Here is a 115,343-nt window from a genome sequence, read left to right on the forward strand (position 1 = left end):
GCTCGATTCGGCCATCTGCAGGTAGGCGGAGACCATGGCGAAGAGCCCCTCGCGGGGAGTTTGCGCGGACTGGGCGGCCTCCTGCATGCGGCGCTGCATCTGGCCCAGCACTACCTCGCCCATAGCCTGCTGGAGTCCGGCTTTATCACCGAAATAGCGGTAAAAGACAGACTTCGACGTGCCTGCAGCGCCTGCAATGTCCTCCATGGAGGCGTCGCTTCCGAGCCGATGAACGGCCTTGCGTGCTTGCCTGATGAGTTCGCCACGGCGCTCCTCGCGGTGCGACTGCCAACGGGCTGTGCGGCCATCGACGGCGGCACCTTGCGCCTCCGCTGCGGCACTGGCGAATTCTTCCTGGCGACTGTTCACGATACCCAGCGTATCAGGTACGCTGGGTATCAGTAACTGGCAATGATCGAAGGAGACCAGCATGGCTGCAGCAGACGTCACCACGGGCGGGACACGCGAATCCGCTTCCGCCCCCCAATCACTCCGCAAGGCGGTCATCGTGGGCGGCAACCGGATTCCGTTTGCCCGCACAGGAGGCGCCTACGTCAAGTCCTCCAACCAGGACATGCTCACCGCAGCACTGGAAGGCCTGATCGCCCGCTTCGGATTGCAGGACGAACGCATCGGCGAGGTAGCTGCCGGAGCGGTCCTCAAGCACTCAAGGGACTTCAACCTCACAAGGGAAGCCGTCCTTGGCTCAGCCCTGTCACCGGAAACCCCCGCCTATGATCTGCAGCAGGCCTGCGCAACCGGGCTCGAGACCGTGATCGGCTTGTCCAACAAGATCAAGCTCGGGCAGATCGAGTCGGCCATTGCCGGCGGCGTGGACTCGGCATCGGATGCCCCCATTGCAGTCAGCGAGGGATTGCGGGAGATCCTGTTGGACCTCAACCGCGCCAAAACCCCTGTGCAGAAACTGAAGATCATCGGCCGCATCCGCCCCAAGGACCTGGCGCCGGATGCACCGAATACCGGTGAGCCGCGCACCGGCTTGTCCATGGGGGAGCACCAGGCACTCACCACGGCCCAGTGGAAGATCACCCGTGAGGCCCAGGACGAGCTCGCCTTCAACAGCCACCGCAATCTGGCGGCGGCCTATGACCGTGGTTTCTTCGATGACCTCATCACGCCCTACCGCGGCCTGAACCGCGACTCCAACTTGCGCGCCGATACCTCGATCGAAAAGCTCGGATCGCTCAAGCCCGTGTTCGGCAGGAACCTCGGCGCGGAAGCAACCATGACGGCGGGCAACTCGACACCACTCACCGACGGTGCATCCACAGTCCTGCTCGGCACGGAGGAATGGGCTGACGCCCATGGCCTGCCCAAGCTGGCGACGGTCCTGGACGGTGAAGCCGCAGCCGTGGACTTTGTGCACGGCAAGGACGGCCTCCTCATGGCACCGGTTTTCGCAGTGCCGCGCCTGCTCGCCCGCCACGGGTTGACGTTCGAGGACATTGATTTCTTTGAAATCCACGAGGCATTCGCAGGCACGGTCCTGAGCACATTGGCCGCCTGGGAGGACGAGGACTTCGGCCGCACGCGGCTCGGACTCGATGGAGCGCTCGGCAAGGTGGACCGGGCCAAACTCAACGTCAACGGATCCTCCCTTGCCGCCGGGCACCCCTTCGCTGCTACGGGCGGCAGGATTGTGGCCTCCCTTGCCAAAATGCTCCATGAGAAGGGCTCCGTGGATGGACGTCCGGCCCGTGGTTTGATATCGGTGTGCGCAGCAGGTGGCCAGGGCGTCGTTGCCCTTCTGGAAGCAGCATAGGGGAGCCCAATGACGGATAAATACACACAACTGGTCAGTCACGGATTGGGCAAGGATGTCGCCAAACGACTCGGACTGCCCCAGCCAGTGGAACTTCGCCGCTACCAGCCCGGCAGCCCCCTGGTCACTGGCCCGGTCCTGGTCAACGGAGACAGCGCCGGTGCTGACGACATCGCCACCGCGCTGCTCGGATGGGGTCTTGATGTCCGGCGGAATGCGTTGCCCAAGGAGAAGCTGGGCGCAATAGTCGTGGTCCTCGATGCCGTGCAGCACCCTGAAGACCTTGCCAAACCCGTGTTGACCGCGGGCACATCACTGCGGGACCTTGGTACCAACGCACGGGTGGTCACCATCTCCCGGACCCCGCAGTCAGCCCAAACACCTGCCGTGGCTGCTGCGCGCCAGGGAATTGACGGGCTGGTGCGATCCCTCGCCAAGGAACTCCGCGCCGGGGCCACCGCCAATGGAATACTGCTGGAGAACGACCTCGCGACCACAAGCCCTTCCGCTTTGGGCGCGCTCAAGTTCTTCCTCTCGGGCCGTTCTGCCTACGTGGACGGACAGTTCCTCACCGTCGGCTCGACGTCGGGGACCATGTCCGGTGACCCGGACAAGCCCTTGGCCGGAAAGGTTGCCGTAGTCACCGGAGCCGCCCGGGGCATCGGAGCTGCCATCGCCCGGACACTGCACCGCGACGGCGCCACAATCGTTGCGGTGGACATCCCGGCTGCCGGCGACCACTTGGCAACGGTGGCCAACGAGGTGCGGGGCACAGCGCTTCAACTCGATATCAGTCGCGAGGATGCCGGACACCGGATCATCGAACACGCAGTGGAACGCCACGGCCGGCTCGACATCGTGGTCCACAACGCAGGAATCACCCGCGACAGGCTGCTCGCCAATATGGACGAGAGCCGCTGGCAGTCCGTCATCGCTGTCAATATTGCGGCCCAACTGAGCATCAATGCGGTTCTTCTCGCGTCCGAGCATTTTAAGGACGCCCCCCGCATCGTGTCGGTGGCTTCCACCAGTGGCATTGCCGGGAACAGGGGACAAACCAATTACGGCGCCTCCAAAGGCGGCGTCATTGGCATGGTGAGGTCCACGGCCCCGCTGATGGAATCCTTCGATGGAACCATCAACGCAGTGGCGCCCGGGTTCATTGAAACCGAAATGACCGCACGGATGCCCTTTGCCATCCGTGAGGCTGCCCGCAGGCTCAACTCCCTCAAACAGGGAGGGCAACCCCAGGACGTTGCCGAGACCATCTCTTTCCTGGCCAGTGACGCCGCCGGCGGAATCTCCGGCCAGGTCCTCCGGGTGTGTGGCCAACAACTGGTGGGAGCATGACCAATTCCCAGCCGGTGGTCCTTGGCGAGCTTCCCTCGCTGTCCAAGCTCTACGTCAACGCAGCAGCCACCGCCGCCCGCCGCAGGGTGTTGGGGGCAGCGGCGGACCAGCACACCCTGCCATCGGTCAGCCACGAAGTCAGGAACGTCAAGGCGGATGTAGGAAACCTCACCGCATACCAACACCTGGTGGGGGAGACGGCCAGTGACACCTTGCCGGCCGGATATGTCCACGCCCTGGCGTTCCCGGTGTCCTTAAGTGTCTTGAACCGGGATGATTTCCCGTTGCCGCTCCTGGGAATGATCCATCTGCAAAACCATGTGGAGCAACGGTTTCCCATTAACTTTGCCGAGGCCCTGGACATCCGGTCCTGGGCTGAGAACCTCGCAGGCCACAAAGCCGGAACCAAGGTAGATGTTGTGGCGGAAGTCCGTTCGGCTTCCAGCAAGGAAGTGCTTTGGCGTGGCGTCTCCACTTATTTGGCCAAGGGAGTATTCCTGCCGGGCATTGACAAACCCGGCAGCGCGAACGGAGCATCAGCGGCCGCCGGCTTTTCGCCCCCGAATCCCACCGCCCTATGGCAACTCGGGCTCGATACCGGGCGGAATTACGCCACGGTCTCCGGTGACTTCAACCCCATCCATCTCAGTGTCCTTTCCGCCAAAGCGCTGGGCCTGCGCGGGTCGATTGCCCACGGCATGTACCTTGCCTCCCGGGCCCTGGCCGACGTGGGGTCCGTGAAGGCCGATTCCTTTACCTGGGACGTTGCCTTCGAAGCCCCAGTGTTCCTCCCTGCCCGGGTAGCCGTGGATATCTCAACGGTCCAGTCCGAATCTGGAGGCTGGGAGCGATCGGAGTATGTAGCGTGGAATGCCCGAAGCGGTCGTCGCCACTTCACCGGCGCTGTTGCTGCCCTGGGTTGAGCGGGATACTAACGCCACCCTCGTGGAAGTGAACGGCGGCGGTCACCATCCGGTGACCGCCGTCGTCGTCGTTAATCCTCAGTTGGAGCCCTCGACGGTGAATATCCGGGCCGACAGGAAGAACGGGGATCCAGGCCCGGTAGCAAATTGGCCCGGAAAACAAAACAAGGTCCGGAATCCATGGATTCCAGACCTTGCGTTGGTGCGCGGAGGGGGACTTGAACCCCCACCCCCTTTCGAGGACTAGCACCTCAAGCTAGCGCGTCTGCCATTCCGCCACCCGCGCAGGTGGTGTTCAGATGGGCCGTTTTACACCTTCCGGTGCTTCACTTTCCTCCGAAGCAGCGAGAAAAACTCTAACACGGTTTCCGGTTGCGTAAAAATCGACGCTGGTCAGGACGGCGTCGACCGACACCCGGAGTCTTCCGGCGCCACGGATTCCTGACGGGGGCCCTGTCCGGTGAGTAGGCTGATGGGATACGGGACGGTCGCGCTGCGGAAGCCGCTGCGCACGTTGCCGGAACCTGCAGCCCAGCCACGCAAGGAGAGTTTCCATGTCTGTCATCCGCCCCGAAGATGAAGTTGTCCGGATCTGCCAGGAGCTGATCCGCATTGACTCCTCCAACTTCGGTGACGACACCGGACCAGGGGAGCGCGCAGCTGCCGAATACACGGCCGGGCTCATTACCGAGGTGGGCCTCGAGGCGGAGATCTTCGAATCCGCGCCGGGTCGGGCCAACGTCGTGACCCGGATGGCAGGGGAGGACCCGTCCGCCGACGCCCTGGTGGTTCACGGTCACCTTGACGTTGTGCCGGCACTCAAGGACCAGTGGAGCGTTGATCCCTTCAGCGGCGAGTTGAAGGACGGTCTCGTCTGGGGCCGCGGTGCCGTGGACATGAAAGACATGGATGCCATGATCCTCTCGGTCATGCGCGACTTCGCCAGGACAGGCCGCAAACCCAAACGCGACATCATCTTCGCGTTCTTCGCCGATGAGGAGGCCGGGGGTACCTACGGCGCCCGCTACGCGATCGAACACCGCCGGGAGCTCTTTGATGGAGCCACGGAGGCAATCTCGGAAGTGGGCGGTTTCTCGGCCACCATCGGCGGACAGCGGACCTATCTGCTCCAGACGGCGGAGAAGGGCCTCTCCTGGCTGCGGCTGGTGGCGCACGGCCGCGCAGGCCATGGGTCCCAGATCAATACCGACAACGCCGTCACCCGCCTGGCTGCGGCTGTCACCAGGATCGGTGAGTACCAGTGGCCGGTGGAACTGACTCCCACCACCCGGCAGTTCCTTGACGGCGTTACCGAACTGACCGGCGTCGAATTCGATCCCGACAACCCGGACATCATCCTGAAGGAACTGGGCACGGTTGCCCGCTTCGTAGGTGCGACGCTGCAAAACACCTCAAATCCGACCCTGTTGCGGTCCGGGTACAAGCACAACGTCATTCCGGAATCCGCCGAGGCATTCGTGGACTGCCGTACCCTGCCGGGCCAGCAGGAACTGGTGTTCGAGACCATCAAGGAGCTTGCGGGCGAGGGCATCGACATCAGCTACGTCAACAAGGACGTCTCCCTGGAGGTGCCGTTTGCCGGCAACCTGGTGGACTCCATGATCGACGCCCTTCACTCGGAGGATCCCGGCGCGAAGGTCCTTCCCTACACACTCTCCGGCGGCACGGACAACAAGTCATTGAGCAAGATTGGAATCACGGGCTACGGCTTCGCTCCACTGATGCTCCCCGATGAGCTTGACTTCACCGGAATGTTCCACGGCGTGGATGAGCGCGTTCCCGCCGAATCCCTGCAGTTCGGAGCCCGCGTCCTGAACCGGCTGCTGAGCAACTACTAGACAGCGATCAACAGAAAGAGCCCTGGTGAAAACGCCCGAGGAAATCCTTCCCGACGCCCTGCTTGAACGGCTGCGCGGCCGCGCGGCCGGCTACGACCAGAACAACGAATTCTTCCACGAGGACCTGGAGGAGCTGGCCGCCGCCGGCTACCTCAAGCTCTTCGTACCGGAGTCCGACGGCGGATTTGGGCTCGGTCTCGAAGCGGTAGCTGCCGTACAGCAACGGCTCGCCACGGCCGCCCCCGCCACGGCGTTGGCCGTCAACATGCACTTGGTGTGGACCGGCGTCGCCCAGGTCATGGCTGCCCGCGGCGATGATTCCTTGGACTTCGTCCTGAAGGAGGCCGGGCGAGGGGAAGTTTTCGCCTTCGGCATTTCCGAGGCAGGCAACGATTCCATGTTGTTCGACTCCGGCACCACCGCCGAACCGCTGCCCGATGGAAGCTACAAGTTCACGGGCAGGAAAATCTTCACCAGCCTCTCACGCGGCTGGACGCGCCTGGGAACTTTCGGCAAGGATCCCGCCGGCAGGTCCGGAGAGGGTGAGCTGGTCTTCGGCTTCCTGCGCCGCGACGAACCCGGCCACGAAACACTCAGCGACTGGGACACCCTGGGCATGCGGGCCAGTGCTTCGAACACCACGTTGCTGCATGGCGCCGTGGTCCCGCCGGAGCGGATCTTCCGGAAACTGCCGGTGGGGCCCAACCAGGACCTGCTCATCCTCGCCATCTTCGCTTGCTTTGAAACACTCCTCGCAGCGGTCTACACGGGGGTGGCGCAACGGGCCTTCACACTGGGAGTGCAGAACGTAAAGCGCCGGGTCTCTGCCAAGCACGGCGGACGCAGCTTCGCCCAGGATCCGGACATCCGGTGGAAGGTAGCTGACGCCGCGCTGGCCATGGACGGAATCGCGCCCCAGATCTCCAGCATTGCCCGCGATGTTGACAACAGGGTGGATCACGGAGCCCAGTGGTTCCCCAAGCTGGTGGGCCTCAAATCCCGCGCCACGGAAAACGCACGCTACGTGGTGGACCTTGCCATCAGGGTCACGGGAGGCTCCAGCTACTTCAGGGGTTCGGAGATGGAACGCCTTTACCGCGACGTCCTGGCCGGCATATTCCACCCCTCCAACGACGAATCCGCGCACAACACGGTCGCCAACGCCTGGTTGGGGCCATTGGAAGGTTAGGCGCCTACACGGTCCGCTGTACTGAATAGACCTTGCGGCGCAGCCAAAACCGGCGACCCCCGCCAAGATAGAGCACGCTGCGTTCGAGTTCCCATTTGCCGTACTCGGAATGTTCGGCGAGCCGGCGCCGGGCCTCTGGCAGTGAATCGTCAGGTCCCACCGTCAGAACGAGGTACTCGTACTGACGTGCATAGTCTCTTTGGCGCTCTACGGAGCTACCCGGAAATTGTTCTCTCATCCCTCTCCATTTTCGTCTTTTTCCGGCTAACGTGAAGTCATGAGCATCGATCCGCGTGTCGCGCTTCAGTCATTGACCGCCGCCCTTGAAGAGCACCTGGCCGCGGCATCCGCCCGCCGCGGTGAGGGAGACCCCAACGTCGAGGCCTCGTTCTTCGCCGTTGCCGACGCCTTCGAAGTGTACGAGGACGCACTCTACGAGGCGTATTCCGAGGTTACTCCGCTCCAGGTTTTCGAGGACGATGACGACGAAGACGACGAGGTGCCCGACGAAGACCTCGAAATCGTCGAAGACTAATAGCCCGCCAACCGGCCGCCCTTCGGGTGGCCGGTTTTTTGTGCCGTCCAGGACAAGTTTGTGCCCTTTCACGCCCGGATTTACGGGATTCCCGCCCACCGTGGCACGTAGTCCCGCCACCCCAAGTCAGGTACTTGCACGTAGGGGTCACAGGTAATCCCGGGCAAAGTTGAGTATCGACTACTGGTGCGCCCCGGAAGTGCCGCGGCTTCACTGATAGGAAGGCAACGGCAGGTCTGCAAAGAGGGCTGACATGGTTAGAGTTCCAGTCTTGCGATCAGGCAAGGTAGCGGCACCCCACGGTGCGGCCCATGCCCCAGCGGGGTCAACCTTCCCCGTTCATCCTGCCGTGGCCGACGCCAATCCGCCTCTGTCTCCCTGGATTGGCAGGTCCGCTGCTGCACAGCAGACCGAAAAGGCGGGACTGGCGGCCCCGGGCCCGGATGTCACCCTGGATTCCACGCGGCCGCCAGTCACCCACCGTCCCGCCCGCACCAAGGCCCTGTTGAACGACCTGTTCAACGACCGTTTGACGTGGACGCGCCTGCTGACCAACAGCCTCCGGCTGGCTGACACGGCGCTGGTTGCCGCGGCTGTCATTGCCGGGCTGGCATTGAACACCAATGGAACGGCACTGCCTCCGGGCAGCCCCCCGCATGCCCAGCACCTGGTGTTGGGCTTGATTCTTGGCGTGGTGTGGCTGGTGGCCTTGGAGGTGTACAGGACCCGCGATCCCAAAGTCCTCGGCGTAGGACCTGAGGAGTACAAACGGGTACTTTCCGCCAGTTTCCGGGTCTTCGGATTCCTGGGCATCGTCGCCGTGGTTTTCCGTTTGGAGGCTGTCAGTTCCTTTGTCCTGGTCTCCTTGCCGCTGGGACTGGTGGCCCTGACCGGAAGCAGATGGGGCTTCCGCCGCTGGCTAAGCCACGAAAAGTCCAGGGGCCGCTGCCTTTCGCGGGCGATCGTGGTGGGCGAACCACAGGACGTCCGTTACGTCATCAAACAGATCAACCGAAAGTCAGGCGCCGCCTACGACATCGTCGGTGCCTGCCTCCCCGGGGCCCGGCGCGGAGCCGTCCTTTCAGTGGACCACCTGCGGGTGCCGGTACTGTCCTCCATCTACGGTGTGGCCCATACCGTCCGCCACACCAATGCCAACGCAGTGATAGTGGCCGGCCCGGTTCCCGGAGGAAACCAGTTCATCCAGGAGCTTGGATGGCAGCTGGAGGAAAATGCAGCTGAGCTGGTCCTGGCCGCAACCCTGACCAACGTGGCCGGCCCGCGCATCCACTGGCGGCCAGTCGAAGGCCTTCCCCTGATGCACGTTGATATTCCGCACTACTCAGGCGGCAAACACACGCTTAAACGGCTGATGGACATCACGGTTTCCGCAGCAGCTTTGCTGGTCCTGGCGCCGGTCCTGCTCACCCTGGCCGCAATAGTCCGGGCGGACAGCCCCGGGCCTGTCCTGTTCAAACAGGAGAGGATCGGCAAGCGCGGCACTACTTTCCAGATGCTGAAGTTCCGTTCCATGGTGGTGAACGCTGAAGCACACCTGGATGCCCTCAGCAGCCAGGACGAGGGCGCCGGAGTCCTGTTCAAGATCCGCGGCGACCCGCGGATTACCCGGTGCGGACGGTGGATGCGCAAGTACTCCCTGGACGAACTTCCGCAGTTCTGGAACGTCCTGGTGGGCAATATGAGCCTGGTTGGGCCAAGGCCTCCGCTGTCCAAGGAGGTCAGCGGCTATGAGCGCCACACGCACCGCCGGTTGTTGATCAAACCTGGAATCACGGGGTTGTGGCAGATAAATGGACGCTCCGACCTCCCCTGGGACGAAGCAGTCCGGCTGGATCTCTACTACGTGGAGAACTGGTCCATAGCAGGGGACCTCATCATCATGTGGCGGACCTTCCGGGCCATGACCCGGCCCTCCGGCGCCTACTGAAGAACATCACGCAACACCTGACAAGAACCGCGCTTTCAACACAGAAGTCGAGTGGGAAATGAGCATAAGAACTATTCCATCAGGACAACTGAACGGGCACGCGTTGCGGCCAAAACTCCGCATTGCAGTGGTAGGGGCAGGCTACTGGGGTCCCAACCTTGCCCGAAACCTCAAAGCCAGCCCCGACTGGGATCTGGTGGCCATTTGCGACCTCGACGTCGAGCGGGGCCTCAAGCTCGCTGAGACGGTAGGCGGGGTGGCCGTCGTCGAGTCTTTGGATGAACTGCTGGACACGTACAACCTCGATGCCGTTGCGGTAGCAACGCCTGCACACACCCATCACGGAGTGGTGATGACGGCATTGCGCGCAGGCAAGCATGTCCTGGTGGAAAAGCCACTGGCGGACAGTCGGGCAAAAGGCCTGGAAATGGTCGAAGAAGCCAAAGCCAGGGGCTTGGTGCTGATGGCGGACCACACCTACTGTTTCACCCCTGCAGTCCTGAAAATCCAGGAACTCGTCGCCACCGGCGCCTTGGGCGACATCCTCTACGTTGATTCGGTGCGCATCAACCTTGGCCTGGTCCAACCGGATGTCAACGTCTTCTGGGACCTGGCTCCCCATGACCTTTCCATTTTGGACTTCGTCCTGCCCGGTGGCCTCCATCCCACGGAGATCGCCGCACATGGGGCGGATCCCTTGGGAACGGGCCGCGACTGTGTGGGACACCTGACGTTCGGCCTTCCCAACGATGCCATGGTGCACATCCATGTGAACTGGCTCAGCCCCACCAAGATCCGTCAAATGATCATCGGAGGGTCAAAGAGGACCCTTGTGTGGGATGACCTGAACCCACAGCAACGCCTGAGCGTCTACGACCGCGGTGTCAGCCTTGAACACCAGCCACGCTCAGCTGCGGACAAGAGGACCTCCGCTATTTCCTACCGCCTGGGCGACACATGGTCACCGGCCCTGCAGGAACGGGAACCCCTTGGCCAAGTAGTGGCTGAACTCGCTTCTTCCATCCGGAACCACACCATGCCCCGCACCAGCGGCGAATCCGGACTTCGGGTCCTGTCGGTCCTCGAAGCCGTCACCCAAAGCCTCAGTACCGACGGCCAGTCCACCGTGGTGGCCGGCAACGAGGTCAATCTCCAGGTTGCACGGTGAAAAATATCCTCGGCGCCAACGTCCTGGTCACCGGTGGCGCCGGAACCATAGGATCCACCCTGGTTGACCAACTGCTCGACGCCGGTGCGGCGCACGTTCACGTCCTTGACAACCTCGTGCGGGGACGCCTTGCGAACCTCGATGCTGCCCTGGCCAGTGGCCGGGTGGACTTGGTCCAGGGCGATCTTCGGGACCGTGACCTGGTGCATGACCTTACCCGCGGCAAGGACCTGGTATTCCACCAGGCAGCCATCCGCATCACCCAGTGCGCCGAGGAACCCCGGCTGGCCCTTGAAGTCCTGGTGGATGGAACCTTCAACGTGCTTGAGGCCGCCGCCCAAAACCCGGTGGAGAAGCTGATACTGGCCTCCAGTGCATCGGTTTACGGCATGGCAGAGCACTTTCCCACTACCGAACGCCACCACCATCACAACAACGACACGTTCTACGGCGCAGCCAAGTCCTTCAACGAAGGCATGGCCCGAAGCTTCCGCGCGATGTCAGGCCTGAATTACGTGGCCCTGCGGTACTTCAACGTCTATGGTCCGCGGATGGATGTTCACGGGCTCTATACCGAGGTGCTGGTGCGCTGGATGGAACGGATTGTCGATGGCCGGCCGCCGTTGATCTTCGGCAGCGGCGGACAGACGATGGATTTCATCCACACTGCAGACGTGGCCAGGGCAAACGTCCTGGCAGCAGTGAGCGAACGCACCGAGGGCGTCTACAACATTGCCAGTGGAACTGAAACCAGCCTCGCGGGATTGGCCCAAACGCTGCTCGATGTCATGGAGTCCCCGCTGCACCTGGAGCACGGGCCGGAAAGGGCAGTCAACGGGGTGGCGCGCCGCTTGGCCGACACCTCGGCAGCGCGGGCCGACCTCGGATTCGAGGCCGCCGTCGGCCTGGAGGATGGACTGCGCTCGCTGGTGACCTGGTGGCGGCCGTTGCGCGGGGAGATCGCCGCAGCCCGGAGCACCATTGGTCCTGAAGCTCCTGTAGCTGGTGCGAGATGACTGCCTCGGCGCTGCACCTGGCCCGCATTGATGTCATGAAGCCATGGCTGGGTGAAGAGGAGGCCCAGGCTGTGGCCGAGGTGATTGCCTCCGGTTGGGTGGCACAAGGGCCCAAAGTCCGGCAGTTCGAGGAAGCGTTCTGCCAGGTACAACAGGCCGGCTTCGCCGTGGCGACCTCCAGTTGCACCACAGCCCTGCATCTGGCACTTGTGGTGGCCGGGGTGGGGCCAGGCGATGACGTGGTGGTGCCATCGTTCTCCTTCATCGCAACAGCGAATGCCGCAACATACGTTGGAGCGCGGCCGGTGTTTGCCGACGTCGACCCCGCTACCGGCTGCGTCACCGCCGAGACACTGAAAGCGGCGCTGACCCCGGCCACAAAGGCCGTGATCGCTGTTGACCAGGGCGGGGTGCCTGTTGACCTGGATCCCATCCGCGCCCTGTGCGATCCCCTGGGAATCACCGTTGTGGAAGATGCTGCCTGCGCCATTGGCTCCCGCTATCACGGCCTGCCCGTGGGGGCGGGAGCGGAGGTAGCAGCCTGGTCCTTCCACCCCAGGAAGATCCTCACCACAGGAGAAGGCGGCATGCTTTCCACCTCACGGGAGGACTTCGCTGATACCTCAAGGCGCCTGCGGGAACACGCCATGAGTGTCTCCGCTGCCGATCGGCACGCCAGCATCCTTGCTCCCCCGGAGGAGTACCTCGAGATCGGGTTCAACTACCGCATGACCGATCTTCAGGCCGCCGTCGGACTCGTCCAACTGGGCCGGCTCCGCGAAGCCATCCAGCGACGACGGGAACTCGCCGCCACCTACACCAACGCCTTCGCCGGAATTGAGGGCCTCCGCCTGGTGGGCGACCCGGACTACGGGACCAGCAATTTCCAGTCCTGCTGGCTTGAAGTGGGGCCGGAGTTCCCCGTGGGGCGCGACGGGCTGATGTCCGTCCTGGCCGAGGACGGAATCTCCGCCCGACGCGGAATCATGGCAGCCCATCGTCAACCGGCCTACGCCGGCAAAGACACCGGCGCTGCGTCCTTGGATGCCACCGAATGGCTGACCGACCACACGCTCATCCTGCCGCTCTACCACCAGCTTTCCCTTCACGACCAGGTCCGGGTCATCGATTCGGTCCTGCGGGCAGCAAGGCGCCTGGGATGAGCGAACTTCTCCTCATAGCGGCAAGCGGCCTCGCCAGGGAGGTCCTGGCAATGGTGCGCAGCAACGGGCCATTCGACGTGATCGGGATCCTCGATGACGACGAAGACAAACTCGGGCGGGTGGTTGACGGCGCCCACGTCCTTGGCCCCATCCGGGACGCCCTGAAATTCCCGCATGCACTGTTGCTGGTGTGCATCGGATCCGGCGCGGGGCGGGAAGCTGTGGTCATGCGGCTCAGGACCCTGGGGCTGGATGAGGAACGCTATGCCACAGCAATAGATCCCTCCGTCCAGGTACCCGAAGGCTGCATGATCGGCAAAGGCAGCATCCTCCTGGCCCACGTCAGCATGACGGCCTCAGTGACCATCGGCAACCACGTAGTGGCCATGCCGGGAGTGACCTTCACCCACGACGACGACATCAGCGACTTTGCCACCTTCGCCTCCGGGGTCTCACTGGGCGGCAACGTCCACATTGGCCGCGCCGCCTATGTCGGCATGAATGCCAGCGTCCGCGAGCGCACCTCCATCGGCGCCAATGCAACGATCGGCATGGGTGCTGCCGTATTGACCGATGTTCCGGCGGAGGAGACATGGGCCGGGGTTCCTGCCCGGGTGATCAGGCGCGGAAATTCACCTGCACTGGAGGGCATCCTGTGAAATTGATGCGGCCCGTTCCCCTGCAGCAACCCGTGGACGTTTCCGTGGTGGTGCCGTGCTACAACTATGGGCGGTTCCTGCCTGAGGCCGTTGCCAGTGCCGTTGGGCAGGAGGGTGTGGACGTTGAGGTCATTGTGGTCGATGATGCCTCCACTGATGGCAGCGCCGCCGTGGCTTGGAGGTTGGCGTCCGAGGACTCCCGGATCAGCGTGGTGCTTCACGAAAGAAACCTGGGGCACATCGCAACGTACAACGACGGCCTCTCCAGGGCGCGGGGCCGGTACGTGACGCTGCTGTCCGCGGATGACTTGATAGCCCCCGGGGCACTGGCCCGGGCTGCGGCACTGATGGAAGCCAATCCGAAGGTGGGAATGGTGTACGGCCTTCCCCGGGACTTCACCGACAGGCCTCCGGGGCCCTCTTCGCACGAACACACCACGTGGACTGTGTGGGAGGGCAAGGAGTGGGTTTCCTTGGCATGTGCACGCGGGAGGAACTTCATCCTCTCGCCCGAAGTGGTCATGAGGACCGCTGCCGTGCTCAGTGTGGGCGCTTACAGCACCACCTTGCCGCACTCGGGGGACCTTGAGTATTGGCTTCGGGCTGCGGGTTCCTGGGATGTGGGAAGGATCAACGGGCCGGTCCAGGCTTTCTACCGGGTCCACGGGGCCAACATGCACCAAACCGAATTTGCGGCGGCCGCCGTCGACCTCAAGCACCGTCTCGAAGCCTTCCGGGTCCTCGAAGACCCAAGGTTCCCGGGGGATCCGAAAACTCGGGTGCGGCAGATGCAGCGGGCCAAGCGCGCCCTCAGCAGGGAAGCTGCACAGTCAGGGTTCAAGGAAATCAACGATCGGGGGTCGGTGGAAGCGGCCGTTGAACTCCGCAAATTCCTTGAGAGCCTCCACGAAGTTCCCGGGAACATCCACCGGGCCAATGCGTTGCAGGACAGGATCACCCAAGCCGCCTGTGGTCGGAGACCCGGGGCCGGCCGGCTGCTCACCGGGTTTGTGCGGAGCCAACTGGACCGCGTCCGTTGGCGGCTATGGGCCATGACGGGAATTTCATGACCACCGTCAGCGGCCAGGACCGTACCCTGGGCAACAGGGCTGCGAGCGCCACGCTGTGGGGTGGCCTCAACATGGCCTTGGGCAGGATTGTCCAGTTTGCCACCACCATCATTGTTGCCCGGATGCTCGCGCCGGAGCACTTCGGGGCGCTCGCGGTGGCCATTGTGGTCCAGACCATCGCCACGAACATGGCCGAGTTGGGCGCCACCGCCGCCCTGGCGCGCGGCACAGGGGATCCGGACAGGATTGCCCCTACAGTCTTCTCCATTGCCCTGGCTACCAGTGCCATCATGACGGCGGCAGCCATCGTCTTCGCGCCCGCCCTGGCAGCAGCGTTTGATGACCCTGCTGCGACGCCGGTGATCCAAGTGCTCTCGCTGACCATCCTGTTGCAAGGTGCCGGTGCCGTACCTTCGACCATGGTGTGGCGGGAGTTCCTGCAGAAGCCACGGGTGGTGGTTGATGTTTGCAGCGTGCTCAGCGTGCTGGTCCTCGTGGTGCCCATGGCGTTGGACGGTTGGGGAGCAATGGCGCTCGCATGGTCCAGGGTAGGTGGGCAGTTGGTTGCCCTGGCCGGCTATTGGATCATTACGCCCAAGAGGTTCGCGCCGGGGTTTGACCGGACGGTTGCTGTGGAAGTTCTGCGGCTGGGCGTGCCGCTGGCCATGGCCAACCTGGTGGTGTTCGTGACGCTGAACGTTGACTACCTCCTGATTGGCCGGATGCTGGATCCGACGGCGCTTGGCTTATATCTGCTCGCTTTCAATCTGGCGGGGTTGCCGAGCGCCGTCATCACATCGGTGATCAGGGCAACTGCCGTTCCGGTTTTCGGCCGCCTGTATACCGAGGGCAGGCTGGGGCTGCTGGCTGGCCGGTTCGTGGCTGGGGTTGCCTACGTCGCTTTTCCGATTTCGGCGTTGGTTGTTGGTTTGGCCCACCCGATGGTCCTGGCCTTTTTTGGATCCAGGTGGGAGCCCGCGTCGGTCGCCTTGGCCACTTTGGGGGTCTTCGGGGCGGCGAGGATTCTGGTTGAACTGTTCGCTGACCTTTCCGTCGGGGCGGGCCGGACAGCGTGGCTGTTCTGGGTTCAAGTGGCGTGGCTCGCAGTCCTGGTACCGGCCCTTTATTTTTCGATCCGGCAGTGGGGGATAGCGGGGGCAGGAATGGCGCATGCTGCCGCCGCCTGCCTGGTTGTCATCCCGTTGTACCTCAAGGTTCTGAGCTCTGTGTTGGGTGTCCGGGCTTGGGATCTGTTGCGTGGAAGTATTGCTCCCCTGTTGGCGGCAATAGCGGCCGGATATGTTGCCCGGCTTGCCACGATGGGCATCACGGAACCTTGGATGGCGGTTGTGCTGGGAAGTTTCCTGGGCGCAGCCGTTTATGTGCTGCTGACGTTCCGGCAGGGGAAACAACTGGCGGGGACTGTGCGTGGCTTGCTCGGGCAGGGGTCGTCCCTTCCAGTGGGGGTGCATGAAATGGAAGGGCCGGCATGATGGGGAAGCACCGGGCCACGAATCGGGGCACCTTGGGCAGCGGCGAGCTGGCAGTGGTGACTCCGAGCTATTTGCCGGATCGGGAGTTGTGCGGGGACCTCAACAACTCAGTGCTTGAGATGACTGATCCCGGCGTGGTGCACCACATAGTGGTGCCGGACCGCGATTTTCCTGCCTTCAGCGGCCTGCGCGGGCCCCGGACAGCAGTGCACGCAGCACGGGACTTCCTTCCGGCCTCGTTTTTCAGGTCCCCGGGTTTCAACGTTTGGATCAACGCAGCCCGCCCTTGGCCACCGGTCCGCGGGTGGATCGCCCAGCAGATCATCAAACTGGCTGTCGTGGCGCGGCTGGATGTCGCCGGGGCCCTGCTCCTGGACTCCGACAGTGTGCTCATCCGCCATACAACCCTTGATACGTTCCGCCGGAACGGACGCATTCCCCTTTACCAAGCGCCAGGCGCCGTTGACGCGACCCTTCCAGGGCACAGGCTCTGGCACGTCTCGGCCAGGCGGCTGCTGGGCCTTGCGCCTCCTCCGGCTGGAGACCTGACCGACTACATTTGCTGGCCGTGCTTGTGGGAGCCTTCGGTAGTGAGGGACATGCTCGGGCACGTCGAGGACGTCACGGGCCGGGACTGGTCCACCGCTGTCGGCGGGCAGCTTCACTTCTCTGAAATGATGCTCTACGGCCTCTATGTCGATGAAGTTGCCGGTGGCCCGGAGGCCACCGTCAGCGAAATGCAGGGGATCGTCCACTCCGCCGAAGTGCCCCTTGGCCAGGAGGAGATCGAGCATCTCCTGCGTGAGGCACCCCAGGACAAAAGCTTGTTGATGCTCTCCGCCAAAGCGGGGATACCCCTGGAGGTGCGCAGGCAGGCACTTCATTCGTTCCGCCACGCCTCCCTTGGCCCTGAAAGGGGGGATGCGCGGTGAGAGGCCTTGCAGGAAGGGTCATCAGCCAGGCGAGGCAGGATGGCTGGGGTTCGGTTGCCACCAAGGTGTTGCAAAGGACAGCTGTCAAAGCGCTGGAAAACCTGGCCTGGGCGGAGCCCACGCTTCCTGTTCGGCCCGAGGACATCGTGGACCTGGACAGGCGACGTGCGGCCGCCGGCGCCCGTCCCAGAACGGGCAGCCTTGACATCGGCTGGGTCTGCACACCGCCTGGGCCCGGTTCCGGGGGCCACACCACGTTTTTCCGCATGGTGCAGGCCTTGGCCGAGCGTGGCCATCGATGCACGCTCTTCCTTTACGATCGCAACAACGACGACGTGTCCCGGCATACCTCGGTCATCCGGCAATACTGGCCTGAAGTCAACGCCCGGATTCGGAGTGTGGCCGACGGCTTCGAAGGTATGGACGCGGCGGTTGCCAGTTCATGGCCAACCGCGTACGCGGCAGCGGCCCGGCGGGGGCCGGACCTACACAGCTTCTACTTCATCCAGGATTACGAGCCCTACTTCTATCCCCGCGGCACGTTGTATTGGCTGGCAGAGAACAGCTACAGCCTGGGATTCACCACCATCGGCCTCGGAGAGATGATCACCGCTGTGATGAAGGCAGAAACCGGGCAGGCTCCCGACGCCACGGTCCCGTTCGCCTGCGACACAGCTACCTACCGCCTCCTGGACAGGCCAGAGAGCCGGGCTTCCCGCCAAGGGGTGGTCTACTACGCCAAGCGTGCAGTGGATCGACGCGGCTACCTTTTGGCCAAACTGGCGTTGGAGCACTTCCACACGTTGCATCCGGAGCAGGAAATACACGTTTACGGAGACAAGATCACGGGGTGGTCCATCCCGGTGACAAACCATGGCAACCTCAGCCCGGCAGCACTGAATGATCTCTACAACCGCACCATCGCGGGGCTGGCCATCTCCTTTACCAACATTTCGCTCGTGCCAGAAGAACTGCTGGCCGCAGGCAACGTACCGGTGCTCAATGAATCGTCCTTCGCGGCACAGGTGATGAGGGACCCCGATGTTCTGTGGGCACCTGCCGCGCCCCGCAAGCTGGCAGAAGCACTCGCACAAGCTGTGGAGGCACCCGATATTTCCGCACGGGCCGCGGCGATCGCGCAGCGTCGGCGGCTGGACTGGTCGGTTTCCTGCGAAAACTTCGCCACGATCCTTGAATCGGTCTGTGCCAGGGAACCGGGAAGCCCGGGGCTGCCATGAAGATTTCAAGGACCCTCCCAAGCCTCCGGCGCCCCTCACCTCCCGTGCTGGATGACCTCGCTGCCGGCCGATCATCGGCGGGTCCGCACGTGCCCTTGCTGTTGAAGTTCGCCGCCTTCGGAATCTTCTTCTTTCCCTCCAACATGGTCCTGAAACCGCTGGGAGCCGTGGGGACCGTGCCGCTGTTGATCGCACTGCTGCTGTTGGCCGTGTGGATGTGTTCGGTCCTGTTTGGATTGACCAACCCTTTGGATACCCGGCACCCCGGGCGGATGGGCTTCGTCCTCCTCTGGGTGGGGACCTGTGCTTCCTATGCGGCCATGTACTCGGGCTACACAGGGGGCAGCGAAAGCCCTGCACGCGCAGCCGCTGACCGATGGCTGATTCTCCTGCTGGCCAGTGCAGGAATCATACTCGTCACTGCAGAGGCCGTCCGGACCTTGAACGCTGCCATGGCGTTGACCCGGGCCCTGTTGGCCGGAGCGGCATTCTGCTGCGTGGTGGCCGCAGTTCAATTCTTCTTCCGGGTTGATCCCATGCAATGGCTGCAAATGGCTATGCCGGGGTTCACCAACAACGGGGGAAACACAACGTTCCAGATACGAGGCTCGCTGATGCGGGTCTCGGGCAGCACTTTCCATTCCATCGAGATGGCCGTCATCTGCGCCATGCTCCTCCCACTGTCCATATGGAGGAGCCTGTATGACCCCCGAGGCAAAAAGTGGGTGCACTGGACCATCACAGCGCTTTTGGTCTTCGCCATCGCCTCCACAGTCTCACGGTCGGGGATCCTGGGCCTGTTGGCTGGGATGGCAGTGTTCCTGCCGTTCCTGCCCCGGCTGGCACGGCGTTGGGCCTTTGTTGCCGCCCCTGTCATTGTTGCCGCCCTGTTCCTTGGCGTACCAGGCCTGGTCGGCACCCTGGCATCCTCCCTGACAGCCGGAGACAGCGATCCCTCCATCACGACCCGGACCAACAACTATCCGCGGGTCGCTGCCATGGTCCAGGAGCATCCCCTGTTCGGTGTCGGCCCCGGAAACTACATGCCAACGAACGCCATACACATCCTTGACAACCAATACCTGAATGCAACTGTCACCATCGGACTGGTGGGACTGGTGGGTTTGATCGCCTACCTGACTTTTCCGGGCCTGTCCGCCCTCCTCGCAGCCCGGGCTTCGCGCCTCCCGGCACTGCGCTGCCTGGCGGGGGCGATCGCTGCGGCAGGAATCGTGGCCGCCATCTGCTCCCTGACCTTCGACTCCATGTCCTTCCCGGTCTTCGCCCTCACCTATCCCTTCATCGTTGGACTGGCCGGCGGAACCTGGAACATGGTCCGCCAGGAACTCGGCCTTGACAACAACGGTGCCGCACTGGAGAGCAAAAACCATTCACCAGAGAACACCAAGCAACTACTCCCCAAGGAGGAATCATGGACCCCGTAGCCGTCCTCAAAACCCTGTGGCGATACAAAGTCTTCGTACTCCCCGTCCTGTTACTGACGGCCGTGGCGGCGGTATACATGTTCTCCTACGCCCCACGAACCTACGAAGCCCGGACAACCTTCGCCATCGTCACCCCGCAAGTACCAACCTCGGAGCAAATCGAAAAGGATCCGGCCCTGGGCTTGCTCAACAGCGACAACCCCTATCTGCGGTCCGCCGATACCTCCCTCGTGGCCCAGGTTGCCGTGACCCGGTTGAACGATGTTGCCACCGGCGATCTCCTGGCCGCACAAGGCCTGAGCACCGACTACAAAGTGGAACGGCCCTCGGATGCCTTCCTGATCGACATCTCCGGAATCTCAGATGACAAAACGCAGGCCATCAATACAGCCAAAGCACTGGGGGAGCGCCTGGAACAAGACCTTCGAACCATCCAGACCATCAACGGAGCCTCCGACAGGTACCTGTTCACGGCGCTCGCCGTAGCCTCGCCCGGTAAGGCCACGGAGCAATTTTCCAGCAGGTTGAGGTCGGTCATAGTCGTTGTTGTTGCCGGTCTCGTTCTCACCTTGGGCTCGGTTTCACTGGCTCGTTCCGTCGAGGCCGCCAGGAACCGCGGAAGGAACCCGAAGGACGATTCCAGCAAACGCAGGGACCGCGGCAGCACCGAAACTGCTACCTCCGCCCTGGTCCTTCCAGGTAAGGACGCAATCAACGACAACAACGCGCTGCCGCCTTCGGAAATCCTTGCAGGACTCCACCCCCAGCTGAAACCCCGGGAAAGCAGGAGACCCACCGCCCCTGTTCAACCAACCAACAGCCGATAACGGCCAGGGAAGATGCAGCAATGACCAGATTCGGTTACCTGGTGCCGGAATTCCCGGGTCAAACGCACGCATTCTTCTGGCGTGAACTCAAAGCACTGATCGAGCTCGGCCACCAACCGGAGCCCGTTTCCACCCGACGCCCAAAACAGGAGGGCTCCATTCCTTCGTGGGCCGGGAACCACCTACCCGAAATCCATTACCTCACCCCGCCACGCATGGCGGATATCGGGGGCACAGCTACATCCGCCTTTGCCGGACTGGGGCACATGGACGCCCTTGCAGCAGCGTCCGGGCTGTTGCGCCGCACCTCCGGTACCACGGCGAAAATTTCGGACGTCCTTCGAACGGCCGGACTGTTTTGGGCAGGAGCCGCGCTTGCCCGGCACGCACAAGCAAGGGGGTGGTCACACATCCATGTCCATTCGTGCGCCCACGCTGCCCAGGCTGCGCTGTTCGCCCATATGCTCTCCGGAATCAGCTACAGCCTGACCCTCCATGGGCCCCTCAGTGACTACGGTCCAAACCAGCATCAGAAATGGACCAACGCCAAGTTCTCCATCGCCATCACTGAGCGGCTGCTGGCTGAAGTGCGGCAACAACTGGAAGGCTTCACGCCCCCGGACCTCAGCGTGGCGCCCATGGGTGTGGAACTGTCCACCTTCAGGCGCACCAACCCCTACATTCCCTGGGATGGCATCGGGACGGCACGGCTGTTCTGCTGCGGCCGGCTCAACCCCAGCAAAGGCTACGCGGAACTCCTCGCAGCGGTCCGCATCATCGCCAACACCGGAACAGATGTGGAGTTGACCATCGCCGGAGAGGACGAGCTCGGAGGCAGAGGTTACAGGGGAGCAGTGGAGAACATCATCAAGGAACTGGACCTAACCCACCGGGTAAGACTCCTGGGCGCCGTCTCCGAAGCCCGGATCAAGGAAGAGCTCGAGACAGCACACGTCTTCACCCTGGCCAGCCACCAGGAACCCCTGGGCGTGGCCATCATGGAAGCCATGGCCATGGAACTTCCCATAGTGGCAACATCCGCAGGCGGTGTCCCGGACCTGATCACCACCGGACACTCGGGTACTTTGGTGGCCCCGGGAAGCCCGGAGACCCTCGCAGATGCAATCCTTCACAATCTCCACCACCCCTCACTCTCCACAACCATGGGACAGCGGGCACGGAGAACCCTGGCCGAATCCTTTGACGTCTCCAAGAGCGCCCGCATCCTGGCCGCCCGCATCCAGACGGCAGGGCAACCATGAAGGGCAAAACACTGGGCCTCTTGGCCGGCTCAACGCTCGCCATCGCGACAGTCAGCCTGATCGCCGTCGTCGGTTCAAGCCCGGCGCCGGGTACCCCGGCGTCCCCGGCTCCTGAAACCTCCAACAGCCGCCCCGCCGTCCCGGCTTCCTCCCCGGTCCTGAGGGACGTGGACGGAGGCCCGGACTACTACGGCAAGTTCACCAACAGCCTCCCCACGGACCCTTCCTTCTTTCCTATCGGCGTATGGCTCGAAAGCGTCCTGGATCGAGGCAACACTGCCATGGACGCCGCAGCGGGCCTGAACACCTACGTTGAATTGACAGGGAACTCAGACGTTCAGTTAATCAAGGACGCCGGCATGTACGCGCTGCCCACTTTCGGGCATGAAGCTGCCGCCGGATTCGTCCTCAGCGATGAAGTGGACATGTGGGCCGGACCGGGGGATGCCCGTTGGACAGGAAAATACCCCGGTGAAGGTGCACCGTGTTTCCCTGCCGGTACACCGTGCGGGTACACCATACAAAAGGAACGGCGCGCGACCGCACCACAGGGCGCCCTGCTCTATTCCAACTACGGCAAAGGCGTCACCTTTTGGGAATCCGACGAGGAAGCGCACGGATTCATCCGGGGAGTCCAGGACGTGGTTTCCGCCGACAACTACTGGTTTACCGATCCCAACATCTGCGGCAAAGGCGAAGGCGGCGCGATCATCGGATACACGAGGGACCTGACCCGTGAGGAATGCCGGCTCGCCGCCAACTACGGCTGGACGATCGACAGACTGCGAAAACTCCAGGACCCCGGCGCCGGAATTCCTGTGTGGGCGTTCGTGGAGAACGGCCACCCGTCAGGGGACGTCCCCAACACCACCACCATCACGGGCCCCGAACTCAGGGCCGCCGTGTGGAGCAGCCTCATCCACGGTGCCAGGGGAATCATCTATTTCAACCACAATTTCGGCGGTGAGTGCGTCACCCAACACGTAATAAGGGACTGCGGCCGGAACATCGTGCCGACGCTGACCGCCGTCAACCACCAAATCACCACACTCGCCCCGGTACTGAACGCCCCCTTCCTCGACGGCGCCACCACCGCAGCAGGTCCGGTGGATGTCACCACCAAACTCCATGACGGAAAGGTCTACGTGTTCGCCGGGGCCAACAAGAACACCGGCGGTCCGGCAAGCTTCCGCCTCCAATGCGGCGGCAGCACCGCCGTCGTGATTGACGAAAACCGCACCATCCCGGTGGTCGAGGGCACCTTCACCGACACTTTCGCCGACGGCAATGCCGTCCACCTCTACCGCATCGAAGGCGGCGGGAGCTGCGGCTTCTGACTACCGGCTGGTCTCGTCCCGCTCCCAGCCGTGTGCCGCCTTGCGCTCCAACAGCGGACGACGGCGGCCGGCCACGGCGAAGGCACCGTAGACCATGGCGTCAATCGCCGAAAACGGCCCGGTGATCGAGCCCAGCAGCTCCCGGACAGTCCGGGACGTCGACGCTCCGGCCTCCTGCCCGTCCTGTTCGGCATTGCCACGGTAACCCCGGCGCAGCACAGCCAACAGGGCAGAGCGCGTCCGTGGAGTCCTCACCACCACAGGCGCGGCGGGCAGCACAGCCTTCTCCAGCCCACTGAAAAGCCGATCAACGTAGTAGTCATCGCCCGTCAACGCCGGGAAGCTGCCCAGACGCTCATGCCCCACCCTGCCCAGGGCATAAGCCCCCGCACCCCAAAGACCCTGCGCAGTGGAAGGGATCCTCGCCCGCGCCCGGTAGTAGGAACGCACCAAGGGCGACGCTCCGGCCGTCTCATAACGGAAAGCAGGCCGCGCAGCCAGCACCGGACCGCTAGCAAGGGACACCAGGACAGCAGCAACCGCCTCCGTACTGACCTCTATGTCCGCATCAAGGTAGAGGCGGGGCCACAGACTTGCTTCCTGGTCCGCCGCATTCAACGCAGCCGCTTTTGACGCGGCCTCCACCCGAAGGACCAGGACCCCGGGAAACCCTGCAGCAACGTCCTCCGTCCCATCCGTACACCCGTTGCACGCCACAATGACCTCCACAGTGCCCCAAGCAAGCACTTCCTCCAAGGACCGCAGCGTCCTACCGATGACGGACGCCTCATTGTGGGCAGGAATGATCACCGCCCCGGCAGGCGGAGCCATCCCAGCAAGGGGAGCCGCCCCGGCAGGCGGAACTATTCCAGCAAGGGGATCCGTCCCCGCAACGGAGACACCCCTGGTTGCCTGCGGCAACGCCCTCCACCGCCTGTGGTCGACCAAAGCCAAGGCGGCCTCCCGATGCCCAGGCTTATGGAGCCGGAGAAGCTCCGCAACCAACGCCACCGCCGTAAACGCGGCCACCGCGCCCCGGCCACCATACTTCGCCGCGTACCGGACACGATTCACCGACATCAACGCCGTCAACTGAGGCGAACTCCCGGAACCCCCACGCTCATGCCACATCCGCGCCAGCGGCTCAAACCAAATCGAACGGCCCGAGTCACGCACCCTCCGGCAATAGTCCGTCTCCTCCGAGTACAGGAAGAACTGCTCATCCCAGCCACCCACCGCCCTGGCAGTATCAGCACTGATCAGCAACGCCGCCCCCGTGGCCCAATCGACGCGGTGCGCATGAAGGTAACTCTCCGAATCAAAGTCCATCTCGGACAACCACCCCGGCCTGCCCTGCACCCGGCCACCCAGGGCCGCGTCACCCAGCGCTCGCAGAAGGCCCGGCTCCCGGCGCAACGACGGGTACACGGTGCCGTCGTCATCCAGCAGGACCGGAACCACCACCCCGGCGTTGGACAGGGCCATCCTTCGACGCAGCGCTGCTACCGCCCCTCGCTCCACCCGCAAGTCCGGGTTGAGGATCAGGTACGCGTCCGCATCTCCGGCTACACGCATGGCGGCATTGATGCCGCCGGCGTACCCGAGGTTTCCTCCGGTAGGCACCGCTACGACGTCCGGATGCAGCTTCACCTCGGCCATGGTGAGGTCATCGGGGGAGTTGTCCGCCACCACAACCCTGATGGACTGTTCCGCCGTTTCTTCCCGTAAGCCGGCAATCAGCGTCGCGACGTCGTCGGCATTGTTGTACGTCACCACCAGTACGGCGACGTCGGCCCTGGCCCCGGCCGGGACGAACAGCCCCGGAGCACGGCTGGGCCCGTCCTCCGGGGTGCCGGGAATTGTCATTGCACTCAAAGGCGGGACCGTCCCCGGACCTGGCGCTGGCACCGGCACCGCTACTGCCGGTCCGTGCACGGCCGGGACTGGCACTGGCACCGGCACAGCCGCGCTGCTGGACGTGCGCAGCGTGAGGTAAGCCCCCGGTCCTTCCAGAAGGTACCGGCGCGCCAGCCGCCGCGGTTCGAGCATCAGCCGCCATGCCCATTCCAGTGAATGGCTGCTGACCCACGCAGGAGCGCGCATGATCCTGCCGGCCAGGAAATCAACAACCGCACCGAAGGCCAGAAGGACGTTGGCCCCTGTCAGCTGACCATATTCGGCAATCCAGAGCTCCTGCCGGGGCTTTCCCAAGCCAACCACCAGCAGGTCCACGGCCGAGGCAGCGATGTCCGCCGCCAGCTCCCGGGATGCGCTGACGTCATGGAGCACCGGACGCTCCGGGGCCCACCAGCCCGCTACGTGCAAACGGGGCCGTTCCCGGGCAAACCTGTCCCGGATGAGCTCCTGCGCCTGCGGGCTGCCACCAAGGAAACCTACCCGGAGGCCCCGGCGTTCGGCGTCGTCCAGCAAGGGTCCCACCAGATCGCTGCCGGCAAGCCGCGGCCACTGCTTGCCTGTGATCCTGGCCGCCGCTGACACCAAAGGGGCCCCGTCAAGCAATGTCAGCCAGTCCACCAGGGCAGGCTGGTCCAACGTTCCGTTCCACCGGCTCCCTGTACCGAAATGGCGCAGGTGGTCCAGGTTGGCCGAACAAACGCCCAAGGGCTTGGCGCCACCGGCCTGTGCCCGGTCCATGATCAATCCCACGGCGTGTTCGAAGTCCGTCAACTTCACAGGGGCGCCACCCAGGGTGATCCACCGTTCGTCAGGGAGTTCCTCCTGTACCGCCCGGGCTGCGCGGGTCCGAACCCGGCCGGGACCGGCTTTGGAGCCTCGGCCGTGGGGGTTGAACAGCAGCGCACTGCCATTGACCTGCATGGCCGAAGGAGGGTGGGGGAGTGCGACTTGTCGGTGCGCAATCTTTGGCAGCAGCATTCTTGGCTCTCCAGGCTTCCGGGTCCAGCTCAGGACACAACAACTGGGCCGGCGATCCATGCTGCTGCACTGCCTGGATCGCCGCGGACAGCCACGGCTGCCCGTCCATCGTGTTCACTTGAGTTGTCTCCCGGCCCTGCCTCGGATGGGCTGCCGTAGGGCCACTGTAGGCCCTTTTTGCGGACGCCGCTAGGTTTCCAATCCGTCCAGGTATTCCGCCATGCGCTGCATCGCCGGCGCGGGGTCGAATCCCGTGGCCCGGATCTTGGATAAGTCCAAAACACTGCTTCGGGGCCTTGGGGCTGTACCTGGTCCGGCGTAGTTTGCCGTGCTGACAGGTTTTACCAGCCCGGGATCAGCCCCGATGTGCCGGAAAACATCCCTGGCGAGGCCGGCCCATGATGTCCGTTCGCCGCTGTTGCTGACGTTGTACGTGCCGTAGGGGGCGCCGCTGTCCAGGAGGTGGCGGATCGCTGCAGCAATGTCAGCTGCGAAGCTGAGCCTGCCCCACTGGTCTTCAACCACCGACGGCGACGAACCCTGCGTTGCCAGTGCGGCCATTGTTCGAACAAAGTTTCGACCCTCTCCCACCACCCAGCTGGTCCGCACGATGTAATGCCTGGGTACTGTGGCCGCTGCCAGGTCTCCGGCGGCTTTGCTTTGGCCGTAGACCCCCAGGGGACTGGGGCTTTCGTCCTCCCGGTGCACGTCTGCGGTTCCATCGAAGACGTAGTCGCTGGAGATATGGACCAGCGTCAGTGAATGTTCGACGGCGGTCCTCGCCAAGCGGGCCACCGCAACTGCGTTGGTGGCCCAGGCAGCTGCGCGGCCCTCCGGTGTTTCGGCAGCGTCCACTCCCGTGAAAGCCGCTGCGTTGATGATGGTGGAGTATTCCCGCCAGTCCCTGGCACCATCCGGCTTCCCGGTTACAAGATCGAAGTCCGCGCGGCCCGCGAATTCCACGCTTCCGTCTTCTGCGTACACAGCACGCAGGGCTTTGCCGAGTTGTCCGTCCGCCCCGATGACCAGGGTCCGCCGCGGTTGCATGGGCTTGACGTCCTTCAAGCGGGGGTGTTTTTGGTCCTGGGGCGACAACACGGCCTGGTTGAGGGGAATTGGCCACGGTACCGCCACATGCTCATCGGCGGCATTGAGGAAGGTGTAATGCTTCTGCGCCTCCGCGCTCCAGTGATCGTTGACCAGGTACGCGTACGCCGTGTTGTCCTCCAGCGTTTGGAAAGCATTCCCCACGCCCCGGGGAACATAAATTGCGTCCTTTGCCGTCATCTCGGCGCAGAACATGGTGCCGAATCCGGGTCCTTCCCGCAGGTCCACCCAGGCCCCGAAGATTTTCCCTGTGGCCAACGAAATGAACTTGTCCCACGGTTCGGCGTGGATTCCGCGCGTTGTACCCCGGACGGCGTTGAAGGAGATGTTGTTTTGCACCGGCCCGAAATCCGGAAGCCCCAACTCCAGCATCTTCTCCCGATGCCAGTTTTCCTTGAACCACCCCCGCTCGTCGCCGTGAACCGGCATCTCAAACAGCACCAGCCCGGGAATGGTCGTAGTCCGCGAACGGAGCTGCTGTGAAGGTTCCACGGCTTAGTGGCCCTGGCCGGCGTATTTGGATTCCGTGGAGGCTTTCTGTGGCCGCCACCAGGCTTCGTTTTCCCGGTACCAATCGATGGTGTCAGCCAGACCGGCGTCGAAATCCGAGTAACGGGGCGACCAACCGAGCTCCCTTCGGAGCTTGGTTGAATCAATGGCATAGCGGAGGTCATGTCCGGGGCGGTCGGTCACCAGATCGTAAGCGTCGACGGGCAGCCCCGTGATGGCCAGCAGCTTCTCCACCACTTCCCGGTTGGACCGTTCTCCGTTTGCCCCAATCAGGTAGGTCTCGCCCAAGCGGCCACCTTCAAGAATCGCCATCACGGCGGAGGAATGGTCTTCCACATGGATCCAGTCCCGGATGTTCCGCCCGTTGCCGTAGAGGCGCGGACGGGAGCCTTCAAGGATGTTGGTGATCTGGCGGGGAATGAACTTCTCGACGTGCTGGTAGGGCCCGTAGTTGTTGGAGCAATTGCTGATGGTTGCTTTGAGGCCGAAGGACCTGACCCATGCCCTCACCAGCAGGTCCGAACCCGCCTTCGTGGCAGAGTACGGGCTGGTGGGACAGTAGAGGGATTCCTCGGTAAACCGGGCGGGGTCATCCAAGGCAAGGTCGCCGTAGACCTCGTCGGTGGAGATGTGATGGAACCGGGTCCCGTACTTTCGTGCGGCCTCGATCAGGGTGAAAGTTCCCAGCAGGTTGGTGTCGATGAAGGGCCGGGGTTCTTCCAGGGAGTTGTCGTTGTGGGATTCTGCGGCAAAGTGCACCACAGCGTCCACGTCGGAAGTCAGCGGCTCCACCGTTGCAGCATCGCAAATGTCGCCGCGAACAAAGGTGAACCGTTCAGGCGGCAAACCGGCCAGGGATCCGGCATTGCCTGCATAGGTCAATTTATCCAAGACCGTGACATGCAGGCCGGTGTGCTCCATGATGTAGTGGACAAAGTTGCATCCGATGAATCCGGCCCCGCCGGTGACAAGGATTCTCTGCATGGCCCTAGAGTAGCCGTCCGCGGCGGGACTGGGCACAGGTGAGGACGGCAGGTTTGCGAGGAATTATTCTTGCAGGTGGAACTGGCTCAAGGCTTCATCCCATCACGCTCGGAATCAGCAAGCAGTTGGTTCCGGTGTTCGATAAACCCATGATCTACTACCCCCTGTGCACGCTGATGCTTGCCGGGATCCGCGATGTCCTGATCATCACCACGCCCGGCGATGCCGCCCAATTCCAGCGGCTTTTGGGCGACGGCTCACAGTTCGGCATCAACCTCACGTACGCAGAGCAGCCGACGCCGGACGGGCTGGCCCAGGCGTTCATCCTGGGGGAGGAGCACATCGGGAGCGGCAAGGTGGCCCTCATCCTCGGGGACAACATCTTTAACGGTCCCGGCATGGGCAACCAGTTGCGCCACTACGTGGACGTCGACGGCGGTGCCATCTTTGGCTATTGGGTCAAGGATCCCTCCGCCTACGGCGTGGTGGAGTTCGACGACGACGGCCTGGCGGTATCCATCGAAGAGAAACCGGCCGCGCCCAAAAGCAACTACGCGGTTCCTGGTTTGTACTTCTATGACAACGACGTAGTCGCCATGGCAAAAGACCTTGAGCCATCGCCCCGGGGGGAACTGGAGATTACGGACATCAACAGGAAGTACATGGAACGTGGCAGGCTGCATGTGCAGAAATTCCCGCGTGGAACCGCATGGCTGGACACCGGGACCTTCAGCGACCTCAATGATGCTTCGAACTACGTCCGCACCACTGAGAACCGGCAGGGGCTGAAGATCGGAGCGCCGGAGGAAGTTGCCTGGCGGATGGGATACCTGAACGACGACGAACTGCGTCAACAGGCCGCCAAGCTGGCCAAGAGCGGGTATGGCAGCTACCTGCTGGATATTCTGGACCGCCGCTAGGAAGCAGCTACGCGGCTGAGACGTCCTCCAGCGCACGTCCAATCTCGGCCGGCAGGGCCGTCAACTGCGCGTCCAGCAGTTCCTTGAGCTGGACGGCGTTCCTCGCGCCGACAACTGCCGTTGCCACACCTGGCCGCGACAACAGCCAGCTCAGGGAAACATCCATCGGAGAGCGCCCCAATCCGCGTGCGGCCATGGCCACCGCTTCCACCACCCGCGAGGCCCTCGGCTCCAGGTACGGCTCCACGTAGGCAGCCAGGCGGTTCTGGGCGGCACGTGAATCTGCTGGTATCTGCCCACGGTACTTTCCGCTCAGGACGCCCCGGCCCAACGGAGCCCACGCCATGAGGCCCAGTCCGGCGTCCTCCACGGCAGGAATCAGTTCCGATTCAGCCTTGCGCTGGACCAAGGAATACTCCGACTGGTTGGCCACCAGCGTGAAGCCTGCCACGGCAGCGGCTTTTGCGGTCTGCCAGCCGTTGTAGTTGGAAATTCCCACGTAACGGGCACGGCCCGTCCGCTGGGCAAGTTCCAACGCCGAAAGGGTCTCGTCGAGGGGAACGTTGGGGTCCCACTCGTGGGCGAACCAGATGTCGATGTAGTCGGTTCCAAGCCTTGCCAAGCTGGCATCGAGCGCGGAAAGCATGGCCCCGCGCGAGGCGTTGATGCTGCGCCGGGAGTCCGACAACGACACGCCGGCTTTGGTGGAGATGACCAGCTCGGAGCGGGCCACGACATCGCCCAGCATGGAACCGAGCATGGCCTCGGCCTGGCCCTGCGCAGAGGAGGCCGCCGTATCAACCACCGTGCCGCCGGCAGCGACGAATGCTTGCAGGACTTCGGCAGCGTCCTGCTCGTCGGTCTCTTGCGCCCAGGACATGGTTCCGAGGGACAAGGCGGACACGCGGAACCCACTGTTCCCGACATAACGCTGCTGCATAGCTGCTAGCTTACGGGGAGTTCCCAGTCTTCATGACGTAGGGTCTATTCACGTGAACTGGATTGAAGCTGCCTTGCTGGGCCTGGTGCAGGGCCTTACCGAATTCCTCCCGATCTCTTCGAGCGCACACCTGCGGATCGTCGGCTCGTTCCTCCCGAACGCCTCCGATCCCGGTGCCGCGTTTACTGCCATCACGCAGCTGGGAACAGAGACAGCCGTGATCGTCTACTTCTGGCGCGACATCGTCAGGATCATCCGCGCCTGGTTCGGGTCCCTGACAGGCAAGGTGGAGCGCAACAATCCCGATGCCCGCATGGGATGGCTCGTCATCCTTGGCAGCCTTCCGATCATCGTCCTGGGCTTGCTGTTCCAGGACCAGATCGAGTCGGTGCTTCGGAGCATGTGGATCGTCGCCACCATGCTGATCGTTTTCGGCATGATCCTCGCCGTTGCGGACGCGATCGGACGGCAGGAGAGGGATCTCACACAGCTGACCTACAAGCACGGCATCCTGTACGGCTTCGCCCAGGCCATGGCTTTGATTCCCGGAGTCTCCCGCTCCGGCGGAACCATCACGGCCGGACTGCTGATGGGCTACACCCGTGAGGCCGCTGCGCGGTATTCGTTCCTGCTCGCCATCCCGGCAGTATTCGGCAGTGGCCTGTACCAGCTGTACAAGACGGTTTCCCACGATGGACTGGCCGGTCCGTATGGCCTGGCAGAGACTGCAATGGCAACCGTCATCGCCTTCGTGGTGGGCTACATCATCATTGGATGGTTCCTGAAGTTCGTCTCCACCCGCAGCTACCGGTTGTTCGTCTGGTACCGGATTCTGCTGGGACTGGCGTTGTATGTCCTCCTCTATTTCGGTGTCATCAGTGCCTAGCACTAAGGTTGAGTCGTGAAATCGTGGACCTCCCGCCCTGTTCCTGAGCTGCCCGGCAGCATGCCGCAACTACGCCTGTTCGACACAGCCCTTGGCCGTGTAGTGGAGGTTGAGCGGCAACCGGAACAGTCCATGTACGTCTGCGGCATCACGCCGTACGACGCAACCCATATGGGCCATGCAGCAAGTTACGTGGCCTTCGACCTCCTGAACCGGGCCTGGCGCGACGCTGGCCTGCGCGTCTCCTACGTCCAAAATGTCACGGACATCGATGACCCCCTGCTCGAGCGCGCCACCGCCACGGGCGTGGACTGGCGCGAATTGGCCCAGAGCCAGATCGAGCTGTTCCAGACCGACATGGACGCACTGAACGTGCTGGCACCGAACCACTACATCGGCGCCGTCGAGGCCATCCCGGACATCGTGCCGGCCATCGAGCGCCTTCTTGCGGACGGCGTTGCCTACCGGGTGCCCGGTACCGACGGCGAACCTGACGGCGATGTCTATTACGACGTCGAAATGGCCGGCAAGCGCTCGGACGCAACAGACGCCTGGACACTGGGGGATGTCTCCGGACTCGGTGAGGCAGAGATGCTGGCGCTCTTCGCCGAACGCGGCGGAGACCCCGCACGGCCCGGAAAACGCCATGCACTTGATCCGCTGCTCTGGCGCGCCGCCCGTGACGGCGAGCCCAGTTGGCCAGGGGCAAGCCTCGGAGACGGCCGGCCTGGCTGGCACATTGAATGCACGGTCATCGCGCAGAAATACCTCCCCGCACCCTTCACTGTCCAAGGTGGGGGCTCGGACCTCGTCTTCCCGCACCACGAAATGGGAGCCGGCCACGCCTACTCCCTGTCCGGAGTGCCGTTGGCGCAGCACTATTCCCACGCGGGCATGGTGGGCCTGGACGGAGAAAAGATGAGCAAGTCCAAGGGCAACCTTGTCCTTGTCTCCAAGCTCCGCGCAGCCGGTGAAGAACCAGCAGCCATCCGTCTGGCCATCCTGGCCAACCATTACCGCTCGGACTGGTCATGGACCGAGGAAGAGTTCGCCGCAGCGAAGAAGCGGCTGGCGCGGTGGCGTGATGCCGCCGGGCACGCCCCTGCAGGTTCCGCAGGACCTCTGGTGACCGCCATGCGCAGCGAGCTGGCCAACGACCTCAACGCCCCCGGAGCCATTGCCGCGATCGACGAGTGGGCCGATGTCACGCTCCGGGCCAACGCCACAGCTTCGGAACAGGACAGTGCCCTGATCTCAGACGCAATCAACGCATTGCTGGGCGTGGAACTCTAAGCCCTCAAGCCCAAGCAAACGGCAGCGGCCCCGAGAAACCGCCATGCTGCGGGGCCGATGCCGTTCTTGTGTCCGTGCCGCCTCAGGGGCGGTCTTTGCCGCGTCGCTTGAGGTACCTCTCGAACTCCCGGGCAATGGATTCGCCGGAAGCTTCGGGGAGGTCGGCGGTGTCCTTGGCTTCTTCCAACTGCCGCACGTAAGCAGCGATCTCCGGGTCTTCGGTAGCAAGTTCGTCCACGCCGCGCTCCCAGGCTTCCGATTCCTCGGCAAGGGCCTGGCTGTCCAGGGGGACCTGCAGGAGGTCCTCCACCTTGTGCAGGATGGCAAGCTGGGCTTTTGGCGACGGCGGCTGGGCCACATAGTGGGGGACCGCCGCCCAGAGGGAAACCGTGGGAAGTCCGGCCAGCATGGCAAACTCAGCGAGCACACCTACGATGCCCACCGGCCCTTCGTATTGCGAGGCCTCCAGGTTCAGCCGTTCCCGCAGGGAACTGTCCTCGGTGGTGGTACTGACCGGGATCGGGCGGCTATGGGGAACATCTGCCAGCAACGCGCCAATCAGGATGACCGAATCAACCTTGAGCGCTTCGGCATGAACCAGCAGTTCGGTGGTGTAGGCACGCCATCGGTAGGAAGGCTCGGTACCCAGGACGAAGACGACATCCACGTTGCTGTCGGGTACGGCTGCTTTGTAGATCCGGGTCGATGGCCATTTGACCTTGCGCGCTCCGGAGGATGTGCGCCGCACGGTGGGCCGGGTGAACTGGAAGTCGTAATATTCCTCGGCGTCCACTGTGCCGACCTTCTTGCCGTCCCACAGTTTGTTCAAGTAGTGCAGCGCATCACTTGCGGCCTCGCCTGCATCGTTCCAGCCCTCAAAGGCGGCAAGCATTACAGTGACGCGCTGGCCTTCCGCAGGTTCCTTGAGGAAACGCTCGGGCTCCGCGGTGATGTCCTGTCCTTCGGGTGTCCCGTCCACACTGTTCATCCACTCACCCTACGTCCAAGACCCTCGTGGATGCATGGCATTGGGCATCGGTGCGTGTCCCTTATTCGCCCACAGCGCAATGCACGCGCAGGCGTCCTCCGGGTTCCACGTAGACTTGAAACCATGCATTCGTTACCCAGCCAGCCCCTCCTCAAAGCCGTGCTCTGGGATATGGATGGCACACTGGTCGATACCGAACCCTATTGGATCGCGGCCGAGCGTGCGCTGGTGGAGTCCCATGGCGGAAGCTGGTCCCACCAGCAGGCCATGCAATTGGTGGGACAGTCCCTGCTTCACTCCGCTGCTGTCCTTCAGGCCGCCGGCGTCGAGCTTGAGGCCCGTGAGATCGTGGATACTTTGAGCGCACAGGTGATCGCGCAGGTTCGCAAAGAGGTTCCTTGGCGGCCCGGGGCCCGTGAACTGCTCGATGATCTCCACCAGGCCGGTATTCGCTGCGCCTTGGTGACCATGTCAGAAGGCCCGTTGGCCGGCGTGGTGGTGGAGAGCCTTCCCAAGCCCTACTTCGAGTTCATGGTTACCGGCGATACCGTTGCCAATGGAAAACCGCACCCTGAGGCCTACCTCACGGCCGTGGAACGCCTGCGCCTTGATGATCCGGACCTGACGATCCACCACTGCGTCGCACTCGAGGATTCCGTTCCGGGCGCCACCGCGGCGATCGCCTCCGGTGTTGTCACCGTCGGCATTCCACACCAGGTGCCGCTGCCGGAGGATTCCCGCATGGTTGCCTGGGACACCCTGGTGGGACGGACCCCAGCTGATCTGCAGCAACTCGTCGAAGACCGTTTCGCTGCAGCGAACCAGCTTGAAGGGGCCAACTAGGTGACCAGCTCCGCCACACCGCACCATGCAACCACCAAGAAAGACGGCATCCCCCTCGGGAAGATCGCGGGGATTCCCGTCTACCTGGCGTATTCATGGTTCGTCATCGCCGGCTTCACGGTCATCGTCTACGGACCCGCGCTGCTGGTACGGATGCCGGACCTCGGCGTAGGGGCCTATTTTGTTGCCCTGGGTTACGCACTGCTCCTCGCGGTCTCCGTCCTGGTCCATGAATTGGCACATGCCCTCAGCGCCAAGGTCTTCAAATGGCCTACCGAAAAGATTGTGCTGAACCTTTGGGGCGGCCACACACAGTTTGAGAACTTCACTGCATCTCCGGGACGGTCCGTGGTGGTGGCGTTGGCGGGGCCGGCGTCCAACTTCGTTTTGGCGGCAGGGATGTGGGCAGTACTGTCCACCGGCGCCCTGAACGGCGTCTCTGACATCCTCGCGAATATCCTGATGTGGGCCAACCTCCTGATCGGGCTGTTCAACATCCTCCCCGGATTGCCGTTGGATGGCGGGCGACTGGTGGAGTCGGCCGTGTGGAAAGCTACCGGCGACCAGGACAAGGGCACCATCGCTGCCGGCTGGTCCGGCCGGATCATCGTGGCCGCCCTGGTCATCTGGTTCATCGGCCTTCCCCTCATCAGCGGCTCACCCCTGGACATCAACCTCATGTTGATCACCGTCCTCGTCTGCGGTTTCCTATGGATGGGCGCCTCAAGCTCCATCCATCACGCGAAGCTCCGCAGCCGCCTCTACCTTGTAAGTGCTGCGGGCCTGGCGGAGCGCGCCGTCGGTGTACCGAACTCGGCCACCGTGGCCGACGTCCTGGACATATCACCGGCCGGAAGTCCCGCCGTCGTAATTTGCGGACCTGATGGCAAACCGCAGGGCGTTGTCGACTTCGGCGCAGCGGCGGCAGTTCCTCCCCAATCAACGACGACGACGCCCGTCACCGCAGTGGCCCATGCCCTGGGCGCCGGCGCATATGTCCCGGAATGGTCCAAGGGCCAGGAACTGATCCAGTACTTGGCACGGCTGGAGGGCGGCGAATACGCTGTGGTGGACCACAACGGAATCGTCACCGGCCTTCTGCGCCAGCAGGCAGTAGTGACAGCCATAACAGGTAAGGAAGCCCGCCGCAGCGGGCGCGCCTGACATCCTTGCCGGTAGAGTTGCATGCCGGCGGTTTTACCGAAGAACCCAGTGAATTTTTGGCGCCCAACCGCCAGCATGATGTTGCGGCCCGGCCGTACAGGAGCGAGGAACAGTACATGAGCAGCGAAACCGCCGCCCCCGAAGCCAACGCAGGCAACGACGAGGCAACCGCCGACCAGGCAGCCGCCGGCCAGGCCACCGCCGGCCAGGCCCCGCAGCCCACGGGTGCCGCACGTCGGCGCGGGCCTTTCCGCGTAGGCGAGCGTGTCCAGCTCACTGACGAACGCGGCCGCATGAACACCATCTCCCTCGAAGTGGGCGGTGCCTTCCATACCCACCGGGGCTTCCTCAACCATGACGAAATCATCGGCAAGGTCGATGGTTCCGTGGTCAGCAACAACGTTGGCCAGCAGTACCAGACCCTCCGGCCCCTGCTCTCGGACTTCGTCTTGTCCATGCCCCGGGGCGCCGCAGTGGTCTACCCGAAGGACGCCGCCCAGATCGTCACCATGGCTGACATCTTCCCGGGCGCACGCGTAGTCGAAGCCGGCGTCGGCTCCGGCGCCCTCTCCATCTCGCTCCTGCGGGCAGTCGGGGACAACGGCTACCTCCATTCCTTTGAGCGTCGTGAAGAATTCGCGGACATCGCCCGCGGCAACGTGGAGACCATCTTCGGTGGACCGCACCCTGCGTGGCAGATTTCCTTGGGTGACTTCCAGGAAGAAGTGGTCAAGGCCGAGGCCCCCGGCTCCGTGGACCGCGTGGTCCTGGACATGTTGGCTCCATGGGAGTGCCTTGATGCCGTGGCTACGGTCCTGGCTCCCGGCGGCGTCTGGATCAACTATGTGGCAACCGTCACCCAGTTGTCCCGCACAGCGGAAGCCATTCGCGCTGATGGACGCTTTACCGAGCCTGACGCATGGGAGTCGATGGTACGCGGTTGGCATCTCGAGGGCCTGGCAGTCCGTCCGGACCACCGCATGGTGGCCCACACAGGCTTCCTCCTGGTGACCCGCCGGCTTGCCGAGGGCGTGACCGGAATTTCCGTCAAGCGCCGCCCGTCCAAGACCGAGTTCAGCGAAGAGGACCTCAACGCATGGACACCGGCCGCTGTGGGGGAGAGGTCCGTTTCGGACAAGAAACTCCGCCGGGCCGCCCGCGACGCCATCGCCGGGACCAACGTCCAGGATGATCCCGCAGTCACAAACTGACAAAGGTCACAATAGGGTTCGCATTCCGGATGTCACCCAGCACCCTGAGCTTTTCGGGACTAAGGTCTTCTTAAGCGCAGGAAGGGGCTGATGAATCGTGGATACGTCAAACAACGACCTTGGACGGCCGACGCCGGAAGAAGCACACGCCGCAGCGGAAGAAGCAGCAAGCCGGAGGCTTGCCGCTGTCCAACCGCCCGAGCCCTCGAGCGATCTGACTGTTGCCGAACGGCAGATCAATATCCTCCGGGACAAGCTTCGCCACATTGACCGCCAACTGGCAGCCGCGACCCAGAACAACAGCAAGCTTGTGAGCATGCTGGAGACGGCGAAGGCCGAGATCCTCCGTTTGAAGGGTGCACTGGAGCAAGAGGGCCAGCCGCCTTACAGTTTCGGGACCGTGGTGCAGATCAATCCGCGGAAGCAGCCAACAGCCGGCAGTTCCAGCCAGGCAGCCACGGAGGAGTCCGTGGACATCTTCAACGCCGGCCGGAAGATGCGGGTGGGCGTCAGCCCGCTGGTAAACGTAAACCAGCTTGCCGTTGGGCAGGAGGTCCTCCTGAACGAGGCCCTGCTGGTGGTGGCGGGCCTCGGCTACGAACGGGCCGGCGAGCTGGTAACGCTGAAGGAAATGCTTGGCAAGGACCGCGCCTTGGTGGTCGGCCGCGCCGACGAAGAACGTGTGGTCCGGCTCTCGGGGGCACTGCAGAGTCTCCACCTGAAAGTCGGGGATGCCCTCTCCCTGGATTCACGGACCGGCTATGCGTTGGAAAAGGTGCCTCGGGCAGAGGTGGAGAACCTCGTCCTCGAAGAGGTACCGGACATCACGTACCAGGACATCGGCGGCCTGGGCCCGCAGATTGAACAGATCCGCGACGCCGTGGAATTGCCGTTCCTTCATCCGGACCTCTACCGGGAGCATGGCCTGAAAGCACCCAAGGGTATCCTGCTTTACGGCCCTCCGGGCTGCGGCAAGACACTTATTGCCAAAGCTGTGGCCAACTCGCTCGCTGCCCGCGCTGCAGAGCGCGCCGGCAATACCGACCTGAAGAGTTACTTCCTGAACATCAAGGGCCCGGAGCTGCTGGATAAGTACGTAGGCGAGACAGAGCGCCACATCCGGCTGATCTTCTCCCGCGCACGGGAAAAGGCGTCCGACGGCAGCCCCGTGGTGGTCTTCTTTGATGAGATGGATTCGCTGTTCCGCACCCGCGGCACCGGCGTTTCCTCCGACGTCGAAACCACCATTGTTCCCCAGCTGCTCAGCGAGATCGATGGCGTTGAGCGCTTGGACAACGTCATTGTCATTGGCGCCTCCAACCGTGAAGACATGATCGATCCCGCCATCCTCCGGCCGGGCCGCCTGGACGTAAAGGTCAAGATCCAGCGCCCCGATGCCGAGGCCGCTGCGGACATCTTCGGCAAGTACATCACTACCGACCTGCCATTCCATGCCCAGGACCTGGCCGAGTACGGCGGAGACGTGCAAGCCACCGTCGACGCCATGGTCCAGCGCACGGTGGAAGCCATGTACTCCACCGAAAAGTCCAATGAGTACCTTGAGGTCACGTACGCAAACGGCGACACGGAAATGCTCTACTTCAAGGACTTCAACTCCGGGGCCGTAGTGCAGAACGTGGTGGACCGTGCCAAGAAGTACGCCATCAAGGACCTCCTGACCAACAACCAGAAGGGGCTCCGGATCGAGCACTTGCTGCGGGCAGTGGTGGATGAGTTCCGCGAGCACGAGGACATGCCCAACACCACCAACCCGGACGACTGGGCACGGATCTCGGGCAAGAAGGGCGAACGGATCACCTACATCCGCACCATCGTCCAAGGCAAGGCAGGACAGGAACCGGGCAAGTCCATTGAAACCACCCCCAACACGGGCCAGTACCTATGACGGCAAGACCGGACGGTACGCCTGCAGAGAAGTTGCCCGCCGGCGGTGCCATGCGCGTCATGGGCTCGGAAACTGAATACGGCATCCATGCACCGTCCGCCCCCGGGGCGAACGCCACCATGATGTCTGCCAGGATCATTCAGGCGTACGCCACGGTTACCCGGCAACGGGCTGCCGGCGGCGCCGAAACGCGCTGGGACTATACGGACGAAGAACCTTTGCACGACGCCCGTGGCTGGACCCTGGACAGGGCTGCCGCGGACCCCAGCCAACTCACGGACCAGCCACCAGTGCTCGACGCCGAGGCAGTCGCGTTGGCCTATGGCCGCCAGGAGTTGGAACTCGATGGTGCGGACGAGTCCGGTTCCCTCTTGATGAACATGGTCCTTGGTAACGGGGCACGCCTTTACGTGGACCACGCGCACCCTGAGTACTCCAGCCCTGAGGTCACCAACCCGCGTGACGCTGTGGCTTGGGATGCCGCAGGGGATTTGGTTGCCTTGGCCACCGTGCGCAAAGTGGCAGCTGATGCCGGCCTGCCTCCCATCAACCTCTACAAGAACAACACGGACAACAAGTCTGTGTCCTATGGTTCACATGAGAACTACCTCATGCCGCGTTCGGTGCCTTTCGGCGACATCATCCGTGGCCTGACTCCGTTCTTTGTCTCCCGCCAGGTGGTCTGCGGGGCCGGACGGGTTGGACTGGGGCAAGACAGTTCCACCCCCGGTTACCAGATCAGCCAGAGGGCCGACTTCTTCGAGGCGGAAGTGGGCCTGGAAACCACCATCCGGCGCCCGATCATCAACACCCGCGATGAGCCGCACGCGACAGCCGACAAGTACCGGCGGCTCCACGTCATCATTGGCGACGCCAACCTCAGCCAGGCCTCCAATTACCTCAAGTTCGGTACCACGGCTATGGTCCTTAGCCTCGTGGAGGCAGGCCAGGCTCCAAAAATTGAGGTTCACGAGCCTGTCCAGGCGCTTCAGGCCATCAGCCACGACACCACCCTGGCAGCCACTGTCAGGATGCTCGATGGCCGCAGGGTCACAGCACTGGACATCCAATGGATGTACTACGAGGCAGCCGCGAAACTTTCCCAGGAAACGGGAGTGGCGGATTCCGTCACGGGAGACGGCCACACCCACGACGTCCTTGCACGCTGGGAATCGACGCTGACAACGCTGGGCACTGATCTTGGTGCGGCCGCTTCCTCCGTGGAGTGGGTAGCCAAGAAATCGCTCCTGGAGGGATACCGGAACCGCGACGGACTGGCCTGGAACGACGCCCGCCTGGGCTTGGTTGATCTCCAGTGGTCTGACATCCGGCCGGAGAAGGGCCTCTACTACAGGCTGCTGTCCAAGGACCGCATGATGCGGATCGTCGACGACGCCGACATCGCCCGGGCGGTCACCGAACCGCCGTCGGACACCCGCGCCTACTTCCGTGGCCGGTGTGTTTCCAAGTTCGCCAAGGACGTGGTCGGGGCAAGTTGGGACTCGGTCATTTTTGATGTTCCGGGCCTGGGCAAGCTGCAAAGGGTCCCCACGCGTGAACCCCTGCGTGGCACTGAGGCACTGACCGGTGCCCTGTTTGAGCGGCACCATGAAGCCGGCGCATTCCTGTCCGAATTAATGGGCCGGAATACTCCGCCGGCGAAGAGTTGAGGACGCCCCGCCACGGGAGGATCCTGGCCTGGTCAAAGCCATACGCAGCAGCCCGCAGCGTGGCAATATGGCAGTAGGAAGTCTCCACCATCAGGAGACTGACAGTAGGGAGAAAGAAAATGGCAGCACAGGAGCAGCAACAACCGCAATCCCGGGACACCGAAACCGAGGTGGATGTCCCCGAGGCCCCGCCCGCGGCACCAGCGGCCCAGGCGTCGGATGCGACCCAGGGCGTGGATGACCTCCTCGACGAAATCGACGGCGTTCTTGAGTCGAACGCTGAAGAGTTCGTCAGGGCGTTTGTCCAAAAGGGTGGCCAGTAACAGGACCCTCACTACAGGATGTACTGCCCGGCAGGCGTGAGGCCGCCGGGCATCGGAACGCAGAGTCGAAGGAGTGCAGCAATGCAGGACCCGTCAACCGGCCCCCTGGCCAACCAGGCAACATCTTCTTTCACGGAGCATCTCCAACGCTCGCGCCCCGAACTCCTGCCGTTCAACCAATCCTTGCCGGCCGGGACCATACCTGCCTCTCCGCATGCCACCACGATCGTCGCTTTGACCTATGCCGGCGGTGTGCTGATGGCGGGGGATCGTCGTGCCACCATGGGCAACATCATCGCCAGCAGGCATATCGAAAAAGTGTTCCCGGCGGATGAGTACTCCGTCCTGGGAATTGCCGGAACAGCTGGTCTTGCCATTGACATCACCCGGCTTTTCCAAGTTGAACTGGAGCACTACGAGAAAATCGAGGGCACGTTGCTTAGCCTCGTAGGCAAGGCCAACCGCCTCGGTGCCATGATCCGGGGAAACCTGCCCATGGCCATGCAGGGGATGGCGGTCATTCCATTGTTTGCAGGTTTTGACCAGGTCTCAGGGGTCGGCAGGCTGTTCTCCTATGACGTCACGGGTGGCCGCTACGAAGAGCAGGAACACCACTCCGTGGGTTCAGGTTCAGTGTTTGCCCGTGGAGCGCTGAAGAAGTTGTGGAAGCCAAACCTTTCCGAAGAAGCGGCCGTAGCTGTGGCCGTCGAGGCCCTGTACGACGCCGCCGACGACGACTCAGCTACGGGCGGGCCTGATCCTGTCCGCCAACTCTGGCCTGTGGTCTACACCGTCAACCGTGCCGGAAACCGTCGGGTTCCGGAACGGGATCTCGCCGCCATAGCGGGGGAGATTGTCGAATCCCGCGCCATCGCTGGACGGGAGGCCTGAGATGACCCAGCAGTTCTATGTTTCACCTGAGCAACTCATGAAGGACCGTGCGGATTTCGCACGGAAAGGCATCGCACGGGGCCGCTCGGTAGTGGTGATCAGTTGCGCTGACGGCATTGCGCTCATCGCAGAGAATCCCTCGCCATCACTGCACAAGATTGGTGAGATCTACGACAAAATCGCGTTCGCCGCGGTGGGTAAGTACAACGAGTTCGAGAGCCTTCGGCAGGCCGGCGTGCGGTACGCCGATGTCAGGGGTTACTCCTACGACCGGGAAGACGTCACCGCCCGCGGCCTGGCGAGTGTTTACGCCCAGAGTTTGGGAGCTGTATTCACCGCCGAACAGAAGCCGTTTGAAGTGGAACTCGCTGTGGCCGAGGTGGGTTTGGCGCAGGAGCAGGACCATCTTTACCGGTTGACCTTTGACGGTTCCATCGCCGATGAGAACGGCTTTGTGGTCATGGGCGGTCTTGCCGATCAAATTTCCGACGTCGTCAGCGGTGCGTGGGAGCCCGACCTCAGCCTTGCCGGAGCCATGCGTTTGGCCCTGCGGGCCCTTTCCACGGACAAGGACGCTGATGCCCTTCCGTCCACCGCCGTCGAAGCTGCGGTCCTGTACCGTGCCTCCGAAAGCCACCGCGGCTCCCGGAGGGCGTTCCGCAGGCTGTTGCCGGAGGACATGACCCGGTTGCTCACAGAGGAGTCTTGAGATGGATAAGAGAATATTTGGCATCGAGACCGAATTCGGCATCTCCTATTCGAGCCCGGATTCACGGCCGCTGGCTCCGGAGGAAGTTGCCCGCTACCTGTTCCGGAAGGTAGTGAGCTGGGGCAGGTCATCGAACGTGTTCCTGACCAACGGCTCGCGCCTTTACCTGGATGTGGGCTCACATCCGGAGTATGCCACTGCTGAGTGCGACGACCTCGCCCAGTTGATTGCCCACGACAGGGCCGGCGAACTGATCCTGGACGACCTCGTGGACGAGGCGCAGGCAAGGCTGGCGGCCGAGGGCTTCAACGGAACTGTGTACCTGTTCAAGAACAACACCGACTCCGCAGGGAACTCCTACGGCAGCCACGAGAACTACCTGATCCCGCGCCGCGGCGAGTTTTCCCGTCTGGCCGAGATCCTCATTCCCTTCCTGGTGACCCGGCAGTTGATCGCGGGAGCAGGCAAGGTCCTCAAAACACCCCACGGCGCCACCTTTGCGTTCTCCCAGCGCGCCGACCACATCTGGGAAGGCGTATCTTCAGCCACCACCAGGTCCCGGCCCATCATCAACACCCGGGATGAGCCGCATGCGGACGCGGAGTTCTACCGCCGCCTCCACGTCATTGTGGGCGACAGCAACATGTCCGAAACAACGGCGCTGCTCAAGGTGGGAACCGTGGACCTGATCCTCCGCATGATCGAGTCCGGGGTGATCATGCGCGACATGCGGATGGAGAACCCCATCCGGAGCATCCGTGAGATCTCCCACGACCTGACCGGCCGCGCCCTGGTCAGGCTTGCCAACGGCAGGCAGCTGACCGCCCTCGACATCCAGCGCGAGTATCTGGGCAAGGTCACTGAGTTTGTGGCCACCAACGGGGCGCACAATGCCCACGTGCCGCTGATCCTGGACCTGTGGAAGCGCACCTTGGATGCGATCGACAGCGGTGACACGTCCACCATTGATACCGAGGTGGACTGGGCTATCAAGAAGAAGTTGATGGACGGGTACATGCGTCGTCACGACCTCAGCCTGGATTCGCCGCGAATTGCCCAGCTCGACCTCACTTACCACGATATTTCCCGGCAGCGGGGTCTCTTCTTCCTTCTGCAGGCTCGGGGTGCCGCACGCCGGCTGGTGACTGAAACAGATGTCAAGGATGCCGTGGATGCACCACCGCAGACCACGAGGGCGAAGCTGCGGGGAGATTTTGTCCGTCGGGCACAGGAACTTGGCCGCGACTACACCGTCGACTGGGTCCATTTGAAGCTCAACGACCGGGCCCACCAGACTATCCTTTGCAAAGACCCTTTCCGCAGCGTCGATGAGCGGGTGGATGCGCTGCTGGACTCTATGAGCTGACTCCCAGCTTCACGGGCTATTCTGGATAGTGGTCTCTACCCGGGACCCAACCTGCTTGGAGGCGCAATGCGCCTTTCCGAGCTTCCCTTGCCCCGACGAAAGTGTCTTTTTTGTGCGCCGACTCCTAGCAATCCTCCTGCCCGCCCTTCTGCTCATCACCGCTTGCGGTGGCTCGGGCACGCCGGCCGCCGAGCCCACCAGCAAATCCGTTGGCGACGTTTCCAAGCTCGACTCCGTGAAGGTGACGGACAACGGAAACGACAAAGCGCCGGGTATCGAGTTCTCCAAGCCCCTGACGGTGGCCGAACCCACAGTCGACGTCGTCAGTGAAGGCGACGGAGAGCGGGTCAAGGCCGGACAAACAGCCGAACTGGCCTACGTTGCCGTGGACGGCAACGATGGCAAGACCCTGGAAGACGGCTACGCAAACGGCCCCCAGCCGATCGACCTGACGGACCAGATCAAGTCCAGCAATGAACTGATCTACAACGCCATCATCGGTGCCAAGGTCGGCAGCCACGTTGCCATTGCCGCTCCCGGCAATTCCTCCAGTGGTACTCCCGCCGCGACGCAACTGGTGGTCTTCAAGATTGTCTCTGCCAAGGATGCCGCTCCTGTCCTGGAGAAGCCCGAAGGTGAAGCTGTGACTCCTCCCGCCGGCCTGCCCACCGTGAAGGAAGACGACAAGGGCATTCCCCAGATCTCCGTGGACGGCGTGACCGCCCCCAAGGAACTCATCGCCCAGGACCTCATCAAGGGCTCCGGAGCTGCTGTCAAGACCACTGATACCCTCACGGTCAACTACGTGGGTGTTAACCTTTCGGACGGCACCAAGTTCGACTCCAGCTTCGACAGGGGAGAGCCCACCAGTTTCCCCCTTACCGGAGTCATCAAGGGCTGGACCCAGGGCCTGGAAGGCAAGACTGTTGGCTCGCGCGTCCTGCTGGTCATCCCTCAGGACCTGGCCTACGGTGAAGCCGGCCAGGGTAAAGCCAAGGGCGACCTCGTCTTCGTCGTCGACATCCTCGGCGTCAAGTAACCACACCAGAACGTACACGGACTGCAAGGGTGCTGGTTTAAGCTGGTTCCTGACACAATCCGTCCCTCACACCAAGGAGCAACCATGTCATTTGGACAGCGTGATTTCGACCGCACCAAGCCCGAAATCGACTTCCCGGAAGGCGACGTCCCCACTGACCTCGTCATCACGGACCTCATCGAAGGCACCGGCACGGAAGCCAAAGCCGGAGACACCGTTTCCACCCACTACGTCGGCGTTGCCTGGTCGACCGGCGAAGAATTTGACGCTTCCTGGGGCCGTGGCGCTCCGCTGGACTTCCGTGTTGGCGTAGGCCAGGTCATCCAGGGCTGGGACCAGGGCCTGCTGGGCATGAAGGTCGGTGGCCGCCGCCGCCTCGAGATCCCCTCCGAACTCGCGTACGGCTCCCGTGGCGCCGGTGGAGCGATCAAGCCCAACGAAGCCCTGATCTTCGTTGTCGACCTCGTGGCTGTCCGCTAGGACTGAGCTCTGAGCCAAGGCGCGTCACCTTCCGGTTTTCCCGGTTGGTGACGCGCCTTGCTGCTTTCCCGCCGGTCTTTAGTAACGTAGCAACGTGTCCGCATCCCGCACTGAACGACTCCTGAACCTTCTCCTGGCTTTGCTCAATACCAGGGTGGGCCTTCCACGCTCCGTCCTCCGCGAGAAGGTCTATCACGACTCCGCAGAGAACGACGTTGCCTTTGGGCGCATGTTCGAGCGCGACAAAGTGGATTTGAAGCAGTTCGGCTTTGACATCGAGACCCTCACCGACCCCCGGCACTTCGGTGTCGATGACCCGGCGTCAACGCGCTACCGCATCGGCAAGGACTCCAACCGGCTCCCTGATGTAAGCCTGACGCCTGCAGAATGCACCGTTCTGTTGCTCGCCGCGCAACTGTGGGAACGGGCAGCACTTGGTTCGGCCGCTGCGAACGCGGTCCGAAAACTTCAGGCCGCGGGAGGTTTCGCGGACGTTGACCTTCCTGCCGGGGTCCAGCCCCGCATCAAGCCTGCGGGCCAGGCCTTCGACGACGTCGTAGCAGCCATGCATGGAAACCATCCGGTCCGCTTCGGCTACCTCGCGGTCAGTACCGGGCGTGAAGAGGTGCGCGAGGTTGAGCCCTGGGGCCTGGGCAGCCGCTTTGGCCAGTGGTACCTCGTGGGCTTTGACCGGGGGAGGGGAGCGAAGAGGCTGTTCCGCCTTTCGCGGATGACAACCGCGGTAACCGTGGTGCCCGGGAGCATTTTCGAACCTCCGGCCGGTTTCAATGCCCGGGCTGAGCTGGATGCCCTGCACGAGTTGCCCGAGCAGCGAGCGGTGCTGGTTATCGACAAGGACCGGCTGCTTGCCTTGCGGAAAAGGGCCCTCGAAACGGCTCCGGATGACCGCGGCCGTGACCGGGTCACCGTTGAGTTCCGCGACCCGGAGGCTTTTGCTGAAGAACTGGCCTCCTACGGCCCCCACGTCAAAGTGGAGGGTCCCGCCGAGCTGCGTGACGCCGTCGTACGCCGGCTCAGGGCTGCCTTGGAATTCGACGCTGAACCGCCTGTTCCGGTGGAGTTTCCTGAGGCCGCACGGGCGCAGCGGGCCCGCAAACGTACCTCGGAAGACCAACTGGCCAGGATGCTTCAGTTGGTCCCTTTCCTGGTACACCACCAAGGTCTGCACATCCAGGAAGTGGCAGATCATTTCGGTATTACGCGCAAGGCGCTGATTGACGACCTCAAGATCCTCATCTGCTCCGGACTACCGGAGGGATACCCGGATGACCTCCTGGATATCCAGTGGGAAAACGACCATGTGTACATCTCCGAGCATTTGGAGCTGAACCGTCCGGTGCGTTTCAACGAAGACGAAGCCGCTGCATTGCTGACCGGCCTGGCCATGCTGGGCGATCTGCCATCACTGGCCGGCGTCTCCGAAGACCAGCCGGGGAGCGCCCTGGAGTCTGTCACCATCAAGCTGACCGGCGCGGCGGGGCAGGCCGGACGCTTGGCCGGTGCCGTCGCGGGACAATCCATAGAGCCTGAACAATCCCAGGCCTTCGCCGTCATCACCCAGGCGATCCGGGACGGACGCCAACTGCATCTGAAGTACTTTTCCCGGCAACGCGATGAACTGACCGAACGCGATGTTGATCCGTTGCGGCTCTATTCGCTGGATAATACGTGGTACTTCGAGGCGTACTGCCACAGCAAGGCCGGAATCAGGAACTTCCGCCTGGACAGGGTGGAAATCGTTGAACCGAACGGACTTCCGGCATCGGGACTGGCTACTGCAGAGCAGGATTACCCTGCACGGCTGTTTACGCCCAGCGACGACGACGTCCTGGTGGTGCTCCAGCTGACCAGGCAAGGCTCCGGGCTGGCGGATGACTACTACGCTGAACGCACGGCACAACTGCCCGACGGCGGCCTCCTCGCTGAAGTACGGTTCGGCACCGCAGACTGGCTGCCCATGTTCGTTTCGCAACACGGCGGAGCGGTCCGGATACTGGACCCGCAGGCCTTGCGGGAGGAAACACGGGTATGGCTGAACGCGGCGGCGAATCAGTACGACTCCCTTTCTGACGGCACGGCTGGCTAGACTACTCAGATGCCTTGGTGGTTCTGGATCCTGTTGTGGATCGCGCTCATAGCCCTTTCGTTGCTGCTTCACCTGACGCTTGGGTATCGCTTGTTCAGGAAATTCATGTCAACTGTTCATGAACTGGGCGACGCGGGTAAACGTTTCAGCAACCTTTCACCTGCGCCCGAAACCTCCGATGTTGAAACGCCGGAAGACAGCCCCGTGCCGGGGTCCGCAATTTTTGCCTCACCGGATCAGATGCGTCATGATTACCTGACGGCCAAAGCCTTCCGCCAGGAAGTTCGTCGCCAGAAGCGCGTCAAGCGCAAAGCAGAGCGGGGTCAGCCCCAATCCCTGCACGACATTGAATTCAGATAGACGTAGGATGTATCCAAAAGGAAAGGACCTCCCCACATGAGGCTCGAAGGCTGGCATCTCATCATCATCATCGTCCTGGCTCTGGTGCTCTTCGCAGCGCCGAAGCTGCCGTCCATGGCGCGCAGCATTGGGCAGTCGATGCGCATTTTCAAGTCGGAAGTCCGGGAAATGAAGAAGGACGGTTCTTCTGAAACGAAGGACTCCGCGGAGGCTTCCGACGCCGTTGAAGGCAAGGTAGTAGGCCACCCCGACGCCAAGGCCAGGAACAACGGCGAGACTGACGTTCCGCCCTCCAACCGCGTCTAAAGAGAAGTGGTAGAAACGAAGGGGCGCAAGGCCAACCCCGAAGCCCGGATGGCGCTCCTTGACCACCTCAAGGAGCTGAAGAACCGGCTCTTCAAGGCTGCAATCGGCATCATCCTGGGCACCGTGGTGGGCTTCATCGTCTACCAGCCGCTCCTGGAGGCCCTGATCAAACCGATCAAGGACCTCAACGAGAAGGAGGGGCGTGCCGCCACCCTGAACTTTGATGGAGTGGCCAGTTCCTTTGACCTCATGGTCCAGGTCTCGGTGTTCCTTGGCGTGCTCCTGGCAAGCCCGGTGTGGATCTACCAGCTCTGGGCGTTCATCGTGCCGGGCCTCCACAAGAAGGAGCGGCGGCTGGCGTTGTCCTTCGTGGCCGCGGCCGTGCCCCTCTTCATCGGCGGCGTACTGCTCGCCTGGCTGGTCCTGCCCAACGCCGTCCGCGTACTGACCGACTTCACGCCGCAGGGCGGGTCCAACTTCATCAGTGCCGAAATCTACCTGGCATTCGTGCTGAGGCTCCTGCTGGCGTTCGGCATTGCCTTCCTGGTTCCCGTGGTGCTGGTCGGGCTGAACCTCGCCGGCATTGTCAAAGGCAAGCAACTGATCAAGAGTTGGCGCATCACCATCTTCCTGGTCTGCTTGTTCGCTGCCATGGCTGCTCCCGGCGCTGATGCCATGAGCATGTTCTATCTCGCAGCACCCATGTTGCTCCTGTTCTTCGCGGCCATTGGAGTCTGCGTCCTCAATGACCGCCGCCGCGAACGCCGCGCCATCAAGAGGGCAGCTGAGACTGAAGCCACTGCGGACATTGCGACGCCGGCCACGGATCTGGAGAATCTCTAGACCGTGGGCCACTAGGCTTGATGCATGTCCTCTATTTCCGGGTCTCCTTCACCGTCAGAGAGCTACCAGGCTGCAGCGCAGCGGGCTGCTGAGTCCAAAACCTATCTGGGCGCTTTCAGCCGTTCCCTGGATTTTGAACTGGACGACTTCCAACGTGAGGCGTGCAGGTCGCTGCAGGAAGGCCGTGGCGTGCTGGTTGCAGCACCCACGGGAGCAGGCAAGACGATCGTTGGTGAATTCGCGATCTACCTGGCCTTGGAACGCGGCCTCAAGGCTTTCTACACCACGCCCATCAAAGCGCTCAGCAACCAGAAGTTCTCGGAGCTGGCATCAAAGTACGGCGCCGCCAATGTTGGGCTCCTGACAGGTGACACCACCATCAACGGGGACGCCCCTGTAGTGGTCATGACCACCGAGGTCCTGCGCAACATGTTGTACGCGGATTCGGAAACCCTTGGTGACCTGGGGTTCGTGGTGATGGACGAGGTCCATTACCTGGCCGACCGCTTCCGCGGTGCCGTCTGGGAAGAAGTCATAATCCACCTGCCCAGCGAGGTACAAGTGGCCTCCCTGAGCGCCACGGTGTCCAATGCTGAGGAGTTTGGCGCCTGGCTGGACACTGTCCGGGGCGATACCGATGTCATCGTGTCCGAGCACCGGCCGGTGCCATTGTGGCAGCACGTCATGGTGGGCCGCGAAATAGTCGACCTCTTCGCCGGCGACACCACCTTTGATGAAATTGCGCCACAAGCCACTGGCGCGCCGGAAACCGAGGTGCCCGAGATCTCCGAGGCCGCCGAGGTAGCCTCCGAACCCAGCTCCGCGGAACGCCGGAAGGTCCACGCGAAGCGTTCGTCCGCAGCCAAAGTCCATCAAGCGGTGACCGGGCCCGAGTTTGAGGTCAATCCGGACCTCCTGGCCATGGCCCGTTCCGAGAGCCGCATGAACATGAGCGGCCGCTACGGCCACGGCGGACGCAGCCGCCGTCGTCAGGACCGTCACCGCGACGAACGGCAGCAATCCGAGCAGCGCAGTCCTGTGCGCAAGGCCAGCCGGCCACAAGTCATTGAGTGCCTGAGGCGCCAGGATCTTCTGCCTGCCATTACTTTCATTTTCTCGAGGGCAGGCTGCGACGCTGCAGTCGCACAGTGTGCCGCCTCAGGGCTGTGGCTGACAACCGAGCGTGAACAGCAGGTCATCGCCCAGCGCGTGGACGAAGCCAGCCACGAGATTCCAGCCGATGACCTCGACGTCCTGGGCTTCTGGGGCTGGCGTGACGGACTCATGAGGGGCTTTGCCGCCCACCACGCAGGCATGCTGCCCACCTTCAAGGAGGTGGTGGAAAAGCTCTTTGCCGACGGCTTGGTCAAGGCTGTCTTCGCCACGGAAACACTGGCCTTGGGCGTCAACATGCCGGCCCGCTGCGTGGTCCTGGAAAAACTGGAAAAGTTCAACGGTGAAGCCCACGTCAACATCACTGCGGGGGAGTACACCCAGCTGACAGGCCGGGCAGGACGCCGGGGCATCGACGTCGAAGGGCATGCCGTGGTGCTGTGGCAGCCGGGGACGGACCCCGCTGCCGTGGCCGGCCTGGCGTCACGCCGCACGTATCCCCTGAACTCCAGCTTCCGGCCCACCTACAACATGAGCATTAACCTGATCGCCCAGTTTGGCCGCGTCCGGGCGCGCGAAATCCTGGAGTCCTCCTTCGCGCAGTTCCAAGCTGACCGTTCCGTGGTGGGCCTTGCCCGGCAGGTGCGGGGGCGGGAAGAGTCACTGGCCGGCTATGCCAAGTCCATGCAATGCCATCTGGGTGACTTCACCGAGTACGCAAAACTCCGGCGCGAACTCAGCGATGCCGAGAACTTCGCGGCCCGGGACCACCAGCGTGCCCGTAAGTCGCACGTTGCTGATTCCCTGGCCAGGTTGATCCCCGGCGATGTCATCAGCATTTACAGCGGCAGGCTTGCCGGCCATGCGGTGGTTCTTGACGTGGATCCGAACGCCCGTGAGCCCCGGCCATCAGTGCTGACCTCCGATAACCAGCTTCGTCGGATTGGCGTGCACGATCTCGAAGGACCTGTTTCTCCGGTAACCAGGATCCGGATTCCCAAGTCCTTCAATGCAAAAGTACCCAAGTCACGCCGCGACCTCGCATCCTCCATGCGCCACGCCATCAGCGAAGACGCACCGCACAGCCGCCGTAACAGCCGGCACGAAGACTTCGGCCTGGGCGCGCGGCTGCCGGACCAGGAGAAGAAGATCGCGGATCTGAGGCGTGCCCTCAGGGCGCACCCCTGCCACGGATGCAGCGAGCGGGAAGACCACGCCCGGTGGTCGGAGCGCTGGTGGAAGTTGCGCAGGGAAACCGACGGCCTGGTCCGCCAGATCCAGGGCCGCACCAACACGATCGCAAAGACGTTCGACCGCGTGTGCGATCTGCTCTCCGCCTACGGCTACCTGGAGACGAACGACGCCGGCAACGTCACCATCAGCGCCGATGGGCAGCGGCTTCGCCGGATTTATGGTGAAAAGGATTTGCTCATCTCCCAGTCGGTCCGGCGCGGAGCCCTGAATGACCTCGATGCCGCCGAACTTGCCTCATTGGCCAGCACGCTGGTGTATCAAGCCAAACGCGAAGACCGTGGCTTGCGGCCAAGGATGCCGTCCGTTTCCCTGGAGTCAGCGGTGGATATCGTCGTCCGGGAATGGTCCCAGCTGGAGGACACCGAAGAACACCACCGACTTCCCTTGACCGGCGAACCGGAGCTGGGTCTGATGTGGCCAATGTACAAGTGGGCCAAGGGGCGACATCTCCAGGACGTTCTCAGCGGCACCGACCTCGCAGCAGGCGACTTCGTGCGCTGGGCCAAGCAAGTAGTGGATCTGCTGGACCAACTGGCCAAGATCCCGCAGCTGGATCCAAGGGCGGCACGGATTTGCCGCGAGTCCATTGACCTGGTTCGCCGCGGTGTAGTGGCCTACTCCACCGTGGCTTAGCGCCACCTCCACCGATTGACATTTTTCGACGCTCAAGGAGCACACCGCATGAATCAGCCAGGCGCACCGGCCGGCCAGCACCACACTGGAGCGGACCGCAAGGTCACCATGTACCGCAACGGGTCCATCTATACAGCCGCTGATCCCTTTGCCACCGCCATGGTGGTCGATGGCGATACCGTGGCCTGGGTTGGCTCGGAGCAGGCCGCCACGTCCATCGCTGACGCTTCAATGGAGATCATCGACCTCCGTGGCGCCCTCCTGGCTCCCGGCTTTGTCGACTCCCATGCTCACCTGACGGAAACGGGCCTGGCCCTGTCCGGCCTGGACCTTGGCGGGGTCCGTTCCTCCCAGGAGCTGCTCGACGCCGTAGCCGGCGCGGGCGGCAGTGGCACCATTATTGGCCACGGCTGGGATGAAACCGCCTGGAACGATCCCTCTTTGCCTACGCTTGAAGAGCTGGATCGGGCATCGGGCGGACGACAGGTCTATCTCTCACGCATCGATGTCCACTCCGCCCTGGTCTCATCGTCCTTGGCCGCAGCGGCCGGCCTCAGGAACCTTGACGGGTTCGGCGGGGACGCCCGGGTGATACGCGGAGCCCACACCGCAGCACGCCTGGCCGCCCGACGCTTCCCCGAACCCCAAAGGCGCGCGCTCCAGGAACGCGCCCTTAAGGAAGCCGCTTCCAACGGATACGTGGCTATGGCCGAGATGTCGGCGCCCCATATCTGCGGCCCCGAGGACCTACGGCTCTCTGCCTCGTGGAATGAGGACGGCATCAGCCCTGAAGTACTTCCGTACTGGGGTGAACTGGCATCCTCCGCAGAACACGCCGAGAGTATTCTGGCCGGTCTTGGGACCAAGGTCCTGGGTCTCGCCGGAGACCTCAACGTGGACGGTTCCTTGGGTTCCCGGACGGCCGCCCTCCTGGAGGACTATTCGGATGCTCCCGGGAACCGCGGCAGCCTGTACCTTTCGGTCGATGAAGCAGCCCGGCATCTGGTTGCCACATCCCAGCTCGGCATCCAGGCAGGGTTCCATGTCATTGGCGATGCCGGCCTGGCCGCAGTTCTGGAAGCGTTGGACGTTGCTGCTGCCGAGGTGGGGGAGCAGCGGATCCGGGCTGCCGGACACCGGCTTGAGCATGTTGAACTGGCCGATCAATCCGCCATCGACAAACTGGCCAAGTATTCCATGACCGTCAGTGTCCAACCGGGCTTCGACGCGGCCTGGGGTGCTACGGGCGGGCTGTATGAACAGCGCCTGGGTGGTCGCAGCAAGGCCATGAACCCGTTTGCGTCCTTCTACGCCAGTGGCGTCCCCATTGCCTTTGGCAGCGACAGCCCCGTTACACCGTTGCGGCCGTGGTCCAGCGTGCGCGCGTGCCTGGAACACAGCAACCCTGACCAACGGATTTCCGCCAGGGCCGCCTTCCTTGGCCATACCCGCGCCGGCTGGCGGGCCGCGAAGCACCGCAACCCCCTGATGGGACAACTGGTGCCAGGTGCGCCCGCCAGTTTCGCTGTATGGGAAGTCGAAGAGCTCATGGTCCAGGTGGCAGACAGCCGGGTTCAGTCGTGGAGCACGGATCCGCGGGCGCGGACCCCGCTGCTGCCGGCACTCGATACCGGCAGTGACCCCCGTTGCCTGCAGACGGTTCGTGAGGGGCGGGAGCTGTTCGCCCACGAATCGCTCCGCGTCTAGGCACATATTTTCTGCATCATCCAAGGTGCCTTTGAGCTGGGATGACACCCGGATCCGCAGGTCACCGACCGGTTGACAGCCCGGGGTGAGTCCGTAGCATTAGGGCTCTACGGATGATCAATCCAGGGTACGAGAGCCGCGGTTTGGTGGTCCGGTCGTGGCCGGAACCCGTTCATGGTGGCGGCAAACAGGTGGGCAGGTCCGCAACGACCCAGAAAACAGTCCGACCGGGACTCATTGCCCGGTCGCCACTGGTCCTGGGCTTGCGGATCTGCCCGCGGGCCATGCCCCGCCCCAAAGTGCACTTTTGATTGTGTCGGACGCCACAGCCGCCGAGGCAGTGCCTTCCGGCGTCCTATAATGGAGAGTTGCGCCGGAATTCCAGCCGCTATGGCTGATCCTGCACACTGACCGCTCCATCAAGGAAAGGCCTCTACTTGCGTGTCCTGACGATCATTCCCACCTACAACGAGCTCGAATCGCTCCCTGTGACCCTGGGGCGGCTGCGCGCAGCAGTTCCCGGGTCCGATGTCCTGGTGGTTGACGACAACAGCCCTGATGGTACGGGACGGCTCGCAGATGACTTCGCTGCTGCGGACCACCAGGTGCATGTGCTTCATCGGAAGGGCAAGGAAGGTCTCGGCGCTGCATACATTGCCGGCTTCAAGTGGGGCCTCGCCGCGGGGTACGACGTCCTGGTGGAAATGGATGCGGACGGTTCGCATAAGCCCGAACAGTTGCCCCTGCTCCTGGATGCAGTCAAAGACGGAGCGGATCTGGCCATGGGCTCGCGCTGGGTACCCGGTGGCAGTGTGGTCAACTGGCCGCTCTACCGCCAGGCAATCTCCAGGATCGGCAGCACTTATGCCCGCATCATGCTCGGGGTCAAGATCAAGGACGTCACCGGCGGCTACCGCGCCTTTAAGCGCAGCACCCTCGAAGCCCTGAACCTGGATGAAGTAGAGTCGGTTGGCTACGGTTTCCAGGTGGACCTCGCATGGAGGGTAGCCAAGCTTGGCCTGCGCATCGAGGAACGTCCCATCACCTTCGTCGAACGTGAACTGGGTGCCTCGAAAATGAGCGGCAACATCGTGGTGGAAGCCATGATCAACGTTACCAAGTGGGGATTGGCGGCCCGTTGGGCCAAGCTGACCCGCAAGTCTTCGGCCACGGCCAAGTAACTTTTTAACAGAAAAGGCCGGGTCCGGTTCCCAGTGGGAACCGAACCCGGCCTTTTTGCGTCTGTCCGCGCAACCGTCTGTCGCTCAGCCGCCTGTCCGCACAGCCTGGTCATACAGGCCGGTTGGTCCAGTACAGGTGCGGACTAAGCGGAGCGGCGCTCTCCACGGCGCTCACGCAGAATGTTCAAACGATCCTCCAGGATCTGCTCCAGCTCAGGAAGGCTCCTGCGCTCCAGGAGCATGTCCCAGTGGGTGCGGACCGCTTTCTCGTTAGCGTCCACCGGGCGCTCACCATCGACCAGGAGGGCTTCCTTGCCGGTCTTGGAAACCCATACCGGGGGAATTTCAGCTTCGGAGGAGAAGGTCACGAAGACCTGCTCGCCGTCTTCGCAGCGGTACTCGACCCGCTGGCGCGGTGCCGGTTCAACGCCGGATTCAGTTTCCATGCTTTGGGCGCCAAGACGCATACCCCGCAGGCTGCGATCGCTCATGATTACTCCCTCTGTCTGTACGCGGAGCAAGGACCCCGCGTTGGCCGTAAGCCGTTTTCACGATCCTTACGGACTACTTCTGCACACCTTGCATCACTCATTGCAACGCATGGCAAAGCTTTTATGTTCCATCCGCACTGAACCAGCCGGACAAATATCCCATTATACGCCGAACAACCACCACTACCTAAAAGCACCCACATGCAGCGAGCGGCCAGCCGGAGTGGCTGACCGCTCGTAGCGCCGTAGTACCAGTTATTCGGCGGGCCTTGCGGGCTCCGCGGAGGCCGTGTCGGCGGAGGTCGTTCCGTCGTGTCCACCGAAAAGACCTACGGGAGAGTCCCCGTTGCTCCCGCCGAGGGCCCCTCCAATTCCCTTGAGCGCTTCGCCCACTTCACTGGGAATGATCCACAGCTTGTTGGAGCTTCCTTCAGCGATCTTCGGGAGGGTCTGCAGGTACTGGTAAGCAAGGAGCTTCTGGTCCGGATTGCCCTTGTGGATGGCATCGAAGACCTTCTGGATTGCCTGGGCTTCACCGTCGGCACGCAGGATGGCTGCCTTGGCATCACCTTCGGCAGCAAGGATGGCAGCTTGCCGTTGGCCTTCGGCAGTAAGGATCTGGGACTGCTTGGTGCCCTCAGCTGTCAAAATGGCTGCACGGCGATCACGCTCGGCGCGCATTTGCTTCTCCATCGAGTCCTGGATGGAGTGGGGCGGATCGATCGCCTTCAGTTCCACGCGCGAGACACGGATTCCCCAACGGCCCGTTGCTTCGTCGAGAACGCCGCGCAGTTGACCATTGATCTGGTCGCGGGAGGTGAGCGCTTCTTCGAGGTTAAGCCCGCCCACCACGTTACGGAGCGTGGTGGTGGTCAACTGTTCGACCGCTTGGATGTAGTTGGCGATTTCGTACGTCGCTGCCCTGGGGTCCGTGACCTGGAAGTAGACCACGGTGTCAATCGAGACCACCAGGTTGTCTTCGGTAATGACGGGCTGCGGCGGGAAGGACACCACTTGTTCGCGGAGGTCCAGGAGCGGCAGGAGCCGGTCAACGAACGGAATCAGAATCGTCAGCCCGGGATTCAGCGTCCGCTGGTACTTCCCGAGCCGTTCAACGACGCCGGCGCGTGCCTGCGGGATGATCCTGACCGAGCGGACCAGCACTATGATGACAAAAATAACGAGAACAATCAGCACGATTGCTGCTGCTGTTCCTCCTAAGCCGTCCATACATCTCCTTCGTTCCCCAATTGCGTGGTCTGATGCTGCGGTCCGGCCAGAGTGCCGAACCGCATAAATGTAAGGCGCGCTGTCAGCGCGGGGTGTTTTCGGCGGGCGAGGCGACTACCGCCGTCGCGCCGTCGATTTTGGTGACCTGGACTGTTGCGCCGGGATCGATGACCCCTGCGATGCTGCGGGCGCTCCAGACGTCGCCGCCGATTTTGACAAGCCCACTGGTGCCGCTCACGGCTTCGATGACGAGAGCGGGTTGGCCAATGAGGCGATCGATGTTGGACCGTTGTTCTTCGGGGCCCTTATGCAGGTGCTTCAGGGCGACGGGACGCACGAACGCGATCATGAGGAGGGAAACAACGCAAAAGATGACAATTTGGAGCCAGAAATCCGCGCCGGCAAAGTCGGCCACCAAGCCTGCCAAGGCTCCGCCGCCGAGCATGATGAAGAAGAGGTCCAGGGTGAGCATTTCCACCACTGCGAACGCGAGGAAGGCTGTGAGCCAGAGGGCCCACCAATTCTCGCCGAGCCATTCGAACATCGATTCCCCCTTGGTCCCGGATCCCGCGGGCGGGATCACAGTCGCTGTTCTTCCATCCTAGCCCGATGCGCCGTCCCACGTCAGGACGCGGTAAATACGCTGATCCGGAACTTGGCCGTGGTGGCCAGTACACCGGCAGGGACGCCTTGCTCCGCGTGGCGCCGGTGGTGGTGGCCGGCCGGTCCCATGTAGGCCAGGTCCTGCACCTGCGGGCCAGTCAGCTCAAGGGGGATGTCCAGGCCGTAAGCGGCAGCAGGACTGAAATGGTCCTTCATCGTCCCGGCCAAACGTTCCTCCTTGCCCTCTTCAATGCCCAGCATTCCGGTGGCCGCTGCTGCTTCGGCAAGGTGTCCCGGCCTGGGTGTCACCACTATCAGTTTTCCGCCGGGACGGATCACCCGCGCGAATTCGGCCGGGTTTCGCGGGGCAAAAACCACCATGACCACGTCCACCGAATGATCGGCCACCGGCAAGGGACGCCAAATGTCCCACACAAGGTTCACCGCTTGGGGATTGAGGCGGGCAGCCCTGCGGAGTGCAAACTTGGAGATGTCCAGGCCGATCGCTGCCGCTCCGGACTGGTTAACAACTGCATTGAGGTAGTGCCCCGTGCCCGTGCCGGCGTCGAGAACCAGGGCGCCGGGACCCTGGAGGGCTCCCGCAGCTTCCTTCGCAACTGTTGCGGCCAAGCCTGAATAGTGTCCAGCGTCCAGGAACCGGTGGCGGGCGGCCACCATATCGGCGGTGTCTGCTTCGAAAACAGTGCCCTTGCCCGTGAGCAAGTTGAAGTAGCCCTGTTTGGCGGCATCGAAAAGGTGCCCCGACCCACAGGCAAGTGCCCTCCGCGGATCTTCCCGCACCTGGAGCGTCCCTTGGCACAGGGGACAGCGAAGGGCGGCGAGGGCATCGGAGAACATGGCTTCAATCCTAAGGCTGGACGGAGTGTCTGGAGCCGCCCACCGGGGTCCCGGGCTAGGCTCACCCTCGTGAAACCCGAGCAACTGCCCCTGCTGAACTCAGTGTCCGCCCCGGCCATCCACCCTGATGGGACCAAGGCGGTGGTATCAGTCACCAGGCCGGATTTTGACGCCGACAGCTACGTCGGCCAGCTGTGGACAGTGCCCCTGGACACCACCAAGCACCCGCGTCGCATTACCCGCGGCTTCAGGGACAGTTCCCCTGCTTTCTCACCCGACGGACTGGTCCTTGCGTTTCTCCGAAGTGATCCCGACGGCAAACCCCAGTTGTTCGTTGTGGAGGCCGCCGGCGGCGAACCGCAACGGATTACTGCCCAACACTCAGGGGTTGCCGGCTTCATCTGGGCGCCGGACTCCCATCGGATTGCATTCTTGGCCCCCGTCCCGGAACAAGGGCGGTACGGAACGGTGGACGGTGTGGGCGCAGCCGGCGAGGACGCCCGCCTGATCACGGCGAACCAGTACCGGATGAACGGTGTTGGATACACCGCCGACCAGCCCCAGCAGGTGTTCGTGGTTGAGGTTCCCGAGTTGGGCGGTGAGCCTGCAGTGGCACCCCGTGGGCGGGCTGCCCACGAACAGCCAAAATCTGCCGCCCCGGGGATTCCCGCGGCGACGCAACTGACGTTTGGCGGCTCAGACCACGAGTCCCCGTGTTTTTCTGCCGACGGCTCGCACCTTTTCTTCGTGGCGGCCCTGCATGAAGGGCACGACGACGATCTGGTCACCTCGGTTTACAGCGTGGATGCCGCCGGTGGCGAGCCGTCCGTCGTCGAGCCTTCCCACGGCAAACTCCAAACGGTCACCGGCGTCCGCGCCTCCCTGGATGGTGGTTGGTTGTTCTACACAGCCCAGGACCTCGGGACTACGGGCAGGGACTTCGTTGCCCGGAACGGCGTCCTGTATGCCATGCCAACCGGTGGGGGAGAAGCAACGGCCCTGACCGACGTCGAACATCTGGACGTTTCCGGACCCTTGGAACCCAGCGGCCCTTCCAGCGTCCTTGTCCTGAACACGGCCCTGGGCAGCGTCGAACTGCTTGACGTCAACGCGGTGGGAGAGATCACCCCCTTGGTCCATGGCGCAAGGGTGGTCATAGGCGCAACGGTAGCTGCCAACGGAGAGATCGCGGTGAGTCTTGCCGATGCCGCTTCCGTGGGCGATGTCGCTTCCCTCGAACGCGGGGAACTGCGTTTGCTGACAGATTTCTCAGCCGGCCTCAGGAACAATTCCCGGGTCAGCGAGCCCTTGGACTTCGAGGCCGAGTCCTCCGATGGGCATCCCGTCCATGGCTGGCTTGTCCTCCCTGATGGTCCCGGACCCCATCCGGTACTGCTCACGATCCACGGCGGCCCATTCGCCCAGTACACCGGAGCCTTCTTCGACGAAGCACAGGTCTACGCTGCCGCAGGATACGCAGTAGTGATGTGCAACCCCCGCGGATCGGCCGGTTACGGCCAAACACATGGCCGTGCCATCAAGGAGCACATGGGCACGCTGGATATGCAGGATGTGCTTGCATACCTGGATGCAGCCATAGCCGCCCACAAGGCCCTGGACAAGGACCGGGTAGGCATCATGGGCGGCTCCTATGGTGGCTACCTGACTGCCTGGACCATCGCCCACGATCACCGCTTCAAAGCAGCGATTGTCGAACGCGGCTTCCTGGACCCGGTCAGCTTCACGGGTTCTTCCGATATTGGCTGGTTCTTCGGGGGCGAATACACCGGTGGAACCCTTGAACAGATGACTGCCCAGAGCCCCATGGCAGTGGTGGGTTCCGTCCAGACTCCAACCCTGGTAGTGCACAGCGAAGACGACCTCCGGTGCCCCATCGAACAAGGGCAGCGCTACTACGCCGAACTTAAGGCCCGAGGGGTGGATACCGCGTTGTTGGTGTTTCCGGGCGAAGACCACGAATTGTCCAGGTCAGGGACACCACACCACCGGAAGCAGCGCTTTGAGCACATCCTTCGCTGGTGGGCACAGCACCTGCCTACCGCGTCAAACCAAGTGGAGGACTGACCTGCCGGCGGCACGCTGCGTTGGTTGATCCTTTCAGCGCAGGAAGCCCAGGTTCCGGCGGGCATCATCAATGTCCGGAGCGGCCCAACGGGCAGAATGCTCCGCATTGCTGGAAAGGGACCTGATTTCGGCGCGGTCCAGGTACAGCGTTCCATGGAGGTGGTCCGTCTCGTGCTGGACAATGCGCGCCTGCCAGCCGGAGAACCATTCCTCCACGCGCACACCCGCGGGTGTGAGGTATCTCAGCTCCACATTCCGGTGCCGGGTCACCACCGCCTGGTAGCCGTTGACGGAGAGGCAGCCCTCATAGAAGGAGGCCGTCTCCGAGCCCAACGGCAAGTACTGCGGGTTCACAATGGCAAGAAACTCCAAATGTTCCCGGTGCCGGACAGCGGCCGAAACCGGGTCAAGATCATACTGATCCTCCAACACCGCGAGTTGCAGGGGAATGCCCAGCTGCGGAGCAGCCAGGCCGACACCGGGCGCATCGTGCATGACCTCACGCATGCGGTCCACCAGGGCTGCGAGTTCAACGTCGTCCAATTGGCCGTCATAGGGCGCCGCCAACTGTCGCAGCACGGGGTGTCCGGCCTGGACAATCGGCGGGAGTCCATCAGCATCAAGCAACCTGCGGACGGCGTCCCTGATCTGCGTGGAGTTGAAGTCCGTAGCCGGGCCCACGGCCTCAGGATGGGGTTGATGGTTCATGGCAAGAGCCTATCCCCAAGGGTCGCCGTTGAGTTGGGCTAGGCTCTACGAATGAGCGATTCATCTTCATTGGACCGTGTGCTCGGATTCGTCCGGACTGTTGAAGCCGGCGGCGGAGCTGCTGAGCTGCGGCCCTTCCTTGCCCCGGACTTCCAGCTGACTGAGTGGCCCCATGCCCTGTCCAAAACCGGCTCCACCAGGAACCTGCAGGAAACTTTGGCCGGCGCCGACCACAGCAAGGACATTGTTGCCGATCAGCGATTCGAAGTGGTGAGAACCACCGCCCAGGGCACCCGGGTTGTCCTTGAAATGAACTGGTCGGCCACGCTGTTGCTCGATCTTCCGCACTGGGACCGCGGCGACACCATCCGGGCCAGGAGTACAGCCGTTTTTGAGCTCCGGGACGGCCTGATCGTCAGCCAGGATACGTACGACTGCTATTACACGACGCCGGAATAGCTAGCGCATGGTGAAGCGCCGTTCCACCAGCCCGGCGACTGCCGGAAGCCCAAGCACTTGGGCAAAGAGTTTGTTCCGGGCTTCCATGGCAGCCGGCGCCAACGGCCTGCCCAAAGCCATGTTCAGTCCAGCCTGACGCGATGCACGCCGAGCCGATTTCCTGCGGGATTTTTCAAAGACCTGAAGCAACCGGCCCACGTCCGAACCACCGAATGATGCATCCATGATGGGCGCCAATGCTGCAGCATCCAACCAGCCAAGGTTCATGCCCTGGCCCCCGATCGGGCTGATTTCGTGGGCTGCGTCGCCGAGCAAAACCACCCGGCCGTGCACCATTCGTTCTGCCAGGCGCGACCGGACCTCGAAGGCGCTCACCATGGTGTTGCTGCCCGCATCCGGGAACTCGCCGGTTCTGGCGCCGATCAGCGCAGCCAGCCCGGCCGCCGTCGTGCCTTGGTCCGGTGACCCCAACCTGACCACCCATCTGCGCACACCGCCCGGCAGCGGAAAGGATTCAACAATCCCGGCGGGCTCCAGGTACAGGACAGCGTCGGTACCGTGACCGGTGGCATCAGCGAAATCTCCCATGATGTAGCTATCCGGATAGCTCCGTGCAGGCAGGTGTGGAAGGATCCGTTGGCGGACCGCTGAATGGGCTCCATCAGCGGCCACCACCAGGCGGGCGCGGAACTCCAGGGCACCAGCGGCGGAATCCGCTGCGACCCGAACCGACCTGAAGTCGTCCACTACTTCCTGGACATCCGCGCCCCGGACAATTGCCTCGGCATCCAGGTCAAGAACTGCCTCCTCCAGGACCCTCTCGGTCACCGCCTGCGGTACCGCAAGGATGAAGGGGAAGGCGGGATCGCCGTCGAACGCCAGCTGGGCCACCAAGCGACGCCGGCTGTAGGCAACGCCCCTCCGGATATGTACTCCGGCGGCAATCAGCTCCCCGGCAACCCCCGCGCGGGCCAGTTCCGCCAACGCCGGAGGGTGGATGCCGATGGCGCGCGAACTCCCGCTGCGGCTGGTCCTCCGTTCCAGGATCCGCACCCGGTGACCCCGCTGCAACAACAGTGCCCCCATGAACAGGCCCACCGGACCGGCACCGACGATCACGACGTCAAACATCTTCCCCCTCTGGCTCAAGGCCGCTCCGGCCCATGGACCAGCAGGTGGTGCCAAGGACCGTTTGCCTCGACGCTCCAGGTCTCCGGAACGGTGGATTCCAGCTCCTGGGCTGTGTAACTGCGTTTGATGGACACCAAGCCGTCACCCCAGATGTAGGAGCCTGGTCCCAAGGGCCAGAAGCCGATCATGAACAGTACGTAGGAGAGGTTGCTTCGTTTGAGGTCGTTATGGAGCACCAGGCCTCGGCTGAGGGCTTCGGAATCGCGCAGCACACCGGCGAGTTGCCCGGAATCGAGGTGGTGGAGGATGTGGTTGGAGATGACGAAGTCAAAGACCTTGCCCTCGGCCACCAGTTCGGAACTGTGGGCCTGACGGTAAGTGACACCCTGGGCCGAGCCGGTTCCGGTAGCAAAGGCGAAGGCTCTGGCATCAGGATCGATCGCCGTCACAGTAAGGAGGAAACCGTCTTTCCGGGCCCAGTGTGCGAGGCTGCGCGCAACGTCACCACTGCCGCAACCAATATCCAGGAGGGACGCCGACCCTTGCGCCGCCAACACAGGCCGGATTCTGCGGACGTAGGTTCGGCGCCAACCGGAAAGCAGCCTGTTGACCACCGGAAACCTGGCATAGGTCCGGGTGAGCCGTTGGGGGTCGCAGTCAGTCTTGTCCATCTCCTCAACCGCATACAGGTCCCGCTCACGAAGGGACCCCCAAGGACTCACAGATCGGGGGAGAGAAGCGTAAAGAGGCCCGTCTCCACCGTCAGGCCCGGGCCGAACGCCATGGAACAGATCCGCTCCTCACGTTCGCTGGCGGGAACGCCCAGCATGTACTTCAGGACAAAGAGCACCGTGGCGCTGCTCATGTTGCCGTACTCACGCAGTATTTCCCGGGCCGGGACCAGCTGCTCCTGGGTCAGTTCCAGTTTGGACTCCACCTTGTCCAGGATGCTGCGGCCTCCTGGATGGATGGCCCAGTGGGTAATGTCGCGGTAAGGAAGTCCGGCCAACTCCGGTTCCTTGGCGAGGAGCGGTTCCAGGGCACCGGTGATGTGTTCCTCGATAATGTGCGGGACATAGGAGCCCAACACCATTTCGAATCCTTCATCGCCGATGTTCCACGCCATGGCTTCCTCACCTACGGGTGTGAGTACGGTCTCGAAGTGGTCCAGCCTGATGACCGGTTCGGGTCCTTCCGGTTCTTTCGCCGTCACGATGGCCGCTGCCGCGCCATCACCGAAGATGGCTGATCCCATGATGGTGTCGGGATCGTTTGAGGTGCGTACATGGAGGGAACAGAGTTCCACGCAGATCACCAGGACCACGGCCTCGGGATCAGCAACACAGAACTGTTTGGCGGCTTTGAGGGCGGGGAATGCTGCGTAACAGCCCATGAAGCCGAGGTGGTAGCGCTGAACTGCCGGGTTCAGGCCCAATGCCCGGACAACCTTGTAGTCGGGGCCGGGGTTGAAAAAGCCTGTACAGGAGACGGTGATGACATGGGTGATGTCATCGAGGTCAATACCCGAAGCCTGGGCTACTGCCGTCTTTCCTGCCTCCACGAACAACTTGGTTGCTTCGGTTGCGAAGATTTCGTTGCGTACCTTGGTGCTCGGGCTGAGGACCCTGTTGGTCGCGGGGTCGAAGAACTGCGGATTCTCCGAATGGGCATCAAGGCTGAGTTCGGCAACCGCCGTGTAACGGGTATCGATGGCTGCTGAGTCAAAGCACGTGCTGACAAGCCGCGTTCCCAGCCGTGTCAGGCCTGGTTGGGAAGCGAAGACTTCACGGGCCTGCTGCTGGACGAGGATGGTTGGCGGAACTGCGGTTTCAAGGGACCTCACGTATACCGGCATGCTTCATTCTTAGCGAGTAAACGGTGGAAGACAATGGCAGAATCGAACTTACTGACCGAGGTTGGTCAAGGATAGCCAGGCGACGCCGACGGGGGACTGTTGGGCAGCGCCGCCCCACAGATGGAGAGATGATGACTATTGCTGCGAGTACTGACACGGATTCTCCCGCGTCGCATGTCGCTGACACCCACGATCTCATCAGGGTCCAGGGTGCGCGCGAGAACAACCTGAAGGACGTCAGCATCGAGATTCCCAAGCGCCGGCTCACGGTGTTCACGGGTGTCTCCGGTTCGGGAAAAAGTTCGCTGGTTTTTGCAACCATCGCCGCAGAGTCGCAGCGCATGATCAACGAGACCTACAGCGCATTCGTGCAGGGATTCATGCCTTCGCTGGCCCGCCCGGACGTGGATATGCTCGAAGGCCTGACGACGGCGATCATCGTTGACCAGGAACGCATGGGCTCGAATCCGCGGTCAACCGTGGGCACCGCCACGGACGCCAACGCCATGCTGCGGATCCTCTTCAGCCGCCTCGCCCAGCCACACATCGGATCACCCAACGCCTACTCCTTCAACGTCCCCACAGTGAAGGCCAGTGGCGCCATCACCGTTGAGCGGGGCGAGGGCAAAACGAAGACGGAAAAAGCCACCTTCAGCCGCTTGGGCGGTATGTGCTCACGGTGTGAAGGGATGGGCTCCGTCAACGACTTCGACCTCACGGCACTCTATGACGACACCAAGTCCCTTAGCGAGGGTGCGCTCACCATTCCCGGCTACACCATGGATGGTTGGTACGGACGGATCTTCAGCGGTTCCGGTTTCTTCAATATGGATAAACCCATCGCCAAGTTCACCAAGAAGGAGCTCCACGACCTCCTGTACCGCGAACCCACCAAGATCAAGGTGGAGGGCATCAACCTCACCTACGAAGGCGTGATTCCCAAGATCCAGAAGTCGATGCTCAGCAAGGATGTGGACGCTTTACAGCCGCACATCCGGGCGTTCGTTGAGCGCGCCATCACCTTCACCACGTGCCCTGAGTGCGAGGGGACGCGGTTGAGCCCCGAGGCACGTTCGTCCAGGATCAAGGGCAAGAGCATCGCAGATGTCTGCACCATGCAGATCAGCGACCTCGCCGACTGGATCCGCGAACTCCAAGAGCCCTCGGTGGCGCCGCTCCTGAAGGGCCTCCAGCACCTCCTGGATTCCTTCAAGGAGATCGGCCTGGGGTATCTCTCCCTCGACCGTCCCGCCGGCACCTTGTCCGGGGGAGAGGCGCAACGGACCAAGATGATCCGGCACCTTGGATCATCCCTCACCGACGTAACCTACGTTTTTGATGAACCCACCATTGGACTCCATCCGCACGACATCGAAAGGATGAACCAGCTGTTGCTGCAATTGCGGGACAAGGGCAACACGGTTCTGGTGGTGGAACACAAACCGGAAACAATTGCGATCGCCGATCACGTGGTTGATCTTGGGCCCGGCGCAGGAACCGGCGGCGGCTCTGTCTGCTACGAGGGAGATCTGGACGGACTGCGGGGGAGCGCGACCATCACCGGACGCCACCTCGATGACCGTGCCTCCATCAAAGAGAAAGTTCGCACTTCATCCACCCACTTGGAGATTCGGGGAGCCTCCACCAACAACCTCAAAAACGTCGACGTAGACATTCCCCTCGGCGTTCTTTGTGTCCTGACCGGTGTGGCCGGTTCCGGCAAGAGTTCCCTGATCCACGGCTCTGTGGCGACGCGCGAGGGCGTTTTGGTGATAGACCAGGGCGCCATTCGTGGGTCGCGCAGAAGCAACCCCGCCACCTACACAGGACTGCTGGAACCCATCCGGAAGGCCTTCGCCAAGGCCAACGGTGTGAAGCCGGCGTTGTTCAGTTCCAACTCCGAAGGCGCCTGCCCCACCTGTAACGGCGCCGGGGTGATCTACACGGATCTGGGCGTGATGGCCACTGTGGAGTCGCCCTGCGAAGAGTGCGAGGGAAGGCGCTTCCAGGCCTCGGTTCTCGAATATAGGCTGGGGGATCGCAATATTGCAGAAGTGCTTGCAATGTCCGTGAATGAAGCACAAGTCTTCTTCAGCGAGGGGGAAGCCAAAACTCCGGCGGCGCACAAAGTGCTGGTCCGCTTGGCAGATGTTGGCCTCGGCTACCTCACGCTGGGCCAACCGTTGACCACCCTGTCCGGCGGTGAGCGGCAACGGCTGAAGCTGGCCACGCAGATGTCCGAGAAGGGCGATATCTACATCCTGGATGAGCCAACTACCGGCTTGCACCTGGCTGACGTCCAGAACCTCCTCGGAATGCTGGATCGCCTGGTCGAATCTGGCAAGTCCGTCATCGTGATCGAGCACCACCAAGCCGTCATGGCTCACGCTGACTGGATTATCGACCTCGGGCCAGGTGCAGGTCACGACGGCGGCAACATCGTCTTCGCTGGAACACCGGCAGAGCTTGTGGCTGGGAAGTCGACCCTGACGGGCAAGCACTTGGCCGCTTACGTAGGCGCCTGAGAACTGCAAGCGCTTCGGGCCGGCCCGGTCCGTCCCGGCCCGAAGCGCAGCCGCGCCCGCATTTGCTGACCCCTTTCCGCTCAGGCGATGTCCGACGTCGCGGTGTCCCATTGGATGTGATGGCGATACACCCAATCGAAGGTGTCCTCCGATCTGCGGGCAATTCCCCGGAAGACCGCCGGAAGGACCAGGTCCTCGAAGACGCGCTTGAACTGGCCTCGGATTTTCGGCGCCGCATTTCGGCGTCCCCATTCCACTACCGATTCCGCCCGCGCCCGGCGCTCGTTCTCATATCGAGCCAGCGCCTCCGGGAGTGAACCCTGCTCCTGGCCTTGAAGGGAACGGCCCAGGGTGACTGCGTCTTCGATGGCCATCGAAGCTCCCTGCCCCGACGACGGCGAAGCTGCGTGGGCGGCATCGCCCACCAGGACAAGCCTGTCGCGCTGCCAGCGGGGAACACTTGGAAAGTCCGAGGTGGTGTAAGGCCTGATGGTGTCATCCGTGGCGGTAATGATGGCCGCCATGATGGTGCGGTCCCCGGCGACGAGCTTGGTCAGCCACTCCTTACGGGCGCCTGCGTCCAATGTGGCGGGATCTTCAGAGGACCGTTGCAGGGGGTTGGCAAACCACCAGGTCCGGCCGTCGGGATCCTGCATGTAGCAATAGAAGCAGCGCTTGCCGAAGACCATCTTCATTCGCCCGGCTTCGATGTCAACCAGCCCGGGCGGCAGAACCCCGGCCGGGACTATGCCGCCCGTATTGAGCAACGGAATGTTCCTTGGTTCCGGCGAATCGGGGTCAATCAGCGTTCTGACCCGTGAGTGAAGGCCATCGGCACCAACCAGGATGTCTCCATGCGCAGTGGTTCCATCGTGAAAAACGGCGCTCACGCCCTCGCGCGCTTCCCCCACTGCGGTCAGCCTTTTACCGTAAACAATGCCGATGCCCCGCCGGCCGGCTTCTTCCCGCAGCATGCCGTACAGCTCGGAGCGGGTCATGGTGCGGGCGGTGGTGCCGCAGGCAGGGACCCGCCGTAGTCGAAGTCAATAAGGTGCTTGCCGCTGCTTCCCAAGTACATGGACATCAGGGGAGTGCTGAAACCCAACCGGCCCGCCGCGCCTTTGAGCCCAAGGGTGTCCAGGGCATCGAAACCATTGACGGCCACCGTCAGGAAGCCGCCGATGCCATCGGAGGGCACTCCGTAGGCTTCGAAGATGACTGGCCGGTGGCCGGCCTTGTGCAGCGCTATGCCACTTGAGAGTCCGGCAATGCCGGCGCCTATAACCATGCAATTGAACATCAGGGCCTCCAAAGTTATTTCGTTCGGTCGAACGAAATATATCGCTGTGACCCTGGGTCGTCAATCCTTTCGGGATTGCGAAATACCTTGCTAGCCTCGGTGCATGCAGTCAGACAGCGACCCGGATGCCCGAAAAGCCCTGCTCGAAGCGGTTTACGCCTCCGGGCGGGAGCTTTCGACGGCGGCCGTCATGTTCCACACGAAGCTCTCCGAACTTCGCGGATTATCCGCAACCGAAGGCAAAGCCATTGACATCCTGCTGCGGCTCGGGCCAATGACAGCGGGCGAATTCGGTCAGCACTCAGGCCTGGCGCCGGCATCGGTGACCGGCCTGATGCAGCGCTTGGAAAGCAAGGGAATAGCCCGCCGGGTCAGGCATGACGAGGACAAGCGGAAGGTCCTGATAGAACTGGTCGGCGACCAAGTGACAGCCGCGACGCCATATTTCTTGGACTTCATGAACGGACTGGCCGCCTTGCTTGAGGGTTACAGCGACCAGGAACTGCGCGTCATCGCCGACTACTCGGCGAAGGCCGCGGACATTCAGAAAAACGCAGCTGGGCGCTTGGGACACGAAGCACCCTGACACGAGGCTGCCGCCCCTCCCGGACGCTCTTCCATAACGCCGATAATCTACATTATGTAAAGTAAAGCGGAAGAGGCCCTCCCCGCAGACCAGGCATTCACCGCCCATCGGCTCGTGCAGAACGCCCTAAAGCACCCCGTCCACGACGCACTGGCCTGAAGCCCTCCCTGACGTTTGGCACAACAAGTTCCGCACAGCAAATTCACGGGCGCATGATGAACATAAGAAGCGGCTCGTTCCGCATGCCGTTTACTGGGCTGACGTCAGGACATGGCGGCTCTTCCTTGTCCACAGGCCGAGCGACGAACTTACTTGACCCTCCACGTACGCCTGCTAGTATCGAAAAAAGAACAGCATGTCCTATCAAAAGAACAAAGGGTGACATACCGCGAACGCCTCAGGCACCGGCGCAGCGGCGGGAACCTGGAACGTGGGGAACATTCAGTGGCGAATCAACTTGGTCTTAACATCGACCGCTCCTCCCCCGTGCCCCTTTATCACCAGGTGGTCCAGGGCATCGAGGCAGCCATCCACAGCGGTGTCCTGGAGCCCGGGAGCCGGCTGGACAACGAGATCGACCTCGCGGCGCAGCTGAACCTGTCCCGGCCAACCATGCGCAAAGCCATGGACGAGTTGGTCAGATCCGGCCTGCTGGTCCGTAAACGTGGCGTGGGGACCCAGGTGGTTTCCAGCCAGGTACGCCGGCCGCTGGAACTGTCCAGCTTGTTCGATGACCTCACCAACAACGGCAAGAAGCCCACCACGGAAGTTCTGAGCTTCTCCCACATGGAGGCAGACGCTCCCACTTTGGCCACGCTGCAACTTCCGGCGGGTTCAAAGGTCTACCACTTCACCCGCCTGCGCAAAGTGGGCGGAAAGCCCCTGGCGTTGATGGAGAACTGGGTGCGGGATGACATTGCCGCCATGGATGAAGCCATGTTGGCCAGTGAAGGCCTTTACGCGATTCTCCGAAGGGGCGGCGTGAACTTCCGCTTGGCGACGCAGCGAATTGGCGCGATGATCGCCAACGACTACCAGGCACCCCTCCTGGATACGGACGTCAACTCCGCCCTGGTGACCATGGAACGTACGGCAGTGGATGACACGGGGCGGCGCGTGGAGACGGGCCATCACGTCTACCGCGCCGACTCCTACAGCTTTGAAATGACCCTCGTACAGCGCTAACCGCAAAGGACTCCCCTACCATGACCAATTGGGTCTACCCGCTGGGCACTGCAGCCCAGGGCAACTGGGACATTTCCCTTGGAACATCGGATTCCACAACAACAGTGGACGGCTGGGCGCATACAGGACTGAAGGTCGCCACGCTGGCCGCGGGCTCCGCCGTCGAGCTTCCAGCTGCCAATGAAGAGCGGATTGTGGTCCCCCTCAACGGATCCTTCACTGTGACCGTGGACGGCGTCGACCACGCCCTCGCAGGACGGCCCTCCGTCTTCAGCGGCCCCAGTGACGTCCTGTACTCGGGCACCGGCAAGGCCGTTTCCATTACGACGGTCGACGGCGGCCGGGTTGCCGTGGCGACTGCGCCGGCACAGGCCTCGTACCCCACACGGCTTATTGCCGCCGCCGAGACACCGGTCGAATTGCGTGGGGCCGGCAACTGCTCACGGCAGGTCCACAATTTCGGCACGCCTGCGGCACTGGAAGCGGACCGTTTCATTGTCTGCGAGGTCATTACCCCCGCTGGAAACTGGTCCTCCTATCCCCCGCACAAGCACGATGAAGAAAAGGATGGCGAAACCCACCTCGAGGAAATCTATTACTTCGAGACGCAGGTTGCCGCCGGCTCCGGGGCACCCTCGGATGCCGACGCCATTGGCTACCAGCGGGTCTACGCCTCTGACGATCGTCCCATTGACGTCGCGGCGGAGGTCCGCACCGGTGATGTGGTCCTGGTCCCCTATGGCTGGCATGGCCCCGCCATGGCCGCCCCGGGCTATGACCTGTACTACCTCAACGTGATGGCCGGGCCGGGCCCTGTCCGCGAGTGGCTCATCAGCGATGACCCGCACCATGGCTGGGTACGGCAGAGCTGGGATGGCCAGGACATCGACCCGCGCCTGCCGTTCGGCGTCTGATCCGGCCCGGTCCCGCCCTGCAAAAAAGAGAAGCCTCCGCCTGAATCCCTTAGATTCAGGCGGAGGCTCTTCTCTTTGGTCAGAGCTTGACTGCCAGCGCCACTCTGACCGGCGCTCCCGTCACCAGCGATGCCTGCGCTGCATCCGCTACCCGCGATGCCGCTACAGCGTCTTCGGGTGTGCAGGGATTCTCCCGCTCCCCCAGTATCAACTCAATGAACGCCGCCATTTCGGAGTGGTACGCCGCCTCAAAACGCTCGGCGAATGTCTGGTGCGGGTACCCATCCGGGAAGGCGATGCCCGGTTCAGCAGAAACCATGGCGGTCTTCGGGTCCAGGCCCACCATGACCGAATTGTTGGAACCCTGGATCTCCAACCGGACATCGTGCCCAGCCCCGTTGTAACGGCTGGCCGAGACCGTTCCTACAGTGCCGTCGTCGAAAGTTACAACGGCCAGGGCCGTATCCACATCTCCCACTCCACCAATGGCGGGGTCCCCGTTGTTCGAGCCCTTGGAATACACCTCAACGATTTCCCTCCCCGTCAGCCACCGGAGGATGTCAAAGTCATGGACCGAGCAATCACGGAACAAGCCGCCGGATGAGGCGAGGAATTCCACCGGCGGCGGCGTCATATCGCACGTGACGGCACGCAGGGAATGTATCCAACCAAGCTCGCCGGCCTGATAAGCCCGTCGTGCTTCGAGGTAGCCTGCATCGAAGCGACGCTGATGACCGATCTGCACCACGCCGTTATTGGCCCTGATGTACTCGAGCACCGGCAACGCGTCACCAACGTTCATGGCCACCGGCTTCTCGCAGAAGACCGGAATCCCGGCGTCCACACCAACCCGAATGAGCTCGGGGTGGGTTCCCGTTCCGGTGGCTATGACCAAGCCGTCCACCCCGGAGCCGACCAGTTCCGCCACCGACTCCACGAACTCTGCCCCAAGTTCCTCCGCGACCGTCCTCGCATGGTCAGCGGCGACGTCAGTGAGGCGTAGCCGTACGTTTACTCCCCGGCGATGCAGTTCCGGATTCAAAGCGGTGATGTTCTTCGCATGCATGACGCCAATGCGCCCCACGCCGACCAAGCCGAGTGTGATGTCTTTCATGATGTTCCTTCCGGAGAAAATTATGGGTGGTGGCTCGGGGTGGCCGTGGCTTACTGATCGTGATCGCCCGGGAACACAATCCCCAGCTGGCGCCGGATTTCGTCCGCGACGTCGAGAGTTCGGATGGATGCTTCCAGCGTTCTTTGGCTCGCTTGGAAGTCGCCACTGGAAATGGAGCGCGCTACCGCTGCCGCCTCATAGTGCAGGCCTTCGAAATGGCCGGCCGATGCTTCGTCATAGCGGAGCTTGGACCCGTCAGGGAATCTGACTTCGAATGCGCCCGGCATGTTGAACGGGCCTTCGATCACCAGGGTGGCTTCGGTACCAACGATCGTTGCGGTTGTCGGGGTGAAGTTGTGCAGGTGGGTGTTCACGGTCGCCTGTGCACCGCCGTCGAACGTCATGATGGCCGACAACTGGGCGTTTACGCCTGTCCTGTGGGGCTGACCGAGGGCGTGCAACTCCCGCGGACTCCCCAGCACCTCTGTGACGAGGGCCAGCGGGTATGTGCCGAGATCAAGCAGGGGCCCTCCGGCCAGTTCGGGACGGAAGATGCGATGGGAGGGGTCAAAGTGCTCGCCATATTCGGCAACAACAGTGGTGATGGTTCCCAGCATGCCGGCTTGCAGGATTTGCCGGATCACATCAAACTTCGGCAGGAAAAAGGTCCACATGGCCTCGGCAGCGAATACCCCCGCTGACTCTGCCTTCAGGGCAATGTCCCGTGCCTGGCTGGCATTGAGGCCCAAAGGTTTCTCGATCAGGACATGCTTTCCGGCGTCGATTGCCAGCAGGGCGGAAGCGTGATGGGCGGTGTGTGGTGTGCAGACATACACAATGTCCACCTCCGGTGCTGCAACAAGGTCCTGATAGTTGCCGTAGGCGGCAGGAAGGTTGAACTTCTCCGCAAACGCTTTGGACCGCTTCAGCGAACGGGACCCGACGGCGGTGATCACCTGCCCGGTATGCGCCTGGACCGATTGGGCGAACCGTTCAGCTATCCACCCCGGCCCCATGATTCCCCAGCGAAGCGCCGGCGCATCTTTGGGGTCCGGAACACGGGACAGCGGAAGTGAAGCCGTGGTCATGAGTAGCTGACTTTGGTCGACGCGCCATTGCTGTGGAGGGACTGGATCATGGCTTGGGCAATAAGGGCCGCATTCAGTCCGTCCTGCGCTCCGGCGAGGGGCGGCTGTTCTCCACGGGCCAAGGCTGAGATCCATGCCTGCAGCTGGAGGCGGTAGGCATCGGCAAAGCGGGGGCGCCAGTCAGGGGGGATGATCTGTTGCCTGGTCCCGTCCTGTTCGATGCTGAGAAGGGTGTGCTCCTGCAAACTGGTCGTCCCCAGCTCGGAGACCACCTCACAGCGCGTGGTGTAGCCGTACCGGGCGTTGAGGTAGAGCTCCAGCGTAGTGAGTGTTCCTTCCGCGGTACGGAGTGTCATGAACGATGGGTCCTGCAAGCCGTCTCCACCATTTCGGGTGCTCTTGCCTGCCTGCCACGACACCTCGGTAACCGGGGACCCCAAAAGCCATGGAATGATATCCAGCTCATGAATGGCCGAATTGGTGATGGCTGACTCCGAGGTGGCGCCCGGAGCCGCCGCAGCATTCCGGCTGACGCAATGGACCATCAGGGGCTCCCCTTGGGACCTTGTTTCCACAGCACTTCGGAGAGCCACGTAGCCAGGATCAAAGCGGCGCATGAAGCCCAGGGACAGGAGTGAGGTACCTGTGGCGGCAACCATGTCGGCGTCGGCAGCCACCACTTCCAGGCTTTCCAGAAGCGTGGGTGCCAGCGGCTTTTCACACAGCACCGGCGTCATCGCCTCGAAGCATTCCAGGACCAAACCGGCGTGCGTGGAATCATGTGAGGCAACAACGACGGCGTCCACCTCACTGGAGTTGATCAGTTCCGACGGGTCCGTCGTGATGCGTGCTGAGGCGGGGGAAGCTGCAGCCGCGCGACCGGCGTCGAGGTCTGCAACAAAAGTGACTTCGGCTCCGCCGATGGTGGTTGAGAGGTTTCTGATGTGGTCAGCACCCATGATTCCAGCGCCAATGACGCCTACCCGGATTGGCATGGTGTTCCCTTCTGATGGTGGGAGTAGTGGGTACAGGTGATGCGCACAGCAGCGCGGGGTGTTCCGGACCAGCTCCGGAACACCCCGCCGCCTGCCGGCATTACCCGTGTTTCGGGCCGCCGGAACTTACTGTGACATCGACGTCGGCCACCTCGGCCTTGACTGCCTTGACCACATCCCCGTGCCCGCCCAGTTGCTCCAGCTCGTGGGCGAGTTCGGCAAGCTCCGCGCCACCGGCCATCTGGGCGGTGAGCTCGTCCAGGGTGATGTCCTTCTTGTCGTAGTAGCCAATGGACTTGCCGCGTTTGAGCAGCAGGAAGCGGTCTCCCACCGGGAAAGCATGGTGCGGGTTGTGGGTAATGAAGATGACGCCGAGGCCGCGGTCGCGGGCCTGGAGGATATAGCGCAACACCACGCCCGACTGCTTGACGCCCAATGCTGCGGTGGGTTCGTCCAGAATGAGGACTTTTGCACCGAAGTACACGGCCCGGGCGATGGCGACACATTGGCGTTCGCCGCCGGAGAGCTGCCCGATGGGTTGCTCCACGTCACGCAGGTCAATACCCATCTCGGCCAGTTCCTTGAGCGTGATGGCTTTCATTTGCTCGACGTCCATGGACTTGAACGGCCCGAAGCCTTTTGTGAGCTCTGATCCGAGGAAGAAATTGCGCCAGATCGGCATCAGCGGTACCACTGCAAGGTCTTGGTAGACAGTGGCGATGCCTGCGTCCAAGGCATCACGGGGGGAACTGAACTTCCGTTCCTCGCCCATGATGTTCAGGACGCCCTCGTCGTGCTGGTGGAGTCCGGCGATGATTTTGATCAGTGTGGACTTGCCTGCACCGTTATCGCCCAACACACAGGTCACGCGGCCGTTGTCCACGGCCATGGTTACTTCACTGAGCGCGATGATGTTGCCGTAGTGCTTGCCCACCCCATCCAAGGACAGGAGGTGGACGGGTGTGTGGGTGAGTGGATCACGCTCATTTTGCAGCAGCGTTTCCTGGTCGATTGCTTTGGCATTCATTTCCGTGTGCCCCTTACTTCAATTCAGCGCGGCGTTTGACGATGAGGTTGACGATCGTGGCGAGAAGCAGCATCAGGCCCAGGAAGAACTTGAACCAGTCCGGGTTCCACTGCGCATACACGATGCCCTTGTTGGCCATGCCGAAGATAAACGCGCCGATAGCGCCGCCCACGGCCGAGCCGTAGCCACCGGTCAGGAGGCAACCGCCGATGACTGCGGCGATGATGTAAAGGAACTCGTTGCCCACACCTTCGCCGGACTGTACTGAGTCAAAGGCGAAGAGGTTGTGCATGCCCAGGATCCAGCCACAGAAGCCAACGCCCATGAAGAGTCCGATCTTCGTGGCCTTGACCGGAACACCTACCGCACGGGCAGCATTTGCATCTCCACCGACGGCAAAGATCCAGTTACCTACGCGCGTCCGCATGAGAACCCAGGTGGCGACAGCGACGAGGGCAACCCACATGAAGACGGTGATCTTGACTTCGACTCCACCAAGGTTGACGGAGGAGGCAAAGACAGCTTGAGCTGAGGAAAAGCCATCCATGTCTGAGATGGAGGGCGATGAAACTCCACCGCCGATCATCCTTGTCAGCCCCAGGTTCAGGCCGGTCAGCATCAGGAACGTGGCCAAGGTGACGATGAAGCTTGGAAGTTTGGTCTTCATCAGGATCCAGCCGTTGATGAAGCCGATGGCAAGCGACACCACCAAGGCCAGGCCCACACCGACCCAGACGTTGGTACTGAAGTACCAACTGAACATGGATGCCGTGAGGGCTGAGCTAATGACGGCAACACCGGTGGAAAGGTCGAATTCTCCGCCAATCATCAGCAGGGAAACACCTACAGCCATGATTCCAATGGTGGAGCTTCCATAGAGGACTGTGGCAAATGATGCGGGTTGCAGGAATGTGGGCGAAACCAATGCAAAGAAGATGAAGAGGACTATTGCCCCCACAAGGGCGCCCACTTCCGGCCGGCCCAACAGCTTTTGAAGTGGATTGCGCCTGCCGATACGTTCATCACGAAGGGGAAGGGGGGTTTTGGATAAGGTCTGTGTCATGGCTTTCTCCTGCTAGGGCAGGTCCCCGGACGAAAGCCCGGGAACCTGCTTGGGGGAATCCTTAGCGGATACCTTCCTTGGCGAACTTGAGGACGTCGGGGGCCGAGGACTGATCGATGATCGAGGGACCCGTCAGAACAGGAAGGCCGCCGCCAACATGGAATCCGCCGCGCTTGACCTGCCACAGCGCGTCAACGGCGCCGTAGCCCTGAAGCCACGGCTGCTGGTCAACGGTGAACGCCACTTTGCCATCGATAATGGCCTGCGCGAGCTCGCCGTTCATGTCAAATGATGCAACCTTGACTTTGCTTTGCAGGCCGAGCGATTCCACTGCCTTGTTGATGGTCAGGGTAAAGGGTGCACCCAGGCCGATGATGGCGTCTGCGTCCGGTGTTGCCTGAAGCTTGGCCGTTACTGTGGAGGAAACCTGGGTCATGTCCGTGCCCTGCACGAAGAGGTTTTCGGTGCCCGGGACTTTCGACTTGACGCCTGCGCACCGTGAATCAAGAGCGACGTTGCCTTGCTCCATAATCACGCAAATTGGATGCTTCACCCCGAGGGAAGTGAGCTTTTCTCCCACCGCCGCGCCGGCCAGGTTCTCGTCGGAGCCGAAGTGGGTGAAAGCGCCCACCTGCTTCCACACATCTGCACCGGAGTTGAGGCTGACCACGGGGATACCAGCATCGGCCGCCTTCTTGAGCACATCCTTCAGGGCGTCCGGCTTGGCCAGGGTGACAGCGATACCGGCCACTTTCTGGTCGATGGCCTGCTGAATCAGTTGGGCCTGCCGCCCGCCTTCGGGATCCGACGTGTAGAGAAGTTCCACATTGTCCTTTGCAGCAGCTTCCTCGGCGCCTTTGCGGAGAATGTCCCAGAAAGTGTCGCCGGGGGCGGCGTGCGTAATGAGAGCTACTTTGATGCGCTCCGTCGAGGCGACCTGTCCCCCACCGGCACCGCCGCCGGTTGAGTCGGTTTTGCCGCCCGTGCTCGAACACGCGCTAAGAGCCAGTAGCGGGACTACTGCGGCCACCACGGCCGCTTTACGCCAGGAAAACTTTCCCACGATGAATCTCCTTTGATTTCAGCTCCGGGCTGCCACCTTGCAGCCACCGGATTGCGCCTACATTGATCATGGTGATCCACGGCACATAAGTCAATAGTTTGTCCTGACATTAGGATGTAATCACGTAATATTCAGTTACTCCATTGAATGGTGGCCTCATTCGACAAAAAGGGCAGCACCGCTGATACCAGCGGTGCTGCCCTTTCGTGGCTTGTTTGAAGACTTGGTTGTTGTGCTCAGGGGCCCGTCGGAGCCGCCGGCACTGATGCCTTGCCGGCGACGTTCTTGAAATAGTGCTCCAGGTCCTCAAGAGTCTTGTCCTTGGTTTCCGGGATGAACTTCGCGGCAAAGGTGATGGCAGCGACGCCGAGCACCGCAAAGACGAAGAAGGTATTCGAAAGACCAATAGCCGCCAGGAGCTGGGGGAAGCCAAAGCCCACCAGGAAGTTGACTATCCACAAAACAAAGGCAGAAGCTCCCATGCCCAGACCTCGGATCTTGAGGGGGAAGATTTCCGAGAGCATCAGCCACGTAACCGGGGAAATCGCACCCTGCTGGAACGCGAGGAAGGTGACCGTCAAGGCCAGGATGACAAACCCGCGCGCAGTCCCTTCAGGAAGCACCAAGGAGAAGATCCCAATGAGCAGGAGGGCAGTTGTAGTGCCAATCTGCCCGGTAATGAGCATCTTCCGCCTGCCGACCTTCCCCAGGAGCCAGATCCCTGCAAAGGTTGCCAGGACGGAGATGACGCCGTTGGCAATATTCGCCGTCAGGGCAGCCTCCCGCCCAAATCCTGATTCCGCCAGTATCTGGGTGCCGTAGTACATGATCGAGTTCACGCCGGTAATTTGCTGGATCACGGCCAAGCCAAGGCCCACCACGAAAATCCTGCGGAGCCAAGGAATGCCCAGGTCCTTCCATGAACCCATTTTGGACTTGTAGTCCTCCACGGCCATGGCTTTGACGTCCTCGAATTCAACCCTGGCCTCTTCCTGTGACCGAATCCGCCGAAGGACGCTCAGGGTCTCCCCGAAGTTCCCTATGGAAGCAAGCCACCGCGGGCTCTCGGGCATGAAGTTCATGCCAATCCAAAGGGCGATCGCCGGCAGCGTTGCGATCACCAGCATCCAACGCCAGATTCCGCCCGCTTCCCCAAACGTGTTCCCCAGGTAGGCATTGAAGATAAAAGCCAGCAGTTGCCCAGTGACAATCATGAGCTCGTTCTGGGTGACAATCCTGCCACGGCGGGCACTGGGAGAAACTTCAGCAAGGTAGACCGGCACCGTAACCGAGGCACCACCGACGGCCAGGCCAAGAATGAACCGGGCAGCCACCATGATTTCCGTGCTCGGAGCGAAAGTACAGGCAAGTGTTCCCAGCAGGAAGATCATGGCAAGGACCATAATCATCCTGCGCCGTCCGTGCCGGTCGGCGAGCCTTCCACCCAAAAGGGCTCCAAACGCGGCACCAAACAGCAGTGAAGAGGTCACCAGCCCTTCGGTCAAGGGCGTGAGGCCCAGGTCCTCCTGCATGTACGGCAAGGCGCCGTTGATGACGCCGGTGTCGTAGCCGAAGAGGAGCCCTCCAAAAGTGGAGATGATCGTCACGGTCCGGAGTGCCCTCCGGTGGTTTACCGGCTTCGCAGCGGTCTCCGAAGGCAATGGAGCGCTCACGCGCTGACCTTTTGAATATGCTGCTTCATTGTCTCCAACTGGTAGACGGAGACTTCCTCCGCATTCTCATCCTCGGCGAAGACTGAGGAAACCATGACGGTGTTCTCCTTGTCCAGGAACCCGATCTCCTTCAGCCCGCCAAAGAACTCATCCCAGTTCACGTCGCCGTCGCCGATTTTGAGGTGCTGGTGGACGCGGACTGCGTTGCCGGGTGGGTTGGTGATGTAGCGAAGTCCGTGGGAGGCATGGTGGTTCATGGTGTCCGAGACGTGGACCAGGCGCAGCTTGTCGCCGGCCGCCCGCATGATCTCCAGGGGCTTGTTGCCCATGTGGAAAGAATGCGAAGCCACGTACACCATGCCGATGTTCGGTGAGTTGACGCCCCGGATGACGCGCAGTGCCGCCAACCCGTCCTCCACGAAGTCATCAGGATGCGGATCTATGAGTACGTCCATGTCTTCGCGTTCAATGATCGGCAGCAGTTCTTCCATTGAGCGGTAGAACGCGCGCTCGGACTCTTCCGCCTTCTCCGGACGGCCGCTGAACTCAGTGTTCATGGTCTGGACACCGAGGTCCACCGCAATCTGGATGGCCCGCTTCCAGTAGCGGACGGCTGCTTCCCGTGCGTCCTCGTCGGGTCCGGACCAGCGCAGAACGGGCAGGACGGAGGCGATTTCGACGCCGGCATCCTTGCACGCGGCCTTCAGCTTGGCCACCAACTCATCATCCGCTTTGGGGTGGTTGTAGAACGGAATGAGGTCCGCATGGGGAGTCATCTGAAGGTACTTGTAGCCAAGGTCGGCAGCTACCCGCGGGAACTCCAGGAGGCCGTGGCTATGGTGAAACGGTGTGGGATCAAGGGCAATCTTCATGGTCCATCCCTACTTGTAGAGATCCGGCTTGGTGTTCAAGCGGACCTTGACCTTCTCGCCGGACTTCTGGGCCTCCACGCCGGCCTCACAGCAGGCAGCGGTGGCGTATCCGTCCCAGGCGGTGGGGCCGCCGATTTCTCCGCGGAGAGCGGAATCAACCCATGACTGCACCTCGACGTCGTACGCAGCCCCGAAGCGGTCTTCAAAACCTGGTGTGACGTTGCCGCCCCACTTGCCCGCGGTCTGGATGTAGGGTCCGGCGTCCCCGCCGATGCTGACGATTCCGTCTTCGAAAGAGGCTTGTGTGGCTACTTGGTAGCCGAACTTGGCGTTGACATAGATCTCGACGTCGGCCAACACACCGGACTCGGTCTCCAGCAGCACGTGCTGGGGATCGTGCTGTCCGTTGGGCGCACTGCGCGTGGGCTTGCCAAGACGGACCTGCACAGAGGTGATTTCCTCACCCGTGAAGTAGCGGATCGCGTCGAACTCGTGGACCACGGAGTCGTTGATGAGCATTTCGTTGGTGAAGCCCTCGGGCGTGCTGGGGTTGCGGTGCTGGTGGTGGAGCATCAGCAACTCCCCCAACCCGCCGTTCCGGACCATCGCACCCAAAGCCGAGTACTCAGCATCAAAACGGCGCATGAAGCCGACCTGGATGCGCTTGTGGCCCAGGGCTTGTTCCGCTTGGACAACTTTCCAGGCGCTTTCGGCGTCAGGGGTGAGGGGCTTCTCGCAGAGAATCGGGAAGTTCTTCTCCAAAGCCTTGTAGAGGATTTCCTCGTGGAGGAACCCCGGGGTCGCGATCAGGACGGCGTTCACGTCGCCGTTATTCAGTGCCTCCTCAGCGCTGGCCAGCGCAACGGCACCGTCAATGCCTTCAATTGCAGACTGCGCCCGTGCGAGGTCGACGTCGACGACGGCGGCGACTTCAGCGCCATGGATACGTGTGCTGAGGCGCTTGATGTGGTCCGCACCCATGCGGCCCGCACCGATAACGGCAACGCGGAGAGTCTTGGTCACTGTATTTTCCTTCGTGAAGTTCTTCTTGGGTGGCTGTTGCTGGACGCTGTCAGCGGTCGCTGTTGCTGGCCGCTGTTACTTGACCGTGCTACTGGACGCGGGTGCGGGATCCACAGGACAGCAGGTAATTGCGGGTTCGTTTGGCGATCGGCATCGGTACGTCGAAGGCTACGGGGTACATGTCCTGTTCCACGATGCCAAAGATCGGACGGTCCAGGGCTTCGACAGCTTCGATGACAGCACGCAAATCAGGCAAGCCGTTCGGCGGCTCGGTCATGACACCGGCCAGGTTGGCCGCTGCCCACGTCATGTTCTTTTCATTGACCTCGGCCAGGACCTCGGGATTGATCTGCTTCAGGTGCAGGTATCCGATGCGGTCCGGGTGGTTCTTGATGAGTTCAAGGCTGGACGCGCCGCAGTACTCAGCGTGCCCCGTGTCCAGGCAAAGATTCAGGTACCGGGGATCCGTGGCCTCCAGCAAGGTTTCAATGTCCTTCTGGGCGCCAACATGGGAGTCGGCGTGGGAGTGGAACTGTTGGTGCAGTCCGAAGTCCTCCAACAGGACCTTGCCCATGCGGTTGTGGCCTGCAAACAGGTCAGCCCATTGCTCGTCCGTGAGCTCGCCGTTCTCCACTGCTTCGCCGGTGACGTCGTCCCGCCACATCGCAGGGATGACCACAATGTGTTCACCGCCCATGGCAGCAGTGAGTTCGGCCACCTTGCGGGCCGGCTCCCACGCTTCGTCGTATTGCTTGGCACCACGGTGGAATGCCGTGAAGACCGTACCCGCGGTGACTTGGAGGTCGCGCTGCTTCAATTCATCAGCAAGCCGGCCCGGGTCATTGGGCAAATAGCCATACGGCCCCAGTTCAATCCATTTGTAGCCGGACTCGGCAACTTCATCCAGGAACCGCTCCCACGGAGTCTGCTGGGGATCGTCCGGGAACCAGACACCCCACGAGTCGGGTGCAGTACCGATGATCAGCTTGTTCTCGACATCAGTCATGACAACGTTGTCTTCCTCTTCTTGGAGCCGGGCCGCCAGGGTCCCTGCCGCTGTTGCGCGGCGGGGTGGCGGAGGGGCTGGATGTTTTTAGTTGGACGGGAAGTTGTAGGAGGCGCCGGAGGCGTGGGTCGGTTCAGGCCAGCGCGAGGTGATGACCTTGCCGCGCGTGTAGAACGACACGCCTTCGGGTCCGTAAATGTGCTTGTCCCCGAAGAGGGAGTTCTTCCAACCACCGAAGGAGTGGTACGCCACCGGGACTGGCAGGGGCACGTTGATGCCCACCATGCCCACAGTCACCGAACGCTGGAATTTCCGCGCGTTCGCACCCGAAGAGGTGAAGATCGCAGTGCCATTGCCGTAGGGGTTGGAGTTGATCAGCGCGATGCCTTCTTCAAGGTCGGCGACGCGCACCACCACCAGGACCGGCCCGAAGATTTCCTCGGTGTAGGCGGTCATTTCGGTCTTCACGTGGTCGATCACCGTGGGACCCACCCAAAAACCGTCTTCATGGCCGGGGACTACCAGATCGCGCCCATCGACCACCATGGCGGCACCGGCGGTTTCGGCTTCGGTGACGATCTTGACGATCCGTTCCTTGGAGGCCGGGGTGATGACCGGACCCATTTCGGCGTCGGGTTCAGTCCCGTTCTTGACCTTCACTGCCAGGGCGCGTTCTTCGACCTTCTTGACGATCAAGTCTGCAGCATCGCCGACGGCGACAGCGACTGAGATAGCCATGCAGCGCTCCCCTGCGGAACCGAAGGCGGCAGCGGCCAGGTGGTCGGCGGCGTTGTCGAGGTCGGCGTCGGGCATCACGATTGCATGGTTCTTCGCCCCGCCCAAAGCCTGCACGCGCTTGCCGTGCTTGGTTGCGGTCTCGTGGACGTGCTGGGCAATCGGGGTGGAACCGACAAAGGAGATGCCGTCCACGTCCGGGTGTGTCAGCAATCCGTCCACGGTTTCCTTGCCGCCATGAAGAACCTGGAAAACGCCGTCGGGAAGGCCGGCCTGCTTCCACAGCTTAGCCAGAAGCATCGAGGCGGACGGGTCACGCTCGGAGGGCTTGAGGATGAAGGCGTTACCGGTGGCGATTGCCATAGGTGCCATCCACAGCGGGACCATGACGGGGAAGTTGAACGGCGTGATGCCGGCGACGACGCCCAGGGGCTCGCGGAAGGAGAAGACATCGATCCCGGTGGAGACCTGGTCCGAGTAGTCGCCCTTGAGCAGCTGCGGGATGCCGCAGGCAAACTCGATCACTTCCAGGCCGCGGCCAATCTCGCCCTTGGCATCGGAGAGGACCTTGCCGTGCTCGGCAGTGATCAGCTCGGCGAGCTCATCCACGTGCGCTGCGACGAGCTCGCGGAATTTGAACAGCACCGCGGTGCGCTTCGCCAGGGAAATGTCGCCCCAGGAGCCAGCTGCCTTGCGGGCCGCTGCGACGGTGGCATTCAGGTCTGCCTCGTTGGCCAGGCGCAGCTCCGCGGATACCTGGCCGGTCGCGGGGTTGTAGACCGGCTGGGTGCGGTCGCCTTCGCCGGTGGTTTCGGCGCCGTTGATGAAGTGGTGGATGGTGGTCAATGTGGTCGTCGTCGACATGTGCGGACTTCCTAGTGGTCTGTGGCTCTAAGAGCTGCGGTTAGCCGAGCAGCTTACGCTGGCGGTTCTTGTGCTGGGTGTAGGTCTGGTAGGCCTGCTGGGTGGATTCGAGATCAGAAACAGCTGAGACCGGGACGTCCCACCATGACTCGGAGTCCGGCGCGTCCAGCAGAGGATCGGACTCAATGTGGATCACGATCGGGCCCGTTTCCGGGGCAGCCTTGGCTTCCTTGATGGCGGCGCCGAGGGCTTCGATGACGTGCTCCCCCGGTTCGATCCGGATGACCTTCGCGCCGAGGGACTCGGCGTTCGTGGCGAGGTCGATGGGAAGCTTCTCACCGGCGTCGAAGCTGTGTTGCTCAGCGTCCAGGACGCGGTACTGCGTGCCGAAACGCTGCGAGCCGAGGGACTCGGAGAGCGAACCGATGGAGGCATAGCCGTGGTTCTGGATGAGCACGACAATCAGCTTGATGCGTTCGGCGACGGCGGTGACCAGTTCGGTGTGCATCATCAGGTAGGAGCCGTCCCCCACCATGACCACCACGTCCCTGTCGACTCCGCCTGCTGCGGCTTCGGCCAGCGCTGCGCGCTTCACGCCCAAACCGCCGGGAATCTCGTAGCCCATGCAGGAATACGCGTATTCCACGTGGTAACCGAACGGATCCCGGACGCGCCACATCTTGTGCAGGTCACCGGGCAACGAACCCGCGGCGCAGATGACTACGTCGTGGTCGTCCATGGCGTTGTTGGTGGCCCCGATGATTTCGTTTTGGGCCGGCAACGGCGTGTGCCGGGTTTCGAAAGCCTCGTCCACGATTGCGTTCCAGCGCTTCTTTTCGATTGCCGTTTTATCTTCGAGATCGGCACCGACCCGGTAGCCACCGAGGGCCTTGTTGAGTTTAACCAGGGCCTTGCGGGCGTCAGCGACGATCGGCAGCGTGGTGCCGTGCTTGTAGGCGTCGATCGGCGCCACGTTGATGTTCACGAACTTAACGTCAGGGTTCTGGAACGCAGTCCGGGATGCGGTGGTGAAGTCCTCGTAGCGCGTGCCAATTCCGATGATGAGGTCCGCCTCGGCTGCAATGGCGTTGGCCGCCGTCGTACCGGTGGAACCGATTGCACCGACAGATTGTTTGTGGTCCCACGGAAGGACGCCGACACCGGCTTGAGTGTTTCCTACGGGAATACCCGTCAACTCGGCGAATTTGGCGAGTTCCTCGTTGGCGTAGGCGTAGAGGACACCACCGCCGGCGATGATCAGCGGGCGCTTGGCCGCGCGGATGGCCTCCATCGCGCGGCGGATGTCGTCATCCTCAGCCTCGGGACGGCGGATCCGCCACTCACGCTCAGCCAGGAACTCCTCAGGGACCTCGAAGGCCTCGGCTTGGACATCCTGCGGCAGCGAAATGGTGACAGCGCCGGTCTCAGCCGGGTCCGTCAGGACGCGCAGGCCGTGGTGGAACGCAGAAAACAACTGCTCCGGGCGGGAAACCCTGTCAAAGAACCTGGACAGTGGACGGAAGGCATCGTTGACAGTGATGTCGTACGCATACGGGAGCTCGAGCTGCTGCAAAACCGGGTCTGCCGCGCGGGTTGCGAAGGTGTCGCTCGGCAACAACAGCACGGGAAGGCGGTTGGTGGTGGCCAATGCAGCACCGGTCAAAAGGTTTGAAGACCCCGGACCAATCGAGGTGCTGATCGCGAACGTCTGGCGGCGGCGCGTATGCCGGGCGTAGCCGACAGCCTGGTGTACCTGGGCTTGCTCATTACGGCCTTGGTAGTAAGGCATGATTCCAGGGTCCGCAGCCTGGTACTGCTTCAATGCCTGGCCCACACCAGCCACATTGCCGTGGCCGAAAATGCCGAACGTTCCCGGAATGAGCCGCTCACGGTACTCCACGCCGTTAATGGAATCCACGGTGTATTGCTTGGACAGGAATTCGACTACGGCCTGCGCCACAGTCATTCGACGGGTTGTTGTACCCATTGCTGGCTACTCCGATACTTTCACTGGGATACGGTCTGATATGCCTCGATCTCCTGGGGCGCTGGCCTCTGCCCCGCTGTGGTTCAGCAGCGAGGCGGCCGTCGCCACGGCACCGGCGACGTCGCCGTCGGCCGGGTAGAGAAGTGTCCGCCCAACGGTGAGCCCCTGAACGCCTGGCAGGGCGAGGGCAGCCTGCCAACTGGCGAAAATCTCGTCCTGCGTTCCCGCAGGGTCCCCACCCAAAAGCACGGTGGGCAGTGTGGTGGAGGCCATGACGCGCTCCATCTCATCGACCACAGGCAGCTTCATCCAGGTATAGGCGCTGGTTGAACCCAATCCTTCTGCTATGCCCACTGACTTGATAACCGCATCTGCGCGGAGGTCGTTACGTACTTTGCCATGGGAATCACGCACCGAAAGGAAGGGCTCAACCATGGCAATGAGCTTCCGCTCAGCCAAAGAGTCAATCGCCTTGGCCGTTGCTTCCAAGGTGGCCACGGTGTCCGGGTCACCCAGGCAGATGCGTGTCAGCATTTTGCCGCCATCGGCTCCGAGCGCTTCCAGCGCTGCAGCGGTATGCCCGGTAAAGCGGTCATCAAATTCATTGACCAGTCCGGCCAGTCCCCCGCGGTTCATGGACCCGAAGACGAGTTTTCCCTCCAAAGCGCCGAGCAGCAGGAGGTCATCCATGATGTCAGGTGAGGCCAAAATGCCATCAACGGCAGGGTTCGCCAGGGCAACCTGCAGCCGATCCAACAGATCGCGCCGATCGGCCATGGCCATAGGCTGGGTACCAACGGCCAAGGCACCCCGGGCCGGGTGATCAGCGGCAACGATGAAATTCTGCTTACCGTGCTTGAGGCCTGGGTGTCTGCGCCGGGTGGCCGCAGCCCGGGCTACCGCCTCCGGATCTTCCAACCGGACACGGCTCAGGTGTTCATAACGGCGGGGGTCCTCATTCAGGCTCATCGCACTGCTCCTTCTGCAAGGCTGGACGCCGAAAGACCTGTGCCGGGTACAGGCCGGCCACGGTCGGCCAGCAGCGAGGTGACTTCATCCGGCGTCGGCATGGCATCGGCACAGGAAAGGCGTGATGCCACGATCGCGCCCGAGGCATTGGCATAATCCAGGACTTCCGAAAGCGGCCAGCCTGACAACAATCCATGGCAGAAAGCGCCCCCGAAGGAATCGCCTGCGCCCAGGCCGTTCAGGGTTTCCACGGGGACAGGAGCCGAAACGACGCGTTCGGTGCGCGTCTTGGCCATAACACCCTCCGGCCCAAGCTTGACCACGGCAATTTCGACGCCGGCCGCCAACAGGCGGTCGGCTTGCTCATCGGGGGTGCCTTCTCCCACGGCAACAGCACATTCCTTGTCGTTACCGATAGCAACGGTGACGTGCGGAAGAATCTTGGAAACCTCCGCCCGGGCCTCCTCTTCCGAGTTCCAGAACATGGGACGGTAGTCAAGATCCAGGATGGTGAATTGGCCATCCTTGAGTCCTGTCCGCGGGCGGGCCTGGTGCGCCGCCAGGTGCGCACCGCGGCTTGGCTCCTGGCACAGCCCTGTGACGGTTGACCAGAAAATCCCGGCATCCCGGATGGCCTGGAGATCAAGCTCATCAGCTTTGATCTGCAGGTCCGGAGCCGTGGGAAATCGGCCGTAGAAGTAGAGGGGAAAGTCTTCCGGCGGCTTGATTGCACAGAACGTGACGGCCGTGGGGTACTCCTTGACCGGCGAGACGAAGGAATCATCCACCTTGAACTTATGCAGCTCCCTGTGAAGGTAGTTGCCGAAAGCGTCATCGCCGGTTCGGGTGATGATTCCCGCGCGGCGACCATGACGTGCGGCGGCGACGGCCACGTTGGAAGGTGACCCCCCAAGGTATTTGCCGAAGGACGTAACATCCTCCAGGTCGACGCCAATGTCGTTCGGGTAGATATCAACGCTGATGCGCCCGATCGTAAGCAGTTCGTGGGTCACGATGATCGTTGACCTTTCTCTTGTGAGCTCTGAACCTTTGAGCGCTGGGCCCCAATGCCTTGCCACCCCTCAGTGAGCGGGGCCACATGACTACTTTGCACCAGATTTTATGTCCTGTCAAAGGTTTGTACTGACATATTTACAACGAAACCTGATCGCTGCATAAAGTGAGCGCAGGCCAAACCCCCTCGACCCCCTGAACATGGTTCCCGGCGGTCTGGCCTGGGTGGGGCCGGCTATTTGGCGGGAACCGCAAGCTCCCCCGTGAGGTACTGGGCACGGCCAAAGCCGAAGGACCAATCACCAGCCGTGTTTTCGACATAGCCAAGGAAGACATCCTCGCCCGCAACGCCAACCTCACCCAATCGCGCCGCTATGGCCGCAAAAAGGGACTGCTTGGCCTCGCGGCTGCGGCCTTCCTGGGTGAAGATCTGGATCATGACGACATTCGACGAACGCTCAAACCCGAGCCCCGCATCCTGGGCGAAAATTTGGCCCGGCGCATGCTCGGTGACGATATGGAAGTAGTCGCGCTCCGGAATGCGATACTCGGCGAGTATCGCCTCATGGATACTTCGGCTGATTTGCCCCAGCTCTTCCGGGCTCCTGCCGGCGTTGAGGTCGATTCGAACCAATGGCATTTTTACCCCTCTGGAAGTTTGTCCTGTCATACTAACAAACTACGAAGGGTGGGACAAGATGCGTTGCTTTGTCCCGCGTCAGCTCACCGTCGCGGCATCACCCTTGGGCCGCTCGTTCATGGCTTCGTCGATCTCTTTGAGGTAAACCAGAACATCAGCACAGCGGGCACACGCAACCACGTGGCTGGCTATGCGTTGCCGCGCGGCCTTACGGACTGCGTTCCGCACGTATTTGCCGAAGTGCCGGGAATAATCGATGCAGGGGTCATCGGGAGTCTGTGCCACGTGTTCCTGCAGGTACGCCTGGCGCAAACCCTCCCTTGCCCTGATCAGCAATGAGGAAACTCCGTTGGGGCTCAACTCCATCACCCGGCCGGTAGCCGCAGGTTTCAGGCCTTCAACTTCGACGCACCAGAGAACGGCCTGCCAGCGCGTGGGCAGGGAACGGAATGCGCGCATCAGGACGGTTGCCTCAAAGGCCCTGATGGTCGAGTTGTCGTCCAGGACCAGATCATCCATGGCGCTGCCGTAGCCCAGGGTCGCATTCCGCCTGCTGCGGACATTCCTGCGGTGGGCCATCCGCCTGACCGTAGTGGTCAGGTAGGCCTGAAAGGACTCCCTTGGCCCCTTGCCGGCGAGCAAAGCCTCCAGTACCGAGGCGAATGCCTCGGCCACCACATCCTCCGCGTCGCTGGCGTTGTCAGTCTCCGCACGAGCTACATAGCCGGCCACCGCAAGATGGGATTCATACAGTTCGCTGAACGCGGCGAGGTCCCCGCGGCGGACCAGGTCAACCAAGTGAAACTCATGCGGATCCCCGCGATGTGGCGTCGTCGCAGTCCGGCCTGCCCGTCCAACCCGCCCGGCGGATGTACCAACCCCCGGCGCTGGGGGTTGCACTGCCGGAGTTGCGGGTTGGTGCGACATTTCTGCCTTTCGGAATGGAGTGTTGAGCGCACCCAAACTAGGCAGTCAATGATTAGATACGCACAGAATGCACGTTTCTAGCGAGAATTAGGGAGTCAATGCAGGAATATGAACTCGACGAGCGGGATTTCCGCTTGTTGCACGCACTGCAGATCCGTCCCCGCGCCCCATGGGCAGCGCTTGCTCCTATAGTCGGGGCCGATGCCGCAACGCTTTCGAGGCGGTGGACCGCACTGAAGGACGCCGGATTGGCGTGGGTGACGTCCTACCCTGGATTGGGGACCAAATACTCCGGGGCCGTCGTAGAGATCGACTGTGCGCCAGCCAGCATCCTCCGCGCCACAGAAGAACTTGCCGGCGATCCACAGGTGATGACCATCCACCAAACCGCCGGGGGAAGGGACCTGCTTGTTACCTTGCTGTGCTCCACAGAGGCCGAGCTGAGCTACTTTCTGCTCGAACGGCTTTGCACCGTTGAGGGGATCCGCAGCACCCGGACGCACAGGGCCATCAAGCTTTTGTCCGACGCCAAGCAGTGGCGGCTCCGGTCACTCCACGACACGGAATCCCGGCTGTTGGAACGTAACCTCCCGGAGCCCACATCGACGGGCCGCGGGATCACTGCCGAACACGAGAAACAATTGGCACTGCTTCTCAAGCTCGATGGCCGCATTCCCGTTGCAGACATTTCCAACACGCTTGGGATAAGTCCTGCGAAGGCGAGGAACGCCCTGGCCGCGGTCGTTGCCGAAAACCGCTTGACCTTGCGGCTGGAAGTCGCCAGGTCCTACACCCCTTGGCCAGTGAACGTGTGGTACTTCATGCGGGTCCCCGCCACCAAGGTGGAAGTAGTGGCCCGGAGGTTGTCGACCCTGGAAGAGGTGCGGATGGTCACAACTACGGGCGGTATGTACTCCATCATCATGACGGTGTGGCTTCGCCGGGTCGAAGACATGACCCTTCTTGAGCGGCAATTGGGAGAGCGACTGCCCTTTGCCGAAATCATGGACCGGTCAATCGTCCTTCGGACCCCAAAACACATGGGCCACCGGCTTGATCCCAGCGGGAAACGGACCGCCTGAACTGTACGGCAACATGCCCGGCTCCGCGCGGTGGGTGGGGCAAGCATTTTGCCCCACCGGACACTATGCAGTCTGCGGCTCCCCCTGCTGGGCGCCGGCAATGTTGACCAGCCAGCCGATACCGAATTTGTCGATACACATCCCGAACGTATCGCCCCAGGGGGCCGCCTCAAGGGGAACAGTGACAGTGCCGCCGTCGACCAGCTTGTCCCAGAAGCCCCGGAGTTCACCTTCGTCAGACGCTTCGCCGCTCAATGACACGGAGATGTTGTCTCCAGGATTGAAAGACATGCCGTTGGGCGTGTCTGCAGCCATGAGGGTCAAGCCGCCCGGGGTTTCCAGCATGGCATGCATGACCTTGTCGGCTTCGGCAGGATCCTGGCTCGCCTGGTAGTCGCCGAAGGTGCTGATATTCAGTTCGCCACCGAAAACGGATTCATAAAAGGTGATGGCTTCCCGGGCGTTATCCCGGAATGAGATGTAGGGATTGAGGCGGGTTGTCATGGACGGTCTCCTTCTGGACGGCTGGATGGTGTTGGTTTGGTCACAGTGCCGCAATGCTAACAGCGGCAGGTGGCACCTGTCCCCCAAAACCTTCAGCCGCCGTCGTACCCCTTATACAGGTAGTAAATGTCCGCACCAAGCAAACAGACGCCGGCTTCGCTCCCGGGTGCAAGCCCGGATAATGTCATAGGCATGCTTTCACCATCACGGCTGTGGATTCCCGCGGCCATTGCAGACGTCCTGTTGATCCTTGTCTTCGCAGCCATTGGCAGGGACGCGCATGCACGCGGGGATATTCTTGCCGGCGCCTTCACCACAGCGTGGCCCTTCCTGGCCGGAGCAGCGCTGGCCTGGCTCGCAGCCCGCGCCTGGCGCTCACCCCTGGCCGCATGGCCGACGGGCGTCCTGGTGTGGGTCAGTACCGTACTTGTGGGAATGCTGCTCAGGGCTGCGACCGGCCAAACGGTGGTACTGCCTTTCGTGATCGTCGCGTTGGTCAGCCTTGCGGTTTTCCTGCTCGGCTACCGGCTCATCGTGGCTTTCGCGGCGAGGGTGGCCCGAACGCGGCAACGCCGCCCCTGAACAGGGCCTGCCACCTGCAAATGCACTAGGCTGAAGCAGTCCGCAATGATGCATTTTCGGAAAGGCCCCACGTGATCACCGCTTTCGTCCTGATCAAAACAGATGCCTCACGCATCCCGGAGACCGCCGAGCAGATCTCTGCCATCCAAGGCATCAGTGAGGTCTACTCCGTCACGGGCGAATGGGACCTCATAGCCGTGGCCAGAGTGACCAAGCACGAAGAGTTGGCGGACGTTATCGCGGACAAACTGTCCAAAGTGGGTTCCGTGGTCCACACCACCACCCACATCGCCTTCCGGGCGTATTCGCAGCACGACCTCGACGCGGCGTTTGCCCTCGGGTTCGAGTAGGCGCGCCCCTGCCTAGCCTTCGCTCCGGCTGAGTTCAGTCCATTGTGCGAGGACTTCGGAAGCTTTGCCGGAGTCAATCGACTCAGCAGCACTGGCGAACGCCCTGCGCATGCGCTCGGTGAGTGTCCCCTCGGCCTGCAGGTCAAAGGAAACCAAGCCCGCGGCCGCGTTGAGGAGCACGGCGTCCCGCACAGGACCTGTCTTTCCCTCAAGGATGTCGCGGACAACTCCGGCGTTCGCCGCAGCATCGCCTCCGCGCAGATCGGCAACCGTGGAAGGGCCGATGCCAAGGTCGGCTGGATAAAATACCTGTTCCGTGACGACGCCGTTCCGGATTTCCCATACAGTGGACGGCCCGGTTGGTGTGAGTTCATCGAGTCCGTCATCACCACGGAACACCAGTCCACGGCTCCCCCGGCGGGCCAGCACGCCGGCCACCAGCGGAGCCATCCGCACATTTGCCACCCCGACGGCCGAGGCCTGAACGTGCGCGGGGTTGGTCAAGGGTCCCAAGAAGTTAAAGGCCGTTGGTACGGCCAACTCGCGGCGCGGCACAGCTGTGTGCCGGAAAGAAGGATGGAAAACCTGCGCGAAGCAGAATGTGATTCCTGCCTCTTCTGCGTTCCGGGCGACCTGCTCGATGGAAAGATCCAGGCGAACGCCCAGGGCCTCCAACACATCGGCCGAACCGGAGGTCGAGGATGCTGCCCTGTTTCCGTGCTTGACCACCTTGGCGCCGGCACCTGCCGCAACAAGCGCTGCCATCGTGGAGATGTTGACGGTATTGAGCCGGTCGCCACCAGTCCCTACGATGTCCAGTTTCTCCCCGGAAATCCCAATGGGGTTGGCGTGCTGGACCATGGCTTCGACCAGGCCGGCGAGCTCTTCGACTGTTTCGCCCTTGGATCTCAGGGCCACAAGGAAGCCTGCAATCTGTGCCGGAGTCGCTTCCCCGGACATGATCATGTTCATGGCCCACTCTGTATTGCCCGCAGCAAGGTCGTCGCCGTTGATCAATGCTGAGATGAGCCCTGGCCAGGTATTGCTGGCTGCAGGTGCCGATGCCGGAGAAGTCACCCACTGATGCTATCGACCCTGCCACGCCGATGACCAATGTGAACACAGCCGGGAACTTTTCCGCGCGATTTCGCGTCTTTGTAGAAAAAGTCTCCCGAATCGGTGGTTTGCATTGGGAACTCTGGACTTTTACAGACATAATGTCCTTGTGACATCTGCGACCCATGCCCCCAGTACCCCGGCGCACCCGACGCTGAACCGCCCCAACCTGGTTTCTGTTGGAACCGTTGTTTGGCTGTCCAGTGAGTTGATGTTCTTCGCCGGCCTCTTTGCCATGTACTTCACCCTGCGCTCCACATCCGGACTGATGTGGGCCGAGGAGACGGCCAAGCTCAACTTCCCGTTTGCGCTCGTCAACACGATCGTCCTTGTGGCAAGTTCGTTTACTTGCCAGATGGGCGTTTTTGCCGCCGAGCGGCTGGAGCCGCGCCGCACCGGACGGCCACTCCAATTCACCCGCTGGGGCATGTCTGAATGGTTTGTCCTGACCTTCATTATGGGTGCCTTCTTCGTGGCCGGACAGACCACGGAATACGCCATGCTCGTCTCCGAGCACGTATCCCTGTCCTCCAACGCCTACGGCTCCGCCTTCTACATGACGACGGGCTTCCACGGCCTGCACGTCATTGGCGGCCTGATCGCCTTCCTGTTCATCATTGGACGCGCATTCGCAGCCAAGAAGTTCGGACACTTTGAAGCGACGTCGGCGATCGTCACCTCGTACTACTGGCACTTTGTCGACGTTGTGTGGATCGGCCTCTTCCTGGTCATCTACGTCCTCAAGTAAGCCCGGCTTTGACTCTTTTTCTACAAGAGGCAGAATTTCAAGAAGCGGCTCGCGGAGCCGACGCAGGATCGAATAAAGGAACCACCACGTGAAGGCACTATCGCAGAAGCGACGTCACCCACTGGCAGCCATTGCGCTGCTGTTGATGGGCCTCCTCCTCACTGGTGGGCTCTACGCCGTTGCCACAACTGTCAATCAGGCCAAGGCCGACACCACAAGCTTCAGCGCCAGTGACGTAGAAGAAGGCGGCAAGCTCTTTGCCGCCAACTGCGCCACCTGCCACGGCATGGGTGCGTCCGGAACCCAGGACGGCCCCTCGCTGGTCGGCGTGGGTGCTGCAGCCGTTGACTTCCAGGTTGGCACCGGTCGTATGCCCATGCAGATGAGTGGACCGCAGGCCCAGCAGAAGCCCGCCCAGTTCAACGCAGAGCAGACCAAGCAGCTGTCCGCTTACGTTGCTTCCCTTGGCGCCGGACCGGCCATTCCCGAAGAGCACCTTCTCGACGGCAAGGGAGATGCCGCCAACGGTGGCGAACTCTTCCGCGTGAACTGCGCCATGTGCCACAACGCAGCCGCTGCCGGCGGTGCCTTGACCCGAGGCAAGTTCGCTCCTGCACTTGCAGGTGTCAGCCCGGAGCACATCTACGAGGCCATGGTCACCGGCCCGCAGAACATGCCTGTCTTCAATGACTCCAACATCACCCCTGAAGACAAGCGCGACATCATCACCTTCCTGACGACCATCGAAGCCAACGGTTCTCCCGGTGGAGCGGATCTTGGATCGCTTGGTCCCGTATCCGAAGGTTTGTTCGTCTGGATTGCCGGCCTGGGTGTCATCATCGCATTCACCATCTGGTTGACGTCCCGCACGTCCTGATCCGGACACGACAAAAACTTCTGCTGCACTGTCAGCAGTTTGAAACTGAAAATAACTCGGCCCCGGCCGAGACAACGAGAGAAGGATGAGGCGAATTATGGGCAACCATAGTGACGGCAGTCCGAACCACTCGGGCACCGTAGCTACGGCTGGTCAGAATGAGGTGGAGAAGTTCCAGGATCCTGGGCTTCCTCCGCATCGTTTGCGCCTGGCTGACACGGACCCGGTAGCCGCAAAGCGAGCCGAGCGTCAGGTAGCCATTCTGTTTGGCACCTCCGTCATTGGCACGCTGGTCTTCCTGGTGGCGTATTTCGCCATCGACCTGGGCGACGACACCACCATTGCGACCATCCGTACCCAGAACCTTCTTCTGGGACTGGGTACGGCCTTTGCCATGCTTGGCATCGGCACCGGCATCGTGCACTGGGCCAAGGCCCTCATGCCCGATCACGAAGTCTCTGAAGAACGCCACGCCATCCGTACGGAAGAGGATCGCCAGGCAGCTGTCCGGATCGTCGACGACATCGTCGAGGAAACCGGCATCAAGCGCCGCCCGCTGATCCGCAACACCCTTCTTGGTGCCGTTGCGCTTGCCCCGCTGCCTGCTCTCGCCATTTTCGGCGACCTGGGCCCCCGCCCGGACGACGCTTTGGCACACACCATGTGGGCTCCGGAGGGCGGAAAGCTCAAGCGCCTGACCCGCGACCCTGATGGCACCCCCATCAAGGCCTCCGATGTCACCATTGGTTCAGCGTTCCACGTCATCCCTGAAGGTCTCAACGAGCTCCACGAGGGCAAGCTGAACGAAAAGGCCAAGGCCGTCGTCCTGCTGATGCGCCTTGACCCGAACTCTTTGAACCCCTCCGAGGGCCGCGAAAACTGGAGCTACAACGGAATCGTTGCCTACTCCAAGATCTGCACGCACGTTGGCTGCCCCGTTGCTCTCTACGAGCAGCAGACGCACCACCTTCTGTGCCCGTGCCACCAGTCCACATTTGACCTCACGCAGGAATGCAAGGTCATCTTTGGGCCGGCTAGCCGTCCGCTCCCCCAGCTGCCGATCGCAGTTGACGCAGAGGGCTACCTCGTCGCCACCAGCGACTTCAGAGAACCTGTAGGACCGAGTTACTGGGAGCGTGACGAGCATGAGCGCCTCATCAACAGCTGAAGCCCCCTTCGTTCCGAAGACCAAGGTTGGTAGTTTCACCAACTTCGTGGACGAGCGTGTGGGTGGCTCCGGCATCCTGCGTGAGTTCGGCCGGAAGGTCTTCCCCGACCACTGGTCATTCATGTTCGGTGAGGTGGCGCTGTACTCCTTCGTCATCTTGCTGATGTCAGGTACCTTCCTGACCTTCTTCTTCGATCCGTCCATGGCGGAAACCCACTACCAGGGTTCGTACACTCCGCTGTACAACGTAGAAATGTCCGTGGCATACAGCTCGTCCCTGAACATCTCCTTCGATGTCCGCGGCGGTCTGTTCATGCGTCAGGTACACCACTGGGCGGCACTGCTGTTCGTGGCCTCCCTGGGTGTCCACATGCTGCGCGTGTTCTTTACGGGTGCTTTCCGCAAGCCGCGTGAAATGAACTGGGTAGTCGGCGGTGTGCTGCTCATCCTGGCAATGGCAGCCGGCTTCACTGGCTACTCGCTCCCCGATGACCTGCTTTCCGGCAACGGCCTGCGCATCATCGATGGCGTTATCAAGTCCATTCCGGTGATCGGAACGTACATCTCGTTCTTCCTCTTTGGAGGCGAATTCCCCGGCACAGCCATCATTGGCCGCCTCTACGTGCTGCACATCCTGCTTGTTCCTGCGCTCATCCTCCTGATGATCGTGATCCACCTGTTCATGGTGGTTGTCCACAAGCACACCCAGTACCCCGGCCCGGGACGCAACGACGGCAACGTCGTGGGCTACCCGCTTGGCCCGGTCTACGCTGCCAAAGCCGGTGGATTCTTCTTCATCGTCTTCGGCGTCCTGGCACTGATGGCTGCGGCGTTCACGATCAACCCGATCTGGAACTACGGCCCTTATGATCCCTCCCCTGTGTCGGCAGGCACCCAGCCTGACTGGTACATCGGTTTCGTTGACGGTGCTCTGCGCTTGATGCCTGGCGTCGTCAATGACTTCCACTTCGAATGGATCATCTTCGGCCGTGTGCTGACCTTGAACGTCCTCCTGCCGGCCCTTGTACCCGCAGGCATCATCTTCACCGTTCTGTTCATGTACCCGTGGATCGAACGTTGGATCACCAAGGACAACCGCGAGCACCACGTTCTCGACCGTCCCCGCAACGCCCCCACCCGTACGGCGATCGGCGTTGCAGGTTTCACCTGGTACTGCGTGATGTGGGCGGCTGCTGGTTCGGACCTCATCGCCACGCACTTCCACGTCTCGCTCAACGATGTGACCTACTGGCTGCGGACACTGTTCTTCATTGGCCCGATCATCGCCTTCGTAGTGACCAAGCGCATCGCCCTCGCTCTCCAGCGCAAGGACCGTGAGATTGCCCTGCACGGCCGGGAAACGGGACGCATTGTCCGTCTCCCCCACGGTGAGTTCATTGAGGTCCACGCTCCGCTGGACGAGTACAAGCGCTACAAGCTTGTTGGGTTCGAGTCACCGGCTCCCCTGCCGGCAGAACCGAACGAGCATGGCGTTGTCACCCGCAAGGAAAAGCGGCGTGCGGCGCTGTCCAAGTGGTTCTTCGAGGACCGTGTTGCTCCGGCAACACCGGCAGAGCTCGAAGCCGCCCACGCGCATGGCCACCATGAAGCCATTGAAGCTGGCGAAGACCAAAAGAGCCTGAGCCACTAACGCTTGGGTAAATATGGGAAGGGCCCGGTCCATTGGACCGGGCCCTTCCCTTTTGCTTTATAGCCATGGTGTCATTTACAGCCATCGTGTTACCGCAGTCAGGGTCTCTAACGCGGCCTTGGTTTTGCCCTGCGACCGTTCCAGTGCCTGCTAAGGCTGTGTACGGTACCCGGAGGAGTAATTACGGGTGGGCCTGACTCCTGGGCGCTGCAGGGGCACCCAGAGCTTGTATCGGTCGGCCCGGTAGTAGGACACGGAATAGTCCACCATCGCCCGTGCCACGAATGCATGGCGTTGGATCTTCAACAAGGGAGCTCCGACGTCGACGTTGAGCAGCCGTGCAGTGGAAGGGGAGGCCGCCGTGGCCTCGATCATGTCTTCACCCCACTCCATCACCAAACCAAAGCGTTCGCTCAGTACGTTGTAGAGGGACGTCGGAGGCGCTTCGTCCAACAGGCCCGGAACCCGGTGCGCCGGAATAAAGTTCTCATCCACGCTCATCGGTTCATTGTCTGCAAGCAGCAATCTCCTGAACCGGACCAGTGGGGTGCCTTCCTCCAGCTGAAGCTCCCGGGCAAGAAATGCACTCGCCGAGATCTGCTCGAAGCTCAGGACTTTCGCGGCAGGGACCATGCCACGCCGCTGCATTTCCTCGCTGTATGATGTCAGTTTTACTTGGAGGTCCAGTTTTGGCTTCCTGACGAAAGTTCCCAACCCCACTACGCGTTCGAGGACCTCCTCACCCACGAGGGCGTCAATGGCTTGACGCACCGTCATCCGTGCCAGACCGAAACGGTCCGAGAGGTCCCGCTCTGATGGGAGCGCAGAACCCGGAGGGCAGGATTGCGCGATGAACGCCCGCAGGATTTCACGGAGCTGAACATAAATTGGAGTACCGCTGGTTCGATCAATCTCGCCCGCGATGCTTGCTGCCTCAGGCACTGCAGCAGTCCGGCAATTGAGTCATGCTTCAAGGATAATTCAGCGGTGCTACAGGTCTAGACCACAGAAGCCCCGTATGGAGCAGGCGGTCCCTGGAAGCTAGGCTTGGATGGACAATTTTGCGACGGACCATCCGTCAACTCACCAAAGGAGCCAGGTTGCCGGAGTCGAGGGCCATCGTTGCCGCGGAAGTTGGATTACATGCCCGGGCAGCAGCCGTATTCGTTCGTGCCGTTACCGACACGGGGCTGGCGGTCACCATACGCAAACACGATGGTCGGCCCGTTGACGCCCGTTCCCTGCTGGAAGTCATGACTGAGGACTTCGGGCATGGATGTGAGGTTCTTCTGGAGGTCGCCACAGACGCCCTCACGGATGGGCAAAGCGTTGCAGCGGCCGAGAACGCACTGACAGCCCTTTCGGCCCTCATCGAAGCCACAGAAGCCCGCTGAGCTCGTATCTGGCAGCCGCAGTCGATCGCAGGTATGCAAAATGGGCCCCGCCGGATGGCGGGGCCCATTTCTTATAAAACTTACTGGTGATGATGCGAACTAGTGCGCGTGGTCTCCACGGCTGTATTCGAAGACCCAACCAATCAATGCCACGATGGCAAGGCCGCCCGCGACGTAGGTCACCCAGAAACCAATTGCGAGGCCGAGGAATCCACCGGCACACGCCAGACCAAGAACCAAGGGCCACCAGCTCCAGGGACTGAAGTGTCCCTGCTCGCCGGCACCTTCGTGGACCTCTGCGTCAGGGCGGTCTTCAGGACGCAACCCAATCCTCTTGCCGGTGAAGCCCAGGTAGGCACCGATCATGCCGGCAAGGCCACCGACCAGGAGGATGCCAAGGACACCAACCCATTCGTTCCATTCCGTCAGGAAGCCGTAGGCGATGGCTACCGGGACGAAGAAGAAGACTCCGGCTCCGAAGAGCCACGATTCAATTTTCATTTGCTGACGTCCCTTTGGTCGGCGTTACCCAAAACAGCTGCTGCGGGTGACGGGGCCTCGGCGGTGTGGACCTGGGCCAACTCAGGGTGGTGAAGGTCCAGTGCCGGGCGCTCAGAGCGGATACGGGGCAAGGAGGTGAAGTTGTGGCGCGGCGGCGGGCAGGATGTTGCCCATTCCAGGGAAGCACCGAAGCCCCACGGGTCATCCACTTCTACCTTCTTGTTGCTGCGCCAGGTGATGTAGACGTTCCAGAAGAACGGCAGGAGCGAAGCACCCAGAACGAAGGAGGAAATCGTGGAGAACTGGTTCATCCAGGTGAAGTTGTCCTGTGGCATGTAGTCGGCGTAACGGCGCGGCATGCCCTCTACACCCAACCAGTGCTGGATCAGGAAGGTGCCGTGGAAGCCGAGGAACAGCAGCCAGAAGTGAATCTTGCCAAGCCGCTCGTTGAGCATCTTTCCAGTCCACTTGGGCCACCAGAAGTAGAACCCAGCGAACATCGCGAAGACCACCGTGCCGAAGACCACGTAGTGGAAGTGGGCCACCACGAAGTAGGAGTCCGAAACGTGGAAGTCCAGCGGGGGCGAGGCCAGGATGATACCCGTCAGGCCACCGAAGAGGAACGTCACCAGGAAGCCGATGCTCCAGAGCATGGGGGTCTCAAAGGTGATGGAACCCTGCCACAACGTACCGATCCAGTTGAAGAACTTCACGCCGGTAGGCACTGCGATCAGCATGGTCATGAAGGCGAAGAACGGCAGCAGTACGGAGCCGGTCACATACATGTGGTGGGCCCATACGGTGACGGACAGCGCCGCGATGGCAATGGTCGCGTATACGAGACCCTTGTAACCGAAGATCGGCTTACGGCTGAAGACCGGGAAGATCTCCGAAACGATGCCGAAGAACGGCAGGGCGATGATGTACACCTCGGGGTGGCCGAAGAACCAGAACAAGTGCTGCCAGAGGACTGCACCGCCATTCTCGGGATCGAAGATGTGGGCACCAAAGCGGCGGTCTGCACCAAGTGCGAACAGTGCGGCGGCCAGCGGCGGGAAGGCCATCAGCACCAGGATCGCGGTAACAAGCGTGTTCCAGGTGAAGATCGGCATGCGCCACATGGTCATGCCAGGGGCACGCATGCAGATGATGGTGGTGATGAAGTTGACAGCACCAAGGATGGTGCCAAAGCCGGACAGCGCCAGGCCGAAGACCCAAAGGTCTCCACCGACTCCGGGGCTGAATGTGGTATTCGACAACGGCGCATAGGCGAACCAGCCAAAGGAGGCTGCACCCTGCGGGGTGATGAAACCGGACACCGCGATGGTGGAACCGAACAGGAAGAACCAGAAGGCCAAGGCGTTCAGTCGCGGGAAGGCGACATCGGGGGCACCGATCTGGAGCGGCATGATCACGTTGGCGAAGCCGGCAAACAGCGGTGTCGCGAACATCAGGAGCATCACGGTGCCGTGCATGGTGAACATCTGGTTGTACTGCTCTTTGGTCTGCAGGATCTGCATTCCGGGTTCGAACAGTTCAGCGCGGATCAGCAGCGCCATGACGCCACCGAGGCAGAAGAACACGAAGGACGCGATCAGGTACATGTACCCGATGGTCTTGTGGTCGGTGGAGGTAATCCAGTTGACGACAATGCGTCCCTTGGATTTAGGAACTACGGGAGCTTCTAGGACCCCCGGTGCGGATTGAGTGTACGTAGCCACGTCGCTCCCCTTACTTGGTTTCGTTCAGGTTCGGGTTGCGGTCGTATTCCGCACCGAGGAGGCCCGTGTTGCCTTCCTGGCGAAGCTTGTCCATGTGTGTCTGGAACTCAGACTCGGAGACAACCTTGACGCGGAAAAGCATTTCGGAGTGGTACTCGCCACAGAGTTCGGCACACTTGCCATCGAAGGTGCCCTCCTTCGTGGGGGTGAACCTGATGTAGTTCGTCTTGCCGGGGATCATGTCGCGCTTCTGAAGGAAGGCGGGAACCCAGAATGAGTGGATGACGTCGCGGGAGTTCAGCTCCAGGTCCACGGACTTGCCAACAGGCAAGTACAGCGTGGGGAGCAGTTCCTTGTCGACCTCGTTGCCGGTCAGGTGGGCCTGAACGCCGGCTTCGTGGAGGTCCTCGTTGACGACCTCACCCTTTTTGTAGTTGAAGTCCCAGGCCCACTGCTTGCCGCGGACGTCAACAACGACGTCGGCCGGCTGGGAGCGGTCATCGATCGCACGCTGGTCCTGGTCGGTGAAGTAGAAGAACACCAGCACCATGAACAGCGGGATGGTCAAGTAGAAGACCTCAAGCGGCAGGTTGTAGCTGAGCTGCTTCGGGAATCCCGTGGTGCCCTTGCGGCGTCGGTAAGCGATGATGCACCAGACCAGGAGGCCCCACGTAATAATACCGACTGCCAAGGCGGCGATCCATGAGTTGACCCAGAGGTCCATGATCCGGTCAGTGTGGTTGGTCGTGCCGCGCTCTGTAGGCAGCCAACCCTTCTCTACCTCTGGTGAACATCCGGTCAAAACCAACGCGCCGGCTAGTGCCAAGCCAGTGATCGATGTGATCTTTATGCGTCGGCTGCCGGTTCGGTTCTGCGAACTCACAGACGGCCCTTCCTCTTGTTGCTGTCTCCCGGCAGGCCGAAGGCTCACCGGGCACACTAAAAGTTTTACTACCCGATGTAGAGCTTACCGCTATCAGGCGGTTTTCGCGCACATGTCAGCGCCGTGGCTCCGATTGGTTTAAAACCCATCCGAAGTGGCGCCGACATGCGGCGATGGCTCACATCAGTGGAACGAATCACCGCAGGCGCAAGACCCGCCGGCATTCGGGTTGTCGATGGTGAAGCCCTGCTTCGAAATGGTGTCCTCGAAGTCGATGCTGGCACCACTGAGGTAGGGAACGCTCATCTTGTCCACTACGACCTCAACGCCGTCGTAGTCACGTACAGCGTCTCCATCAAGCAGTCGCTCATCGAAGTAGAGCTGGTAGATCAGACCGGAGCAACCGCCAGGCTGGACTGCAACGCGCAGCCGAAGGTCGGTGCGCCCTTCCTGTTCCAGGAGGCTGCGGACCTTGCCTGCGGCGACGTCGGTCAGATTGACCTCGTGCGTGGCCAGTTCGTCGTTGGCGACGAGCTGTTCTCCGGTGCTGTTTTCGTTGGTTGCAGTGCTCATTGGCCTACCTTCTTATGAAGCTCCTGGCGGCGGCGCCGGAACGCTGCACGCCCTTACCCAATTACATACGGGTTATACCTAATGCTACGTCGCACAGACGCTTAGCTATAACTCTTGACGTAACCACGCCCAGCATTGTGTTGTTCCCTGCCTGCCTCCCTTGGGAGAGCAGTGGTCAGTCCCCGAGTCCCTCAGCATTAAGCCTGGCCAGCATCAACGCTTCAGCCAGTACGGCGTGCCGGAAATCTCCGATGTGCAGGGACTCGTTGGCGCTGTGTGCCCGGGAATCGGGATCTTCCACTCCCGTCACCAGGATCTGGACGTCCGGATAGAGGTCCGTGAGATCTGAAATGAACGGAATGGAACCGCCGATTCCCATTTCCACGGGCTGGACACCCCATGACTCGCCAAGTGCCCACAGGGCTACCTTTGCAGCTGCCGAGGAAGTATCGGTGGAGAAGGCATTCCCCCGCTCCCCCGGAGTGAACGTCACTTTGGCCCCAAATGGCGCATGGGAGTCAAGGTGTGCCTTAAGCGCCTCCATGGCAAGATCCGGATCCTGGCCCGGAGCCAAGCGCATGCTGAACTTAGCCCGCGCGGCCGGAATCAAGGTATTGGAGGCAACATCGACTGACGGTACATCCATCCCAATGATGGAGAGCGCAGGCTTGGTCCACAGGCGGGAAGCAATGGTCCCGCTGCCGGCGAGCTTCACGCCGTCGAGCACTGAAGCGTCCGCGCGGTAGTCCTCTTCTGCCAGATCCACTGCTACGTCGTCGCGGGCCACCAGGCCATCAACTGCAACATTGCCGTCGTCATCATGCAGGGTGGCGATAAGCCGCGAGATCAAGGTCGGAGCATCGAGCACGGGTCCGCCAAACATTCCGGAATGGACTGCGTGGTCCAGGACACGTACCTCGAAGGTGCCATCCACGAGCCCCCGGAGGCTGGTTGTCAGCGCGGGAACACCGACTTTCCAGTTGCTGGAGTCCGCCACCACGATGACATCGGCACGCAGAAGCTCCTGGTGCTCTTCCAGGAAGGTCCGGAAGGTGGGCGAGCCGGCTTCTTCTTCACCTTCGAAGAAGAACGTCACACCCAGCCCAAATCCGTCGCCCAGGACTTTGGTCACGGCACTGTAGGCAGCCAGATGCGCCATGATTCCAGCCTTGTCATCTGCCGCACCGCGACCGTACAGCCTGCCCTCACGCTCCTCGGCCACAAAGGGCTCGGAGTTCCACAGGCTGCTGTCGCCCGGAGGCTGGACATCGTGGTGGGCATACAGCAGGATGGTCGGCTTGCCCTCCGCGGCCGGACGGCGCGCGACGACGGCCGGGCCACCTGGGGTGCCGTCGGCCTTGTCACACCGCAGTATCCGGACATCGTCCATGCCCGTCGCTTTGACCAATGCGGCCACAGCCTCGGCGCTGCGGTCCAGTTCCTTGGGGTCGAAGCTTGCCCAGGCAATGCCCGGAATGCTGACGAGGTCTTTCAGGGATTCCAAAGTGGTGTTGAAGGAATCGTTGACGGCTACGGTAAGTGCCTCCACTTCAGTAGTGCCGGCGTGCCCTTGCTTGTTCTGCGGGATCTCCGCATGTGCTGAAGTCATGGCCACACTTTACCGCCGTGGTTTCGGCGGCGATGGCAGGCGCGGCCAGCCGCCGTCGGTCCCGGCAAGCGGTCCACGTAACCTGCGCCACCTCCGCGAGGGGTATTCTGTAGGGGTGTTCGGACGCAAAAAGGAAGAGCCCAGCGCTCAATCAGTAGTAGACCAGGCCTACGCCACCGCCACGGAGGCAGGTGCCGGAAAGGGCACCCCCACCCCCAAGCGGAAGGACCAGGAAGCAGCACGCAAGCGCCCGCTGGTTCCCAATGACCGCAAGGCCTCCAAGGCTGCGGAGCGGGTAGCCATCCAGGACCAGCGCCAGAAAATGCGGCAGGCCCTGGATACAGGCGACGAGAAATTCCTGCCCCTTCGCGACAAGGGACCCCAGAAGCGTTACACACGTGACTACGTAGACGCACGGTTCAGCCTGGGCGAGTACCTCATGTTCGGGGCATTGTTGTTCGTGGTGATTTCCCTGATCATTCCTCCCACGAGCGCCGGCATCAGCTACGTCCTCATTGGGTTCTGGATCATGTTCCTGGCGGTCTTCGTTGACGTCTTCATTCTTTCCCGTCAGCTGCGGAAGCGGCTCACCGCGAAGTTCGGCGAGGTGGAACGCGGGTCCGTCTGGTACGGCTGCATGCGCGCCCTTCAGTTCCGTAAGCTCCGGCTTCCCAAGCCCCAGGTGAAGCGCGGGCAATACCCGGCCTAGCGCCCCACTCCAACAGAAACAGGAAGACCCCGGACCATTGGTCCGGGGTCTTCCTTTACGTTGGGCTCCTGCTCTGCAGGGACGCGTGGACGTTCGCCGCCGCGTTAGGGACCCGCCGGCCCGTACACGGGGACCTACCGTCCCGCGTTCGAACGGATTTTAGCGAGGCCTTTGTTGATGCGGGATGCCCAGAAGGGGCCCTCGTAAAGGAAGGCTGTGTAGCCCTGGACGAGGGTCGCGCCGGCATCCAGGCGAGCCTGGACGTCAGCGGCGCTCTCCACTCCCCCTACCGCGATGAGAACAAGCTGATCACCGACCGCGTCCTTGAGCCTGCGCAGTACCTCGAGGGAACGCTGCTTAAGGGGAGCGCCCGACAAGCCACCGGCACCCAGCGACTGAACCTTGGCCGCATCCGAAACAAGTCCCTCGCGTGAAATGGTGGTGTTCGTGGCGATGATTCCGTCCAGCCTAAGATCCAGCGCCAGCCGGGCGACGTCGTCAATGTCCTCGTTGGACAGGTCAGGGGCGATCTTCACCAGTAACGGAATGTGCCGCCCTGCGGCTTCATCCGCGGCGTCTCCCACGGCCCGCAGGAGCGGCCGAAGGGTTTCCACGTTCTGCAGCAGGCGGAGACCAGGGGTGTTGGGAGAGCTGACATTGACTACCAGGTAGTCGGCCGCGGGTGCCAGGGTGCGCGCACTGACGAGGTAGTCCTCAATGGCGTCCTCGAGCTCAACCGCTTTGGTCTTGCCGATGTTGACACCGATGACCGGGCGGATGTCCGGGTGTTTTCTTTGCAGGGCAGCCCGCGCGGACTTGAGCCGCGGCGCAACGGCCGCGGCGCCGTCGTTGTTGAATCCCATGCGGTTCACCACTGCGCGGTCCTCAATAAGGCGGAACAACCGGGGCTGCTCGTTGCCCGGCTGAGCCTGCCCGGTGATGGTGCCCACCTCTACGTGTCCAAAACCGAGCTCAGCCAGGGCCTCGATGCCATGGCCCTCCTTGTCAAAGCCAGCTGCCAGACCGAACGGCGAGGGAAAGGTCAGGCCCAACGCCTCTGTCCGGAGTGAGGCTTCAGGTGCCGTCAGCCGGGCAAGGATTCGGCCGGCGCCGGAGCGGTGGGCCGCCCGGATCCCTTGGAAGCCGATTTTGTGGGCCTTTTCGGCATCCATCCAGGAGAAGGCCAGCTTGAAGAATGTGGGGTAAACACGCATGGTCCTAGTTTTCCGGTTTCCGGACGACTCACCAAACCCGTGACCGACGATGCCGCTAGCATGTACGCATGCCGCCGACTAATAGTGACGCAGATCATGTGAGCAGCAACAGGACCACTGCCGGTATCACCGCCGATGTCGTGGTGGTGGGTGCCGGTTTATCGGGCCTGGTGTCCGCAGCCACAGCCTATGCCGCCGGCAAGACGGTGGCCGTGCTGGACCAGGAACCCGAGGCCTCAGTGGGAGGCCAGGCCCATTGGTCCTTCGGAGGCCTTTTCTTGGTGGACACCCCCGAACAACGGCGGCTTGGCGTAAGGGACAGCGCCGAGCTTGCCCTCTCCGATTGGTTTGCCTCAGCTGCCTTCGACCGGGTTCAGGACAATAATGCCCGCCAGTGGGCAGAGTCTTATGTCCACTTCGCAGCGGGCGAGAAGCGGGCCTGGCTCAAGAGCCTTGGAGTCGGTATCTTTCCCTTGGTCCAGTGGGCTGAACGCGGAGGCTACGGAGCCCAGGGCCATGGCAACACTGTCCCCCGCTTCCATGTCACCTGGGGAACGGGCCCGGCGTTGGTGGAACCCTTCCTCGCGAAGGTGATGGAGGGCGTTCGAGCCGGCCGCATCAGCCTGCACTTCAGGCACCGCGCCCTTGCCGTGGACATGACCGCAGGCCGGGTCACCGGCGTGACGGGCGAGATTCTTGAAAGCTCGACGGCGGTGCGGGGCCAGGCATCCTCGCGGCTGCCTGTCGGTGCCTTCACGGCACATGGCGGAGCTGTGGTGGTCACCACGGGAGGCATCGGCGGCAACCACGAAGCGGTCCGCCGCCAATGGCCCGGTGGCAACGCCCCTGCTGACATGTTGAGCGGAGTGCCCGCCTCCGTTGATGGCCGGTTCCTCCCGGAAGTCGAGGCCCTTGGAGCTGCACTGATAAATGGCGACCGGATGTGGCACTACCCCGAAGGCATCCACAACTATGACCCCGTCTGGCCCGCGCACGGAATCCGGATATTGCCCGGGCCTTCGTCCCTGTGGCTGGATGCCCAAGGCTGCCAATTACCGGCACCGCTCTTCCCTGGCTTTGACTCGCTGGGAGCACTGCGCCACATCGTGGGAACGGGACATGGATATTCATGGTTCGTCTTGAACCGAACCATCGCGTTGAAGGAACTAGCGCTCTCCGGGTCGGAACAGAACCCCGATCTCACAGGAAAAGACCTCCGGCTGCTCGCATCCCGCTTACGACCAACAAGCGACACGCCCATCCAGCGCTTCATCGATCAAGGCGTCGACTTCATCCAGGCATCATCGCCGTCGGAACTGGCCTCCCAGATGAACCACCTCGCGGGAAACTCCTTCATCGAAGCGACGAAGCTCGAATCATTGATCGAAGCCCGCGACCGCCAAGTTACAAGCGGCCTTGGTAAAGATCCCCAACTTGCCGCGATCCGGGCAGCGCGCCGGTTCGCCACGGACAAACTGATGCGGGTCGCTCCCCCTCATCGCCTCACAGACCCTTCCCATGGCCCCCTTATGGCAATCCGGCTTTCCGTGGTGACGAGGAAGAGCCTGGGCGGCCTCGCAACTGACTTGCGCTCCCGGGTCCTTGATGCCGACGGACTGCCCATCCCGGGGCTTTATGCGGCAGGTGAGGCCGCAGGGTTCGGCGGTGGTGGCATCCACGGTTACAGGGCACTGGAAGGCACGTTCCTTGGCGGCTGCCTGTTCACAGGGAGGGCAGCCGGGCGGGACGCGGCCGCCAGTGTCTAAGCTAAAGCCATGGAGTGGACGGCTGACATCCTGGGAACAGACTTCCAATCCTGCGGCATTGATGCCTCAGGACCTGACGGTGTGATCCGCCATGCCACCCTGATCCGGCACAGGGCGGAAGAACACCCAACTGGCATCGTTCCGCGTTCCTACGGCGCCGTCCTGTTTCTCCATGGCTGGAGCGACTACTTCTTCAACACCGAACTTGCCAGGTTCTGGGCCGGGCAAGGCTACGATTTCTACGCCCTGGACATGCACAATCACGGCCGAAGCCTGCAGAGCGACATGCCCGGCGGCTACGTGGCAAACCTGATGGACTACGATGCCGAAATTGACCAGGCGCTTGCCGTCATCAAGGACGACGCCGGTTCTTCGCTTTCGGGCAAAGTGACCCTGATGGGGCACTCGACGGGGGGACTGATCGCCGCACTGTGGGCCAGCCGCCATCCGAAGTCCGTCCAGTTCCTGATCCTTGACAGCCCTTGGTTGGAAATGCACGGCAGTTCGCTGGTGCGGCGGACGGCGCAGGCAATGGTGGCTCCCCTTGCCAAACTACGGCCCGAAACCGTCCTGAGGCTGCCGGAGAGGGGTTTTTACTTCCGGAGCATCAGCAGCACTGCGGAGGGTGAATGGGCGTTGGATGAAAAGTACCGTCCGCCGCTGGCTTTCCCGGTCCGCGCCGGCTGGCTCAGCGCCGTATTCGCCGGACATGCACAGGTTGCCCGCGGGCTGAACCTGGATATTCCGGTCCTTGTCCTGACATCTTCGGCCAGCGCCAATGGAATGGTGTGGCGGGAATCCATGCGCCGTTCGGATGCCGTGCTGGATGTCAGCGTCATTGCGCTCAGGGCCATGGCACTGGGCCGGAGCGTAACTTTGGAACGCATCGACGGCGGCCTCCACGACGTTTTCCTTTCGGCACCTGCTGTGCGGAAGGACGCGTACGCCAGGCTCGCGCGCTGGATCAAAGGTTTCATGCAGGCCGATGTGCCGGCGGACATTCATCAGGGGGACGAATGAACACCACAGAGGAGAGCCCGACCCAATGGCGACGGGACGTCCTGGGCCACGGTTACGAATGCCTTGACCTTCCACTGAAGCCTGACGACGAAGGCCCCGTCCATGCCACCCTCATCCGGTACGCCCCACCCGCACCCCAGGCTTCCCAGAATGGCATCCTGGACTTCCTGTCAACTTTCACCAAAAGAAAGCGCCGGGCAGTCGCGGCCGACCCAGGCGGAGCACCCCGGGTTGTCCTCTATCTGCACGGTTGGGCGGACTACTTCCTCCAGACCGAGCTGGCGGAGTACCTCACGGCGTCGGGCTTTCACTTCTACGCACTGGACCTTCGGAAATTCGGCCGCAGCCTTTTGCCCGGGCAGACCCCGGGCTACGTCACGGACCTCAATGCCTACGATGAGGACCTGGCTGCGGCGCTGCTGGAGGTGGAACGGGACGTAGCTGTTCGGACCGGAAACGCCGCGCCGCCGACCATCCACATGCTGGCCCATTCCCTGGGCGGCCTCATAGCGGCGCTCTGGGCTGATCGCAACCCGGGCCGACTGGGTACTTTGGTCTTGAATTCGCCATGGCTCGAGCTTCAGGGCAGCAGCCTTGTCCGCAGCATCGCAATGCACTTGGTGGAACCATTTGCACGCACCGATCCCAAGCGCCCGTTCCGCTTTCCTGAGATGCCGGCTTATTGGGAGAGCGTCAGCAATGAAGCACATGGCGAATGGATCCTGGATCCCCTGTGGCGCCCGCGGGCTTCGTTCCCTATTCGTGCCGGGTGGACCAAGGCCGTCCTGGCCGGGCACGCTGCCGTGGAACGAAAGCTCAATATCGACGCACCCGTCTTGGTCCTGTTGTCAGGCCGGACACGCATCCAAGCTGAATGGACCCCTGACTTGATGCGTGCCGATGCGGTCATCGACGTCGAGGAAACCTCGCGGAGGGCGCTTGGTTTGGCCCGCCGCACCGCCGTCTTCCGGTACCCGGGGGCACTCCATGATGTGTTCCTGTCAAGGCGCACTGTGCGGCAGCAGGCGTATCGCGATGTAGCAGTCTGGCTGGCCGCGTACCCCTATTGATGTAGCAGGGGCATGCTACTTGCCCGCGGCGGCGGCATCCACGGCACCGCCATAGCGCCTGTCGCGCTTGGCATAAATCTCGACGGCGTCCCACAACGTCCGCCGGTCGACATCCGGCCACAGCGTGTCCATGAAGACGAACTCAGCGTAGGCCGACTGCCACAGCAGGAAATTGGAGAGCCGCTGCTCTCCCGAACTGCGGAGGAAAAGGTCAACATCAGGCAGGTCGGGCTCATCCAGGTATTTCTGGATGGTTTTCTCCGACACCGATCCTGGTTTCAAGCGACCCGCTGCGACATCGTGGGCGATGGCGGAGACGGCATCGGCAATCTCGGCGCGTCCGCCGTAATTAACACACATGGTCAACGTGCAGGTGTCGTTGGCCTTGGTATATTCCTCGGCTTCCTCGAGTTCCTTGATGACCGACCCCCACAGTTTTGGACGCCGGCCGGCCCAACGGATGCGCACTCCCCATTCGTCAAGCTGGTTCCGCTGGCGTCTTAGTACATCTTTGTTAAATCCCATCAGGAAACGGATTTCCTCGGGCGAACGCCTCCAATTCTCGGTTGAAAAGGCATACACGCTGACATACTTGATTCCGAGTTCGATCGCGCCGGCCATCACATCAAGAAGTGCCGGCTCTCCGGCTTTGTGCCCCTCTATGCGTGGCAGCCCGCGCTGGTTTGCCCAGCGCCCGTTGCCGTCCATGACAATTGCCACGTGCTGCGGAATGAGTTCTTCCGGGATACGGGGCGGCACCGCACCGGAGGAATGCTTGTATGGGGCCAGAACCGGTGCCGTCCTGGCCGTCGTCGTCGTGCTCTTCTTTCCAAGTGCCACTGTCAGCTTCGCTCCACGTGTTTGAGTGATTTCAACGCCCGTTCCAAATGCCATTGCAGATAGGAGGCCACCAGTCCGGCAGCTTCGCGTCGATGCCGGGGATCGGAGGCATCGGCAACCCCCCAATTGCCGGTCAGCAAAGCACCAAGCAACACCACAGTCTCCGCAGCGGGCGCCGGCGAACCCGGCGGGCGGCAGTCGCTGCACACCATGCCACCAACAGGAGCGGCAAAGGCGGTGTGCGGACCCGGCCGGCCGCACCGGGCGCAATCAGTAAAGCTGGGAGCCCAACCTCCAGTGGCCAAAGCCCTGAGCAGGTACGAGTCCAGGATCAGTTCGGGTGGATGGTCTGAACGGCTCAAAGCGGCCAGTGCGCCCACCAGCAGGTTGTACTGCGCGGTCCCGGATTCGGTATCGGCATCGGTGAGTTTCTCGGCGGTTTCCGTCATGGCTGCAGCTACGGTGAACCGGCCATAGTCGGCAGCAATACTGCTGCCGTACGCACCCTTGGCCACGGCCTGCGTGACGATGTCCAGAGTGCGTCCTGAGACAAGCTGCAGATCCGCCACCATGAAAGGCTCAAGGCGGGCTCCGAAACGGCTGCTGGTCCTCCGCACGCCCTTGGCAACGGCACGCACTTGCCCATGGTGTTTGGTCAGGAGGGTGATGATGCGATCCGCCTCGCCCAGCTTGTGGGTGCGGAGCACCACGGCATCGTCCCTGTAGGACCGTGCTGCAAACGACGGATTGGCCACAACTAATCTTCGCACTATGACTGGACCGCTCGGCGACTGCCGAACCGTGTGGTGACGGTATTTCCCGTCACCACACGGTGGGATACCTTACGCCCGGGCGTCCCGCACAGCCCGGTTCACAGCAGAAATCAAAGCCTTGAGGGACGAAGTGGTGGTGCTGGGGTCGATACCCACACCCCACAGGACCCGTTCGCCAACGGCACACTCAACGTAGGCTGCGGCGCTGGCACTGCCGCCTTCGGACAGCGCGTGTTCGCTGTAATCCAACACTCGGACATCAACGCCGTCATGGTGGAGGATGTCCAGCAGTGCAGCGATGGGACCATTTCCGTGCCCGGTCCGTCGAACTTCCACACCGTCGATCCGCAGGCTGGCGTTCATTGTCATGGCGCCGGATTCATCGGTCTCGGTGCTCACGCTGCCCAACGCGTAACGGCCCCACTGGGCCTGCTCCTCATCGGAGGGCAGGTATTCATCCTGGAAGACCTGCCACAGTTGCGCGCCGCTGACTTCGCCACCCACGGCGTCGGTGCGCCGCTGGATGACTCCGGAAAATTCAATCTGGGCCCGACGCGGCAGGTCCAGGTTGTGCTCATTCTTCAACAGGTAGGCAACCCCGCCCTTGCCTGATTGCGAGTTGACACGGATAACGGCTTCGTAGCTGCGTCCGAGGTCCTTGGGATCAACAGGCAGGTACGGGACCTGCCAGGTGAACTCATCCACGGTTTTGCCGGCTGCCGCGGCGTCTTTCTCCAGGGCCTCAAAACCCTTCTTGATGGCGTCCTGGTGCGAACCGGAGAACGCGGTGAAGACAAGGTCGCCACCGTATGGCGAACGTTCCGGAACCGGCAACTGGTTGCAGTACTCCACCGTACGGCGGACTTCATCGATGTCGGAGAAATCGATCATGGGGTCCACGCCCTGCACGAACATGTTCAAGCCCAGAGTTACCAGGTCAACGTTGCCGGTGCGCTCACCGTTGCCGAACAAGCAGCCTTCAATTCGATCAGCACCTGCCAGGTAGCCGAGCTCGGCAGCAGCCACACCCGTACCGCGGTCGTTGTGCGGGTGAAGCGAAATGATGATTCCTTCGCGCGGATGCAGATTACGGTGCATCCACTCGATGGAGTCGGCATAGACATTCGGGGTGGCCATTTCTACCGTGGCCGGCAGGTTGATGATGACCTGGTTGTCCGCAGAGGCCTCAAAGACATCGGCAATGGCATTGCAGACGCGGGCGGCGTACTCGAGCTCGGTTCCCGTGAAGGACTCCGGCGAGTATTCATAAGTGATGTGGGTATCTTCCAGCGTCTCTTCGTACTTCTTGCACAGGCGGGCGCCCTGCAACGCGATATCCAGGATTCCGTCTTCGTCCTGGTTGAACACCACGCGCCTCTGCAGCACGGAAGTGGAGTTATACAGGTGGACGATCGCCTGCTTGGCGCCCACCAAAGACTCGTAGGTCCTCTCGATCAGGTGCTCACGCGCCTGGGTCAACACCTGGATGCTGACGTCATCGGGAATGTGGCCGCCTTCAATGAGTTGGCGTACGAAGTCGAAGTCGGTCTGCGACGCGGAAGGGAATCCAACTTCGATTTCCTTGTAGCCCATCTTCACGAGCAGCTGGAACATCTTCAGCTTGCGGGCAGGGCTCATGGGATCGATCAGGGCCTGGTTTCCATCGCGCAGGTCAACCGCGCACCAACGTGGGGCCTTGGTGATGACTTTATCCGGCCAAGTGCGGTCAGGAACTTCGACGGTGATTTGGTCCTGGAACGGCAGGTAGCGGTGAATCGGCATACCGGAGGGCTTTTGTGCATTACGCATGACGTGTGGCCTTTTCTGTAAGAACTAAATGAAAGCTTAGCCGGACACAACGGAACTCCGCGGCGAGGATGGCCCAGCTTCAGATAGCTTTCAGGCCCCGCCGCGGCAGCTAAGAAGAAGCATCGCCGTACGCACAAAATCACAGTAACACGATGCGTATGATGACAGTGCAACACCTCATGCAACGTCCACTATGCAGACGCAGCGACGGTGCCAACGCCGGCTGCTGTGTTCACACAAGGAGCCACAGTGCCACAGTCGGGGATCACTCTTTCGAACATAGATCACAGCGTCCGGCCCCAGGACGACCTCTACCAGCACGTCAACGGCGCGTGGCTCAACAGCACAACCATCCCTGATGACCGGCCGCTGGAAGGCACGTTCACCGCTTTGCGGGACGGAGCCGAACTGGCCGTCAAGGCGATCATCGAGGAAGCGGCAGGCAAAGGCGCGTCGGCAACCGGGGTCGAGCAGCAGGTTGGCGGGCTTTATGCGAGCTTCATGGATGAGGCAGCAGCAGAGGCAAAGGGCATAGAACCGGTCCGTGGCCGGCTCGAGGAAGTCCATGCCGTGAAATCAACCCAGGAATTCGCTGCCCTGATCGGCCGCCTGTTCCGGTCCGATGTCTCCGGGCTCTTCTCCATCTACCCGGCCCCCGACGCCGGCAATCCCGAGCGCATCCTGTTGTACATCGGGCAGGGCGGCCTCGGACTGCCTGACGAGTCCTATTACCGCGAAGAGAAGTTTGCCGGAATCGTATCGGCCTATGGCGAGTACATCGCCAAGTTGCTCGCCTTGGCAGATATCCCGGATTCCGAAGCAGCCGCGGCACGCATTCTCGCCCTCGAGACAGCCCTGGCCACACACCATTGGGACAATGTCACACTGCGGGATCCCCAGAAGACATACAACCTCAAGACGGCGGCCGAAGCATCGGAACTGTTCCCGCTGCTGGACAAGTGGTTCCAGGCAGCGCGTGTTGACCCAGCCAAGCGCAGCGAGATCGTTGTCAGCACCCCGGACTTCTTCAGCGGTGCAGCAGGGCTCCTGGAGTCCGAGCCCTTGGAAACATGGAAGGAATGGCTCACGCTCAGGGTGCTCAGCTCGGCGGCCCCATACCTCTCGTCCGAATTTGTGAACACCAACTTTGCGTTCTATGGCACCACACTCAGCGGCACGCCCCGGAACAAGGAGCGCTGGAAGCGTGGCGTGGCCGTCGTCGAAGCTGCCCTCGGCGAAGCCGTCGGACAGATATATGTGGAGCGCCACTTTCCGGCCGGCCATAAGGCGAGGATGGAGACGCTGGTTGCCAACCTGATCAAGGCCTACCGTGAGAGCATCTCTTCCCTGTCGTGGATGGGCGGGGAAACCAAGAAGGAGGCGCTCAAGAAGCTGGAAGCATTCCGTCCAAAAATCGGTTTTCCCGAAAAGTGGATCGACTACTCTGCCGTCGTCATCGATCCATCAGACCTGCTGGGCAATGTGGAGCGCGCCCACGATGCTGATGTCGACCGCCACCTGGACGAAATTGGCAAACCCGTAGACCTGAACAAATGGCTCATGACTCCCCAGACCGTCAACGCCTATTACCACCCCATGCTCAATGAGATCGTCTTCCCGGCGGCCATCCTCCAACCGCCATTCTTTACGGCGGAGGCAGATGATGCCGTGAACTACGGCGGAATCGGGGCAGTGATCGGTCATGAGATCGGCCACGGCTTTGATGACCAAGGATCGCAGTTCGATGGCAGCGGGGCACTTCGAAACTGGTGGACTGAAGAGGACCGGACCGCTTTCGAAGCACTGACCGCCAAATTGGTGGCCCAATACGACGCCCTGTCCCCTTATGCAGCGCCCGAACACAAGGTCAACGGCAAACTCACCCTCGGTGAGAACATTGGTGACCTCGGAGGCCTGACGATTGCCTACAAGGCGTACCTGCTCAGTCTTGGTGGCGAAGAGCCCGAAGTGATCGACGGGTTCACTGGCCAGCAGCGCTTCTTCATGTCCTGGGCAGCGGGTTGGCGGCAGGTTATCCGGCGTGAAGAGGCGATCCGGCGCCTGGCTACCGATCCACACTCCCCCAACGAGTTCCGCACCAATGCCATCGCCCGCAACCTTGGCGCATTCCATGAAGCATTCGAGGTCAGCCCAGCCGATGGCATGTGGATGGAGCCCGGAGACCGCGTCAGCATCTGGTAGAACGGCAGGAAAAAGGCCGGGCCGGTTCGTGAAGAACCGGCCCGGCCTTTCCCATAGGTGACGTTGGTGGCGTTGGTGACGTTGGTGGCGTTGGTGCCGCCCTATTGGTCGATGTACAGCGGATTGACTTCTTGGCAGACTGCGTCGCTGGCGGTCTGGTTGACCACGTCCGGGGGCACCGAGGTTGCTCCATAGGCGGTGCCTGTTCCGAAGTCGGTTCCGACATAGAGCTGTACCCCTGCTACGCCGGGCGCTTCCTGAACCTGGGCAGCTGGAATGCCGTACAGCGCGGCCACGTCCGCGGCGACGTCCGCGAAGCCGGCTCCGTAGTAGACCACGGTCTGGTCCACGGGGTTTGCAAGATA

General features: G+C 62.2%; 105 protein-coding genes and 1 tRNA gene (2 of these 106 only partly in view). 59 read left to right on the top strand and 47 right to left on the bottom strand.

Annotated elements, in window-relative coordinates; genetic code table 11:
• Positions 1-432: the 5' portion of a TetR/AcrR family transcriptional regulator gene (locus BLQ01_RS11425; protein WP_026546803.1), read on the bottom strand. The gene continues 324 nt to the left of window position 1, outside the view; only the first 432 of its 756 coding nucleotides appear in the window; the start codon lies at positions 430-432; the stop codon falls past the left edge of the window.
• On the opposite strand from BLQ01_RS11425, the gene BLQ01_RS11430 reads away from it, so the two are divergent.
• Genes BLQ01_RS11430 through BLQ01_RS11440 form a run of 3 tightly spaced genes read left to right on the top strand, consistent with a single transcriptional unit; the run spans position 431 to position 4,056 of the window.
• Positions 431-1,783 carry an acetyl-CoA C-acetyltransferase gene (locus BLQ01_RS11430; RefSeq protein ID WP_026546804.1) on the top strand — a complete coding sequence of 451 codons (1,353 nt, stop codon included), beginning with the start codon at positions 431-433 and terminating at the stop codon, positions 1,781-1,783. The genes BLQ01_RS11425 and BLQ01_RS11430 overlap by 2 nt on opposite strands.
• A 9-nt stretch (positions 1,784-1,792) precedes the next feature.
• Positions 1,793-3,133 carry a 3-oxoacyl-ACP reductase gene (locus tag BLQ01_RS11435; protein ID WP_091551810.1) on the top strand — a complete coding sequence of 447 codons (1,341 nt, stop codon included), beginning with the start codon at positions 1,793-1,795 and terminating at the stop codon, positions 3,131-3,133.
• Positions 3,130-4,056, top strand: a complete 927-nt coding sequence (locus tag BLQ01_RS11440) for a MaoC family dehydratase (protein ID WP_026540677.1) — start codon at positions 3,130-3,132, stop codon at positions 4,054-4,056. Before BLQ01_RS11435 ends, BLQ01_RS11440 begins: the two co-directional genes overlap by 4 nt.
• A gap of 200 nt (positions 4,057-4,256) precedes the next feature.
• On the opposite strand, the gene BLQ01_RS11445 is transcribed toward BLQ01_RS11440, so the two are convergent.
• Positions 4,257-4,342, bottom strand: a tRNA-Leu gene (locus tag BLQ01_RS11445).
• A 268-nt stretch (positions 4,343-4,610) separates the two neighbouring features.
• On the opposite strand from BLQ01_RS11445, the gene BLQ01_RS11450 reads away from it, so the two are divergent.
• Both BLQ01_RS11450 and BLQ01_RS11455 read left to right on the top strand, forming a co-directional pair.
• Positions 4,611-5,915: a M20/M25/M40 family metallo-hydrolase gene (locus tag BLQ01_RS11450; protein WP_026546806.1), complete on the top strand. Its 1,305-nt coding sequence runs from the start codon at positions 4,611-4,613 to the stop codon at positions 5,913-5,915.
• Positions 5,916-5,940: 25 nt separating this feature from the next.
• Positions 5,941-7,104 (top strand): acyl-CoA dehydrogenase family protein, encoded by a 1,164-nt coding sequence (locus tag BLQ01_RS11455; RefSeq protein ID WP_091551812.1) that lies wholly within the window; start codon positions 5,941-5,943, stop codon positions 7,102-7,104.
• Between the two features lie 4 nt (positions 7,105-7,108).
• On the opposite strand, the gene BLQ01_RS11460 is transcribed toward BLQ01_RS11455, so the two are convergent.
• Positions 7,109-7,342 (bottom strand): DUF5703 family protein, encoded by a 234-nt coding sequence (locus BLQ01_RS11460; RefSeq protein WP_017200923.1) that lies wholly within the window; start codon positions 7,340-7,342, stop codon positions 7,109-7,111.
• A gap of 39 nt (positions 7,343-7,381) precedes the next feature.
• On the opposite strand from BLQ01_RS11460, the gene BLQ01_RS11465 reads away from it, so the two are divergent.
• The 14 genes from BLQ01_RS11465 (at position 7,382) to BLQ01_RS11530 (ending at position 23,197) form a co-directional block, all read left to right on the top strand.
• Positions 7,382-7,639, top strand: coding sequence for a hypothetical protein (locus BLQ01_RS11465; protein ID WP_026546808.1), 258 nt, complete (start codon positions 7,382-7,384; stop codon positions 7,637-7,639).
• Between the two features lie 253 nt (positions 7,640-7,892).
• Positions 7,893-9,587, top strand: coding sequence for a sugar transferase (locus tag BLQ01_RS11470; protein ID WP_026540681.1), 1,695 nt, complete (start codon positions 7,893-7,895; stop codon positions 9,585-9,587).
• A gap of 58 nt (positions 9,588-9,645) precedes the next feature.
• Positions 9,646-10,755: a Gfo/Idh/MocA family protein gene (locus tag BLQ01_RS11475; RefSeq protein ID WP_026546810.1), complete on the top strand. Its 1,110-nt coding sequence runs from the start codon at positions 9,646-9,648 to the stop codon at positions 10,753-10,755.
• Positions 10,752-11,771: an NAD-dependent epimerase/dehydratase family protein gene (locus BLQ01_RS11480; protein ID WP_091551814.1), complete on the top strand. Its 1,020-nt coding sequence runs from the start codon at positions 10,752-10,754 to the stop codon at positions 11,769-11,771. Before BLQ01_RS11475 ends, BLQ01_RS11480 begins: the two co-directional genes overlap by 4 nt.
• Entirely contained in the window at positions 11,768-12,934 is a 1,167-nt protein-coding gene (locus tag BLQ01_RS11485; RefSeq protein WP_091551815.1) for a DegT/DnrJ/EryC1/StrS family aminotransferase, read from the top strand. The genes BLQ01_RS11480 and BLQ01_RS11485 overlap by 4 nt, the downstream gene beginning before the upstream one ends.
• A complete protein-coding gene (locus BLQ01_RS11490; RefSeq protein ID WP_026540685.1) occupies positions 12,931-13,593 on the top strand; it encodes an acetyltransferase in 663 nt (220 codons plus the stop codon). Before BLQ01_RS11485 ends, BLQ01_RS11490 begins: the two co-directional genes overlap by 4 nt.
• Positions 13,594-13,598: 5 nt before the next feature.
• Entirely contained in the window at positions 13,599-14,663 is a 1,065-nt protein-coding gene (locus BLQ01_RS11495; RefSeq protein ID WP_254779401.1) for a glycosyltransferase family 2 protein, read from the top strand.
• The gene (locus BLQ01_RS11500) at positions 14,660-16,156 is read left to right on the top strand and encodes an oligosaccharide flippase family protein (RefSeq protein ID WP_175493417.1); all 1,497 of its coding nucleotides are present in this window, start codon (positions 14,660-14,662) and stop codon (positions 16,154-16,156) included. The genes BLQ01_RS11495 and BLQ01_RS11500 overlap by 4 nt, the downstream gene beginning before the upstream one ends.
• Positions 16,153-17,088 carry a DUF6492 family protein gene (locus tag BLQ01_RS11505; RefSeq protein WP_254779382.1) on the top strand — a complete coding sequence of 312 codons (936 nt, stop codon included), beginning with the start codon at positions 16,153-16,155 and terminating at the stop codon, positions 17,086-17,088. The genes BLQ01_RS11500 and BLQ01_RS11505 overlap by 4 nt, the downstream gene beginning before the upstream one ends.
• Positions 17,085-18,326: a glycosyltransferase family protein gene (locus BLQ01_RS11510; RefSeq protein ID WP_091551819.1), complete on the top strand. Its 1,242-nt coding sequence runs from the start codon at positions 17,085-17,087 to the stop codon at positions 18,324-18,326. The genes BLQ01_RS11505 and BLQ01_RS11510 overlap by 4 nt, the downstream gene beginning before the upstream one ends.
• Positions 18,323-19,771 carry an O-antigen ligase family protein gene (locus tag BLQ01_RS11515; RefSeq protein ID WP_091551820.1) on the top strand — a complete coding sequence of 483 codons (1,449 nt, stop codon included), beginning with the start codon at positions 18,323-18,325 and terminating at the stop codon, positions 19,769-19,771. Before BLQ01_RS11510 ends, BLQ01_RS11515 begins: the two co-directional genes overlap by 4 nt.
• Entirely contained in the window at positions 19,759-20,598 is an 840-nt protein-coding gene (locus BLQ01_RS11520) for a YveK family protein (RefSeq protein WP_254779383.1), read from the top strand. Before BLQ01_RS11515 ends, BLQ01_RS11520 begins: the two co-directional genes overlap by 13 nt.
• Before the next feature lie 20 nt (positions 20,599-20,618).
• A complete protein-coding gene (gene epsE, locus BLQ01_RS11525; protein WP_091551822.1) occupies positions 20,619-21,860 on the top strand; it encodes an exopolysaccharide biosynthesis GT4 family glycosyltransferase EpsE in 1,242 nt (413 codons plus the stop codon).
• A complete protein-coding gene (locus BLQ01_RS11530; protein WP_091551824.1) occupies positions 21,857-23,197 on the top strand; it encodes a hypothetical protein in 1,341 nt (446 codons plus the stop codon). The genes epsE and BLQ01_RS11530 overlap by 4 nt, the downstream gene beginning before the upstream one ends.
• Here BLQ01_RS11530 and BLQ01_RS11535 read toward each other — a convergent pair whose 3' ends face one another.
• From BLQ01_RS11535 to rfbB, 3 genes are all read right to left on the bottom strand, one after another.
• Positions 23,198-26,092: a WecB/TagA/CpsF family glycosyltransferase gene (locus BLQ01_RS11535; RefSeq protein WP_254779385.1), complete on the bottom strand. Its 2,895-nt coding sequence runs from the start codon at positions 26,090-26,092 to the stop codon at positions 23,198-23,200.
• Between the two features lie 189 nt (positions 26,093-26,281).
• On the bottom strand, positions 26,282-27,691 hold the full coding sequence (locus BLQ01_RS11540; protein WP_091551825.1) for a sugar nucleotide-binding protein: 1,410 nt from the start codon (positions 27,689-27,691) through the stop codon (positions 26,282-26,284).
• A gap of 3 nt (positions 27,692-27,694) precedes the next feature.
• Complete coding sequence (gene rfbB, locus BLQ01_RS11545) at positions 27,695-28,693, bottom strand: dTDP-glucose 4,6-dehydratase (RefSeq protein ID WP_091551827.1); 999 nt, start codon at positions 28,691-28,693, stop codon at positions 27,695-27,697.
• A gap of 53 nt (positions 28,694-28,746) precedes the next feature.
• On the opposite strand from rfbB, the gene rfbA reads away from it, so the two are divergent.
• On the top strand, positions 28,747-29,613 hold the full coding sequence (rfbA, locus tag BLQ01_RS11550; protein WP_091551828.1) for a glucose-1-phosphate thymidylyltransferase RfbA: 867 nt from the start codon (positions 28,747-28,749) through the stop codon (positions 29,611-29,613).
• Between the two features lie 7 nt (positions 29,614-29,620).
• Here the strand turns inward: rfbA and BLQ01_RS11555 are convergent, their stop codons facing one another.
• Positions 29,621-30,553, bottom strand: a complete 933-nt coding sequence (locus tag BLQ01_RS11555) for an aldo/keto reductase (RefSeq protein ID WP_091551830.1) — start codon at positions 30,551-30,553, stop codon at positions 29,621-29,623.
• Positions 30,554-30,605: 52 nt separating this feature from the next.
• Here BLQ01_RS11555 and BLQ01_RS11560 point away from each other — a divergent pair, with 52 nt between their 5' ends.
• On the top strand, positions 30,606-31,439 hold the full coding sequence (locus BLQ01_RS11560) for an undecaprenyl-diphosphate phosphatase (protein WP_026540694.1): 834 nt from the start codon (positions 30,606-30,608) through the stop codon (positions 31,437-31,439).
• A gap of 15 nt (positions 31,440-31,454) precedes the next feature.
• Positions 31,455-32,732 (top strand): cysteine--1-D-myo-inosityl 2-amino-2-deoxy-alpha-D-glucopyranoside ligase, encoded by a 1,278-nt coding sequence (gene mshC, locus BLQ01_RS11565; RefSeq protein ID WP_091551831.1) that lies wholly within the window; start codon positions 31,455-31,457, stop codon positions 32,730-32,732.
• A gap of 82 nt (positions 32,733-32,814) precedes the next feature.
• Here mshC and BLQ01_RS11570 read toward each other — a convergent pair whose 3' ends face one another.
• On the bottom strand, positions 32,815-33,720 hold the full coding sequence (locus BLQ01_RS11570) for a PAC2 family protein (RefSeq protein WP_026540696.1): 906 nt from the start codon (positions 33,718-33,720) through the stop codon (positions 32,815-32,817).
• Between the two features lie 30 nt (positions 33,721-33,750).
• On the opposite strand from BLQ01_RS11570, the gene BLQ01_RS11575 reads away from it, so the two are divergent.
• The 18 genes from BLQ01_RS11575 (at position 33,751) to BLQ01_RS11660 (ending at position 54,826) form a co-directional block, all read left to right on the top strand.
• Complete coding sequence (locus tag BLQ01_RS11575; protein WP_091551833.1) at positions 33,751-34,563, top strand: HAD family hydrolase; 813 nt, start codon at positions 33,751-33,753, stop codon at positions 34,561-34,563.
• Positions 34,564-35,727: a site-2 protease family protein gene (locus BLQ01_RS11580; protein ID WP_026540698.1), complete on the top strand. Its 1,164-nt coding sequence runs from the start codon at positions 34,564-34,566 to the stop codon at positions 35,725-35,727. It begins immediately after the preceding gene.
• Positions 35,728-35,843: 116 nt separating this feature from the next.
• Positions 35,844-36,938, top strand: a complete 1,095-nt coding sequence (locus BLQ01_RS11585) for a tRNA (adenine-N1)-methyltransferase (RefSeq protein ID WP_254779387.1) — start codon at positions 35,844-35,846, stop codon at positions 36,936-36,938.
• Positions 36,939-37,035: 97 nt separating this feature from the next.
• The gene (arc, locus tag BLQ01_RS11590; protein WP_091551834.1) at positions 37,036-38,844 is read left to right on the top strand and encodes a proteasome ATPase; all 1,809 of its coding nucleotides are present in this window, start codon (positions 37,036-37,038) and stop codon (positions 38,842-38,844) included.
• On the top strand, positions 38,841-40,514 hold the full coding sequence (dop, locus tag BLQ01_RS11595; RefSeq protein WP_091551836.1) for a depupylase/deamidase Dop: 1,674 nt from the start codon (positions 38,841-38,843) through the stop codon (positions 40,512-40,514). The genes arc and dop overlap by 4 nt, the downstream gene beginning before the upstream one ends.
• Before the next feature lie 119 nt (positions 40,515-40,633).
• Entirely contained in the window at positions 40,634-40,837 is a 204-nt protein-coding gene (locus tag BLQ01_RS11600; RefSeq protein ID WP_026540702.1) for a ubiquitin-like protein Pup, read from the top strand.
• 81 nt (positions 40,838-40,918) lie between these two features.
• Positions 40,919-41,728, top strand: coding sequence for a proteasome subunit beta (prcB, locus tag BLQ01_RS11605; protein ID WP_026540703.1), 810 nt, complete (start codon positions 40,919-40,921; stop codon positions 41,726-41,728).
• A gap of 1 nt (position 41,729) precedes the next feature.
• On the top strand, positions 41,730-42,437 hold the full coding sequence (gene prcA / locus BLQ01_RS11610) for a proteasome subunit alpha (protein WP_026540704.1): 708 nt from the start codon (positions 41,730-41,732) through the stop codon (positions 42,435-42,437).
• A gap of 1 nt (position 42,438) precedes the next feature.
• Entirely contained in the window at positions 42,439-43,803 is a 1,365-nt protein-coding gene (gene pafA, locus BLQ01_RS11615; protein WP_026540705.1) for a Pup--protein ligase, read from the top strand.
• Positions 43,804-43,915: 112 nt separating this feature from the next.
• Positions 43,916-44,842, top strand: coding sequence for an FKBP-type peptidyl-prolyl cis-trans isomerase (locus BLQ01_RS11620; RefSeq protein WP_175493418.1), 927 nt, complete (start codon positions 43,916-43,918; stop codon positions 44,840-44,842).
• Positions 44,843-44,926: 84 nt separating this feature from the next.
• Positions 44,927-45,322: an FKBP-type peptidyl-prolyl cis-trans isomerase gene (locus BLQ01_RS11625; RefSeq protein ID WP_011774867.1), complete on the top strand. Its 396-nt coding sequence runs from the start codon at positions 44,927-44,929 to the stop codon at positions 45,320-45,322.
• Positions 45,323-45,416: 94 nt separating this feature from the next.
• Positions 45,417-47,429, top strand: coding sequence for a helix-turn-helix transcriptional regulator (locus BLQ01_RS11630; RefSeq protein WP_091551839.1), 2,013 nt, complete (start codon positions 45,417-45,419; stop codon positions 47,427-47,429).
• A 9-nt stretch (positions 47,430-47,438) separates the two neighbouring features.
• On the top strand, positions 47,439-47,789 hold the full coding sequence (locus tag BLQ01_RS11635) for a hypothetical protein (protein WP_026540709.1): 351 nt from the start codon (positions 47,439-47,441) through the stop codon (positions 47,787-47,789).
• 36 nt (positions 47,790-47,825) lie between these two features.
• Positions 47,826-48,095 (top strand): Sec-independent protein translocase subunit TatA, encoded by a 270-nt coding sequence (gene tatA / locus BLQ01_RS11640; RefSeq protein WP_026540710.1) that lies wholly within the window; start codon positions 47,826-47,828, stop codon positions 48,093-48,095.
• A 6-nt stretch (positions 48,096-48,101) separates the two neighbouring features.
• Positions 48,102-48,938, top strand: a complete 837-nt coding sequence (gene tatC / locus BLQ01_RS11645) for a twin-arginine translocase subunit TatC (RefSeq protein ID WP_035760665.1) — start codon at positions 48,102-48,104, stop codon at positions 48,936-48,938.
• A gap of 24 nt (positions 48,939-48,962) precedes the next feature.
• Entirely contained in the window at positions 48,963-51,938 is a 2,976-nt protein-coding gene (locus BLQ01_RS11650) for a DEAD/DEAH box helicase (protein ID WP_091551841.1), read from the top strand.
• A 48-nt stretch (positions 51,939-51,986) separates the two neighbouring features.
• Complete coding sequence (locus BLQ01_RS11655) at positions 51,987-53,645, top strand: amidohydrolase (RefSeq protein ID WP_091551843.1); 1,659 nt, start codon at positions 51,987-51,989, stop codon at positions 53,643-53,645.
• 437 nt (positions 53,646-54,082) lie between these two features.
• Positions 54,083-54,826 carry a polyprenol monophosphomannose synthase gene (locus tag BLQ01_RS11660; protein ID WP_091551844.1) on the top strand — a complete coding sequence of 248 codons (744 nt, stop codon included), beginning with the start codon at positions 54,083-54,085 and terminating at the stop codon, positions 54,824-54,826.
• Positions 54,827-54,969: 143 nt separating this feature from the next.
• Here BLQ01_RS11660 and BLQ01_RS11665 read toward each other — a convergent pair whose 3' ends face one another.
• The 4 genes from BLQ01_RS11665 to BLQ01_RS11680 all read right to left on the bottom strand — a co-directional run bounded on the left by BLQ01_RS11665 (position 54,970) and on the right by BLQ01_RS11680 (position 58,008).
• The gene (locus BLQ01_RS11665) at positions 54,970-55,317 is read right to left on the bottom strand and encodes an RNA polymerase-binding protein RbpA (protein ID WP_011774875.1); all 348 of its coding nucleotides are present in this window, start codon (positions 55,315-55,317) and stop codon (positions 54,970-54,972) included.
• A 255-nt stretch (positions 55,318-55,572) separates the two neighbouring features.
• Positions 55,573-56,547: an SPFH domain-containing protein gene (locus tag BLQ01_RS11670; protein WP_091551846.1), complete on the bottom strand. Its 975-nt coding sequence runs from the start codon at positions 56,545-56,547 to the stop codon at positions 55,573-55,575.
• Positions 56,548-56,629: 82 nt separating this feature from the next.
• Positions 56,630-57,091, bottom strand: a complete 462-nt coding sequence (locus BLQ01_RS11675) for an NfeD family protein (RefSeq protein ID WP_091552003.1) — start codon at positions 57,089-57,091, stop codon at positions 56,630-56,632.
• 80 nt (positions 57,092-57,171) lie between these two features.
• Positions 57,172-58,008, bottom strand: a complete 837-nt coding sequence (locus BLQ01_RS11680; RefSeq protein WP_026540717.1) for a methyltransferase domain-containing protein — start codon at positions 58,006-58,008, stop codon at positions 57,172-57,174.
• A 69-nt stretch (positions 58,009-58,077) separates the two neighbouring features.
• Here BLQ01_RS11680 and BLQ01_RS11685 point away from each other — a divergent pair, with 69 nt between their 5' ends.
• Entirely contained in the window at positions 58,078-60,093 is a 2,016-nt protein-coding gene (locus BLQ01_RS11685; RefSeq protein ID WP_091551847.1) for a S9 family peptidase, read from the top strand.
• A gap of 33 nt (positions 60,094-60,126) precedes the next feature.
• Here the strand turns inward: BLQ01_RS11685 and BLQ01_RS11690 are convergent, their stop codons facing one another.
• Positions 60,127-60,801 carry a peptide deformylase gene (locus BLQ01_RS11690; protein WP_091551849.1) on the bottom strand — a complete coding sequence of 225 codons (675 nt, stop codon included), beginning with the start codon at positions 60,799-60,801 and terminating at the stop codon, positions 60,127-60,129.
• A 51-nt stretch (positions 60,802-60,852) separates the two neighbouring features.
• Here BLQ01_RS11690 and BLQ01_RS11695 point away from each other — a divergent pair, with 51 nt between their 5' ends.
• The gene (locus BLQ01_RS11695) at positions 60,853-61,260 is read left to right on the top strand and encodes a nuclear transport factor 2 family protein (protein ID WP_026540720.1); all 408 of its coding nucleotides are present in this window, start codon (positions 60,853-60,855) and stop codon (positions 61,258-61,260) included.
• Here the strand turns inward: BLQ01_RS11695 and BLQ01_RS11700 are convergent, their stop codons facing one another.
• From BLQ01_RS11700 to BLQ01_RS11710, 3 genes are read right to left on the bottom strand one after another with little or no spacing between them, the layout of a single operon-like run.
• Complete coding sequence (locus BLQ01_RS11700) at positions 61,261-62,391, bottom strand: FAD-dependent oxidoreductase (RefSeq protein WP_091551850.1); 1,131 nt, start codon at positions 62,389-62,391, stop codon at positions 61,261-61,263.
• A gap of 14 nt (positions 62,392-62,405) precedes the next feature.
• On the bottom strand, positions 62,406-63,113 hold the full coding sequence (locus BLQ01_RS11705; RefSeq protein ID WP_091551852.1) for a class I SAM-dependent methyltransferase: 708 nt from the start codon (positions 63,111-63,113) through the stop codon (positions 62,406-62,408).
• Positions 63,110-64,246 (bottom strand): type III polyketide synthase, encoded by a 1,137-nt coding sequence (locus tag BLQ01_RS11710; protein ID WP_026540723.1) that lies wholly within the window; start codon positions 64,244-64,246, stop codon positions 63,110-63,112. The genes BLQ01_RS11705 and BLQ01_RS11710 overlap by 4 nt, the downstream gene beginning before the upstream one ends.
• 131 nt (positions 64,247-64,377) lie before the next feature.
• On the opposite strand from BLQ01_RS11710, the gene BLQ01_RS11715 reads away from it, so the two are divergent.
• Positions 64,378-66,771, top strand: coding sequence for an ATP-binding cassette domain-containing protein (locus BLQ01_RS11715; protein ID WP_175493419.1), 2,394 nt, complete (start codon positions 64,378-64,380; stop codon positions 66,769-66,771).
• Positions 66,772-66,851: 80 nt separating this feature from the next.
• On the opposite strand, the gene BLQ01_RS11720 is transcribed toward BLQ01_RS11715, so the two are convergent.
• Both BLQ01_RS11720 and BLQ01_RS22545 read right to left on the bottom strand, forming a co-directional pair.
• Positions 66,852-67,769 (bottom strand): FAD-dependent oxidoreductase, encoded by a 918-nt coding sequence (locus BLQ01_RS11720; RefSeq protein ID WP_217638375.1) that lies wholly within the window; start codon positions 67,767-67,769, stop codon positions 66,852-66,854.
• A complete protein-coding gene (locus BLQ01_RS22545; protein WP_217638376.1) occupies positions 67,766-68,071 on the bottom strand; it encodes an FAD-dependent oxidoreductase in 306 nt (101 codons plus the stop codon). Before BLQ01_RS22545 ends, BLQ01_RS11720 begins: the two co-directional genes overlap by 4 nt.
• Before the next feature lie 103 nt (positions 68,072-68,174).
• Here BLQ01_RS22545 and BLQ01_RS11725 point away from each other — a divergent pair, with 103 nt between their 5' ends.
• The 3 genes from BLQ01_RS11725 to iolB all read left to right on the top strand — a co-directional run bounded on the left by BLQ01_RS11725 (position 68,175) and on the right by iolB (position 70,756).
• Complete coding sequence (locus tag BLQ01_RS11725; protein WP_091551855.1) at positions 68,175-68,657, top strand: MarR family transcriptional regulator; 483 nt, start codon at positions 68,175-68,177, stop codon at positions 68,655-68,657.
• Between the two features lie 444 nt (positions 68,658-69,101).
• Positions 69,102-69,842, top strand: coding sequence for a GntR family transcriptional regulator (locus BLQ01_RS11730; RefSeq protein WP_026540727.1), 741 nt, complete (start codon positions 69,102-69,104; stop codon positions 69,840-69,842).
• A 20-nt stretch (positions 69,843-69,862) separates the two neighbouring features.
• Entirely contained in the window at positions 69,863-70,756 is an 894-nt protein-coding gene (gene iolB / locus BLQ01_RS11735) for a 5-deoxy-glucuronate isomerase (RefSeq protein WP_026540728.1), read from the top strand.
• A 79-nt stretch (positions 70,757-70,835) separates the two neighbouring features.
• Here the strand turns inward: iolB and BLQ01_RS11740 are convergent, their stop codons facing one another.
• The 16 genes from BLQ01_RS11740 to BLQ01_RS11815 all read right to left on the bottom strand — a co-directional run bounded on the left by BLQ01_RS11740 (position 70,836) and on the right by BLQ01_RS11815 (position 88,687).
• On the bottom strand, positions 70,836-71,870 hold the full coding sequence (locus BLQ01_RS11740) for a Gfo/Idh/MocA family oxidoreductase (protein WP_091551857.1): 1,035 nt from the start codon (positions 71,868-71,870) through the stop codon (positions 70,836-70,838).
• A gap of 50 nt (positions 71,871-71,920) precedes the next feature.
• A complete protein-coding gene (locus tag BLQ01_RS11745; RefSeq protein WP_091551859.1) occupies positions 71,921-72,958 on the bottom strand; it encodes a Gfo/Idh/MocA family protein in 1,038 nt (345 codons plus the stop codon).
• Positions 72,955-73,953 carry a Gfo/Idh/MocA family oxidoreductase gene (locus tag BLQ01_RS11750; protein ID WP_026540731.1) on the bottom strand — a complete coding sequence of 333 codons (999 nt, stop codon included), beginning with the start codon at positions 73,951-73,953 and terminating at the stop codon, positions 72,955-72,957. Before BLQ01_RS11750 ends, BLQ01_RS11745 begins: the two co-directional genes overlap by 4 nt.
• A gap of 100 nt (positions 73,954-74,053) precedes the next feature.
• Complete coding sequence (locus BLQ01_RS11755) at positions 74,054-74,980, bottom strand: ATP-binding cassette domain-containing protein (protein ID WP_026540732.1); 927 nt, start codon at positions 74,978-74,980, stop codon at positions 74,054-74,056.
• Between the two features lie 13 nt (positions 74,981-74,993).
• On the bottom strand, positions 74,994-76,043 hold the full coding sequence (locus BLQ01_RS11760) for an ABC transporter permease (protein ID WP_026540733.1): 1,050 nt from the start codon (positions 76,041-76,043) through the stop codon (positions 74,994-74,996).
• A gap of 61 nt (positions 76,044-76,104) precedes the next feature.
• Positions 76,105-77,106, bottom strand: coding sequence for a substrate-binding domain-containing protein (locus tag BLQ01_RS11765; protein ID WP_026540734.1), 1,002 nt, complete (start codon positions 77,104-77,106; stop codon positions 76,105-76,107).
• 236 nt (positions 77,107-77,342) lie between these two features.
• On the bottom strand, positions 77,343-78,779 hold the full coding sequence (locus BLQ01_RS11770) for a sugar porter family MFS transporter (RefSeq protein ID WP_051421513.1): 1,437 nt from the start codon (positions 78,777-78,779) through the stop codon (positions 77,343-77,345).
• Complete coding sequence (locus tag BLQ01_RS11775; protein ID WP_026546848.1) at positions 78,776-79,651, bottom strand: sugar phosphate isomerase/epimerase family protein; 876 nt, start codon at positions 79,649-79,651, stop codon at positions 78,776-78,778. The genes BLQ01_RS11770 and BLQ01_RS11775 overlap by 4 nt, the downstream gene beginning before the upstream one ends.
• Positions 79,652-79,660: 9 nt before the next feature.
• Positions 79,661-80,674, bottom strand: coding sequence for a Gfo/Idh/MocA family protein (locus tag BLQ01_RS11780; protein WP_026546849.1), 1,014 nt, complete (start codon positions 80,672-80,674; stop codon positions 79,661-79,663).
• A gap of 88 nt (positions 80,675-80,762) precedes the next feature.
• A complete protein-coding gene (locus BLQ01_RS11785; RefSeq protein WP_091551861.1) occupies positions 80,763-81,680 on the bottom strand; it encodes a sugar phosphate isomerase/epimerase family protein in 918 nt (305 codons plus the stop codon).
• An 87-nt stretch (positions 81,681-81,767) separates the two neighbouring features.
• A complete protein-coding gene (locus BLQ01_RS11790; protein WP_091551862.1) occupies positions 81,768-83,279 on the bottom strand; it encodes a CoA-acylating methylmalonate-semialdehyde dehydrogenase in 1,512 nt (503 codons plus the stop codon).
• Positions 83,280-83,319: 40 nt separating this feature from the next.
• Complete coding sequence (iolD, locus tag BLQ01_RS11795; protein WP_175493420.1) at positions 83,320-85,266, bottom strand: 3D-(3,5/4)-trihydroxycyclohexane-1,2-dione acylhydrolase (decyclizing); 1,947 nt, start codon at positions 85,264-85,266, stop codon at positions 83,320-83,322.
• A 6-nt stretch (positions 85,267-85,272) separates the two neighbouring features.
• Entirely contained in the window at positions 85,273-86,235 is a 963-nt protein-coding gene (locus BLQ01_RS11800; protein ID WP_091551865.1) for a Cgl0159 family (beta/alpha)8-fold protein, read from the bottom strand.
• On the bottom strand, positions 86,232-87,248 hold the full coding sequence (gene iolC, locus BLQ01_RS11805) for a 5-dehydro-2-deoxygluconokinase (protein ID WP_091551867.1): 1,017 nt from the start codon (positions 87,246-87,248) through the stop codon (positions 86,232-86,234). Before iolC ends, BLQ01_RS11800 begins: the two co-directional genes overlap by 4 nt.
• 236 nt (positions 87,249-87,484) lie before the next feature.
• Positions 87,485-87,889 carry a tautomerase family protein gene (locus BLQ01_RS11810; protein ID WP_026540743.1) on the bottom strand — a complete coding sequence of 135 codons (405 nt, stop codon included), beginning with the start codon at positions 87,887-87,889 and terminating at the stop codon, positions 87,485-87,487.
• A gap of 78 nt (positions 87,890-87,967) precedes the next feature.
• Entirely contained in the window at positions 87,968-88,687 is a 720-nt protein-coding gene (locus tag BLQ01_RS11815; protein WP_175493421.1) for an RNA polymerase sigma factor, read from the bottom strand.
• Positions 88,688-88,914: 227 nt separating this feature from the next.
• Here BLQ01_RS11815 and BLQ01_RS11820 point away from each other — a divergent pair, with 227 nt between their 5' ends.
• On the top strand, positions 88,915-89,898 hold the full coding sequence (locus BLQ01_RS11820) for an Lrp/AsnC family transcriptional regulator (protein WP_091551870.1): 984 nt from the start codon (positions 88,915-88,917) through the stop codon (positions 89,896-89,898).
• A gap of 63 nt (positions 89,899-89,961) precedes the next feature.
• Here BLQ01_RS11820 and BLQ01_RS11825 read toward each other — a convergent pair whose 3' ends face one another.
• Positions 89,962-90,402 (bottom strand): VOC family protein, encoded by a 441-nt coding sequence (locus BLQ01_RS11825; protein WP_091551872.1) that lies wholly within the window; start codon positions 90,400-90,402, stop codon positions 89,962-89,964.
• 192 nt (positions 90,403-90,594) lie between these two features.
• Here BLQ01_RS11825 and BLQ01_RS11830 point away from each other — a divergent pair, with 192 nt between their 5' ends.
• Entirely contained in the window at positions 90,595-90,984 is a 390-nt protein-coding gene (locus tag BLQ01_RS11830; protein ID WP_091551873.1) for a DUF3054 domain-containing protein, read from the top strand.
• 71 nt (positions 90,985-91,055) lie between these two features.
• Positions 91,056-91,334 (top strand): Lrp/AsnC family transcriptional regulator, encoded by a 279-nt coding sequence (locus tag BLQ01_RS11835; RefSeq protein ID WP_026540747.1) that lies wholly within the window; start codon positions 91,056-91,058, stop codon positions 91,332-91,334.
• A gap of 12 nt (positions 91,335-91,346) precedes the next feature.
• On the opposite strand, the gene trpD is transcribed toward BLQ01_RS11835, so the two are convergent.
• Positions 91,347-92,411, bottom strand: a complete 1,065-nt coding sequence (gene trpD / locus BLQ01_RS11840; RefSeq protein ID WP_026546853.1) for an anthranilate phosphoribosyltransferase — start codon at positions 92,409-92,411, stop codon at positions 91,347-91,349.
• 148 nt (positions 92,412-92,559) lie between these two features.
• On the opposite strand from trpD, the gene BLQ01_RS11845 reads away from it, so the two are divergent.
• The 4 genes from BLQ01_RS11845 (at position 92,560) to BLQ01_RS11860 (ending at position 96,894) form a co-directional block, all read left to right on the top strand.
• Complete coding sequence (locus BLQ01_RS11845; protein ID WP_035760670.1) at positions 92,560-93,198, top strand: aa3-type cytochrome oxidase subunit III; 639 nt, start codon at positions 92,560-92,562, stop codon at positions 93,196-93,198.
• A gap of 88 nt (positions 93,199-93,286) precedes the next feature.
• Entirely contained in the window at positions 93,287-94,075 is a 789-nt protein-coding gene (locus BLQ01_RS11850; protein ID WP_026540750.1) for a cytochrome bc1 complex diheme cytochrome c subunit, read from the top strand.
• A gap of 97 nt (positions 94,076-94,172) precedes the next feature.
• Entirely contained in the window at positions 94,173-95,243 is a 1,071-nt protein-coding gene (locus BLQ01_RS11855; protein WP_026540751.1) for a cytochrome bc1 complex Rieske iron-sulfur subunit, read from the top strand.
• On the top strand, positions 95,221-96,894 hold the full coding sequence (locus tag BLQ01_RS11860) for a cytochrome bc1 complex cytochrome b subunit (RefSeq protein WP_026540752.1): 1,674 nt from the start codon (positions 95,221-95,223) through the stop codon (positions 96,892-96,894). Before BLQ01_RS11855 ends, BLQ01_RS11860 begins: the two co-directional genes overlap by 23 nt.
• A gap of 150 nt (positions 96,895-97,044) precedes the next feature.
• Here the strand turns inward: BLQ01_RS11860 and BLQ01_RS11865 are convergent, their stop codons facing one another.
• Entirely contained in the window at positions 97,045-97,836 is a 792-nt protein-coding gene (locus BLQ01_RS11865; RefSeq protein ID WP_026540753.1) for a GntR family transcriptional regulator, read from the bottom strand.
• Between the two features lie 158 nt (positions 97,837-97,994).
• Here BLQ01_RS11865 and BLQ01_RS11870 point away from each other — a divergent pair, with 158 nt between their 5' ends.
• Positions 97,995-98,288 (top strand): HPr family phosphocarrier protein, encoded by a 294-nt coding sequence (locus BLQ01_RS11870; protein WP_091551875.1) that lies wholly within the window; start codon positions 97,995-97,997, stop codon positions 98,286-98,288.
• 99 nt (positions 98,289-98,387) lie between these two features.
• On the opposite strand, the gene BLQ01_RS11875 is transcribed toward BLQ01_RS11870, so the two are convergent.
• The 5 genes from BLQ01_RS11875 to BLQ01_RS11895 all read right to left on the bottom strand — a co-directional run bounded on the left by BLQ01_RS11875 (position 98,388) and on the right by BLQ01_RS11895 (position 103,575).
• Positions 98,388-98,789, bottom strand: a complete 402-nt coding sequence (locus tag BLQ01_RS11875; protein WP_026540755.1) for a cytochrome c oxidase subunit 4 — start codon at positions 98,787-98,789, stop codon at positions 98,388-98,390.
• Positions 98,786-100,510 carry an aa3-type cytochrome oxidase subunit I gene (gene ctaD / locus BLQ01_RS11880; protein WP_011774899.1) on the bottom strand — a complete coding sequence of 575 codons (1,725 nt, stop codon included), beginning with the start codon at positions 100,508-100,510 and terminating at the stop codon, positions 98,786-98,788. The genes BLQ01_RS11875 and ctaD overlap by 4 nt, the downstream gene beginning before the upstream one ends.
• A gap of 10 nt (positions 100,511-100,520) precedes the next feature.
• Positions 100,521-101,393 carry an aa3-type cytochrome oxidase subunit II gene (coxB, locus tag BLQ01_RS11885; RefSeq protein ID WP_091551876.1) on the bottom strand — a complete coding sequence of 291 codons (873 nt, stop codon included), beginning with the start codon at positions 101,391-101,393 and terminating at the stop codon, positions 100,521-100,523.
• Positions 101,394-101,576: 183 nt separating this feature from the next.
• Positions 101,577-101,966, bottom strand: coding sequence for a HesB/IscA family protein (locus BLQ01_RS11890; protein WP_026540757.1), 390 nt, complete (start codon positions 101,964-101,966; stop codon positions 101,577-101,579).
• Between the two features lie 175 nt (positions 101,967-102,141).
• Positions 102,142-103,575: a dipeptidase gene (locus tag BLQ01_RS11895; RefSeq protein WP_091552005.1), complete on the bottom strand. Its 1,434-nt coding sequence runs from the start codon at positions 103,573-103,575 to the stop codon at positions 102,142-102,144.
• A 115-nt stretch (positions 103,576-103,690) separates the two neighbouring features.
• On the opposite strand from BLQ01_RS11895, the gene BLQ01_RS11900 reads away from it, so the two are divergent.
• Entirely contained in the window at positions 103,691-104,284 is a 594-nt protein-coding gene (locus BLQ01_RS11900; RefSeq protein ID WP_026540759.1) for a DUF3043 domain-containing protein, read from the top strand.
• Between the two features lie 134 nt (positions 104,285-104,418).
• Here BLQ01_RS11900 and BLQ01_RS11905 read toward each other — a convergent pair whose 3' ends face one another.
• Entirely contained in the window at positions 104,419-105,498 is a 1,080-nt protein-coding gene (locus BLQ01_RS11905) for a quinone-dependent dihydroorotate dehydrogenase (protein ID WP_091551878.1), read from the bottom strand.
• A 68-nt stretch (positions 105,499-105,566) separates the two neighbouring features.
• Between BLQ01_RS11905 and BLQ01_RS11910 the strand changes: the two genes are divergently transcribed.
• The 3 genes from BLQ01_RS11910 to BLQ01_RS11920 are packed head-to-tail and all read left to right on the top strand — an operon-like array spanning position 105,567 to position 109,354.
• Positions 105,567-107,264, top strand: a complete 1,698-nt coding sequence (locus BLQ01_RS11910; protein WP_091551879.1) for an FAD-binding dehydrogenase — start codon at positions 105,567-105,569, stop codon at positions 107,262-107,264.
• Positions 107,265-107,273: 9 nt separating this feature from the next.
• Positions 107,274-108,284 (top strand): alpha/beta hydrolase, encoded by a 1,011-nt coding sequence (locus tag BLQ01_RS11915; RefSeq protein ID WP_091551881.1) that lies wholly within the window; start codon positions 107,274-107,276, stop codon positions 108,282-108,284.
• Positions 108,281-109,354: an alpha/beta hydrolase gene (locus tag BLQ01_RS11920; protein WP_026546860.1), complete on the top strand. Its 1,074-nt coding sequence runs from the start codon at positions 108,281-108,283 to the stop codon at positions 109,352-109,354. Before BLQ01_RS11915 ends, BLQ01_RS11920 begins: the two co-directional genes overlap by 4 nt.
• Before the next feature lie 15 nt (positions 109,355-109,369).
• Here BLQ01_RS11920 and BLQ01_RS11925 read toward each other — a convergent pair whose 3' ends face one another.
• From BLQ01_RS11925 to leuA, 3 genes are all read right to left on the bottom strand, one after another.
• The gene (locus tag BLQ01_RS11925; protein WP_026546861.1) at positions 109,370-110,194 is read right to left on the bottom strand and encodes an isoprenyl transferase; all 825 of its coding nucleotides are present in this window, start codon (positions 110,192-110,194) and stop codon (positions 109,370-109,372) included.
• Between the two features lie 2 nt (positions 110,195-110,196).
• The gene (recO, locus tag BLQ01_RS11930; RefSeq protein WP_026540765.1) at positions 110,197-110,949 is read right to left on the bottom strand and encodes a DNA repair protein RecO; all 753 of its coding nucleotides are present in this window, start codon (positions 110,947-110,949) and stop codon (positions 110,197-110,199) included.
• Positions 110,950-111,036: 87 nt separating this feature from the next.
• Complete coding sequence (gene leuA, locus BLQ01_RS11935) at positions 111,037-112,776, bottom strand: 2-isopropylmalate synthase (RefSeq protein ID WP_026540766.1); 1,740 nt, start codon at positions 112,774-112,776, stop codon at positions 111,037-111,039.
• A 249-nt stretch (positions 112,777-113,025) separates the two neighbouring features.
• Here leuA and BLQ01_RS11940 point away from each other — a divergent pair, with 249 nt between their 5' ends.
• Positions 113,026-114,978 (top strand): M13 family metallopeptidase, encoded by a 1,953-nt coding sequence (locus BLQ01_RS11940; RefSeq protein ID WP_091551882.1) that lies wholly within the window; start codon positions 113,026-113,028, stop codon positions 114,976-114,978.
• 101 nt (positions 114,979-115,079) lie between these two features.
• Here BLQ01_RS11940 and BLQ01_RS11945 read toward each other — a convergent pair whose 3' ends face one another.
• Positions 115,080-115,343 carry the 3' portion of an LCP family protein gene (locus BLQ01_RS11945; RefSeq protein ID WP_026540768.1) on the bottom strand. Its footprint extends 1,296 nt past the window's final position, so only the last 264 of its 1,560 coding nucleotides appear in the window; its start codon lies beyond the right edge, outside the window; the stop codon is at positions 115,080-115,082.

Source organism: Arthrobacter sp. UNCCL28 (genome assembly GCF_900102805.1).
GTDB lineage: Bacteria > Actinomycetota > Actinomycetes > Actinomycetales > Micrococcaceae > Arthrobacter > Arthrobacter nicotinovorans_A.

Coding starts and splice junctions, on each gene's coding strand:
- BLQ01_RS11430 (WP_026546804.1), top strand. CDS start 431: ATGGCTGCAGCAGACGTCACCACGGGCGGGACACGCGAATCCGCTTCC.
- BLQ01_RS11435 (WP_091551810.1), top strand. CDS start 1,793: ATGACGGATAAATACACACAACTGGTCAGTCACGGATTGGGCAAGGAT.
- BLQ01_RS11440 (WP_026540677.1), top strand. CDS start 3,130: ATGACCAATTCCCAGCCGGTGGTCCTTGGCGAGCTTCCCTCGCTGTCC.
- BLQ01_RS11450 (WP_026546806.1), top strand. CDS start 4,611: ATGTCTGTCATCCGCCCCGAAGATGAAGTTGTCCGGATCTGCCAGGAG.
- BLQ01_RS11460 (WP_017200923.1), bottom strand. CDS start 7,342: ATGAGAGAACAATTTCCGGGTAGCTCCGTAGAGCGCCAAAGAGACTAT.
- BLQ01_RS11465 (WP_026546808.1), top strand. CDS start 7,382: ATGAGCATCGATCCGCGTGTCGCGCTTCAGTCATTGACCGCCGCCCTT.
- BLQ01_RS11470 (WP_026540681.1), top strand. CDS start 7,893: ATGGTTAGAGTTCCAGTCTTGCGATCAGGCAAGGTAGCGGCACCCCAC.
- BLQ01_RS11475 (WP_026546810.1), top strand. CDS start 9,646: ATGAGCATAAGAACTATTCCATCAGGACAACTGAACGGGCACGCGTTG.
- BLQ01_RS11485 (WP_091551815.1), top strand. CDS start 11,768: ATGACTGCCTCGGCGCTGCACCTGGCCCGCATTGATGTCATGAAGCCA.
- BLQ01_RS11490 (WP_026540685.1), top strand. CDS start 12,931: ATGAGCGAACTTCTCCTCATAGCGGCAAGCGGCCTCGCCAGGGAGGTC.
- BLQ01_RS11495 (WP_254779401.1), top strand. CDS start 13,599: ATGCGGCCCGTTCCCCTGCAGCAACCCGTGGACGTTTCCGTGGTGGTG.
- BLQ01_RS11500 (WP_175493417.1), top strand. CDS start 14,660: ATGACCACCGTCAGCGGCCAGGACCGTACCCTGGGCAACAGGGCTGCG.
- BLQ01_RS11505 (WP_254779382.1), top strand. CDS start 16,153: ATGATGGGGAAGCACCGGGCCACGAATCGGGGCACCTTGGGCAGCGGC.
- BLQ01_RS11515 (WP_091551820.1), top strand. CDS start 18,323: ATGAAGATTTCAAGGACCCTCCCAAGCCTCCGGCGCCCCTCACCTCCC.
- BLQ01_RS11520 (WP_254779383.1), top strand. CDS start 19,759: ATGGACCCCGTAGCCGTCCTCAAAACCCTGTGGCGATACAAAGTCTTC.
- epsE (WP_091551822.1), top strand. CDS start 20,619: ATGACCAGATTCGGTTACCTGGTGCCGGAATTCCCGGGTCAAACGCAC.
- BLQ01_RS11530 (WP_091551824.1), top strand. CDS start 21,857: ATGAAGGGCAAAACACTGGGCCTCTTGGCCGGCTCAACGCTCGCCATC.
- BLQ01_RS11535 (WP_254779385.1), bottom strand. CDS start 26,092: ATGCTGCTGCCAAAGATTGCGCACCGACAAGTCGCACTCCCCCACCCT.
- rfbB (WP_091551827.1), bottom strand. CDS start 28,693: ATGCAGAGAATCCTTGTCACCGGCGGGGCCGGATTCATCGGATGCAAC.
- BLQ01_RS11555 (WP_091551830.1), bottom strand. CDS start 30,553: ATGCAGCAGCGTTATGTCGGGAACAGTGGGTTCCGCGTGTCCGCCTTG.
- BLQ01_RS11570 (WP_026540696.1), bottom strand. CDS start 33,720: ATGAACAGTGTGGACGGGACACCCGAAGGACAGGACATCACCGCGGAG.
- BLQ01_RS11575 (WP_091551833.1), top strand. CDS start 33,751: ATGCATGGCATTGGGCATCGGTGCGTGTCCCTTATTCGCCCACAGCGC.
- BLQ01_RS11585 (WP_254779387.1), top strand. CDS start 35,844: ATGAGCAGCGAAACCGCCGCCCCCGAAGCCAACGCAGGCAACGACGAG.
- dop (WP_091551836.1), top strand. CDS start 38,841: ATGACGGCAAGACCGGACGGTACGCCTGCAGAGAAGTTGCCCGCCGGC.
- BLQ01_RS11600 (WP_026540702.1), top strand. CDS start 40,634: ATGGCAGCACAGGAGCAGCAACAACCGCAATCCCGGGACACCGAAACC.
- prcB (WP_026540703.1), top strand. CDS start 40,919: ATGCAGGACCCGTCAACCGGCCCCCTGGCCAACCAGGCAACATCTTCT.
- prcA (WP_026540704.1), top strand. CDS start 41,730: ATGACCCAGCAGTTCTATGTTTCACCTGAGCAACTCATGAAGGACCGT.
- pafA (WP_026540705.1), top strand. CDS start 42,439: ATGGATAAGAGAATATTTGGCATCGAGACCGAATTCGGCATCTCCTAT.
- BLQ01_RS11625 (WP_011774867.1), top strand. CDS start 44,927: ATGTCATTTGGACAGCGTGATTTCGACCGCACCAAGCCCGAAATCGAC.
- BLQ01_RS11635 (WP_026540709.1), top strand. CDS start 47,439: ATGCCTTGGTGGTTCTGGATCCTGTTGTGGATCGCGCTCATAGCCCTT.
- tatA (WP_026540710.1), top strand. CDS start 47,826: ATGAGGCTCGAAGGCTGGCATCTCATCATCATCATCGTCCTGGCTCTG.
- BLQ01_RS11650 (WP_091551841.1), top strand. CDS start 48,963: ATGTCCTCTATTTCCGGGTCTCCTTCACCGTCAGAGAGCTACCAGGCT.
- BLQ01_RS11655 (WP_091551843.1), top strand. CDS start 51,987: ATGAATCAGCCAGGCGCACCGGCCGGCCAGCACCACACTGGAGCGGAC.
- BLQ01_RS11665 (WP_011774875.1), bottom strand. CDS start 55,317: ATGAGCGATCGCAGCCTGCGGGGTATGCGTCTTGGCGCCCAAAGCATG.
- BLQ01_RS11670 (WP_091551846.1), bottom strand. CDS start 56,547: ATGGACGGCTTAGGAGGAACAGCAGCAGCAATCGTGCTGATTGTTCTC.
- BLQ01_RS11675 (WP_091552003.1), bottom strand. CDS start 57,091: ATGTTCGAATGGCTCGGCGAGAATTGGTGGGCCCTCTGGCTCACAGCC.
- BLQ01_RS11680 (WP_026540717.1), bottom strand. CDS start 58,008: ATGTTCTCCGATGCCCTCGCCGCCCTTCGCTGTCCCCTGTGCCAAGGG.
- BLQ01_RS11690 (WP_091551849.1), bottom strand. CDS start 60,801: ATGAACCATCAACCCCATCCTGAGGCCGTGGGCCCGGCTACGGACTTC.
- BLQ01_RS11695 (WP_026540720.1), top strand. CDS start 60,853: ATGAGCGATTCATCTTCATTGGACCGTGTGCTCGGATTCGTCCGGACT.
- BLQ01_RS11700 (WP_091551850.1), bottom strand. CDS start 62,391: ATGTTTGACGTCGTGATCGTCGGTGCCGGTCCGGTGGGCCTGTTCATG.
- BLQ01_RS11710 (WP_026540723.1), bottom strand. CDS start 64,246: ATGCCGGTATACGTGAGGTCCCTTGAAACCGCAGTTCCGCCAACCATC.
- BLQ01_RS11715 (WP_175493419.1), top strand. CDS start 64,378: ATGACTATTGCTGCGAGTACTGACACGGATTCTCCCGCGTCGCATGTC.
- BLQ01_RS11720 (WP_217638375.1), bottom strand. CDS start 67,769: ATGACCCGCTCCGAGCTGTACGGCATGCTGCGGGAAGAAGCCGGCCGG.
- BLQ01_RS22545 (WP_217638376.1), bottom strand. CDS start 68,071: ATGTTCAATTGCATGGTTATAGGCGCCGGCATTGCCGGACTCTCAAGT.
- BLQ01_RS11725 (WP_091551855.1), top strand. CDS start 68,175: ATGCAGTCAGACAGCGACCCGGATGCCCGAAAAGCCCTGCTCGAAGCG.
- iolB (WP_026540728.1), top strand. CDS start 69,863: ATGACCAATTGGGTCTACCCGCTGGGCACTGCAGCCCAGGGCAACTGG.
- BLQ01_RS11740 (WP_091551857.1), bottom strand. CDS start 71,870: ATGAAAGACATCACACTCGGCTTGGTCGGCGTGGGGCGCATTGGCGTC.
- BLQ01_RS11745 (WP_091551859.1), bottom strand. CDS start 72,958: ATGACCACGGCTTCACTTCCGCTGTCCCGTGTTCCGGACCCCAAAGAT.
- BLQ01_RS11750 (WP_026540731.1), bottom strand. CDS start 73,953: ATGCCAATCCGGGTAGGCGTCATTGGCGCTGGAATCATGGGTGCTGAC.
- BLQ01_RS11755 (WP_026540732.1), bottom strand. CDS start 74,980: ATGAATGCCAAAGCAATCGACCAGGAAACGCTGCTGCAAAATGAGCGT.
- BLQ01_RS11760 (WP_026540733.1), bottom strand. CDS start 76,043: ATGACACAGACCTTATCCAAAACCCCCCTTCCCCTTCGTGATGAACGT.
- BLQ01_RS11775 (WP_026546848.1), bottom strand. CDS start 79,651: ATGAAGATTGCCCTTGATCCCACACCGTTTCACCATAGCCACGGCCTC.
- BLQ01_RS11785 (WP_091551861.1), bottom strand. CDS start 81,680: ATGACTGATGTCGAGAACAAGCTGATCATCGGTACTGCACCCGACTCG.
- BLQ01_RS11790 (WP_091551862.1), bottom strand. CDS start 83,279: ATGTCGACGACGACCACATTGACCACCATCCACCACTTCATCAACGGC.
- iolD (WP_175493420.1), bottom strand. CDS start 85,266: ATGGGTACAACAACCCGTCGAATGACTGTGGCGCAGGCCGTAGTCGAA.
- BLQ01_RS11800 (WP_091551865.1), bottom strand. CDS start 86,235: ATGAGCCTGAATGAGGACCCCCGCCGTTATGAACACCTGAGCCGTGTC.
- BLQ01_RS11810 (WP_026540743.1), bottom strand. CDS start 87,889: ATGCCATTGGTTCGAATCGACCTCAACGCCGGCAGGAGCCCGGAAGAG.
- BLQ01_RS11820 (WP_091551870.1), top strand. CDS start 88,915: ATGCAGGAATATGAACTCGACGAGCGGGATTTCCGCTTGTTGCACGCA.
- BLQ01_RS11825 (WP_091551872.1), bottom strand. CDS start 90,402: ATGACAACCCGCCTCAATCCCTACATCTCATTCCGGGATAACGCCCGG.
- BLQ01_RS11830 (WP_091551873.1), top strand. CDS start 90,595: ATGCTTTCACCATCACGGCTGTGGATTCCCGCGGCCATTGCAGACGTC.
- BLQ01_RS11855 (WP_026540751.1), top strand. CDS start 94,173: ATGGGCAACCATAGTGACGGCAGTCCGAACCACTCGGGCACCGTAGCT.
- BLQ01_RS11860 (WP_026540752.1), top strand. CDS start 95,221: ATGAGCGCCTCATCAACAGCTGAAGCCCCCTTCGTTCCGAAGACCAAG.
- BLQ01_RS11875 (WP_026540755.1), bottom strand. CDS start 98,789: ATGAAAATTGAATCGTGGCTCTTCGGAGCCGGAGTCTTCTTCTTCGTC.
- BLQ01_RS11890 (WP_026540757.1), bottom strand. CDS start 101,966: ATGAGCACTGCAACCAACGAAAACAGCACCGGAGAACAGCTCGTCGCC.
- BLQ01_RS11895 (WP_091552005.1), bottom strand. CDS start 103,575: ATGACTTCAGCACATGCGGAGATCCCGCAGAACAAGCAAGGGCACGCC.
- BLQ01_RS11905 (WP_091551878.1), bottom strand. CDS start 105,498: ATGCGTGTTTACCCCACATTCTTCAAGCTGGCCTTCTCCTGGATGGAT.
- BLQ01_RS11910 (WP_091551879.1), top strand. CDS start 105,567: ATGCCGCCGACTAATAGTGACGCAGATCATGTGAGCAGCAACAGGACC.
- BLQ01_RS11915 (WP_091551881.1), top strand. CDS start 107,274: ATGGAGTGGACGGCTGACATCCTGGGAACAGACTTCCAATCCTGCGGC.
- BLQ01_RS11920 (WP_026546860.1), top strand. CDS start 108,281: ATGAACACCACAGAGGAGAGCCCGACCCAATGGCGACGGGACGTCCTG.
- leuA (WP_026540766.1), bottom strand. CDS start 112,776: ATGCGTAATGCACAAAAGCCCTCCGGTATGCCGATTCACCGCTACCTG.